Annotated in this window: 96 protein-coding genes and 1 tRNA gene (1 of these 97 running past the window's edge); 49 read left to right on the top strand and 48 right to left on the bottom strand. The window is 65.7% G+C overall.

Going from position 1 to position 114,014, the window contains the following annotated elements; genetic code table 11:
- The 6 genes from ACMZ6R_RS03200 to dsrO all read left to right on the top strand — a co-directional run.
- A protein-coding gene (locus tag ACMZ6R_RS03200) for an XRE family transcriptional regulator (protein ID WP_416109445.1) crosses the window boundary here: on the top strand, positions 1–756 show its 3' portion. The gene continues 42 nt to the left of window position 1, outside the view; only the last 756 of its 798 coding nucleotides appear in the window; its start codon lies beyond the left edge, outside the window; the stop codon is at positions 754–756.
- Positions 757–935: 179 nt separating this feature from the next.
- Positions 936–1,088, top strand: coding sequence for a hypothetical protein (locus tag ACMZ6R_RS03195; RefSeq protein WP_416109444.1), 153 nt, complete (start codon positions 936–938; stop codon positions 1,086–1,088).
- A 244-nt stretch (positions 1,089–1,332) separates the two neighbouring features.
- On the top strand, positions 1,333–1,677 hold the full coding sequence (locus ACMZ6R_RS03190) for a DsrE family protein (protein WP_416109443.1): 345 nt from the start codon (positions 1,333–1,335) through the stop codon (positions 1,675–1,677).
- 132 nt (positions 1,678–1,809) lie between these two features.
- Positions 1,810–3,630: an ATP-binding protein gene (locus ACMZ6R_RS03185; protein WP_416109442.1), complete on the top strand. Its 1,821-nt coding sequence runs from the start codon at positions 1,810–1,812 to the stop codon at positions 3,628–3,630.
- A gap of 19 nt (positions 3,631–3,649) precedes the next feature.
- The gene (locus tag ACMZ6R_RS03180; protein ID WP_416109441.1) at positions 3,650–4,300 is read left to right on the top strand and encodes a response regulator; all 651 of its coding nucleotides are present in this window, start codon (positions 3,650–3,652) and stop codon (positions 4,298–4,300) included.
- A 328-nt stretch (positions 4,301–4,628) separates the two neighbouring features.
- Positions 4,629–5,357, top strand: coding sequence for a sulfate reduction electron transfer complex DsrMKJOP subunit DsrO (gene dsrO, locus ACMZ6R_RS03175; protein ID WP_416109440.1), 729 nt, complete (start codon positions 4,629–4,631; stop codon positions 5,355–5,357).
- Between the two features lie 396 nt (positions 5,358–5,753).
- On the opposite strand, the gene ACMZ6R_RS03170 is transcribed toward dsrO, so the two are convergent.
- The gene (locus ACMZ6R_RS03170; protein ID WP_416109439.1) at positions 5,754–6,188 is read right to left on the bottom strand and encodes a hypothetical protein; all 435 of its coding nucleotides are present in this window, start codon (positions 6,186–6,188) and stop codon (positions 5,754–5,756) included.
- A 158-nt stretch (positions 6,189–6,346) separates the two neighbouring features.
- Between ACMZ6R_RS03170 and ACMZ6R_RS03165 the strand changes: the two genes are divergently transcribed.
- Positions 6,347–9,535 (top strand): molybdopterin dinucleotide binding domain-containing protein, encoded by a 3,189-nt coding sequence (locus tag ACMZ6R_RS03165; RefSeq protein WP_416109438.1) that lies wholly within the window; start codon positions 6,347–6,349, stop codon positions 9,533–9,535.
- A gap of 177 nt (positions 9,536–9,712) precedes the next feature.
- Here the strand turns inward: ACMZ6R_RS03165 and ACMZ6R_RS03160 are convergent, their stop codons facing one another.
- The 4 genes from ACMZ6R_RS03160 to ACMZ6R_RS03145 form a co-directional block, all read right to left on the bottom strand.
- Complete coding sequence (locus ACMZ6R_RS03160) at positions 9,713–10,273, bottom strand: transporter suffix domain-containing protein (RefSeq protein WP_416109437.1); 561 nt, start codon at positions 10,271–10,273, stop codon at positions 9,713–9,715.
- Positions 10,274–10,583: 310 nt separating this feature from the next.
- The gene (locus ACMZ6R_RS03155; RefSeq protein WP_416109436.1) at positions 10,584–12,092 is read right to left on the bottom strand and encodes a catalase; all 1,509 of its coding nucleotides are present in this window, start codon (positions 12,090–12,092) and stop codon (positions 10,584–10,586) included.
- A 169-nt stretch (positions 12,093–12,261) separates the two neighbouring features.
- Entirely contained in the window at positions 12,262–12,708 is a 447-nt protein-coding gene (locus tag ACMZ6R_RS03150) for a Fur family transcriptional regulator (RefSeq protein WP_416109435.1), read from the bottom strand.
- Positions 12,709–12,717: 9 nt separating this feature from the next.
- Positions 12,718–13,392: a DUF47 domain-containing protein gene (locus tag ACMZ6R_RS03145; RefSeq protein WP_416109434.1), complete on the bottom strand. Its 675-nt coding sequence runs from the start codon at positions 13,390–13,392 to the stop codon at positions 12,718–12,720.
- A 178-nt stretch (positions 13,393–13,570) separates the two neighbouring features.
- Here ACMZ6R_RS03145 and trmD point away from each other — a divergent pair, with 178 nt between their 5' ends.
- The 4 genes from trmD to ACMZ6R_RS03125 all read left to right on the top strand — a co-directional run bounded on the left by trmD (position 13,571) and on the right by ACMZ6R_RS03125 (position 16,687).
- Entirely contained in the window at positions 13,571–14,848 is a 1,278-nt protein-coding gene (trmD, locus tag ACMZ6R_RS03140; protein WP_416109433.1) for a tRNA (guanosine(37)-N1)-methyltransferase TrmD, read from the top strand.
- An 81-nt stretch (positions 14,849–14,929) separates the two neighbouring features.
- Positions 14,930–15,283 (top strand): 50S ribosomal protein L19, encoded by a 354-nt coding sequence (gene rplS / locus ACMZ6R_RS03135; protein WP_416109432.1) that lies wholly within the window; start codon positions 14,930–14,932, stop codon positions 15,281–15,283.
- A gap of 98 nt (positions 15,284–15,381) precedes the next feature.
- Entirely contained in the window at positions 15,382–16,002 is a 621-nt protein-coding gene (locus ACMZ6R_RS03130; RefSeq protein ID WP_416109431.1) for a ribonuclease HII, read from the top strand.
- Between the two features lie 265 nt (positions 16,003–16,267).
- The gene (locus tag ACMZ6R_RS03125; RefSeq protein WP_416109430.1) at positions 16,268–16,687 is read left to right on the top strand and encodes a YraN family protein; all 420 of its coding nucleotides are present in this window, start codon (positions 16,268–16,270) and stop codon (positions 16,685–16,687) included.
- A 70-nt stretch (positions 16,688–16,757) separates the two neighbouring features.
- Here the strand turns inward: ACMZ6R_RS03125 and ACMZ6R_RS03120 are convergent, their stop codons facing one another.
- Positions 16,758–17,192: a hypothetical protein gene (locus ACMZ6R_RS03120; RefSeq protein ID WP_416109429.1), complete on the bottom strand. Its 435-nt coding sequence runs from the start codon at positions 17,190–17,192 to the stop codon at positions 16,758–16,760.
- A 146-nt stretch (positions 17,193–17,338) separates the two neighbouring features.
- On the opposite strand from ACMZ6R_RS03120, the gene ACMZ6R_RS03115 reads away from it, so the two are divergent.
- Positions 17,339–17,414, top strand: a tRNA-Phe gene (locus ACMZ6R_RS03115).
- Between the two features lie 747 nt (positions 17,415–18,161).
- Here ACMZ6R_RS03115 and ACMZ6R_RS03110 read toward each other — a convergent pair.
- The 8 genes from ACMZ6R_RS03110 to ACMZ6R_RS03075 are packed head-to-tail and all read right to left on the bottom strand — an operon-like array spanning position 18,162 to position 25,944.
- Positions 18,162–18,890 (bottom strand): FeoA domain-containing protein, encoded by a 729-nt coding sequence (locus tag ACMZ6R_RS03110; protein ID WP_416109428.1) that lies wholly within the window; start codon positions 18,888–18,890, stop codon positions 18,162–18,164.
- Positions 18,884–21,040 carry a heavy metal translocating P-type ATPase gene (locus ACMZ6R_RS03105; protein ID WP_416109427.1) on the bottom strand — a complete coding sequence of 719 codons (2,157 nt, stop codon included), beginning with the start codon at positions 21,038–21,040 and terminating at the stop codon, positions 18,884–18,886. Before ACMZ6R_RS03105 ends, ACMZ6R_RS03110 begins: the two co-directional genes overlap by 7 nt.
- Positions 21,037–21,270, bottom strand: a complete 234-nt coding sequence (locus ACMZ6R_RS03100; protein ID WP_416109426.1) for a hypothetical protein — start codon at positions 21,268–21,270, stop codon at positions 21,037–21,039. Before ACMZ6R_RS03100 ends, ACMZ6R_RS03105 begins: the two co-directional genes overlap by 4 nt.
- Positions 21,254–21,598: a YtxH domain-containing protein gene (locus tag ACMZ6R_RS03095; protein ID WP_416109425.1), complete on the bottom strand. Its 345-nt coding sequence runs from the start codon at positions 21,596–21,598 to the stop codon at positions 21,254–21,256. Before ACMZ6R_RS03095 ends, ACMZ6R_RS03100 begins: the two co-directional genes overlap by 17 nt.
- A gap of 13 nt (positions 21,599–21,611) precedes the next feature.
- Positions 21,612–22,001, bottom strand: coding sequence for a hypothetical protein (locus ACMZ6R_RS03090; RefSeq protein WP_416109424.1), 390 nt, complete (start codon positions 21,999–22,001; stop codon positions 21,612–21,614).
- A 27-nt stretch (positions 22,002–22,028) separates the two neighbouring features.
- On the bottom strand, positions 22,029–23,366 hold the full coding sequence (locus ACMZ6R_RS03085; RefSeq protein WP_416109423.1) for a hypothetical protein: 1,338 nt from the start codon (positions 23,364–23,366) through the stop codon (positions 22,029–22,031).
- A 13-nt stretch (positions 23,367–23,379) separates the two neighbouring features.
- A complete protein-coding gene (locus tag ACMZ6R_RS03080) occupies positions 23,380–23,697 on the bottom strand; it encodes a hypothetical protein (RefSeq protein WP_416109422.1) in 318 nt (105 codons plus the stop codon).
- A 3-nt stretch (positions 23,698–23,700) separates the two neighbouring features.
- Positions 23,701–25,944 (bottom strand): heavy metal translocating P-type ATPase, encoded by a 2,244-nt coding sequence (locus tag ACMZ6R_RS03075; protein ID WP_416109421.1) that lies wholly within the window; start codon positions 25,942–25,944, stop codon positions 23,701–23,703.
- A 568-nt stretch (positions 25,945–26,512) separates the two neighbouring features.
- Between ACMZ6R_RS03075 and ACMZ6R_RS03070 the strand changes: the two genes are divergently transcribed.
- The 11 genes from ACMZ6R_RS03070 to ACMZ6R_RS03020 all read left to right on the top strand — a co-directional run bounded on the left by ACMZ6R_RS03070 (position 26,513) and on the right by ACMZ6R_RS03020 (position 39,155).
- Entirely contained in the window at positions 26,513–27,493 is a 981-nt protein-coding gene (locus ACMZ6R_RS03070) for a helix-turn-helix domain-containing protein (RefSeq protein ID WP_416109420.1), read from the top strand.
- Positions 27,494–27,737: 244 nt separating this feature from the next.
- Positions 27,738–29,459, top strand: a complete 1,722-nt coding sequence (locus ACMZ6R_RS03065; protein ID WP_416109419.1) for an ABC transporter ATP-binding protein — start codon at positions 27,738–27,740, stop codon at positions 29,457–29,459.
- Entirely contained in the window at positions 29,456–31,222 is a 1,767-nt protein-coding gene (locus ACMZ6R_RS03060) for an ABC transporter ATP-binding protein (RefSeq protein WP_416109418.1), read from the top strand. Before ACMZ6R_RS03065 ends, ACMZ6R_RS03060 begins: the two co-directional genes overlap by 4 nt.
- 442 nt (positions 31,223–31,664) lie before the next feature.
- Entirely contained in the window at positions 31,665–33,755 is a 2,091-nt protein-coding gene (locus ACMZ6R_RS03055) for a TonB-dependent receptor (RefSeq protein ID WP_416109417.1), read from the top strand.
- A 2-nt stretch (positions 33,756–33,757) separates the two neighbouring features.
- Complete coding sequence (locus ACMZ6R_RS03050) at positions 33,758–34,819, top strand: methyltransferase family protein (protein ID WP_416109416.1); 1,062 nt, start codon at positions 33,758–33,760, stop codon at positions 34,817–34,819.
- The gene (locus tag ACMZ6R_RS03045; protein ID WP_416109415.1) at positions 34,816–35,790 is read left to right on the top strand and encodes an ABC transporter substrate-binding protein; all 975 of its coding nucleotides are present in this window, start codon (positions 34,816–34,818) and stop codon (positions 35,788–35,790) included. Before ACMZ6R_RS03050 ends, ACMZ6R_RS03045 begins: the two co-directional genes overlap by 4 nt.
- Positions 35,787–36,536: an ABC transporter permease gene (locus tag ACMZ6R_RS03040; protein ID WP_416109414.1), complete on the top strand. Its 750-nt coding sequence runs from the start codon at positions 35,787–35,789 to the stop codon at positions 36,534–36,536. The genes ACMZ6R_RS03045 and ACMZ6R_RS03040 overlap by 4 nt, the downstream gene beginning before the upstream one ends.
- Positions 36,533–37,195 (top strand): ABC transporter ATP-binding protein, encoded by a 663-nt coding sequence (locus tag ACMZ6R_RS03035; RefSeq protein WP_416109413.1) that lies wholly within the window; start codon positions 36,533–36,535, stop codon positions 37,193–37,195. The genes ACMZ6R_RS03040 and ACMZ6R_RS03035 overlap by 4 nt, the downstream gene beginning before the upstream one ends.
- Positions 37,196–37,285: 90 nt before the next feature.
- A complete protein-coding gene (locus ACMZ6R_RS03030) occupies positions 37,286–37,993 on the top strand; it encodes a MotA/TolQ/ExbB proton channel family protein (RefSeq protein ID WP_416109412.1) in 708 nt (235 codons plus the stop codon).
- Entirely contained in the window at positions 37,990–38,406 is a 417-nt protein-coding gene (locus ACMZ6R_RS03025) for an ExbD/TolR family protein (protein WP_416109411.1), read from the top strand. Before ACMZ6R_RS03030 ends, ACMZ6R_RS03025 begins: the two co-directional genes overlap by 4 nt.
- Positions 38,407–38,816: 410 nt before the next feature.
- Positions 38,817–39,155 carry an energy transducer TonB gene (locus ACMZ6R_RS03020; protein WP_416109410.1) on the top strand — a complete coding sequence of 113 codons (339 nt, stop codon included), beginning with the start codon at positions 38,817–38,819 and terminating at the stop codon, positions 39,153–39,155.
- 378 nt (positions 39,156–39,533) lie between these two features.
- Here ACMZ6R_RS03020 and ACMZ6R_RS03015 read toward each other — a convergent pair whose 3' ends face one another.
- Positions 39,534–41,102, bottom strand: a complete 1,569-nt coding sequence (locus tag ACMZ6R_RS03015; protein WP_416109409.1) for a B12-binding domain-containing radical SAM protein — start codon at positions 41,100–41,102, stop codon at positions 39,534–39,536.
- A 37-nt stretch (positions 41,103–41,139) separates the two neighbouring features.
- Between ACMZ6R_RS03015 and ACMZ6R_RS03010 the strand changes: the two genes are divergently transcribed.
- Together ACMZ6R_RS03010 and ACMZ6R_RS03005 are read left to right on the top strand one after the other, a co-directional pair.
- Positions 41,140–41,391, top strand: a complete 252-nt coding sequence (locus tag ACMZ6R_RS03010; RefSeq protein WP_416109408.1) for a hypothetical protein — start codon at positions 41,140–41,142, stop codon at positions 41,389–41,391.
- Positions 41,384–41,665, top strand: a complete 282-nt coding sequence (locus tag ACMZ6R_RS03005; protein ID WP_416109407.1) for an RNA recognition motif domain-containing protein — start codon at positions 41,384–41,386, stop codon at positions 41,663–41,665. Before ACMZ6R_RS03010 ends, ACMZ6R_RS03005 begins: the two co-directional genes overlap by 8 nt.
- Before the next feature lie 275 nt (positions 41,666–41,940).
- On the opposite strand, the gene ACMZ6R_RS03000 is transcribed toward ACMZ6R_RS03005, so the two are convergent.
- The 4 genes from ACMZ6R_RS03000 to ACMZ6R_RS02985 all read right to left on the bottom strand — a co-directional run bounded on the left by ACMZ6R_RS03000 (position 41,941) and on the right by ACMZ6R_RS02985 (position 46,109).
- Entirely contained in the window at positions 41,941–44,160 is a 2,220-nt protein-coding gene (locus ACMZ6R_RS03000) for a methyl-accepting chemotaxis protein (protein WP_416109406.1), read from the bottom strand.
- A 341-nt stretch (positions 44,161–44,501) separates the two neighbouring features.
- Complete coding sequence (locus tag ACMZ6R_RS02995) at positions 44,502–45,134, bottom strand: class I SAM-dependent methyltransferase (RefSeq protein WP_416109405.1); 633 nt, start codon at positions 45,132–45,134, stop codon at positions 44,502–44,504.
- 7 nt (positions 45,135–45,141) lie between these two features.
- Positions 45,142–45,633, bottom strand: a complete 492-nt coding sequence (locus tag ACMZ6R_RS02990) for a YchJ family protein (RefSeq protein WP_416109404.1) — start codon at positions 45,631–45,633, stop codon at positions 45,142–45,144.
- Positions 45,634–45,800: 167 nt separating this feature from the next.
- Complete coding sequence (locus ACMZ6R_RS02985) at positions 45,801–46,109, bottom strand: Dabb family protein (protein WP_416109403.1); 309 nt, start codon at positions 46,107–46,109, stop codon at positions 45,801–45,803.
- Between the two features lie 580 nt (positions 46,110–46,689).
- Between ACMZ6R_RS02985 and ACMZ6R_RS02980 the strand changes: the two genes are divergently transcribed.
- The 13 genes from ACMZ6R_RS02980 to ACMZ6R_RS02920 all read left to right on the top strand — a co-directional run bounded on the left by ACMZ6R_RS02980 (position 46,690) and on the right by ACMZ6R_RS02920 (position 63,637).
- Positions 46,690–47,196 carry an NAD(P)H-dependent oxidoreductase subunit E gene (locus tag ACMZ6R_RS02980; protein WP_416109402.1) on the top strand — a complete coding sequence of 169 codons (507 nt, stop codon included), beginning with the start codon at positions 46,690–46,692 and terminating at the stop codon, positions 47,194–47,196.
- Positions 47,196–49,094, top strand: a complete 1,899-nt coding sequence (locus ACMZ6R_RS02975; protein ID WP_416109401.1) for an NADH-ubiquinone oxidoreductase-F iron-sulfur binding region domain-containing protein — start codon at positions 47,196–47,198, stop codon at positions 49,092–49,094. Before ACMZ6R_RS02980 ends, ACMZ6R_RS02975 begins: the two co-directional genes overlap by 1 nt.
- A 2-nt stretch (positions 49,095–49,096) precedes the next feature.
- Positions 49,097–51,163: a [FeFe] hydrogenase, group A gene (locus ACMZ6R_RS02970; RefSeq protein WP_416109400.1), complete on the top strand. Its 2,067-nt coding sequence runs from the start codon at positions 49,097–49,099 to the stop codon at positions 51,161–51,163.
- Positions 51,164–51,526: 363 nt separating this feature from the next.
- Positions 51,527–51,988 carry a CreA family protein gene (locus ACMZ6R_RS02965; RefSeq protein ID WP_416109399.1) on the top strand — a complete coding sequence of 154 codons (462 nt, stop codon included), beginning with the start codon at positions 51,527–51,529 and terminating at the stop codon, positions 51,986–51,988.
- A gap of 12 nt (positions 51,989–52,000) precedes the next feature.
- Positions 52,001–54,787 (top strand): PAS domain S-box protein, encoded by a 2,787-nt coding sequence (locus tag ACMZ6R_RS02960; RefSeq protein ID WP_416109398.1) that lies wholly within the window; start codon positions 52,001–52,003, stop codon positions 54,785–54,787.
- Positions 54,788–55,208: 421 nt separating this feature from the next.
- Complete coding sequence (locus ACMZ6R_RS02955; protein ID WP_416109397.1) at positions 55,209–55,868, top strand: succinate dehydrogenase/fumarate reductase cytochrome b subunit; 660 nt, start codon at positions 55,209–55,211, stop codon at positions 55,866–55,868.
- A gap of 11 nt (positions 55,869–55,879) precedes the next feature.
- Positions 55,880–57,712: a fumarate reductase flavoprotein subunit gene (locus ACMZ6R_RS02950; RefSeq protein WP_416109396.1), complete on the top strand. Its 1,833-nt coding sequence runs from the start codon at positions 55,880–55,882 to the stop codon at positions 57,710–57,712.
- Positions 57,713–57,808: 96 nt separating this feature from the next.
- Positions 57,809–58,564 (top strand): fumarate reductase iron-sulfur subunit, encoded by a 756-nt coding sequence (locus ACMZ6R_RS02945; RefSeq protein ID WP_416109395.1) that lies wholly within the window; start codon positions 57,809–57,811, stop codon positions 58,562–58,564.
- A gap of 1 nt (position 58,565) precedes the next feature.
- Positions 58,566–59,405 (top strand): fumarate hydratase, encoded by an 840-nt coding sequence (locus tag ACMZ6R_RS02940; RefSeq protein WP_416109394.1) that lies wholly within the window; start codon positions 58,566–58,568, stop codon positions 59,403–59,405.
- Positions 59,405–59,947 carry a Fe-S-containing hydro-lyase gene (locus ACMZ6R_RS02935; RefSeq protein ID WP_416109392.1) on the top strand — a complete coding sequence of 181 codons (543 nt, stop codon included), beginning with the start codon at positions 59,405–59,407 and terminating at the stop codon, positions 59,945–59,947. Before ACMZ6R_RS02940 ends, ACMZ6R_RS02935 begins: the two co-directional genes overlap by 1 nt.
- A 31-nt stretch (positions 59,948–59,978) precedes the next feature.
- Entirely contained in the window at positions 59,979–60,833 is an 855-nt protein-coding gene (locus ACMZ6R_RS02930) for a sulfide/dihydroorotate dehydrogenase-like FAD/NAD-binding protein (protein WP_416109390.1), read from the top strand.
- Positions 60,811–62,289, top strand: a complete 1,479-nt coding sequence (gltA, locus tag ACMZ6R_RS02925; RefSeq protein ID WP_416109388.1) for an NADPH-dependent glutamate synthase — start codon at positions 60,811–60,813, stop codon at positions 62,287–62,289. Before ACMZ6R_RS02930 ends, gltA begins: the two co-directional genes overlap by 23 nt.
- Before the next feature lie 28 nt (positions 62,290–62,317).
- Positions 62,318–63,637: a malic enzyme-like NAD(P)-binding protein gene (locus ACMZ6R_RS02920; protein ID WP_416109386.1), complete on the top strand. Its 1,320-nt coding sequence runs from the start codon at positions 62,318–62,320 to the stop codon at positions 63,635–63,637.
- A gap of 195 nt (positions 63,638–63,832) precedes the next feature.
- On the opposite strand, the gene ACMZ6R_RS02915 is transcribed toward ACMZ6R_RS02920, so the two are convergent.
- From ACMZ6R_RS02915 to ACMZ6R_RS02895, 5 genes are all read right to left on the bottom strand, one after another.
- Positions 63,833–66,943, bottom strand: a complete 3,111-nt coding sequence (locus ACMZ6R_RS02915; RefSeq protein WP_416109384.1) for a glycosyltransferase family 39 protein — start codon at positions 66,941–66,943, stop codon at positions 63,833–63,835.
- A gap of 253 nt (positions 66,944–67,196) precedes the next feature.
- Entirely contained in the window at positions 67,197–67,481 is a 285-nt protein-coding gene (locus ACMZ6R_RS02910) for a hypothetical protein (RefSeq protein ID WP_416109382.1), read from the bottom strand.
- A gap of 23 nt (positions 67,482–67,504) precedes the next feature.
- Entirely contained in the window at positions 67,505–68,401 is an 897-nt protein-coding gene (locus ACMZ6R_RS02905; RefSeq protein WP_416109380.1) for a universal stress protein, read from the bottom strand.
- Positions 68,402–68,405: 4 nt separating this feature from the next.
- Positions 68,406–69,449, bottom strand: coding sequence for a sulfite exporter TauE/SafE family protein (locus tag ACMZ6R_RS02900; RefSeq protein ID WP_416109378.1), 1,044 nt, complete (start codon positions 69,447–69,449; stop codon positions 68,406–68,408).
- Between the two features lie 76 nt (positions 69,450–69,525).
- On the bottom strand, positions 69,526–70,332 hold the full coding sequence (locus tag ACMZ6R_RS02895; protein WP_416109376.1) for a universal stress protein: 807 nt from the start codon (positions 70,330–70,332) through the stop codon (positions 69,526–69,528).
- 351 nt (positions 70,333–70,683) lie between these two features.
- On the opposite strand from ACMZ6R_RS02895, the gene ACMZ6R_RS02890 reads away from it, so the two are divergent.
- Entirely contained in the window at positions 70,684–72,708 is a 2,025-nt protein-coding gene (locus tag ACMZ6R_RS02890; RefSeq protein WP_416109374.1) for a S16 family serine protease, read from the top strand.
- A gap of 195 nt (positions 72,709–72,903) precedes the next feature.
- Here the strand turns inward: ACMZ6R_RS02890 and ACMZ6R_RS02885 are convergent, their stop codons facing one another.
- From ACMZ6R_RS02885 to ACMZ6R_RS02870, 4 genes are all read right to left on the bottom strand, one after another.
- Complete coding sequence (locus ACMZ6R_RS02885; RefSeq protein ID WP_416109372.1) at positions 72,904–73,515, bottom strand: cytochrome b/b6 domain-containing protein; 612 nt, start codon at positions 73,513–73,515, stop codon at positions 72,904–72,906.
- Positions 73,515–75,176 carry a tetrathionate reductase family octaheme c-type cytochrome gene (locus ACMZ6R_RS02880; protein WP_416109370.1) on the bottom strand — a complete coding sequence of 554 codons (1,662 nt, stop codon included), beginning with the start codon at positions 75,174–75,176 and terminating at the stop codon, positions 73,515–73,517. Before ACMZ6R_RS02880 ends, ACMZ6R_RS02885 begins: the two co-directional genes overlap by 1 nt.
- Before the next feature lie 260 nt (positions 75,177–75,436).
- Complete coding sequence (locus tag ACMZ6R_RS02875) at positions 75,437–75,673, bottom strand: cell envelope biogenesis protein OmpA (RefSeq protein ID WP_416109368.1); 237 nt, start codon at positions 75,671–75,673, stop codon at positions 75,437–75,439.
- A 105-nt stretch (positions 75,674–75,778) separates the two neighbouring features.
- Positions 75,779–76,237: a hypothetical protein gene (locus ACMZ6R_RS02870; protein ID WP_416109366.1), complete on the bottom strand. Its 459-nt coding sequence runs from the start codon at positions 76,235–76,237 to the stop codon at positions 75,779–75,781.
- 191 nt (positions 76,238–76,428) lie between these two features.
- Here ACMZ6R_RS02870 and bioB point away from each other — a divergent pair, with 191 nt between their 5' ends.
- Complete coding sequence (gene bioB / locus ACMZ6R_RS02865) at positions 76,429–77,421, top strand: biotin synthase BioB (protein WP_416109364.1); 993 nt, start codon at positions 76,429–76,431, stop codon at positions 77,419–77,421.
- A gap of 821 nt (positions 77,422–78,242) precedes the next feature.
- Positions 78,243–79,931 carry an FAD-dependent oxidoreductase gene (locus ACMZ6R_RS02860; RefSeq protein ID WP_416109362.1) on the top strand — a complete coding sequence of 563 codons (1,689 nt, stop codon included), beginning with the start codon at positions 78,243–78,245 and terminating at the stop codon, positions 79,929–79,931.
- A 186-nt stretch (positions 79,932–80,117) separates the two neighbouring features.
- Here the strand turns inward: ACMZ6R_RS02860 and ACMZ6R_RS02855 are convergent, their stop codons facing one another.
- From ACMZ6R_RS02855 to ACMZ6R_RS02835, 5 genes are all read right to left on the bottom strand, one after another.
- Entirely contained in the window at positions 80,118–81,107 is a 990-nt protein-coding gene (locus ACMZ6R_RS02855; RefSeq protein WP_416109360.1) for a radical SAM protein, read from the bottom strand.
- 119 nt (positions 81,108–81,226) lie between these two features.
- On the bottom strand, positions 81,227–81,913 hold the full coding sequence (locus ACMZ6R_RS02850) for a lytic transglycosylase domain-containing protein (protein ID WP_416109358.1): 687 nt from the start codon (positions 81,911–81,913) through the stop codon (positions 81,227–81,229).
- A gap of 71 nt (positions 81,914–81,984) precedes the next feature.
- Positions 81,985–83,559 carry an ATP-binding protein gene (locus tag ACMZ6R_RS02845; RefSeq protein ID WP_416109357.1) on the bottom strand — a complete coding sequence of 525 codons (1,575 nt, stop codon included), beginning with the start codon at positions 83,557–83,559 and terminating at the stop codon, positions 81,985–81,987.
- Between the two features lie 310 nt (positions 83,560–83,869).
- Complete coding sequence (locus ACMZ6R_RS02840) at positions 83,870–86,044, bottom strand: hybrid sensor histidine kinase/response regulator (RefSeq protein ID WP_416109355.1); 2,175 nt, start codon at positions 86,042–86,044, stop codon at positions 83,870–83,872.
- A gap of 43 nt (positions 86,045–86,087) precedes the next feature.
- Positions 86,088–87,116 (bottom strand): tetratricopeptide repeat protein, encoded by a 1,029-nt coding sequence (locus ACMZ6R_RS02835; RefSeq protein ID WP_416109353.1) that lies wholly within the window; start codon positions 87,114–87,116, stop codon positions 86,088–86,090.
- A gap of 327 nt (positions 87,117–87,443) precedes the next feature.
- Here ACMZ6R_RS02835 and ACMZ6R_RS02830 point away from each other — a divergent pair, with 327 nt between their 5' ends.
- The 4 genes from ACMZ6R_RS02830 to ACMZ6R_RS02815 are packed head-to-tail and all read left to right on the top strand — an operon-like array spanning position 87,444 to position 90,154.
- On the top strand, positions 87,444–87,887 hold the full coding sequence (locus ACMZ6R_RS02830) for a TadE/TadG family type IV pilus assembly protein (RefSeq protein ID WP_416109351.1): 444 nt from the start codon (positions 87,444–87,446) through the stop codon (positions 87,885–87,887).
- 28 nt (positions 87,888–87,915) lie between these two features.
- On the top strand, positions 87,916–89,274 hold the full coding sequence (locus ACMZ6R_RS02825; RefSeq protein WP_416109350.1) for a VWA domain-containing protein: 1,359 nt from the start codon (positions 87,916–87,918) through the stop codon (positions 89,272–89,274).
- A 20-nt stretch (positions 89,275–89,294) separates the two neighbouring features.
- Positions 89,295–89,801, top strand: a complete 507-nt coding sequence (locus ACMZ6R_RS02820) for a TadE/TadG family type IV pilus assembly protein (RefSeq protein WP_416109348.1) — start codon at positions 89,295–89,297, stop codon at positions 89,799–89,801.
- A 26-nt stretch (positions 89,802–89,827) separates the two neighbouring features.
- Positions 89,828–90,154, top strand: coding sequence for a hypothetical protein (locus ACMZ6R_RS02815; protein WP_416109347.1), 327 nt, complete (start codon positions 89,828–89,830; stop codon positions 90,152–90,154).
- A 141-nt stretch (positions 90,155–90,295) separates the two neighbouring features.
- On the opposite strand, the gene ACMZ6R_RS02810 is transcribed toward ACMZ6R_RS02815, so the two are convergent.
- The 8 genes from ACMZ6R_RS02810 to cpaB all read right to left on the bottom strand — a co-directional run bounded on the left by ACMZ6R_RS02810 (position 90,296) and on the right by cpaB (position 98,308).
- On the bottom strand, positions 90,296–90,667 hold the full coding sequence (locus ACMZ6R_RS02810) for a hypothetical protein (protein WP_416109345.1): 372 nt from the start codon (positions 90,665–90,667) through the stop codon (positions 90,296–90,298).
- 12 nt (positions 90,668–90,679) lie between these two features.
- Positions 90,680–91,624 carry a type II secretion system F family protein gene (locus ACMZ6R_RS02805; RefSeq protein WP_416109343.1) on the bottom strand — a complete coding sequence of 315 codons (945 nt, stop codon included), beginning with the start codon at positions 91,622–91,624 and terminating at the stop codon, positions 90,680–90,682.
- 7 nt (positions 91,625–91,631) lie between these two features.
- Positions 91,632–92,615 carry a type II secretion system F family protein gene (locus ACMZ6R_RS02800; RefSeq protein WP_416109342.1) on the bottom strand — a complete coding sequence of 328 codons (984 nt, stop codon included), beginning with the start codon at positions 92,613–92,615 and terminating at the stop codon, positions 91,632–91,634.
- Between the two features lie 60 nt (positions 92,616–92,675).
- Positions 92,676–94,046, bottom strand: a complete 1,371-nt coding sequence (locus ACMZ6R_RS02795; RefSeq protein ID WP_416109340.1) for a CpaF family protein — start codon at positions 94,044–94,046, stop codon at positions 92,676–92,678.
- 253 nt (positions 94,047–94,299) lie between these two features.
- A complete protein-coding gene (locus tag ACMZ6R_RS02790; protein ID WP_416109339.1) occupies positions 94,300–95,469 on the bottom strand; it encodes an AAA family ATPase in 1,170 nt (389 codons plus the stop codon).
- A gap of 30 nt (positions 95,470–95,499) precedes the next feature.
- Complete coding sequence (locus ACMZ6R_RS02785) at positions 95,500–95,772, bottom strand: hypothetical protein (protein WP_416109338.1); 273 nt, start codon at positions 95,770–95,772, stop codon at positions 95,500–95,502.
- A gap of 48 nt (positions 95,773–95,820) precedes the next feature.
- Positions 95,821–97,407, bottom strand: coding sequence for a type II and III secretion system protein family protein (locus tag ACMZ6R_RS02780; RefSeq protein ID WP_416109337.1), 1,587 nt, complete (start codon positions 97,405–97,407; stop codon positions 95,821–95,823).
- On the bottom strand, positions 97,394–98,308 hold the full coding sequence (cpaB, locus tag ACMZ6R_RS02775) for a Flp pilus assembly protein CpaB (protein WP_416109336.1): 915 nt from the start codon (positions 98,306–98,308) through the stop codon (positions 97,394–97,396). Before cpaB ends, ACMZ6R_RS02780 begins: the two co-directional genes overlap by 14 nt.
- 349 nt (positions 98,309–98,657) lie before the next feature.
- Between cpaB and ACMZ6R_RS02770 the strand changes: the two genes are divergently transcribed.
- The gene (locus ACMZ6R_RS02770) at positions 98,658–101,894 is read left to right on the top strand and encodes a UvrD-helicase domain-containing protein (RefSeq protein WP_416109335.1); all 3,237 of its coding nucleotides are present in this window, start codon (positions 98,658–98,660) and stop codon (positions 101,892–101,894) included.
- Positions 101,891–104,899, top strand: a complete 3,009-nt coding sequence (locus tag ACMZ6R_RS02765) for a PD-(D/E)XK nuclease family protein (RefSeq protein ID WP_416109333.1) — start codon at positions 101,891–101,893, stop codon at positions 104,897–104,899. The genes ACMZ6R_RS02770 and ACMZ6R_RS02765 overlap by 4 nt, the downstream gene beginning before the upstream one ends.
- Positions 104,900–104,936: 37 nt before the next feature.
- Here ACMZ6R_RS02765 and ACMZ6R_RS02760 read toward each other — a convergent pair whose 3' ends face one another.
- The 7 genes from ACMZ6R_RS02760 to ybgF all read right to left on the bottom strand — a co-directional run bounded on the left by ACMZ6R_RS02760 (position 104,937) and on the right by ybgF (position 111,303).
- Positions 104,937–105,431 (bottom strand): hypothetical protein, encoded by a 495-nt coding sequence (locus ACMZ6R_RS02760; RefSeq protein ID WP_416109331.1) that lies wholly within the window; start codon positions 105,429–105,431, stop codon positions 104,937–104,939.
- Positions 105,432–105,515: 84 nt separating this feature from the next.
- Entirely contained in the window at positions 105,516–106,511 is a 996-nt protein-coding gene (locus ACMZ6R_RS02755; RefSeq protein WP_416109329.1) for a tyrosine recombinase, read from the bottom strand.
- Entirely contained in the window at positions 106,486–107,448 is a 963-nt protein-coding gene (locus ACMZ6R_RS02750; protein WP_416109328.1) for a diguanylate cyclase, read from the bottom strand. Before ACMZ6R_RS02750 ends, ACMZ6R_RS02755 begins: the two co-directional genes overlap by 26 nt.
- Before the next feature lie 6 nt (positions 107,449–107,454).
- Positions 107,455–108,294, bottom strand: a complete 840-nt coding sequence (locus ACMZ6R_RS02745; RefSeq protein ID WP_416109326.1) for an HDOD domain-containing protein — start codon at positions 108,292–108,294, stop codon at positions 107,455–107,457.
- A complete protein-coding gene (locus ACMZ6R_RS02740) occupies positions 108,291–108,737 on the bottom strand; it encodes a hypothetical protein (RefSeq protein ID WP_416109325.1) in 447 nt (148 codons plus the stop codon). Before ACMZ6R_RS02740 ends, ACMZ6R_RS02745 begins: the two co-directional genes overlap by 4 nt.
- A gap of 8 nt (positions 108,738–108,745) precedes the next feature.
- Positions 108,746–110,038: a DNA-processing protein DprA gene (gene dprA, locus ACMZ6R_RS02735; protein WP_416109323.1), complete on the bottom strand. Its 1,293-nt coding sequence runs from the start codon at positions 110,036–110,038 to the stop codon at positions 108,746–108,748.
- Positions 110,035–111,303 carry a tol-pal system protein YbgF gene (ybgF, locus tag ACMZ6R_RS02730; RefSeq protein ID WP_416109322.1) on the bottom strand — a complete coding sequence of 423 codons (1,269 nt, stop codon included), beginning with the start codon at positions 111,301–111,303 and terminating at the stop codon, positions 110,035–110,037. Before ybgF ends, dprA begins: the two co-directional genes overlap by 4 nt.
- Before the next feature lie 222 nt (positions 111,304–111,525).
- On the opposite strand from ybgF, the gene ACMZ6R_RS02725 reads away from it, so the two are divergent.
- The gene (locus ACMZ6R_RS02725) at positions 111,526–112,482 is read left to right on the top strand and encodes a hypothetical protein (protein ID WP_416109320.1); all 957 of its coding nucleotides are present in this window, start codon (positions 111,526–111,528) and stop codon (positions 112,480–112,482) included.
- A gap of 75 nt (positions 112,483–112,557) precedes the next feature.
- The gene (locus ACMZ6R_RS02720) at positions 112,558–113,943 is read left to right on the top strand and encodes an esterase-like activity of phytase family protein (protein WP_416109318.1); all 1,386 of its coding nucleotides are present in this window, start codon (positions 112,558–112,560) and stop codon (positions 113,941–113,943) included.
- The last annotated feature ends 71 nt before the right edge of the window (positions 113,944–114,014 follow it).

The following is a 114,014-nucleotide window of genomic DNA, read 5'->3' as shown; positions in this document are numbered from 1 at the left end:
GGCTTTGATTCGCGCTTAGGTAGTGAAAGCCCGAATCTTGGGGATAGGCTTAGGACGCTCTGGTCACATACGGGATTGCGGCAGGAAGATTTTGCCACGAGACTCGGAATAACAACCGTAACTCTTCAAAACTATTTTAAAAACATTCGTTTGCCAAACAGCGATTTCATTAAACAAACGTGTACTGAATTTTCAGTAACCCCGGAATGGCTTCTCTGGGGCAACGGACCCATGCTTCGCGGGAACGCCCAAGTTGCACCTGCGGATGCACAGGCAAAGTGTCCCATCCCACCTGGCGAGCCGCAGTGGATGGCCCCGGATGCTGCGCCGAGCATGGGGTATGCCCTTGTCCCCAAAGTGATGGCGCGATTGGCGGCCGGGACGGGAAGCCTAGAAACGGAAGGAAAAGTAATCGGGTACTACGCGTTCAAGTTGGATTTCTTGCAGCGGAAGGGGCATCCAAAGAATATGGTGCTCATGGATGTCGCCGGCGACAGCATGGAGCCGATGCTTTTGGACGGCGACACGGTTTTAATAGATGAAAGTCAACGAGAGATAATAGCCGGTGCGATATTTGCGGTAGGCATAGAGCAGGAAGTTTTTGTGAAATCCCTGCTTCGTGTGCCTGGGAAGCTTGTTTTGCAAAGCCGTAACGAGCGCTATGCGCCTATAGAAGTGGATATGAACGGCGACTTGGCCGGCACGGTGCGCATTATCGGGCGCGTTGTCTGGAGCTGCCGCGAGTACGTGCGCTAGCCCGTCAAAAGCCGTTCAATCCCGTGCCAAAAGGCGCGCATTTTTCCGTCATTTTCTGTCAATCAGTGCCAAAACTCCTTCGTGCTTGGCGTCGCCTTGAAACCTAGGCACGGCGGGCCTTTTCGGCCGTTCATCTCCCTTTCTTTCTAGTGCCAAACTGATCGCCTCCCCGGTGCGGCGTGCCAAACCGCGCGCAAATCAGTGCCAAATCGCGCGCCGCCTTACACATCGCCTCGGTGGTCACGGCCGAAACCCTGGGCGGCCGGCCGATCTACTCGCTGCTCCTGGACCGCACACTGCGCCGGGAACAGGACACGGCACCGCCCCGATAACGCCCACCTCCGGGGCATCGCCCGCCCGTCGCGCCTCCCGTCGGTTTCCTGGCGGGGAGGTGGGAAAATCGATTTTGCGTTGCCTTGTTCCCCGGGATGGGCATACACGAGCGCAGCGGCATAACGCAGGCGGCAGGGCAGGAAACGGTCGCGCGCGGGCCTATGCGCCGGGGGCCGCGCCGCGTCTCCCTAAACGCCCGCGCCCCGCTCCCCGGCGTTCACGCCCAACCAAGGATACGCGATCATGAAACGCCTTTTCGTGATGATTACCACCAACAACCCCGACAAGGCCACCCGGGCCGCCCAATTCGCCAAACTGGCCGGCGAGTCCCTGGCCGGCATGATGCTGGTGGACGACGGCGTGTACCTCGCCATTCCCGAAACCATGGACCGGACCAAGGCCGTCACCGGCGACGACTTCGTCGGGCACTTGACCGCCCTGCCCAAGGTCCCCCTGCTCGTGTGCAAACCCTGCTGCGCGGCCCGGGGCATTGCCGCCGAGGACCTGCATCCGTCCTTCAGGATCGGCACCGGCGTGGACGCCATGGCCATCATCCTCGAGGACGACGTTACCACGCTGACCTTCTAGGCGCGGGCCACGCCCGCCCATGCTCCGGGGCCACGCCCCGGGCGGACGGAACGGTGCGGCACGCCCTCCTTCCGGCAGGGCAAGCCGGGCCCGACGCCTTGCTTGCCCGCCGCAGTGCTGGTAGCTACCGGCATGCCCCTTCCTCCCTCCGATGCCGAAGTCCCCTGCGCCGCGGCGCTGCCGCCGGGACGCCTGGGCCGCCGGCTGTTCCTTTATTTCGCGGCAACACTCCTGGCCCTGGCCGTGGGAGTGGCCATGGCCACCATCGTTCCCCTGCTCGGCCGCCTCACCCGGTCCGAACAGGCCGGGCTGGCCCATGTGGCCGAAACCAAGGCCCTGGCCGTCGGCGAATGGTATCGCCGGGCCGAGGACCTGGCGAGGCAGATCACCAGCCGCACCCAGATCCGCGACGTCCTGGAGGACGTCTACGCCGGGCGTGTCTCCCGGGAACGTTTCGCGGCCTACGCCGGGCCGAGGCTCGCCGACGCCATGAAGCGCTCGGCCGACGTGGTCGGCATCACCCGCCTGTCCAGGGACGGCGAGCCTGTCGTCTCCTGCGGCGAGGCGATCCCGAAAAACGCCTGGCGCATTCCCCCGGCTGGTTCCGGCAAGGTGCTGGTCTCCGCGCCCGTCACGCTTTCGGGAAAGCGCTGCATCGTCGTCGGTGCGCCCGTCACCGGCCGCGACGGCAGCCGCCTGGCCACCGACCTTGTGGCCGTGGACACGGCCCAACTCGCCGAAAAAATCCTGCAGCCGCCGGGCGAGGACCCGGCCGCGCGCCTCGCCCTGGCCCTGCGGGACAAGGGCGCGGTCCGCACGTTTCTGGCCGAACCGAAGCCCATCCCCGAAGCCCTGGCCCCGGCCATGGACAAGGGGCTGGGGGAGGCGCTTTCCGGCCGTGTCGGCATCCTGGCCGCGACCGACACCGTCATCGCCTACACGCCTGTGGCCGACACCGACTGGGGACTGGCCCTTTCCGCCGACAGCCGCCTGCTCTATGCCCCGGTCCGGGCCGAACTGGCCGCCATGCTCGCCTCCACGGCCGGAGTCTACGCGCTGTGCCTGATCGGCTTCGGCATCCTGCTGCGGCCGCTGACCGGGCGCATCCTGCTCGAGGCCAGGGAGCTTTCCGCCATGGTCGCGGACCGGACCCGCCGGCTGACCGGGGAACTTTCGGCCCGCAAAGAGGCGGAAAAGGCCCTGCAGGAGGCCCGCGACGGCCTGGAGCGCCGCGTGGCCGAGCGCACCCGCCGGCTGGCCGAGGCCAATGCGGAACTGCTTGCCCTGCACGAACGCCTGGAAGGCGAGGTCGAGGAGCGAAAGGCCCTGTCCCGGGAACTTATCAATCTCCTCGAAGGGGTGCGCCTGGACATCTCGCGCGACCTGCACGACCACACCGGGCAGCTTTTAACCACCCTGCGCCTGACCCTCAACGCCGCCGCGCGCGACCTGCCCGGGGACGCCGAGGCCTGTCGCGACCAGCTTGTCGCGGCCGGGCAAAAGGTGGACCAGGTGCAGACCGAGATCAAAGCCCTGGCCCGGGGGCTGCGGCCCGATACCCTGGACTATTTCGGCCTTGTCCCCTCACTCGCCGCCCTCATCGACGAACAGCAGGCCGCCAGCACGCTGGCCTTTCATTTCTTCCACAACGAGATCCCGGCCGATTTCGACCGGGACAAGGCCCTGGCCCTCTACCGCATCGCCCAGGAAGCCCTGTCCAACACCATCCGCCACGCGAAAGCCGCCAACGTGCACCTAAGCCTCGTGCGGCGCGAGGACCGCATCACCCTGTCCGTGGAGGACGACGGCGCGGGCTTCGATACGGCAACGCGGCCGGCCACGAGCCTGGGGCTTACGCTCATGCGCGAGCGCATGGTCCAGCTCGGCGGCACGCTGCTGGTGGAATCGGCCCCGGGCGAGGGCACGCACATCGTCGCGGAAGTCGCACTCTGACCAACGCCGGGGACACGCCATGCACAGCCATCGACTTATGCTCGTGGATGACCACCAAGTGGTCATCGAAGGCATCAAGGGACTTTTCGCCGACCACGCCGACATCGTGATCGCCGGCGAGGCCACTTCCGGCGAACAGGCCGTGGAACTGGCAGGCAGTATCCACCCGGACGTGGTCATCATGGACATCTCCATGCCGGGCCTAAACGGCGTGGAAGCCACCATCGCCATCCGGCAGGCCGAGCCCACGGCGGACATCATCATCTATACCATGCACTCCGACCAGCGCTTCATCCTGGAGCTGTTCAAGGCCGGCATCTCCGGCCACGTGCTCAAGGCCGACGACCCGGCGCTGCTGGTGCGGGCCGTGGAAACGGTCTGCGCCGGAGGCACCTTCTTCACCACGGTCACGCCCCAGCAGCTCTCCCGCCAGTTCCAAGGCGAGACGGCCGGGGACGACGAGGCGCGCCTCGCCCTTTTGAGCCGCCGTGAAATGGAGGTCTTCCGCCTGCTCGCCGACGGCCTGGCGCTTAAGCGCATCGCCGCCACGCTGTGCATCAGCCCCAAGACCGTGGAGACCCACAAGTACAACATCATGGAAAAGCTTTCCGCCGAGACCCCGGCCGACCTGACCAAGATCGCCCTGCGCCATGGGCTGATAAAGCCATAAACGGGGGGAAACTTTTCTGAAGAAAAGTTTCCCCCCGAGCCCCCTTTCAAAGACTTTCAAAGGGAAAGAAACCTGAAGCCATTTGGGGCGGGGAAGACGAAGGAGCAAGAGGGAAGTGCATTGAGCGGCTCCCCTCTCGCGTGGATCGTGGCTTGCGCGACCGTCAGGATTTTCCCGAGCCGACCGCCGTGGTTGCGCGCGCGGTCCGCGTCTTATGGGCGTGATCCCCCACCATGAGGGACAATCACGGAAATAGGGAAATCAGGAACGTCCCGATGGACCCGACCGCGTCCGGGCGGCATCCTTTGGCCAGAGCAAGGGAGATGCCATGGACAGGAGATCGTTTCTCAAACTGCTGGGGCTTGGCGGCGCGAGCGTCGGGATCGTGGCCCCGGGCGAAGCCTTCGCCGCCGGGAGCGGCAAGGGACCACGCTACGCCATGGTCGTGGATCTGCGGCGCTGCGTGGGCTGCCAGTCGTGCACCGTGAGCTGCGGCCTGGAAAACCGCACCCCGGTCGGGGATTTCCGCACCACCGTGGGCGAGTACGTGTTGCACGACGCCGAGACGAAGCGATCGTTCGTCGCCTCGCTGCCGCGCCTGTGCAACCACTGCGAAAAGCCGGCCTGCATCCCGGTCTGCCCGGTGAAGGCCACCTACCAGCGTCCGGACGGCATCGTGGTCATCGACGGGACCAAGTGCCTGGGCTGCGGCTTTTGCGTCCAGGCCTGCCCCTACGGGGCGCGCTTTCTCAACCACGAGACCAAGACCGCCGACAAGTGCACCTTCTGCGCCCACCGCCTGGCCGCCGGACTGCTGCCGGCCTGCGTGGAAAACTGCGTGGGCGGGGCGCGCCATTTCGGCGACGTCAACGATCCCGAAAGCCTCGTCGGCCGCCTGCTGCGCGAACACGACGGCGCGCTGGCCGTGCTCTATCCCGAAAAAAAAACCGAGCCCTCCGTCTATTACCTCGGCCTCGATCCCTTTTTCGTCAGCGCCGCCGATGTGGCCGCGCCCATGCCCTACCGCGATCTGCGCCAGGGAGGAAACCATGCCTGATGTCATGGAACTTGTCGGCGTCGTGCCCGCGCCGGATTGGGGCGCGCTTGAACCGCTGGCTCTTGGCATGCTGACCGCCGGCGCGGCGGCCCTGATCCTGGCCGCGTTGACCCTGCTGTGGGGCCGGGGCGAACGGCTGGCCCGGCCGTTTTCCCTGGCGGCGCTCACCGCCGGCCTGTGCGGCCAGTCGGCCCTTTTCGTTTCGCTGGAACAGCCGCTTCGGGCCTACGAATTCTTCCTCCATCCGTCCACGACCTCCTGGACCGCCGCCGGGGCCTATATCGTCCCGGTATTCCTGCTCACCGCGTTGGGCCTCGTTTGGCGCACGCGCCGGCCGCGCCCGGCCAACCGGACCCTGGCCGCCCTGGCGCTTTTGCCCGGCATCGCGGTCTTTACCTACGCCACCAACGAAATCATGGCCTGCGTCGGCCGGGCCTTGTGGACAAGCCCGGTGCTGCCGCCGCTTTTCGTCATCGCCGGGCTGGCCGGCGGCCTCGGCCTGACCGCCTGTCTGGCCGGCGGCAGGGATGCCGATCCCGGGGTCACCCGTGCCCTGGCCGGCTCTGCCGCCCTGGGTGCGGGCGCTTGCGCGGCCTTGGCCATTTTCCTGCCCGCGCCCGCCGGATTCGCCGGGGCTGTGAGCCTCTGGTGGCACGCCCCGGACCTGCTCTGTCTGCTGGCACTGGTCGTGGCCGTCCTCGGCTGGAAAAGCGCGGGCCGCAGCCTGTACGTGGCCGGCATGGCCGGGCTGGCCGCCGACTTTCTCCTCTTCTGGAAGCTCATCCAGCTCGGCCAGGCCTTCCCCCGCGACGCCGCCACCGTGGCCGACAAGGCCGCCTTCCTCGACCTGCTGTCGGGGCCGTCGCTTCTGGCCCTGGCCGGAACCGCCGGACTGCTTGTGGCCCTGGGGCTGCTCGTGCCCGCGCTTTTGCCCGAAAAAATGCCGCCCGCCCCCAAGGCGTCCGCTCATAAGAAAAGGGACCGCTATGATGGACCAATCTTCCCTGCCGCAAAACGGCACGCCCCCGGATCAGGGCAAACGCGATCTGCTCAAAAAAGGCGCGGTGGTCGCGGGGCTCGGGCTTTTCGCCGCCGCCTCGGCCGGCGCGGCCGTCAAAGTCGTCAGCGGCCTTGTGACCGGCTCCGCCGGCGAGGCCCTGGCCGACCCCGTCAACAAGAACTCCCTGCCCCCGGAATATCGTGTCGACGCCGCCGGAGCGGTACACGAAACCAAGGGCCAGCGCGTGGCCTTCAACCAGTGCTGGGGCTGCACCACCTTTTGCGGCGTGCGGCTGCATATCGACGAGGCGACGAACGCCGTGACCCGGGTGGCCGGCAATCCCTACAACCCGCTGGCCCACGAGCGCCACTTCGCCATGGACACCCCGGTGGAAGAAACCCTGCGCCGGCTCTCGGCCGACAAGGACCAGGGCCACGACAAGCGCTCCACCACCTGCGGCCGGGGCGCGGCCATGCTCGACGCCTCGAAAAACCCCTTCCGCATCACCCGCTGCCTCAAGCGCGCGGGCAAACGCGGCGAAGGCAAATGGAAAACCATTCCCTTCGAGCAGCTCGTAGCCGAGGTGGTGGACGGCGGCGACCTCTTCGGCGAGGGGCACGTGGACGGCCTGCGGGCCATCCGCGAGGCCAAGGGCCCGGCCAACCCGGCCATGCCGGAATTCGGCCCCCAGTCCAACCGCCTGCTTTTGACCTATGCCGTGGACGACGGCCGGGAGACGTTTTTCTACAAGCGCTTCGGCATGCAGGCCTTCGGCACGAAAAACTTCGGCAAGCACGGGGCCTACTGCGGCCTGTCCTTTCGCATCGGCTCCGGGCTTTTCATGGACGACCTCAAAAAAAATACCCACATCAAGCCGGATTTCGAAAACTGCGAATTCGCCATCTTCTGGGGCACGGCCCCGTCCCAGGCCGGCAACCCGTTCAACCGCTCGGGCCGGATGCTGGCCGCCGGGCGCAGCGACGGCAAGCTGCACTACGCCGTGGTGGACCCGGTGCTGCGCCTGCCCATGGCCAGCGCCTCCCGGGACCGGTGCCAGTGGGTGCCCATCCTGCCGGGCATGGACTCGGCCCTGGCCATGGGCATGATGCGCTGGATTTTCGACAACGAGCGCTTCGACAAGGGCTTTTTGTCCCGCCCCACCTTGCAGGCGGCCAAGGCCGCCGGCGAAGCCGGCTTTTGCAACGCCACGCACCTGGTCCGGCTTTCCGGCCCGGGCGCGGGCCATATCCTCATGGCCTCGGACATGGGCCTGGCCGCCCCGACCGTAGCTGCCAAGAAACCCGGCAAGGACGCCGGCAAGCCCGCCGCCGAAGCCGCCAAACCAGGGGACGCGCCCATGGTTATGGGCCTGGGCGGCCAGCTGGTCCCGGCCGGCGGCTGCCCGGAAGCGGCGCTTTTCTACCGGGGCGAGGTCACGCTGCCGGACGGCTCGGCCGCCACCGTGGCCACGGCGCTGACGCTCCTTCGCGAGGAAGCGGCCGGGCGCAGCCTGGAGGAGTATGCCGCATACTGCGGCGTACCGGTGGAGACCATGACGGAGCTGGCCCGGGAACTGACCGCCCACGGCAAACGGGCCGCCGTGGACGTGCACGGCGGCATGATGAGCACCTCCGGCGGCAACGCCACGTTTACCGTGCTCACCCTCAATACGCTGATCGGCAACATCAACGCCAAGGGCGGCATCGCCACCACGGCCGGGTCGTTTCACGCCGGCCCGGCCCTCAAGGGCCCGCGCTACGACCTGGAAAACTTCCCCGGCGAAATCCAGGCCAAGGGCTTCCCGGCCATCCGCTGCCGGGCTCCGTACCAGAAGTCGACGGAATTCAAGCAGAAATCCGCCGCCGGCAAGAATCCCTATCCGTCGGAACAGCCCTGGTATCCGCTGACCCCGCCCAACATGCCGGGTGAACATCTGCTCTCCCACGCCAACGGCTCGCCCTTTACCTACAAATGCTGGATCAACTGGACCGGCAACGTCATCTACGGCCACAGCGGGCTCAAACACGCCGTGGACAAGCATCTGCGCGATCCGGCCGACCTGCCGCTTATCATCGGCATCGACACCTTCCACAACGAGACCAACGCCTACGCCGATTATCTCGTGCCCGACCCCTGCATGTACGAGGTCTGGGGCGGCTTTTCCGGGGCCTGGGCCGGGGTGTTGACCAAGATGTCAACGGCCCGCTGGCCGGCCATTGAACCGCGCCAGGGAAAAAGCGCCGCCGGCGAACCGGTGTGCATGGAGCTTTTTCTCATCGAAGTCGCCAAGCGCCTGGGCCTGCCGGGTTTCGGCGACAAGGCAATCCCCGGCCAGGGCGGCACCCTCCATCCCCTCAACACGCCCCAGGACTACTATCTGCGGCTGGCGGCCAATGTGGCATGGTTTAGGGGGGACGTACTGCCGAGCCCCAGCGATCGGGACCTGGCGCTTTCGGGTATCGGCCGCATCCTGCCGGATATCGCCAGGGTGCTGCCGCCCGAGGAGCGCGGCCCGGTGGCCTACGTCTACAGCCGGGGCGGCCGGTTCGCCCCCTACGGCGCGAGCTACGTCGGGGACGCGGTCAAGGCGAAATGGGAAAAAGCGCTCCAGGTCTATAACGAGGAGGCGGCCCTGGCGATCAACTCACAGACCGGCAGGCACTACAGCGGCACGCCCCGCTTCCTGCCGCCGCGTCTCACCGACGGCCGGGAACTGCGCGAAGTCTGGACCGAGAAGGACTACCCGCTGCTCATGACCTCGTTCAAATCGAGCCTCATCAATTCCTACGCCGTCATCTCCGACCGGCTGTTGGCCGTCAAACCCATCAACATGGTCATGGTCCACACCGACGACGCCAAGCGCCTGGGCGTTTCCCGAGGCGATCTGGTGCGCGTGGTGAGCCCGGCCGGCAGCGCCGCAGCCCGGGTGGTGGTCGGCGACGTGGTCATGCCGGGCGTCGTCGCCGTGGAACACGGCTTCGGCCACACGGCGCTTGGGGCCGCCGACGTGGAGGTGGACGGCAAGCTGATCCGGGCCGACCGCCGCGCCGCCGCCGGCTTCTCCCTCAACGACCTGACGCCGTCGGACCCCACCCGCAAGGGCGCGTCCACCCTGCTCGAGCATGAATACGGCTGTTCCGCCCGGCAGGGCATCCCGGTACGGTTGGAAAAGGTCTGAGGCGTCGTCCCGTAAAAAACACTCCGGTACTTTTTACGGGAAAAGCCGGCTGGCTGGCCGCGCGCGACGTCTAGTGTGGCGTTCTCTAAAAAATATGACAATATTTTTTAGAGAAAAGATAATTATTTAAATATATTACTCTCAAAATTCGTATACACGAATTTCGAGAACGCAACACTAGGGATTCGGGCCGGGGCGGGCGACATCGGCGAGGTCCCCGACGCCATCCCGGCCCGGCCACTCGAAGAGCTTTTTGAGCCGCGCCCAAAATTCTCCGCCGAGCAGGAGCAGTCCCGCCCAGAAAAGCCCCTCCCCGGCGAGCAGCAAAAAGAGCAGCCCCCGCAGGCCGGACGGTTTCGGCGGGCTGAAGATGAAGAGCCCGAGCACGATGTAATAGGGCACGAAGCTGGCCATAAGCATGGCGATGCCGGTGTAGTGGCGGGCCTTGCCGATGTGGCGCGGCGGGGCGGTCTCGCGGCCGCAAAGGAAAAAGCCCTTGATGCGCCGCTTGACGCCTTCGATGAACGGCTTGCCCAAAAGCGCCACCGCCGCCAGACAGGCAAGCTCGCCGGAGCCGATGTACACGGCCCCGAAGGTTACGGCCTGCCCGGCGCTTAATGGCAAAAAAGCCACGAACTGGACAGTGCAGAGCGGAACGAAGCTGTAGACGAGCAGCCCCAGGCCCAGTCGCCGCTTCCAGCCGTTCGTCTCCTGGCCGTTTTTCCCCTTTTCGTCCATGCCCCCTCCCGGAGTATCGCCCGCAGCATCCGGCGCGCTTCTTCCCGGCGGCCTTACCGGATATCCTCCCCGATAGCCGCCGCGCCCGGCGATGGCAACGCCCCCCCGCCCTCTCCCCAAAAACGAAAAAGCGGCCCGGGAAAAAACCGCCCGGACCGCCGTCATCTTCTCAAGCCCGCCTCTCTTTCCGCCTCCGTCCTCTCCTCATCGTTGCGGGCCCCTCCCCTTCGCCAAAAGTCTTGGGAAAGGGGGTCTGGGGGGAAACCTTTCTTCAGAAAGGTTTCCCCCCAGCTCTTCCTCCCCTCCCCTCTTACACCGCCGTGGCGGCGGCGCGTTCTTCCCTGGTCATGTCCGCGAGCTTTTGCACTTCGGCCAGATCGAGGCCGAGTCCTTTGGCCACGCCCTCGCCCCACGCGGCATCGGCCTTGTAGAACAGCGCGCACTGACGCTTCTGGATGCGCGGGACGGCGTTTTTGAGGTGGTCCACGATATTGCCGACGAGGTGCTCCCGGTCCATGTCGTTCATGGCCTTGCGGTAGAGTTCCCCGGGCTGGCTGTGATCGTCGTTGGGATGGGTGTAGGCGTGCCGGCCGGCCTCGCCGTGCACGGGAAAGTGCGGTTCCAGGGCGGCCTCATCCGGGGCCGGGCCGCCGAAGCTGTTGGGCCAGTAGTTGGGGCCGGAGCCGCCGCCGTCGTCGACGCGCATGAAGCCGTCGCGCTGGTAGTTTTGCGCCTTGGCGGCCTTGGGCGCGTTGACCGGAATGAGCTGGTAATTGGGGCCGAGCCGGTGCAGGTGGGTGTCGTGGTAGGAGAAAAGCCGGCCTTGGAGCATCTTGTCCGGCGAGGCCGCGATGCCGGGTACCAGGTTGCTCGGATTAAACGCCGCCTGCTCCACCTCGGCGAAGTAGTTGACCGGATTTCTGTCCAGCACGAGCTTGCCGATCTTGATCGGCGGCACGTCGGCATGGGGCCAGACCTTGGTCACGTCGAAGATGTCGAAGCGGTAGTCCTCGGCCTGCTCCGGGGTCATGATCTGCATCTCCAGGGTCCAGGAGGGCGGATTGCCCGAGGCGATGGCGTTGTAGAGGTCCTCGGTGGCGTGGTCGGGGTTTGCGCCGGCGAAGTGTTCGGACTCCTGGCGGGTCAGGTTCTTGATGCCCTGGTCGGTTTTGAAGTGGTACTTGACCCAGAAGTGGTCCCCGGCCGCGTTGTACCATTTATAGGTATGGCTGCTGTAGCCGTTCATGTTGCGGTAGGTGGCCGGGGTGCCCCGATCGGAGAAAAGAACCGTCACCTGGTGCAGGGATTCCGGGGTGAGCGACAGAAAGTCCCAGAACATGTCGGCGTCTTTCAGGTTGGTCTGGGGATTGCGCTTCTGGGTGTGGATGAAATCCGGAAATTTGAGCGGATCGCGGATGAAAAAGACCGGCGTGTTGTTGCCGACCATGTCGTAGTTGCCGTCCTCGGTGTAGAACTTGAGCGCGAATCCCCGGGGATCGCGGGCCGAATCGGCCGAGCCGCGCTCGCCGCCCACGGTGGAGAACCGGGCGAGGACCTCGGTGCGCTTGCCAATCTGGGACAGGAAGGCCGCCTTGGTGTAGCGGGTCACGTCGGCCGTGACCTCGAAATAGCCGTAGGCCCCGGCCCCCTTGGCGTGGACCACCCGCTCGGGAATGCGCTCCCGGTCGAAATGGGCCATTTTTTCCAACAGATGCACGTCCTGCATGAGCGCCGGACCGCGTGAACCGGCGGTGACGGTATTCTGGTCGTCGCCAATGGGGACTCCAAATCCGGTGGTCATGGTCTTTTTGTCGGGCATGCCGCGCCTCCTGGCCAAGGGCCTGTTTTCCCGCCTGGGCGGGATCGGTTTTTATGGATAGTCATTCTCTACAAGAGACGGGAAGGCGTGGCAACGGAAAACGGGAAAAAAGCGAGACCCCGACCAGAATTTCCGGCCAGGCGCGGCAAAATGGCAGGGGGAACGGGGACTAGACGCCGTGTTTTTTACGGCAGCGCGGACACAGGCCGAAAAAATCCAGGCGGTGGGAGCTTATGGCGTAGCCGCTGGCTTCGACCAGGGAGGCGACGAAGCGCTCCGTGTCCGGGGCGGGCGGATCGGCCACGGCCCCGCATTCCACACAGATGCAGTGCGGATGGGGCGTTGGGTGGATGGCGTCGTAGCGGTTTTCCCGGTCGCTGAATTGCAGCTCCAGGATCTCGCCGCACTGCTTGAGCGCGGTAATGGTCTTGTAGACCGTGGCCAGGCTCATGGCCGGGAAACGCGGCAGCAGCCGGCGGTGGAGCGCCTCGGCCGTGGGATGGTCGGGGCTGCCGGCCAGTTCGCGCAGGATTTCCAGACGTTGGGGAGAAATGCGGTGCCCCTGACGGCGCAGATGCGCCACCATGGCGTCGAGGCGGGTATTGCCGACGGTCATGGGAAAACCTCAGCGGGCGAGCATGGCGCGCAGGATGTCGGCGCAGTTGCCCGCCTTGCGGCTGGCCCGGTAGACGTATTCCACAAAGCGCACCACCTGATAGACGCGGCCGAATTCCATGTCCGTGCCGTAGGCCGCGGCGATAAGCGACCGCTTGGCCCGGGACACGCGCTTGTGCTGGTCGCGCACGGCCTGCATGGCCCCTTTGACCGCGTCGCGCTCCCCCTTGCCGTACAGGATATAGTCCACCGCGTCGGCAAGGGCCGGCTCCAGCAGTTCCACGCTGCGGGCCGCCTCGGCCACGCAGTCCCCCATGGCCGCGCGAAGGGGCGGGGGCACCACGAAGTCGTCGAGGTCGAGCCAGACGGCGGCTTCCAGGATGGCGTCGAGGATATCGTCCTGTCGCTGTGTATAATCGAGAAAAAGGGTCTTATCGACCACCATGAGCCCGGCCGCCGGCAGGTGGTTGCGGATGCGCCGCTTGATCTTGTCGGCGGCGCCCTCCAGGATGTCGATCTCCCCGACCAGGGCGGCGAAGGCATCACCCGGGCAGGCATCGAGGCAATGCCGCAGGGCCTCGGCCAAAAGCGCCATGCCCCTGCCCACGGGCCGGTAATGGTCGCACAGCCCCGGCAGGTAATCCTTGCGGCGCGGACCGAGAAAGCGCAGGGCGCGGGGCAGCATGGCGGGCTCCTTGGCGTCGGGGATGAGGGCGTGGACCTGCCTCAGCCATGCGGCAAAGCGCCCGGGCCTGTCAACCGCCGCCCGCGCGACGCGCCCTTGTCAGGCCCGGCCCGGCCGGCGTAGTGTATTTTTTTCCCTAAAGACCGGCCCTGGGCCGACAACGCACGGGCGGGACTCCTTGCGCTTCACCATCCTCAGTATCTTCCCGGAATTTTTCGATTCCTTCCTGTCCTGCGGGCTTATGGCCAAGGCGCTGGAAGCCGGCGTGGTGGCCGTTGACCGGGTCAATCCCCGGGATTTCGCTACGGACAAACACCATACGGTGGACGACAGACCCTACGGCGGCGGGCCGGGCATGGTCATGGGCCTGCCGACCCTGGTTACGGCCCTGCGCTCCCTGCCGCACCCCGGCCGCCTGCTCATGCTGTCCCCGGCCGGACGGCCGCTCACCCAAAAATTCGCCGAAGAGTTGGCCGGGGAGGAGGATCTTACCCTTGTCTGCGGCCGCTACGAAGGCATCGACGCCAGGATTTTCGACCTGTTCGACATCACCCCGGTATCGGTGGGCGATTTCGTGCTGTCCGGGGGCGAATCCGCCGCAGCCTGCCTGATGGAATCCGTTTCCCGGCTGGTGCCGGGATTCATGGGCAAGGAGGCCTCGGCCGACGAAGAGAGCTTCGCCTCCGGGCTTCTGGAATACCCCCACTACACCCGGCCGGAGGAGTTCGAGGGGCTGGCCGTGCCGCCGGACCTTTTGACCGGCCACCACGCGGCCATTGCCGCCTGGCGGCGCAGGCGCTCCCTGGAAACGACCCTTTACCGGCGACCGGACCTGTTCGACGCCACGATCCTCTCGGACGGGGACATGGATTTTTTACGCGGCCTCCCCCGCGCGCGGCCCGGACGCAACATGCACATCGCGCTGGTGCACGGTCCGGTGCTGCTCAAGGACGGAAAAGTCGGCACGGTGTCTTTGACAAACCTTGACGTCCACGATATAGCGCGCGTTTCCCGCACCTACGGTCTGGGCGGCTTCGAGGTGGTGTCCCCGCTTCGGGACCAGCTTACCCTGGCCGGCCGTATCGTCGGCCATTGGCGGGAAGGTCCGGGGCTGGCCGCCAATCCGGACCGCAGCGAGGCGCTGTCGCTGGTGCGGCTGCACGAGGATCTGGACGCGGCGCTTGACGCCGTGGGCAAGGATCACGGACAGCCGCCGGCCCTGATCGCCACCAGCGCCCGGGGGCCGGCCACAATGTCCTTCGCCGCCGCCAGGGAGCTTATCGGCAAACGCCCGGTCCTGGTCGTACTCGGCACGGGGCACGGGCTGGCGGACGCGGTGCTGGATCGGGCCGACGGCATATTGCCGCCGCTTCGACCCTTTTCGGACTACAATCATTTATCGGTGCGGGCCGCGGCCGGCATCCTCACCGACAGGCTGCTTGGCGACGTCCTGTGAGGCGTGCGGCAGCGGCAAACAAGACATTCCAAGGCCGAATGCGGCGCGCGCGCCGGACGGCCTTACCGAGGAGAAAGCGTCATGAACGTGATCAAGCAGATTGAGCGGGAGCAGATGCGCCTGGACATGCCGGCGTTTCGTCCCGGCGACACCGTCAAGGTGCACCTGCGCATCATCGAGGGCGAGAAAGAGCGCATCCAGGTGTTCCAGGGCGCTGTGCTGCGCCTGCGCAAGGGTGGCGTCAACTCCACCTTCACCGTGCGCAAGGTGTCCGACGGCGTGGGCGTGGAGCGCGTGTTCCCCATGCACTCCCCGTTTATCGAGCGCGTGGAAGTGGTGACCCAGGGCAAGGTGCGCCGCAGCCGGCTGTACTACCTGCGCGCCCTTCGCGGCAAAGCCGCCCGCATCAAGATCCGGACCACCTGGGATTCCTAGTCCCGGCAAAACGCCGTGGACCAGACCCGGACCCTTTCCGCGGCCGTCGCCTGTCTGGCGGGAATATTTCCGCCCGGCGGGCGCGGCCGTCTTTTGTCATGGCCGTAAACCTCCTTATGGCCGGCGTGGACGAGGCCGGCCGGGGCTGTCTGGCCGGACCGGTCGTGGCCGGGGCGGTGATCCTGCCCGAGGCCTACGATTTACCCTACCTGACCGACTCCAAGAAACTTTCCGCCGCCCGACGCGAACGGCTCGCCCCGGCCATCAAGGCGCAAGCCATCGCCTGGGCCGTGGGCATGGCCTGGCCGGTCGAGATCGACCGCATCAACATCCTGCAGGCCACCTTCGCGGCCATGTCCCGGGCCGTGCGGGCGCTTGGCGTCAGGCCGGATATGCTTCGCATCGACGGCAACAAGTGCATCCCCGCCGCCCACCTGGCCATCATCGACGCGCCCCCGCCCCAGGAGGCCATTATCGGCGGCGACCTGAGCGTGCCGGCCATCTCGGCCGCCTCGATTCTGGCCAAGACCTGCCGCGACAAGCTCATGACGATTTTCGCCCGGCAATTTCCCGGCTACGGCTTCGCCGCGCACAAGGGCTACGGGGCCAAGGCCCATCTGGCCGCCCTGCGGGAGCTTGGCCCCTGCCGCCTGCACCGCCTGACCTTCCGGGGCGTCCTGCCCGAAACGGCCCGCCAGATGCCCCTGCCGGGCTGTTAACCGTCCTCCCCCTGCCCCCACGCCGGCCCTGGACACGCGTCCCATCCCCGGAAGCGCTTCCAACTCCCGCGTATGCCCCTTTTCCGAAGCCCATTCCCGCCCCTGGCACGCGCAACCAGTTCTTGCCCTTATGAAAAGAAAAGCGTTTTCTCCTTCCGAAAAATGGAAAACACTTTCTCCATCGCCCCCCTTTGAAAGTTTTTGAAAGGGGTCCAGGGGGAAACTTTTTTCAAAAAGTTTCCCCCTGGCCGCCGGAGGCATCCTTATGACCCCACCACCACCATCGCCATCACCGCCGCACTTGCGGCTGGGCCGGGCTGGCGAGGACGCGGCGGAGGCGCTTCTTGGCGGCAAGGGCTATGCCGTGCTGGAGCGCAATTACCGCACGAAGGGCGGCGAGGTGGACCTTATCTGCCGGGACGGGGACACGCTCGTCTTCGTGGAGGTCAAGACGCGCGGCCCGGGGAGCCTGGCCCGGCCGGATCAGGCGATCACGCCGGCCAAGCGGCGGCGGATCGCGTTGGCCGCGGCCGTCTACCTGTCCGAGCGGGATTTGTGGGAAATGCCCTGCCGTTTCGACGTGGTGGCCATCGTCGTGCGCGATGGCAGCCATACGGCCACCCATCTGCCGGATGCCTTTGGCGTGGAGGATGCCCTGGATACGGGGCGCTTCTATCAGCCGTGAGGGGGAGAGCGCGAGAGGGGCTGCGGCCCTTTCGAACGGGTTTCCCCTCTCGCACATTCCAAGCGGAATGTCAGTCGTTGGCGTCGACTTCGCCGCAGGTGTCGTCTTCGGACAGGGAAAACGCGGCGGCGGCCTCGAAGATACGGGCCTCCACGTAGCTGACGGCATTGTCCTCGTCGGAATCCACATCGAAGCAGTAGCCGTCCTTGGAGAGCAGGCCGCCGGGAATGAGGTCGCCGCGCTCCTCGGGGTCGGTGATGGTGTCGGCGTAAAAGCACACCGAAAGAAATTTTTCACCGTCGAGGGAGGCCACGTCGACCATGGTGATCACGGGCCGTCCGTGCGGGGGCTCGGCGCGCAGGCTATAGGTCATGGGCGGCCGGGGCACGAAGGAAACGGTGACTTCGTTTAAGCCGTCGAGCACGGATTTAAGGCGCAGGAAGGCTTTTTTGACGCCGCTCGGATCGTCGGTCCAGTCGTTGATGAAGGCTTCAAGTTCAGTCATGGCGGGCCTCCTAGAGGTAGAGCAGGATGAACAGGTAGGTGGATAACCCGATTACGGAAAAAATGAAATCGCTTCGCAACATGGGATTTCCTCAAAAAAAGGGTTGCCAAGCCCAAGGGCGTGGGATAAATACCGTCTCTCGCCGCGCCGAGGTAGCTCAGTCGGTAGAGCAGGGGACTGAAAATCCCCGTGTCGGCAGTTCAATTCTGTCCCTCGGCACCATGGAAATCAAAGGGCCCGCTGCAAAGCTGGCCCTTTTTTCTTTTGTCTGAGCCATAGTTTTCTCCCCGAACTCCCCTCTTTGAAAATAAGGGGAATGCATTGCAGTCAAAATAGCCCAGGCCCGCAGGGATGGGAAGCGGCCCGGGGGACTGCCCCCCCTGCCCTCCCCTGCCTAACGCCATCGCCTTGCCCTCTCCCTTCCCCAAAGAGGAACCGCTCACGAGGTCAGGTTCTGACCTCGTGAATCCAGGCGATTTCGGGACTGGTCTCAGCGAAGAAGGCGGTCATGACGTCGGCGAGAACAGGGAAGATTCTTTTGCCGCGCAAGCGGCATGTCTGGCGCAAGGACAGGATTCGTTCAGCCCAACCGCTCCTTTCTCGCTGACGGTGCCAAAGCTGGCTTTTCGCCACGACACGGCAAAGCGCAGGAGGCGTTCGGCAGGGTCATGCGTCGGAACAAAGGCGGCTTCCGTGAGAAACAGCCACAGAGGATCCCTTTCGTCGATGAGACGGCGGCTTCGTCTGGCCGGTCGCTGTACTTGGACAGCAGGCGAATGAAACGCGCATGGAGCATGTTCCATTCGCCGGCTGTGGGCGGCGGCCAGAGCCCCTCTCCTCCCTCTTCTCCGCCTAGTGTCACGTTCCGTAAATAGCTATGCATTATCTTACAGTCGGAACTCCTGAAAATTGGCTTGAATACTCATATCTTAGCCAAAATAAACGCATGCTTATTTGTGGAACATCACACTAGGAAGCCTCGGCATCTGCCTTCACGAAAATTCTCGTGGCGTCCTTATCCTGGAAATAGAGGCGCAACCCATCCTGCGTCGTGCAGACGATGGGCGTTTTTTGCGAGAACGTCACCACCTGTCCTGCCGCCACCTGCGTCAGTTCAAGCCGGACGCCCGGCCGTATGCCCAAGGATTCAAGGCTTTCGCTGGCATGCGCGCCGGCAAGGATCTGTCGAACCGTAAAGCCCTCGCCGACGCCGACCGAGCAGAACTGGGCGGTCCCGCTTGGGGTGTCGCCCAAAATCTTCGTGGCCAGGCCTTCGTTGATCTGAATGCGCTCCTTCCCGTTGACCACGGCCTTGTAGAGCATCGGCGGCAGGCGGCGCAAAAACGTGATGCGGTCGTTTTCCCGCACACCAAGCGTAGCCAGGGTTTCTTCGATATTCTGGTGCCCGGTGAGGCCTTCCACATGGCCGCTGTCGCCTGGGACGCACTCCAGAAGGGGCAGCCGACTGTTATCGTCAAGATGCACGACGACCTTGGCAGCCAGCCAACCGCTCAACGTGATTTCGCCAGCCGGACCGATGATTTTGGCCGGTCCGATGGCAACGCTATCATCCAGGCGCGTCAGGGACACCCCTTCGTTCAGTCCCAGCCGGGACATGTGCGCCGCGAATTCATAGCCTGCGATCCTGTCAATGATCAGGGGCACTCCGACGGGAGCTGCGGCAAGCGTCGTCAACATACTTCCTCCCTGCGTGGCGCTTGGGGTGCGGCAAGCGCGGTTGGCGCCAATGGCCGTGAGGCCGCCATGGCGGCGTAACCAAGAATCCCGACCGTCGTCGCATTGTGCAGCAACGCCGCGAGCACCGGGGACATCCCGGCGGTGGCCAGCAGCATGATCAGGGAATTGCAGCCGATGGTGGCCCCGAACGTTTGGCGGATGATGGCATTGGTCCGGATGGCGGCCTGCCTGGCCACGACGAGGGTGTGCAAATCCTCGTGCAACAGGAGAACCTGCGCCGCTTCCCGGGCCAGATCGGCTCCCCTGGGCATGCAGATGCCCACATGGGCGGTCACCAGGGCAGGCGCGTCGTTGACGCCGTCGCCGACGAAGGCCGGCGTGTGTCCTTCCCGCTTGAGGCGTTTGATGATGGCGGCCTTGTCCTCGGGTTTGAGTTCGTAATGCAGGTCATCAATCTGGGGGAGCTGGCGCACCAAAGCCTGGGCCGTGTCCTTATGGTCGCCGGTCAGCACCACGATCTTCCTGATGCCGGAAGCCTTGAGTGCTTCCAATACGGCCGAGGCCTCCGGCCTGGCATCGTCCCGAAGGGCGATGAGTCCGGCCAGCTTCCCCTGCCTGGCGACATAGAGGAGCGATTTGCCCTGGCGACGGAGCTTGCTGGCTGTATCCTCCATATGGGTACACGCGACACCCTCGTCCTCGGCGATAAAATGATGGCTGCCCACCAGGATGTGCTTGCCATCTATGGAAGCGGCCACGCCATGGGCCACGATAAAATCGACACGGCTGATCGGCGGCAGCGGGATATCGCGTCGTTTGGCCTCGCGCACCACCGCCCGAGCCACGGGATGGTCGTAATGCTCCTCCGCGCCGGCGGCCAGGGCAAGCACTTCGGTCTCGGAAAATCCCTCGCCGGGAATGATCTCGGTGACGGTAATCTGGCCTGTGGTCAGGGTCCCGGTCTTGTCGAAAACGATGGTGTCCACATCCTGCAAGGCGTCCAGGGCGCAGGCGCCCTTGAGCAGCACACCGGCCTGCCCGGCGGCGTACATGCCTGAACGCACGGCCACGGGGCTGGCCAATTTCACGGCGCACGAGAAATCGACGGTCAGGACCGAGGCCGCCCGATTCACGTCACGGGTGGCCAAAAGCATAAGACCGCCAAGCCCCAGGGTGACGGGGACGAGCTTGTCGGCCAGGGCGGCGCTTTTGGTCTGGGTCTTGGACTTCCCGCGCAGGGACTGATCGATGAAGCGGCCGATGCGGGCCATGGAGGTTTCCGAACCGACGCGCTCCACGGTGATGGTCAGCCGGCCTTCCTCGACCACGGAACCGGAGATGACCGCGTCACCGGGCCGGATATGGACCGGCACGGATTCACCGGAAATGGAGCTTTGGTTGACGGAGGCTTCTCCCTCGGCCACGACGCCGTCGATGGGGATGAGTTCACCGGCACCGCACACGACGAGGTCGCCGGCAGCGACCTGGGCGACAGGCACCTGCACTTCCACACCGTCGCGGACGACCCAGACGGTTTCCACCGGGGGGCGCATCAGGCCCTTGAGCAAGGCCGTGGACCGTTGCTCGCTTTGCCCTTCCAGGTACTGGCCCAGGGCAAGCAGGGTCGTGATGGAGCCGGCGGTGAAATATTTGCCCCGGGCCAGGGCCAGGGTAATGGCCGTGGCGTCGAGGGTCTCCACCTTGATGCCGCGCGTGACGAATGTTTCGACACCCTTTATGATGACGCCCATGGCCAGGCTCCAACCGAGCAACGCCTTGGCCGGCCAAGGAAACGCCTGGGAAACAATGGTGACCAAGGCCTTGACGGCCACGTCCGAGCCGGTGACCGCAGCCTCGGCATCCCCTGTTAACACGAAGGCCTCGCCCGGCACCTCGGCGAGACTTTGGACGATTTTTTCCCACGTTTCGCGCCGGCCGTCATAGCCCAGGATGAGACAAGCCCCCCGGACATTGATCCGGACTCCGAAAACACCAGGCAGGGCTTCCAGGAGGGCTTGGAAATACACGATATCGAATGCGGGATCGCCAATCAGGGCGGATTTCAATCGCACGCGTCGGGAAAGGGCGTGGGCCACCCGGAAGTGGCCCACGCGCGTCCCGGGCGTCGGAAACGCCTGGGGTGAGATCATGCAAAGCGTCCTTTGGCAATTGCGTTTTGCGGATACAGCGTCCAATGCCAATACGAGAAACCCACCAGCGCCACGCCCGCGCACAAATGCAGATTGCGCGTGCCCTGGGTCCGGGATCCAGCCAGGCGGGAAAGCAACCCGGTGGCCACCAGCGTCCCGAGGGAGACGCTCATCCCGATTTTGGCCAGTTCGCGCTGCCGGGCAATGTCGCTGTTATTTCTTGTCCGCATCGGTCTTCATGCTCATTTCGGCCTTGATGTCCTGGATCTGCTCCTTGACCTCCTCCACGCTGCCCTGGACCGAGCTCCAAAGCGTCACCACGCCCTTGACCATGGCGCGCTGCACCTTGGGATTGGTCAGCAGATACGTGGCGGCCGCGCCGAGCAGCAGCCCCTTGATGTAGCCGGAATCGGTCACGGCGAACCAGCCCTGGGTCCACGAGGTCGGCGCCGGAGCATAGGACCCGGACGGGGCGGCATATCCCGAGGGATCGGCCTGGGCGTACTGCCCGGCTCCCGTGGCATACGGATACTGTGGGTATTGCGGATATTGGGACATGGTGGTTTCCTGGCTAAGCCTTCTTGTTGGTGGCCTTGACCGGCGCTTCGGCATTTTTTTTCGCTTCGCGGGCGGCACTCACTACACCGTCGTACAGGTACTTGGTGCCGATGCCGACAACGGCCATGGTGGCCAGGGCCAGGGCGCCGTTGCGGAAGACCAGGCCGCCGGCGGCCGTGCCCACGGCCGTGGCCAGGCCCGTGCCCAGGGACTCCTTGACCACGTCGCCGAGCATCTCGCCGCGCTCCATGGTCCCGGCTTTCACATCCCGCATGTCGCGGGCGGCGGTGACGATGCCGCCGAGCAGCCCGCCGACGAGGCCCATGGTGGCCACGGCGCCGACGGGAAGGTTGGTCAGCCTTTGCTGGGTGGGATAGGCCTGATTGAACTGGGTAGGATACATGGCAATTCCTTCTGGTATGGTTGGCGGTTACGCGTTCGGTTCTGTTGCCTTGCCCCCGCCGAAGATGGCGGAAAAGCTGTCGCCCATGGCGGATTTGACGGAGCTGTTGGTCAGGACGAAGGTGGCAAGCGCGCCAACAATGGCCCCTTTCCAGAAGTGCGTGCCATTAGCTGTCAAAAACGAGGCGATTTTGACCGGGTCGGCCTTGCCCTGCATGATTTCGTTGCACATGGTCAGCATCTGGCCGTAGCGGTTTTGCAGGTGCTGCGGGTCCTCGGCCCCGAAACCGGGCATGCCGGCCATGGCCGCGAAAGCCGGAGCGCCGAACCCGGCCTGCCCGGCGAAACCAGGGAACCCGCCGAAGCCGGGGTTGCCTTTTTTCCCGTCGCATCCGCCATGTTCGGCCTCCGGCCCCGGACCGGCGGCCATCCCCGGCTGGGGACCGTAGACCGGCTGCGGGCCCTGGGGGCCGTACGTCATGCCGGGCTGCGGGCCGTATGCGGGCTGAAAACCGTACGGCATACCGGGCTGCGGACCGGGAACCATGCCCGGCTGGGGAGGAAATCCCGGCTGCGGACCAGGCATCGCGCCGGGATGGGGGCCAGGGGACATGCCGGGCTGGGGGCCGTAGGCCGGCTGCGGGCCCTGGGGACCGAACATCATACCAGGTTGCGGTCCATATCCGGGCTGGAAGCCGTACGGCATGCCGGGCTGGGGACCAAAGGGCATCCCCGCCTGGGGACCGTAAGGGCTTTCAGGGGCGGCTTCGTGTTTGCCGCACGTGCAAACATGCCCAGGCTGGTCATGGCCGGACGGACCGGACGGCTTGTCCTGGGGACCGCCCTTGGGGCCTCCATTGTCTTGCGGGGCAGCGTACCCCTGCGGCCCGGCGTACCCTTGCGGGGCGGCGTAGCCCTGCGGTCCGGCGTAACCTTGTGGGGCGGCGTACCCTTGCGGGGCGGCGTAGCCCTGAGGTCCGGCGTAACCTTGTGGGGCGGCGTACCCTTGCGGGGCGGCGTAGCCCTGAGGTCCGGCGTAACCTTGTGGGGCGGCGTAGCCCTGTGGAGCGCTTTCGTGCGGGGCTGTCTGCGGGGCGGCGTACGCTTGCGGTCCGGCCGGTGCAGCAGCCAGTTGCGAACCGGTATAACCCTCCTGGGGGGTGTTCACGGCGGCTTCGGCACAACCTGCCGCGTTCCCTCCGGCCTGGACTTGGGCCTTTTGCTGCTGTTCGCCCTGCTGCGAAGCAGCGGCCTGCCCGGGCGCGTAACCGGACGGTCCGGCCTCGGACGACCCGGCGAAGGCCGCTTGCGGGCCTGTCGCGGGCGAGCCCATGGCGCATCCTTCCTGATACGTCGCGTTTTCCATTCCGTGTTCTCCTCTAGGCTTGGGGTGTCACGCCAAAAAAATTGGCGAGCGTTTCGGCCAGCGCCTTGGCGCGTTCGTCATCGGCACCGACCAAAAATTCTTCCAACACAGCGGGATCGATCCTTTTCGGGTCATAGGAGACGACGAGGGACCGGGCCACGGGATTGAGTCGCGTGGCAAGGACAGCGGAACCATTGGAACTCCAGTTCCCGAGTTCCCGGGCCGCCGGATGCTGGCGCAGGCGCGGATCCAGCCGCAGCCGCAGCCGGCCAGGCACGTGATGCACGACGTCGACCAAGGTGCGCATTTCCAACAGTTCCTGCATGTTCATGGACTATGCTTTCTCCGGTTCGGGTTTGCGTGGCTGCCTCGTCGGTATCACGCGGGTTTCCGGCACAGCCGCCTCCGGCAGGGACAAAAGCAGCCGCGAGGAATTGGCCAGCACGCCAAGCGTGTGCACGATGTGCAACAGCCCGGCGGCCATGGGCGAGAGAAGGCCAAGCGCTCCGGCAAAGGCCCCGCCGATGTTGGTGGACGTGGCGATCCAGAAGTTCTGCCGCGCCACCAGCAACGTGCGGCGGCTCAAGTCGCGGACGTACAGAATGTCGGCAAGATCGTCCCGGACAAGCGCGATGTCCGCCGCCTCGATGGCCACGTCCGCCCCGCCGGCGCTCATGGCGATGCCGATATCCGCCTCGGCCAGGGCCAGGGCGTCGTTGATGCCGTCGCCGACCATGATCACCGAGTGCCCTCCCTGCTGAAGCTGGTTGACGATAGCACCTTTTTGCTCGGGTAATATCGAATGGTGGCACAAATCAATATCTAATTGACGGCACAGATCAAGAGCTGTTTTTTCCGTATCACCTGTCACCATGGCTACCGTGGACACCCCTGTGCGCGTCAGGGCGGAGACCGTGGACTTGGCGTCAGGCCGCAACTCGTTGGCAAAGGCCAATGCAGCGAGGATATCCTTGTTTTTTGCCAGAAAAATGACCGTCAACCCACGATCCATAAGTGGGGTGACGTCCTGGATCCGTGCGCTTGTTTCTATACCGATTTCATCAAGATATCCACGGTTACCCAGGCGGATGACATCCTCGCCGACCACGGCGCGCACGCCCTTGCCCAGGGTGAAATCGCACACCACATGGGAGATGGGGTCGATCTCCCTGGCCACGGCCTCGTTGCGGATGGCCAGGGCCAGTGGATGATGGTTGTGCATCTCGGCCGAATAGGCGAAGCGGAGCAGCGCGTCCTCGTCGAGTTCGGAAAAATTGAGGATGCACTCGATGCGCGGCTGGTTGCTGGTGAGCGTGCCGGTCTTGTCGAAGCAGACCGTATCCGCCTTGCCCACCTCTTCCAGATACCGCCCCCCCTTGATGAGAATGCCGCGTTTGGCGGCGGCGGCGATGGCGGCGGAAACGGCGGTCTGGGCGGAGAGGACGGTGGCGCAGGGGCAGGCCATGACCATCATGACCGTAAACGCCCGCCACAGGCTGGCCGTGGTCAGCAGCGTGAGTCCCGTGGCCGCGATCCCCAGCCGCACCATGGACCGGGCCAGATTGTCGGCCACGGACTCGATGGGGGCCTTGTTTTCCAGCGAATCCTCGACCTGGCGCATGATGCGGGCCAGGTAGGTCCGGTCGCCAACGCATTCGGCCCGGACCTGGATGAGCCCCTGGCGCACGTAGGCTCCGGCGAAGACATTGTCGCCCGGGCCGACATGGGCCGGCTCGGCCCGTCCGGTGATGGGCGAATCGTCCACCAGGGCCTCGCCCGCGATAATGCGGCCGTCGACAGAAATCTTCTCTCCCGTGTGCAGCACCACGATGTCGCGCGGTTTGACGGCGGAAACCGGCACCTCCACCTCGACGTCCCCGGCCAGGATGAAGGTGTTTTTGGCCGTGAGGTCCAAAATGGCCGAAATGGATTTGCGGGACCGCTCCGACACCCAGGCCTTGAGGGTTTCCGCGCCGCTTTGGATCCAGAGAATTTCCAGGGCGGTAAGGGCCTGCCCGGAAAAGGTGGCGGCCGCGCAGCCGGCGGCCAGGAAGCCCTCCAGGGTGAAGCGTTTCTCCCGGGCGTGGCGCAACGACTCCCGGGCCACGGGCACGGCGGCGGCCAGGGCGATCAGCCCCAGCGGCGACAGGGCCGCCTCGGAGAGCACCGCCCCGAAAGCGACCTTGCGCACGAAGACGTAGACCATGACGCCGGAGAGCGAGAGGAAACGAACAAGTTGCCGGCCGACGTTCGACCGTGACGGGGCGGACCCACCGCAGGCACAGGCGACGCGGGCGCCCGACCGCGGCAATGCGGCCGCGGCAGTACCTCCCGAGGCTTCCCGGATGGCCCGCACAAGGCATTCCGCCCCGGTCTGGCAGGCATCGTAGGCAAGGACAATGGCGGCGCAGGCCGGGTTCACGCGCACGGACCGCACGCCGGGCAGGGACTGGCAGATCGCGGCCAGGCCGGGCGCGGAGCTTCCCGGACGGACCCGCACCCGGAGACGGCCGGGGATGCTGTGCCGGATCGAAACCGAGGGGGGGGTGGGCCGCAAGGTATGTTGGGACTGTGCCAAGGAGCAGTTCCTTTCTGCCGACGCCGCCGTACAGCCACACCCGTCTGAAAAAACGAGAGACCTCTCGTTTCGGAGACGGTGACGGCGGCGTCGGTGTGTTTGGTTGCGAATACGATCCTCAATCAGGGGCGAGCCGATTCGGCATACGCACGCCGCCGCGAGGGAGGCGAAGCACGGTCCGTCGACCACCGAAAAGGCCGCCCATTTCCAGTTCGACTCCCGGACGAGGGCCAGCACAGCGGCCATGCAGAGCGTGTCGACGTGGCCACAACTTCCTTCCTTTCACTCTGCCGTCTTTCCATGACGGCGTCAGGCGCGGGCATGTTTTGACGCTGGGTATTCCGGCTTGTTTTCTCGAGCGGGTTTGGATATAAATGAAAATCATTTTCATTGTCAATACACCCCGCTTCTCCAATCCTTGGTTGCCAGTGCGATCCCAGGTTGCAGCCAAAAGCGGGCCTGGCAGGATCGAACGCGCGCTACGAACGACACCAATAGGCTTGATTTTGTCGGTATTGGCGATCAAAATCCGCGACGGCATACGTGGATAAAATTTTTAAGGATCCTTATGAAATACCAGTTTAACGTCACAAGCAAGCCGGAAGGATGCGCGCATCACGTCGAATATCGGGTCAAAGCCAAGCAGGGGGTGATGTCCGCCGCAAGCCGGGTCATTGCCCTGCGACCGGAACTTCTCCTCAATATATCGGCCGTGCGACCCGGCATCGAGGCCAAATTCAAATTTGAAATCGGCAATGCACCGGTGCAATTCGGATTCATCGTGTCGGGCGCCAATCGCTGCACGTATTACGATGGCGCTTTAAAAAACCAGACACATCTCCTTAATAAAGGGTGCAACGGTATTTATTATTTCCCTGAAACATCGGGCACCCTTGAAAGTGATCATGACGCCGGGGTATTCGTTGTAAGCATCCTGACAACACCATTATTCCTGGATAGTTATTTTAAAGATGACAAAAGGAGAATTTCTTGCGCATTCAAAAAAGTCATCGCTGAACAAAAGGAACAGTTTTATTGGCGAGGAACGGAAAGTTCCGCCAAAATGTCGCTTCTTATGCAAATAATACATAATGAATATACTGACGGCGTTCAAAAAATGTTTTTGGAAAGTCGGGTGCTGGAACTCTTGGCGTGGCAGCTCAATGAATGTCTTGGTGCTGATCCCGATGAAAATCGAAACAAACAATCCTTGCGAACAAAGGATGTGGAACGCATTCAGGCCGCCAAGGAACTGCTTGTCAAAGATTTCGAAAATCCGCCGAACGTGGCCATGCTGGCCAAGCTGGTCGGCATCAATGAAAAAAAACTGAAAATCGGATTCAAACAAGTCTTCGGGCGGCCTGTTTTTGAATACTTCCGCGAATATCGCTTGGAGCGCGCCCGGGAACTGCTTGTTTCCGGCGATGTGACCGTAAGCGAAGCCGCGTATCAAATCGGGTATCAGAGCCTGAGCCATTTCAGCCGGGCCTTTCGGGAGCGCTACGGCCTTAACCCCAAGGATTATGGGCGCGTCCGGGGGGGATTCTAAAAAAATCGCGGCTGCGGGCGGTGCTGGCGGCCGTGCCGCCGGGCATGGGAAGGCCCGTGCCGCCCCCCTCCTCCGTTTTCGAACGCGCCGCCGAGGCTCAGGCGTCGGCCGGTCGCAATTCCCTTCGCGGATCAAGAATCGTCCCCCCGCGGGTTAGCGCGGGTCGACGCCCCCCTGTATGGATGGTGTGACTGACTGCCAGTCATGTTGCTGCGGTCAAAAGATCCAACAGGGAGCCGCGTTGATGTACGGATCTATCGTAAAGCTTGTTGGCCCCATTGCCGACAAATTCGCCCTGAGCGTCCTGCTCGGTTTGCTGATCACGGCCTGCTATGCGGCACAGGGTATTTTTCTGGCCTTGGCCCTGGTGCGCCTCATCCTGGGGGCGGGGGGCGGTGAGGCGACGCCATGGATTGCCGCCTTTGCCGTTGCCGCCTTGCTGCGGGCCGGTTTGATCTGGGCTTCGGAAATCGCCTCCACCGCCACGGCCCAGGCCGTCAAAACCCAGTTACGCGGAAAATTGTTGTCGCATCTGCTCACCCTTGGGCCGGGCATCACCCTCAAGCAGCAGACCGGCGATCTGCAAACCACCCTCGTCGCCGGGGTCGAGGCGCTGGAAACCTATTTCAGCCGCTACCTGCCGGCGATCGTCATTGCCCTTTTCGGCTGCGGCGGCGTGTTGGCCGCGCTTTTTTATGTGGATTGGCGCTCGGCCCTGCTGCTTGGCCTTTTCGTCATCGCCTATCCCGCCGCCGACTGGTTCTGGTTGCGCTGGCGGATGCCCAAACACGCCGGCATGTTCGAAGCCATGGGCGCCTTTGGCGCGTATCTGCTCGACAGCATCCAGGGCATCGTCACCTTGAAGGCCTTTGCCGCCACGCGGGCGCGTCGCCAGGCGCTGGCGATCCGGGCGCAGGCGCTTCGACGCCAATCCATGGAGACACTGCGCCTCACACTCGTGCGCCACGGCCTCACCGGTCTTTTCACCCTTTCCGGCATTGCCGTGGTGCTTGCCTACGACAGTTGGCGCATCGCGGCCGGGGAGCTTGCGCCCTTGCCGCTTTTCATGACGCTCTTTCTCGCCCGGGAGGCCTTCCGCCCCCTCGAACGGCTGGAAAAGGAATTCCACACGGCCTGGTCCGCCGGGGGGGCCGTGGAGCCGATGCTGACGCTTCTGGCCGAGCGGCCGCCGGTCGGCGAACCGGACCATCCCGCGCCGGTGCCCCGGCGCCATGACCTCACGTTCGAGCAGGTCACCTTTGCCTATGAAACCGACACGACGGCGGCCCTTTCGCATCTGTCGTTCACCGTGGCCGAAAACGAATTCGTCGCCTTGGTCGGTCCTTCGGGAGCCGGGAAATCGACACTGGTCTCGCTGCTTCTGCGGTTTTTCGATCCCCAGGAGGGAACGATCCGGATCGGCGGCACGGACATCCGGCAATTGCCGCTTCACCGCCTGCGGGAACTCTTCGGCGTCGTCTCCCAGGACACGGTGCTCTTTCACGGTTCGATCGAGGACAATTTGCGGATCGCCAAGCCGGACGCCAGCTCCGACGAAATCCGCGCGGCGGCCAAGGCCGCCCACATCCATGGCTTCATTGCGAGCCTGCCCGACGGCTATGCGAGTCAAATCGGCGAGCGCGGCGCGAAACTCTCCGGCGGCCAGCGCCAGCGGCTTTCCATTGCCCGGGCGCTGCTCAAAAATGCGCCCATCCTCATTCTCGACGAAGCCACCTCCAGCGTCGACAGCCTCACCGAACGGGCCATCCGCGAAGCCATCGAAGCGCCGGCCGCGCGCCGCACGACGCTTGTCATCGCCCATCGCCTGTCCACCGTGGCCAAGGCCGACCGCATTCTCGTCCTTGAGGCGGGAAATGTGGTCGAGGAAGGCGCGCACGAACAGCTTGCCCACGCCCACGGCGTCTACGCGAAACTCATGGCCGCCCAGGAAGGAGTCGCCGCATGACCACCATCGCATCCGCATTGTCCGCTGCCGACGGGGACGAAAGCCGGGGCGGACTGCTCGGCCTTATTCCCCTTGTGAAAAGCCGCTGGGGACTGCTCGCCTGGACCATTCTTTCCGGCATTCTCAACCAGGGAGGAGCGCTTGCCACCTTCGCCATCGGCGCCTGGTTGGTCGGCCGGGCGGCAACCGGAACGCCGCCGGCGGAGCTTGTGCCCGGATTTTGGATTCTCGGCATCGCCGTGGCCATTGCCGTCGGCGCGCGCCAGTGGCAGGCCTATGTGTCCCACGAACTGGCCTTTTCCCTCATCGAAATCCTGCAGGTCGGGATTTACGACGGCCTGGAACGCTCGGCCCCGCGCTATGTGCTGGGCCGACGCACCGGCGAGTTGGCTTCGGTGGCCACGGCGGACGCGGAGCTGATGGAGCATTTTTATGCCCATACGCTCGCCGATTACGTCGGCGCCATCATCGTCCCGCTGGGCGCGCTTGTCTTCCTCGCCTTTTTGCATCCCCTGGCCGCGCTGACGCTGCTGCCGTTCATGCTCCTCGTTGCCTCGGTGCCGTATTGGCTGGCCAGCCGGGCCGGAGCCCAGGGCCGCGTCGTCATGGAGCACCTGGGCCGGCTCAACGCCGATACCGTGGAAACCATCCAATCCCTGCGCGAACTGGCCATTTTCGGCCGGGAAAAGGACTTTCTCGACCGCCTTCGCGAACGGTCGCAAACGCTTGCCGCGGCGCAACGCCGCTACGGCATCCGCGCCGGGCTCGAACACGCGGCCATCGATCTGTCCGTGGCCGGCGCGACCCTGGCCGCGGCGATCGTCGGGCTTTGGCTGCTGCGCGCCGGAGACCTGCCGCTGGCCTCTTATCCGCTCATGCTGGTGCTGTCCGGAGCGGCGCTCATTCCCATCGTCGAGGTGACCCAAACCGCACGCAAGCTCGGCGAATTGCGGGCCGGCGCCCGGCGCATCCTGACCATCTTCACCCAGAAGAGCTGCGTCCGGGATGACGGCCAGGCCCCGATCCCAAACGACACGACCTTGTCCTTTGAAACCGTGGGGTTTCGATATGACGCCGCGGGCGGGAAGCCGGTTCTCGACGGGATCAGCCTGACGCTGCCTCCCGGGAAAATGGTGGCGCTGGTCGGCGCGTCGGGAGCGGGGAAAAGCACCTGCGCCGCGCTGGCCCTGCGCTTTTGGGACGTGACGGGCGGGGCCATCCGGCTTGGCGGGCGGGACATCCGCGAGCTTCCCCTGACGGCCTTGCACCGGGAAATCGCCTGGGTCCCCCAGGAGGTGCATCTTTTCAACGAGAGTGTTGCCGACAATATCCGACTCGGGAAGCCCGAGGCCTCGCTGGCGGATGTGGAACGCGCGGCGCGTCTGGCCCAGGCCCATACGTTCATCACGGCGCTTCCGGAAGGCTACGACACGCGCTGCGGCGAACAGGGGGCGCGGCTTTCCGGCGGGCAGCGGCAGCGCATCGCCATTGCCCGGGCACTGCTCGCAGAAGCGCCCATCCTCCTCCTTGACGAGGCCTCATCCAACCTCGACAGCGAAAACGAAGCCGCGTTTCAGGCCGCCCTGGCCTCCATTCGCGGCAAGCGGGCCATGTTGGTGATCGCCCATCGGCTTTCCACCATCAAACACGCCGATCGGATTCTGGTTATGGAGCGCGGACGCATCGTCGAACAGGGAACCCATGCCGAGCTCCTCGCCAAAGGCGGCGCCTACGCCGCCCTGGCCGAAGCATCGGAAGACTGAGCCGGGAACCTGCTCCGGCTTGCGCGTGGGCCCCGCCCAGGGAGCTCACGCGCAAGTCCGTCCCCCCTTCCCCAGGCCTGCCCCTCCTCGCGCCAAGCCGGCAGCTGGCGGACGGAAGATGCCCGTCTGACAGCGGTCATGCTCTTTCGCGCGCTTCATGGCGCCGCGCATGCCGCCATTGCGGGATTGACGCCGCTTGCTCGTTCCGTCTGCCTTGCCGCGGTGCTCCGCTTTTGCCGCCGCGTGCCTGGCCTTGCCTGAAAAAATTCCCCGCTCGGATCAAAAATTGACCCGTCTCGGGTTAGCGCGAACGCATGTCCCGATATATTGATCCTGAAAATCAATTTCGTCTCAATTCCGTGCCACACTTCCAAGGACGTTCGATCCCGGTCGCTGGCACAGGTTTTCGGGCGAAGCCTAAGCACAGGGGGGGTCTTCGTTCATGCTGGTGTTGCGACTTCTCATCGTCTTCATATTGCTGCTGTTGCCTGCCGCCGCCTTCGCCGAAGACAACGCGGATAAGGAGAAAGGCGCGTCCGAAAAACGCAAAACCCTCGTCCTCGAGCCGGTGACCGTCACCGCCACCAAGCGCGAGGAAAGCCTGGGAAAAGTGCCTGCCAGCATTTCCACGGTGCCCGATACGCAGATCGAGGAAATGGGCGCCTGGAAACTTGGCGAGGTGCTGGACACGCTGCCGAACGTCTGGATGAAAAACGCGACGTCCGGGGATGGCATCGTGATTCGCGGCCTGTCGTCTTTCGACACCTCCATCTATTCGCCGGTGGGGCTCTATGTGGACGACGTGCCCTATCCGGTGACCTACATGCAAAACCTGCTTTTTCTCGACGTGGAGCGCATCGAGGTGCTGCGCGGCCCCCAGGGGACGCTGTACGGCCGCAACAGCGAGGCCGGCGTGGTCAATGTGGTGCTCAAAAAACCGGACAACCAGGTGCGGGCCAGCGTGTTTTCGGATTACGGCAGCTACAACACCCTGCGCGCCGGCGCCAATGTCAGTACACCCCTGGTCAAGGACAAGCTCTTTCTGGCCGGCAATTTCGTGCGCTACCAGACAGACGGCTACATGCACAACGAGTACAAGGATGACGACAAGGCCGCCAAGGACGAATCCATGCGGGGCCGGGGCGTGTTGCGCTGGACGCCGACCGATGTCTTCGATCTGCGTCTGGCCATGGACGCCAGCCACACTGACAAGGGGATCGGCAGGCTGCGCTACGAAACGGGCTCCAACGCGACAAAACGCTTCAACGTCATGTCGGACGCCTCGGATGACGCCGAGGAAAATGTCATCACCCCATCCGTCACCGCCAAGTATTCCGGCCCGGTGATGGAGGTGACCTCCATCACCAGCTACATGGATTACCGCTACCAGTTTCAGTCCGATCTCGACCGGACGTCCACGTTCAAGAGCTATTCCGATCAGGATCTCAAGCAGCACGGCATCACGCAGGAGTTGCGGTTCGCCTCGCCGGGCAAGCAGCGACTCAACTGGCTTTTCGGCCTGTTCGGCAGCTCCACGCAATCCGACATCCAGATGAACCGCATCCGCTCCGTCTCCAAGGCTTCCACGTATGCCGACACGGACGCCACGGAGTCGAGCTGGGCCGCCTTCGGCCAGGCGACCTATTCCATTTTCGACAACCTGCGCCTCACGGCCGGACTGCGCGGGGAATACGCCCTGGCCCACGGCGGACAGACCTACCGCACCGGCTCGACGAGACTGGTCGGCTACAGCAAGGAGCTCGATTCCTTCGAGGTCCTGCCCATGGCTTCTCTGGCCTACGACGTGACGCCCAATGTCACGGCCTATGCCACCTGGTCCAACGGCTTCCTGGCCGGCGGGTTCAATTATTACACGGCCGACAGCCTTTCGACCTTTTATTATCAGCCCGAACACACCACGAACTACGAAGTGGGGCTCAAGACCAACTGGTTTGACCAGAAGCTTACGGCCAATGTTTCCGTTTTTTATACCGACATCCGCGACAAGCAGGTCCGCGAGGATGATCCCGACGGCGGCGTGGGTGTGTGGAAGTTCACCAACGCCGGCCGGGCCCATTCCCAAGGCGTGGAAGTCGAGTTGACGGGAAAGCCGCTTGCCGGCCTCGAACTCCAGGGGGGGCTCGGCTACACCTACTCGGTTGTCGACGACTGGAGCGTCAACCAGGACGGCGTGCCCTACAGCTACAAGGGCAAGCGCCTGCCTTGGGCCCCGGATCTCACCTACCACCTCGGCGCGGGATATGCCCATCCCTGCGGCCTCTTCGCCCGGGCCGACCTCTACGGCGCGGGCACCCAGTATTTCGATGCCGAAAACAGCCTCAGCCAGGACGGCTTCGCCCTGGTCAACGCCCGTGTCGGCTATGCCTTCAAGCAGTGGGAACTCGCCCTGTGGGGCAAGAACATTTTTGATGTCGACCATGCCACCAAAAAGGTTCGCGACAGTTCGGGCGACATGCTGGTCGAGGACGGCGAACCGCAAACATTCGGCGCTTCACTCACCTGGAGGTTTTAGACATGTGTGGGAAAACGGTTTTGGACTTGGGCCAGGAAGGTCACCCGTCTATTGCGCCATTCTTCGATTGGCTGCTCGGACCGGTGCGCATGGCCCTGCTCGATGCGGCGATCAGCCTCGGCATCGCCGACATCCTGGCCGAGGCGGATGATCCCGACGAAATCGCCGCGCGCCTGAAGACGCATCCCGGCAACACGCGCACGTTTCTCGACGCCCTGGTCGCTTTGGGACTGGCCGAGAAAAGGCGGGGCCGCTACGCCAACACGCCGCTCGCCAGCCGGTATCTGCGTCGGGAGAGCCCGACGTACATGGGTGGTCTCGTCGAAAATCTCAAAAGAATACAGCACCGCAATCTGCCGCACCTGACGGAACTGCTCGAATCCGGGCCGCCGCCCGTGGCCCGGGAAGACCGCCTGGACGGCGATGTGCAATGGAAACGTTCCGCCAGGGACCTCGCCTGCTACCAAAGGGCCGGCATGGCCGAGTTGGCCGCCGACATCGTCGCTTCCCTGCCGGAAAGCCCCAAGCTGCGCCGCATGCTCGATTTCGGAGGAGGACCGGGCATCATCGGGCTGGGCATTTTGACGCGGTTTCCGGTCATGCGGGGGGCGCTCACCGATTTGCCGGCGGTCATCGAAGTGGCGCGGGAGGAAATCGAGGCGGCCGGCATGGCCGGGCGGGTGGAGCTTTATCCCGGCGACTACAACACCGCGTCCTTCGGTTCGGGCTACGACCTCGTCTGGGCCAGCCACAATCTGTACTACGCCAAGGATCTTGAGGGGCTTTTGGCCCGCGTTCTGGATGCCCTGCACCCTGGCGGCGTCTTTATCAGTTTCCATGAGGGACTGACCGGGGAACGCACCAAGCCCCCCTTCTATATTCTTTCCCGGGTATCGCTGGCCCTTGAGGGGCAGGATGTGTCTTTCGAGGCGGGAGAGATCGCCAGGGCCGCCTTGGATGCCGGGTTCCTCTCCCTTGAAACGAGAACCTGCGACACCCCCATGGGCGAGGTCCGCGTCGACATTTTGCGCAAGGCCGGCTGCCTCGGGGAGGCTGCGGCATGACGCGCCGCCAATTCCTGCAGACACTGGCGGCCTTGTCCCTGGCGGCGCCGGCTTTTGCCGCGAAGTCCTCCTCGGTCCGGGTGTCCGGTCCGGCCGTGGCCGAAACCTTGCCCTTGCTGGCGATGGGGCGGGCGGGCCCGTTGCCGGGGAGTGCCCGTACCGTGATCTTTACTCCGTGGAATTCACCGGACCAGTTGCGCGCCATGATCGCCACGGACGACGTGGATGCGGCCCTCATGACCACGGCCTCGGCCTGCACCCTGGCCAACAAGGGCGTGCCCGCGACTGTCGTGGCCCTCACGTCGAGCCCGGTGTGGCTGGTGTCCCCGGATGCCGCGCTGTCACGCCTGTCCGGTCTCGACGGCCGGGAAGTCCTGCTGCCGTTCGGCCCGGGCGAAATGCCGGATTTGCTTTTGCGGGCCTTGGCCGGGCGGGCGGGCGTCTCGTTTGTCCCCCGGCATGCGGGCAACGCCCTGGAAGCCGTCAATCTCCTTTTGCTCGGACAGGGACATTGCGCGCTTTTAAGCGAGCCGGCGGCGAGCCTGGCCGTGTCGCGGGCGAACGACCGGCCCCGGCCCGGCGCTCCGGTCCTGGCCAAGCGGTTGGACCTCCGGGATGCCTGGCGGGAAGTCTTCCCCGAACATCCGCAATTGGCCCAGAGCGCCTTGGCCGTGATCGGTTCCCTGGCCCGGGATGCGGCGGCCTGCAAGGCGCTGCAGACGGCGTATGTCCAGGCGGCAGGCTGGCTAGCCGCACATCCCCGGGAAACCACGGCCCTTGCCGGGAAGGATTTTCCCGCCCTTGCCTCCCAGGCCGTAAACGGCGTCTTGCCGGGCCAGGACATCCGGCTCGTCATGGGACGGCAGGGGGCGCAAGACGCCCGGTTTTTCCTGGGCCTGCTCCACGGGATGTCGCCGGCAAGTATTGGCGGCCGGTTCCCCGAAAACGCCTTTTTCGAGGTCGACGCATGAAATGGGACGGGCTTGTCGGACGGGTCTGCGGTCTGGCCGCGCTTATGGGCGCCTGGGAAGTGGCGTCCGGCCGGGGGCACGGCATAGCCGTGGCCTCGCCCGGGGAAACATTTGCGGCCTTGACCGGGCTTTTGGGGCAGTCGTCCTTCTGGCTGGGCGATCTGGCCGTGAGCGCGAGGCGTGTGGGATGCGGGTTTTCTCTCGGCTTTGCCGTCGGGGGCGCTCTGGGGCTGCTGGCCGGCCGCTTTCCGGCGGCACGGACCTTTCTGGCGCCGTCGCGCTGGATGCTGACCAGCGTTCCCGGGGTGGTGGCCGTCATGCTCGGCATGCTCTGGTTCGGCCTGGGCGCGGGCATGGTCGTGGCCATCGTGGCGCTTATGGTCGCGCCGGCCATCCATGTGGCCGTGATCGAGGGACTGTCCACCGTGGACGCGACGCTTGCGGAGATGGCCAGGGCCTACCGGTTCACGCCGGTCATGCGCTTTTGGCACATCTACGCGCCGGCCATGGCCGCGCCGCTTTTTTCCGGCGGCGTGGTGGCGCTCGGCGGGGCCATGCGGGTGGCGGTGTTGGCCGAGGCCCTGGGCGCCAATACGGGCCTCGGCCATGCCCTTTCCGTGGCCAGGACCAATCTGGACACACCCCAACTCTACGCCCTGGCCCTATGCAGCATGCTCCTCGTCGGCGTGGCCGAAATGGCGCTTTTGGGGCTGGCCCGACGCACCGTCGGCCGGAGACCGTCATGAATCCGGTGCTCGTTTTTTCGGGGGTCGGCAAGCACTACCGGGGACGGACAGTGCTCTCCGGCCTCGATCTGACCCTGGAAGTGGGGGAAATCCTGGCCATTGTGGGCCCAAGCGGCATCGGCAAGTCCACCCTGCTCCGGCTGGCGGCAGGGCTCGACCGCCCGAACCAGGGCACGGTGACCCTGGCCACGCGGCGCATCGGATTCGTATTCCAGGAACCGCGTCTTTTGCCCTGGCGCACGGCCCTGGAAAATGTGGCCTTGCCGCTTTTGGCCCAGGGCCTCCCGCCACAACCAGCCCGGGAGAGAGCCGCCGCCATGCTCGCCCGCCTGGAGCTGGCCGCTTTCGCGGGGGCCTATCCGGACATGCTCTCCGGCGGCATGCGCCAGCGCGTCTCCCTGGCCCGGGCCTTTGTGGTCGAGCCCGAACTCCTGCTGCTCGACGAACCTTTTACCGGACTCGATCCCGAACTGCGTCGTGCCATACGCCGCTATCTGGACGCCTTGCTGCATGAAGCCGGAGCGGCGGCCCTGCATGTCACCCACGACATCGAGGATATCCCGGCCGCGACCAGCCGCATTTTACGTCTGACGGCGGCAGGGCCGTGTTTCGAATTCCCGGGGATGGAGCCGGCTCCCGCCGGTGTGTCGCACGGCTGATGCACGGCAGGCCGACCGGAGCGCTCGGCCCTCGTCTGGCGGCATGGAACAGGAACGTTCCCCTCTCGCCCGGGGAAAAAGGAGGATGATATGGATAGTACCTTGTTGCAGGCCCTTTCCCAGGCCACAGGCGTGGCCAAGGCCGTGCTGGCCCTGCTGGTTGTGATGTCGGTCGTCAGTTGGACCGTCATCTACTGGAAGTGGCGAAGCCTCACCGTGGCCAAACGGGGCGTATCGCGTCTGACCGGACAGATCCTTGAGGCGGATTCCCTGGCCGAGGCGGCGGTGGCCATCGACGCTTTGGCCGGACCGTCGATCAGAAGCATGGCTTCGTTGGGGTTTAAGGAATTTACAAAACTATCCCTGTCCGGGGACGCCGAGAAGCTCGTCGCCGACAATGTACGTCGCATCCTGCACCACGGCATTGCCGAGGAGATACGCGGATTGTCCAGGGCCCTGCCTTTGTTGGCTATCTCAGCCAACGCGGCACCCTTCATCGGCCTGTTCGGTACGGTCTGGGGCATCATGCATTCCTTCCACGCCATCGGGCGGATGCAGTCCGCCTCTCTGGCCACGGTCGCGCCGGGAATCTCCGAGGCGCTTATCGCCACTGCCGTCGGCCTCGCCGTGGCCATCCCGGCCAGCGTCGCCTACAACATGTTTTTGGGCATGATCGAATCGCTGGAAAGCCAGTACATCAGTTTTGCCGGCCTGCTGCTCAACCGGTTGCGCCACGATGCCTGCACGTACCCGCAGGGCATGGAACTCGCCGCGCCTCGAACGCAGGTGTGTTCATGAGCGCCGGCGGCAGGGGGAGACGCTACTCTTCCGACATCAATGTCACGCCGTTTGTCGATGTCATGCTGGTCCTGCTCATCATCTTCATGGTCACCGCCCCCATGATGACCGAGGGTCTGGATGTCGATCTGCCTCGGACCAAGACCGTGGAGGCCTTGCCCGTCGACGATGATCACCTCGTTGTCGGGGTCGACCCGAAGGGTGCGATTTTTCTCGACGAGCAGAGCGTCTCCCTGGAGGATTTGGCGGACAGGCTGCGCAATTGGGCCGCCTTGGGGTCAAAGGCCGTTTTTTTGCGCGCCGACAGGGGGGTGTCCTATGGACGTATTGTCGACATCATGGGCCGCATCCGCGAAGCCGGCATCGACCATTTCGGCGTGGTGGCCGAACGGCCGGAACAAGGAGCACGGTAACCGTGCGAAGCGCCGACATCCTCATTTCCGTAAGTGCCCATGCACTGTGCCTTGCCCTTCTGTTCCTGTGGCCGGCGGCGCAACCGGCTCCCGTCTCGAAGACATTCACGGTGGGGATGGTGGAGCTTGTCAGGCCAAGGGCCATCGAGCCCCCCGCCAGCGCTCCGGCTGCGGCCGAACCGATCGCGGAAGCACCGGCTCCCGAAGTGCCCCCTCCTCCGGCGCCGGCGCCGCTCCCCAAACCGGTCGAGGCGGCCAGGCCCGCGCCTGTTGCGGTCAGGCAGATCAGCCCGAAAAAAAGGCCGGAGCCTTCCACGGCAAAACCATCTCCTTCTCCCGTGCGGCAACCGGCGGCTTCGCAGCCGCAGCAAACAGCAGCGCCCCAAGAGCCTTCCGGCACGGGAGGCGGCATGGGCAAGACCGCCGGGCCTTCCCATATGGTTGGAGGAATGGGTGTCTACGACGCCGCGGTCGTGGATATCCCGCCCAAAATCATCAATCGGGAATTGCCGCAATATCCTCCGAGCGCCAGGCGATTGCGCTTGGAAGGGACCGTCCTTGTGAGCATGATCATCGACAGCCAGGGGAAACCGACCCATTGCGCCATCCGGAAAGCGGAGCCGAAAGGTGTTTTCGAGGAGTCGGCCCTCGCCGCTGCGAACAGCTACCGGTTCGTTCCGGGCAAGGTCGGCGGTCAAAGCGTCGCCACTCTTGTTCTTGTGCCTTTTCATTTCAAGATGGCAAACTGAATTTTGTTGGAGTGGTCTTTTATTTATGCTCGACAGTAAACAAATTTCGAACAGCTATTGGGACAAAAGGAGCTCCCCCTCAGCCTGGATTGAACCAATTTTCATCCCCGTTCGTGTTTAGCTAATGGATGTGAAAAGACCCGGGCAGGTCAGCGGCCCGTGGGCAGTCGCCCGGCCCTACCCTGCCGTGCTCGCCTTGTCCCCGTTCCACCCACAATACTCCCCGGCAGAAAGGGGAAGAACTCGTGCGGCTCATCCCTGACGACGCCGTGGACGCGCGCAAGCTGGAGGCCGACACCGGCAAGCTGGCGGAAGCGATATTTGGGGAGATGGGAGGATAGGCGGCCCCGATCGCATCGAGGACCACCCCCGGCACAATCAGGATGAGGCGCATCGCCTCGTCTCGGCCTGCTCCCGGATACTGCGCACGAAGGAAAAAAGGTTTTCACCCATGCCGCAAAGGACGATATAGCGCCGCAAGCGGCTGGGATTGTGCCGGGCGACGATGGCCAGTTGCCGCCAAAACTGCCAGCACGCCTCCCCTGTCACCCCCTGCCTCCAGATCAGACGCAAAAGAGGCGTGAAGTCCGGGCTGCGGTTTTTTTGGGGTATGGCCAGAGCTGGGTCGGCTGTCGCTTTGGGTGCGGCCCCTGGCATGGAGGCCCGGGTCGGGCGCATGGCAAGCGTGGCCCGAAGCGCCCGCCCAAGGTAGGCCCCCGGAGCGTAAAGGGCGTTTAGGGCCGAGACCTGTTCGGCAAAAATCTCGTCGATGGGCCGCTGGGGGGTGAAATTGGTCAGGGAGTCCCAGCCGCTTTCCGCGATACCGTCCTGCAGCCGGCCTTCCGCCTTGAGTCTGTCCCACAGGGCGGTGTGGGGAAGGGCGCGCAGGACGTTGACCATGACCCAGGGCAAATCCGCCGCCTCGGCGAAGACCCGCATGCGCTCTCCGGCTCCGGCCTTCTCGCCGTCCATACCAAGGATGAAGCTGCCGATGACGCTGAGGCCGTTGGCGTTTATGGCGCGCAGGGAAGCGAGCAGCGGGTTGCGCACGTTCTGGTGCTTGTGCGCGGCGGTCAGAACGTCGTCGTCCGGGGATTCGATGCCGACGAAGACATAGGAGAAATTGGCGGCGGTAAGCAGGCCGATCAGCGGGATGTCCTGGCCCAGATTCACCGAGGCCTGGGTGATGAAATCAAACGGCTCGCCATGCTTGGTCTGCCATTCGATGATGCGCTCAAGGAGGGCCACGGTCCGGGAACGGTGGCCGATGAAGTTGTCGTCGGCCACGAACACCGTGCCCCGAAAGCCGAGCCGGCGAATGGCCTCCAGTTCGCCGATGACCTGATCCGGCGTCTTGTGGCGCTGGACCCGGCCGAACAAGCTCACGATGTCGCAGAATTCGCAGGCGAAAGGACACCCCCTGGAGGTCTGGACAGACATGGATTCATAATCGCCCGGGGCAATGAGGTCGTAGCGGGGCGGGGGCGATGTGGCCAGGGCGGGCTTGTCCACGCACACGAACGTGCCGCTGGTCCGGCCGGCCGCAATCGCGGCAACCATTTCCGGGATGGTGGTTTCCCCTTCACCCAGGATGAGAAAGTCGCAGCCCGCGTCCAGCACTTCCTTGGGCGAGGTGGTGGGGTAGGCACCGCCGGCCGCCGTGGCGACGCCTCGGGCCTTGGCCTCGGCGAGAAGAGCCAACAGGCTTTCGCGCTGCACCAGCATGCCTGTGACGAGCAACAGATCGATCCCGTCCCAGTCGGCCTCGATCAGCGGTCGAACGTTCAGATCAACCAGCCGGAGGTTCCAGTCCCTGGGCAACAGGGCGGCCACGGTCAACAGCCCCAAGGGCGGCAGGAGAGCCTTTTTTCCCGTCATGGCCAGAGTTTCGCGGAAGCTCCAAAACGACAGGGGCAATGGCGGGTTCAGCATGAGGACATTTTTCATCGTGTCTTCAGGCTAGCACACTCGGGACGCACCCACCATGATTCTTTCCGCCGGTCCGCCAGGAACCAAAACGCGCTTCCCCACAGCCCAAAAGACCAATGCAAAATACACCACGCTCATTTTGAAATTTTATGGTGGTTTGCCTTTACATTCTTCAGCCCATGCGTATATTCGAAAAATAGCCACTCAAACGTGCAAACTTTTTTTTGGATCTTGGGCGTCTCCCGGTGAACAGTTCCAAGCAATACGAAAAAAAATGCCAAAAACGGGAGCAAAAGCCCTTGTCTAAGAAACTTTATGTCGGAAACCTCTCCTTCAATTCCACCGAAGATGACATCCGTACCCAGTTCGCCACGTTCGGCGAAGTCATCAGCGTCAACCTCATCACCGACAGGGAAACCGGCCGTCTTCGCGGTTTCGGCTTTGTCGAGATGGACGAGGAAGGCGCCCGGGCTGCCATCCAGGGTATGGACGGCAAAGAGTTCGGCGGCCGCAATCTGAAGGTCAATGAAGCCGAGGACAAGCCCCGCTCCGGCGGCGGCGGTCGCGGCGGTCGCTGGTAGGCCAAAAGGCTTCCAGCGAACATCCCGCAAGCAAAGGGGCCAGGATATATTCCTGGCCCCTTTTTTATTGGCGCCCCAACGGGGAAATCGAAATGGCGACAAAGCCCTTGTCGTGATCTTCCCCAGGGCGCGGCAGGCGTTGCGGGGCTCGAGCCCGCACACGCCTTCGACCTGAAAAAAAACGGCCCGCCCCCGAATCGAGGACAGGCCGTTTTGTCTTGCCCGTCAATACGCCTTGGCCAAGAGGAGGGAGAAGGGTTCTTTCCCCAGGCCCCCTACTCTGCCTTGAGCGTCTCCACGAGGCGGGTCAGATTATCGGCCTGACTGGTGAGCTCTTCCACGAAGGCGGCCGCCTTGGCCATGGCGCCGGCCGTTTCCTCGGATATCTTGTTGATGTCGTCCACGGCCCGGTTGATCTGTTCGCTGGCCGCCGACTGCTGTTCGGAGGCCGTGGCGATGGAGCGCACCTGGTCGGCCGAGGCCTCGACGATGGACACGATCTCCTCGAGCATGCCGCCGGACCGGCCGGCCAGATCCGTGGCCTGATCCACGGCCCGGGCCGCGCCCTCCGCGCCCTCGACGCTGGAGCGCGCGCCGGTCTGGATGGCCCGGATGGCGTTGCCCACCTCGCTGGTCGCGGTCATGGTCTTTTCCGCCAGCTTGCGGACCTCGTCGGCCACCACGGCGAAACCGCGCCCGGCCTCGCCGGCCCGGGCAGCCTCGATGGCCGCGTTGAGGGCCAGCAGGTTGGTCTGGTCGGCGATATCGGAAATCACGCTGATGATGTTGCCGATGCCTTCGGCCTGTTTGCCGAGTTCGTCCATATTGGCGCGCAGGGACGAGGCCTGCGTCTGGACACCGTTTATGGCCGCGATCACCTGCTGCACCACATCGGCCCCGGCCTTGGCCTTGTCCCGGGCCTGTCCCGAGCCCTCGGCGGCCTCGGAGGCATTCCTGGCCACCTCGAGCACGGTGGCGTTCATCTCCTCCATGGCCGTGGCGGTCTCCCCGGTATGGCGGCGTTGCAGGTCCGCCCCTTCCTTGGACTGGTCGATTTGCGAGGAAAGGTCCATCGAGGCCCGGGCCACCGCCTTGGCCACGTCCTCGACGAGGGCCGCGGCATTGAGCTTGCCCTGGCGCTCGGCCATGGCGGCATGTTTTCGCGCCTCGTCGGCTTCGGCCACCGCCTGCCGGGCGCGTTCGGCCTCGGCCGCAGCCTCACGGCTCTTGTCCTCGGCCTGGGCGATCTTCTCTTTGAGGTTGTCGACCATGCGCGTCAGCGCCTTGGCCAAAACCCCCGTTTCGTCGACCTGATTGACGGCCAGGGACTGGGAGAAATCCCCCTCGGCCACCTTGCCGGCAAAGGCCGCCGCCAGCCGCAGGGGCCGGACAAGTCCGGCCGCAAACACCCACAATACGCCAAGGGCCAGCACCGTGACGCCGAGGGCCACGCCCACCTGCCACATGGCGCTGTCATGGTTCAACGAAGCCATGGTGGCGTCGAGTTCCCGGTTCTCGGCGAACACGATATCCGGATGGACGCGGATGAGCACGGCCCACGGCCGATCGGTGCGGCCCAGGCTGATGGGGGCCAGGGCCCGGTACATGCCCGAGGCCGGGCTCACGTCGATCATGGCCTTGCCGGCCTTGACATCCTCGACAATGCCTTTCCATTCCTTGAAAATGGTGTTGAGCGGCTTGCCGATGGCCTCGGGGTGATCACTGCTGGCGGCCACCAGCCCGGCGTAACTGACGATGGTCACGTCGCCCCGGCCCTCGTAGAGGCTGGCGTCGACCTTCTTGGCCAGGTCCTGCATGAAGTTGAGCCGCAGGTCCGTGCCGGCCAGGCCGAGATACTTGCCGTTTTCCAGGATGGGCGCATTGATCGTGGCCAGCCAGTCCTGCTTGCCCTGGATGATGTAGGGCAGCGGGTCGAGGACGATTTCCTTTTTCCTCTCGCGCGAGCCCTGGTACCAGGCGCCCTTGCCCACGCCATTGTCGTTGAGTTCACGGTTTTCATAATCGACCAGCGCCTGGCGGGCGATCTTCCCGTTGGAGTCACGATTCCAGTAGGGAATGAACCGGCCGGTCTCGTCGTAGCCTTCGTCGGTCTTGCCGGCGAATTCCTTGTCCCGGCCGTCCAGGGCGTTGGGCTCCCAGGCCGAATAGGCACCCAGAAAATTGGGATTATTCTCGAGAACCCGGTGCAAAATGTCGTTTAACATATTGCGCACCGGGTTTTGGGTGCCTTCCTTGGCCGCCATCTTGCCCACATCCTCCCGCACGACTTCGAACACCTTGGCCATGGTCCGGGCGGTAACGAGGTTGTTCTCCAGGGCGCTCTGGACGACGGAGGCCTGATTGGCGGCCAGCATGGACAGATTGCGTTTCGCCTCCGACTCGAGCAGATCCCCGACGCGTTTCGACACCAGCGCCTGCGTTTTTCCCGCGGAATACAGATTGTAGCCGACAAGCGCCGCGGCGGTCGCCAGCAAGCATCCCCCTGCCAGCAGCAAAATTTTTGCTTGAATCGACTTCAGTTGCATAGCATTCCTCTCTTGCCCGTAACCATCTCTGCAAATTTCAAAAGAAATACACCGCCAAGGCCGAGTACATCACGAATTGAGAATGGAAGGCTTTTCCAAAAAGATTCCCTGTTCCCCCTGTTCACGGCCCGGCAAGGAACAGCCGATGGGACTGGATATTAATACCATACCACGACACAACACAGTTCGCAATGCCGGGCACGCGGCAAGGCCGGCCTTGCGTCAAATCCGGCATAAAGGACGCGGCAGCCGGCGCGACATACCGCACCATGCCGTAATAAACCGCAATTCTATAATAAAAGCGAATGCACATCAATTCCCGACGAACGCATTGCGGTTTTGGAAGCCTCGGTACGACGTTCGACAAAAAAGGCGATGATGGGACTGCCCGGCTTGTTGACCAGCTCGTAGCGCGCGGCACGCCAGGCCTCGAAGGGAAGATTCGCGCACCAGGCGGCGACCGCCGCCGCCTCGGCCGCGCCGCCGGGATGTCCCGTGTAGCAGACCACGGCGATGCTGCCGTCCGGGGCCAGCACGGCGGTTGCGGCGTCAAGCGCGGCCAGGGTCGTTTCGGGGCGCGTGACCACGGTGTCGTCGCCGCCGGGCAAAAAACCGAGGTTGAAGACCAGCGCCGCCACCCGGCCGTGGTGCGCCGGGGGCAGGCACGAGAGCAGGTCCTCGTGGCCGGCGGCGTGATAGCGGACGAGGTGGCCGAGTCCGGCCGCTTCGAGACGCTTGCGGGTCTTTTCCAGGGCCTCGGCCTGGATGTCGAAGCAGTGCACCATCCCGTCCGGGGCGACCAGTCCGGCCAGGGCCAGGGCGTCATTGCCGTTGCCGGCCGTGGCGTCCACGGCCACGCGGCCCGGTCCGAGGGTCCGGGCCAAAAGCCTGTGGGCGAAGGTCAGGGCGGCGGTGGTGCGCACGATGGCGTCAGCGGCCGCAACAGCGCTTGTACTTTTTGCCGCTGCCGCAGGGACAGGAATCGTTGCGCCCGACCTTGGGCGCGGCCGGGGCGGGGGCCGGGTCCGTGCTTCCGGGACGGCTGTCCACGTAGAGCCAGCAGCCGTTTTTTTTCTTGAACCGGCTGCGTTCGTGCAGGGTCATGGGTTCGCCGGCCTTTTCGAAGGTGGCGGAAAATTCCACCACACCCGTGTCGTCGTCCGGGCCGCCGTCCAGGGTGGCAAGAACGGTCAGCCCGGTCCAGACCACGTCGGCGCTCCAGGCCAGGGTCTCGGCCGGGCGGAAGGCCGCCCGCTGGCGCGAGCCCAGGGTGCGCTCGAGGTGGGCCATGTCGTTTCGGGCGTAGGCGGTGTAGCGCGAGCGCATGAGCGCCTCGGCCGTGGGCGCGGGCTTGCCGTCGAGATAGGGGCCGCAACAGGTCTCGAAGGAGAGGCCGGACCCGCAGGGACAGGGATCGGTCATCGTTGTTTCCAGTGCGCTTGGGGGACCTGCCTTTCGCAGCCCCCCAACCATTTGTTATAAAAAAGAATATTCTCCACTAAAAAGTTTAGGAAAGGGAGAGCGCGAGAGGGGAGAACCCTTTGCAAAAGGGTTTCCCCTCTCGCACCCTCTTCTCCCCCTTCTCCTTCCTACACCTCAAAATCGACGACGCGGCGTTCGGATACGACCTTCTTGATGAACTCCACGACCTCGAGGTGCAGCGGGTGCACGGCGTAGGTTTGCAGATCCTCCTTGGTACGGAAGGAGGAAGAGAGCACCACGTCCGTTTCGGGCACGGCGGCGAAGATTTCCGCGCCGACGGCGACTTCCAGCTCCACGGCCTGGGGCAATTTGCCTTTGAGGGCGAGCAGGCGGGACTGCATTTCGGCGGCGTTGGCGGCCTTGTCGCGGCCTTCGGCCTGGTCCTTGAGGGTCCACATGACGATGTGCTTGATCATGGCGGGCTCCTGAGAATGGGGTTGCGGCCTTGTAGCGCAAACGGGGCCGGGGAGCCAGGGACGCGCGCGGCGGAGTCATGATGCAAAATCGCAACGTATGATGCAACAACGCAACATCCGTAGCAAAATCGCCTCACGCAGCTTTGCTCAAACCGTTTCATATTGCAACATATTAGTTGCAAATTTGCAACACAGTCACGCTTTCAACTCACCCCGTTTTCCTCCCCCTCCCCATCGTTTCCGTATTTAATCCAATATTACAAGCGAATTATAAAATTCATCTGATGCTTACGCCCCGCGTTGCATGCATCTTGCTGCACCCCCGCATTTGTCCGGCTTGAAGTGCCGAAAAGCGCTCCACGGGATCGCATATCTTTCTCACGACGCAACGCCGGCCACGGGCCACCGCGCCCCGGCCGGCATGGCGATACGGCAGGGGGCGGCACAGGTTCGGGGGTGCCGCCCCCTGCCCAACCGGCTCTTCCTCCCGGCCCGCGCGGTCGCCCGGACGCCGGCCGACGTGGCGAACCCCGGCACGAAACCTCCCATCCACGCTTGCAGTCGTAAAGGAGAGCATCAGATGGAGCCCAAGTTGGCCGCGTCGCTGGCGGAAACCGCCAAATTTCAGAAGCTGTGCGGCATCCTCGACCATTACGGACGCCACCCGGCCCGACTCGTTCCCATTTTGCAGGCGCTGCAGGAAGAGTACCGCTACCTCCCCGAGGAAGTGCTCTCCTACGTGGCGACCTCGCTGCGCATCCCCGAGGCCAACGTCTTTGGCGTGGCCACCTTTTACGCCCACTTCGCGCTCACGCCCAAGGGCAAATACATCGTGCGGCTGTGCGACGGCACCGCCTGCCACGTCAAGCATTCCATCCCCATCCTCGAGGCCCTGCGCGGGCACCTGTCCCTTTCCGAGGAAAAGACCACCACGCCGGACATGCTGTTCACCGTGGAGACCGTGGCCTGTCTCGGCGCCTGCGGCCTGGCCCCGGTCATGGTCATAAACGAGGACGTCTACGGCCAGATGACCCCGCAGCGGGCCGTTTCGCTTATTGATTCCATCCGCGCCAAGGAGTTGCAGTAATGGAAGGCCCGAACCAGGAATCCACCAGCGTCGCGCCGGCCGCCGTCTCCCAGGCCGTCGCCGGACAGCGCCGCGTCATCGTCTGCGCCGGCACAGGCTGCGTGGCCAACGGCTCCAAAAAGGTCCTCGCCGCCCTGGAAGCCCAAATGGCCGAGGCCGGCCTCGACGTGGTGCTGGAATTTAAGCCCGAAGGCCACGGCGACGGCGTGCGCCTGTCCCACAGCGGCTGCCAGGGCTTTTGCCAGATGGGACCGCTGGTCACCATCCTGCCCGAGAACATCCTCTACACCAAGGTCGCCGTGGAGGACGTGCCGGACATCGTGGGCCTGACGCTTCTAAAGGGCGAGCCCGTCGAGCGCCTGCTCTATGTCGAGCCCCGCACCAAGAAGCGTTGCCTCGGCCCGGAGCAGATTCCCTTCTACCAGCGCCAGTCCCGCTATGTGCTGAAGGAATGCGGCTTCATCGACCCCGACGAGATCCGCGAATACGTGGCCCACGGCGGCTACGGCGCGGCCCGCAAGGCCTTTACCGAGATGGACGGCAAGGCCGTGTGCGACGTCATAAGCGCCTCCGGCCTGCGCGGCCGTGGCGGCGGCGGTTTCCCCACCGGCCGCAAGTGGGAGGCCGCCCGCATCCAGGACAACCCGAAAAAATACGTCATCTGCAACGGCGACGAGGGCGACCCGGGCGCGTTCATGGACCGGTCCGTCATGGAGGGCAACCCCCACTGCGTCATTGAGGGCATGATGATCGCCGCCCGGGGCATCGGGGCCGACGAAGGCTACATCTACGTGCGCGCCGAATATCCGCTGGCCGTCAAGCGCATGCGCCACGCCGTGGCCGAGGCCGAGGCCGCCGGGTACCTCGGCGACGATGTCTTCGGCTCGGGCCAGTCCTTCCGCCTGGAAGTCATGGAAGGGGCCGGCGCGTTCGTGTGCGGCGAGGAAACCGCGCTTATGGCCTCCATCGAGGGCCGGCGCGGCATGCCCGCTCCAAAGCCCCCCTTCCCGGCCCAGAAGGGCCTGTGGCGCAAGCCCACCATCATCAACAACGTCGAAACCCTGGCCCAGGTGCCCCGCATCATCGGCCTTGGCGTCGAGGCCTACCGCGCCCTTGGCACCGAAACCTCCCCGGGCACCAAGACCTTCGCCCTGACCGGCCACGTCTGCAACACCGGGCTGATCGAGGTCCCCTTCGGCGCGACCCTGCGCGAGGTGGTGATAAACATCGGCGGCGGGGTCACCGACGACCGGGGCATGATCGACAAGGCCGGGTTCAAGGCCGTGCAGATCGGCGGCCCCTCGGGCGGCTGCCTGACCCCGGACCTGCTCGACCTGCCGCTTGATTTCGATTCCCTGCGCTCGGTCGGGGCCATGGTCGGCTCGGGTGGGCTGGTCGTCATGAACCAGAAGACCTGCATGGTCTCGGTCGCCCGCTTCTTCATGGAATTCACCCAGCGCGAGTCCTGCGGCAAGTGCGTGCTGTGCCGCGAGGGCACGAAGCAGCTGCTGGCCCTGCTCGACGACGTCATCGAGGGCCGGGGCACGGCCGAGACCCTGGAGCTTCTGGAGACCCTCGGCCACGCCGTGCAGATCGGCTCCCTTTGCGGCCTGGGCAAGACCGCGCCGAATCCGGTGCTCTCGACCCTCAAGCACTTCCGCAAGGAATACGAGGAGCACGTCTTCGAGAAGCGCTGCCGGGCCGGGCGCTGCAAGGCGCTAGCCCGTCCGACCATCAACCCGGCCCTGTGCAAGGGCTGCCGGTTATGCGTCAAGGCCTGTCCGGTCGGCGCCATCATGGGCGAGAAGAAACAGCCCCACCGCATCGACGAGGGGCTTTGCGTCAAGTGCGGCGCGTGCGCGGCGGCCTGCAAGTTCGGCGCGGTGGAGGGAATCTAGCCATGACCAAGTCTGTTGAACAAAGCGTTACCATTGACGGCAAGGTCGTCCCCATCGAAGGGGAACGCAACCTGCTCGAGCTGATCCGCAAGGTGGGGATCGACCTGCCGACCTTTTGCTACCACTCCGAGCTCTCGGTCTACGGCGCCTGCCGCCTGTGCCTGGTGGAGGTGAAAAACCGGGGCATCATGGGCGCCTGCTCCACCCCGCCGGAACCGGGCATGGAGATCCGCATCCACACCAAGGAGCTGCGCGAGATCCGCAAAATCGCCGTGGAGCTGCTGCTGGCCAACCACAACCAGAGCTGCCCCACCTGCTTTCGCAACGGGGCCTGCAAACTCCAGGAAATCGCCCGCAAGCTCGGCGTGTCCCAGGTCCGCTTCAAGCCCGTGCAGGAGCCCGTGCCCGTGGACGTCTCCTCGCCGTCGCTGGTGCGCGACCCCAACAAGTGCGTGCTGTGCGGCGACTGCGTGCGCATGTGCTCGGAGATCCAGGGCATCGGGGCCATCGGCTTCGCCTTCCGCGGCCACAAGACCGCCGTGCTGCCGGCCTTCGGCAAGGGGCTGGCCAATGTGGAGTGCGTCAACTGCGGCCAGTGTTCGAGCGTATGCCCGACCGGCGCGCTGACCCCCAAGTCCGAGATCGAGGACGTCTGGAACCTGCTGGCCGATCCCGACGTGACCGTGGTGGCCCAGATCGCCCCGGCCGTGCGCGTGGGCCTCGGCGAGTGCTTCGGCGCCGCCCCCGGCGACCCGATCATGGGCCGCATGGTCGCGGCCATGAAGACCATCGGCTTCGACCAGGTCTACGACACCACCTTCGCCGCCGACCTCACCGTCATCGAGGAGGCCGAGGAATTCCTGGCCCGCAAGGCCGCCGGCGAAAAGCTGCCCCAGTTCACCTCCTGCTGCCCCGGCTGGGTCCAGTTCGCCGAGCAGTACTATCCCGAACTGCTGCCGAACCTCTCCTCCTGCCGTTCGCCCCAGCAGATGTTCGGCTCCCTGGTCAAGGAAATGCTGCCCGAACAGCTCGGCATCCCGCGCAAGAAGCTGGCCATCGTCTCGGTCATGCCCTGCACGGCCAAGAAGTTCGAGGCGCGCCGGCCGGAATTCGCCAAGGACGGCTCCCCGGACGTGGACAATGTCCTGACCACCCAGGAGCTGGCCCGCATGATCGAGCAGGCCGGGCTGCGCTTCAACGACCTCGAGCCCCAGTCCCGCGACATGCCCTACGGCTTCGGCACGGGCGCGGGCGTGATCTTCGGCACCACCGGCGGCGTCACCGAGGCGGTGCTGCGCTATGCCGCCGAAAAGATCACCGGCCAGACCCTCTACGACACCGATTTCAACGACGTGCGCGGCGAATCGGGCCTGCGCGAGGTCAATGTGGAAGTCGGCGGCACCACCCTGCATCTGGCCGTGGTCTACGGCCTGGCCAACGCCCGGGTGGTCTGCGAGAGGATCAAGGCCGGGACCTGCGACTACGACCTCATCGAGGTCATGGCCTGCCCCGGCGGCTGCGTCGGCGGCGCGGGCCAGCCGGTCAACCTGGACCTGGCCGCCCGCAAGCGCCGAGCCCAGGGGCTCTACAGATCCGACAAGGGCCGCCAGCTCCACAAGGCCCAGGACAACATCTTCGTCAACCAGTGCTACGCCAAATTCCTCGGCGACGTGGGCGGGCACAAGGCCCACGAGCTGCTGCACACCGGCTACCAGAGTCGGCGGCGCATCACCGACGAGACCCTGGTGATCCTTGACGGCGGGGGCGAGCCGCGCCTGCGCGTCCAGGTGTGCCTCGGCACGAGCTGCCACCTGCGCGGGGCCCAGGACATCCTGACCGGCCTGCTCGGGCATATCGCCGAACAGGGCCTTAGCAACGCCGTGGACGTGCGGGCGTCGTTTTGCCACGAGAAGTGCGCCGACGGCCCCACCGTCCAGATCAACGGCGACGTCATGACCCACTGCACCCTGGAGTCGGTCATCGCCGCCCTGGACGCGCACCTGCAAAATCCCCTGCCGCCCACGGCCGGCGCGAGCGCCGGCACAGGCTGCGCCTGCGGCAAGGGATAGGGAAAAGATAGGGAAGAAAAAAGAAGAGAAGAGACGCGGGGGCGTTGCCCCCGCACCCCCACCGGGGGGTCTATACCCCCCGGTCCCCCCACAAGGGGTATGGATGGAAGCGGGTTTCGCGTGGCAGCGCGGGGCCCGTTTCTTCTATTACGATTATTGCAGCCAGCAAGCCCCCGATATAACGGGGAACAAGACCCTTATGAAAGGAAGCTTGGGGGGAATTATTCCCCCCAACGGGATGCAGGGGCAGCGCCCCTGCCGGAGGGGTCCCGGGGAGGCTCCGCCTCCCCCCTCCTGGCGCGCCGGGGAATTTTGGCTTATGACCGGCAAACGAATCCGTCTCACCGCAACAACGAGGATCGCATGCGCCGCACCTTTATTTTCGCCTGTTTCGCCGTTTTGGCCCTGGCCGCCGCGACCGTCCGGCCGGCCGTTGCCGAGGAAGTCGGCTGCGTCACCACCGAATGGAAGCTGCTCGGAGCCAACCATAAAGTCTGCGTCAACGCCTTCGACGACCCGGACCTGCCCTGCGTCACCTGCTACATGAGCCAGGCCCGCACCGGCGGCATCTCCGGGGCCGTGGGGCTGGCCGAGGACCCGTCCGAATTCTCGCTGGACTGCCGGCAGACCTGCGCCTTCGACCTGCCGCAAAAGTTCCCCAAGCAAAAGAAGGTGTTTTCCGAAGGCACCTCGGTCTTCTTCAAGGACACCCAGGTCACGCGCTTTTATGATGAAAAGCGCAAGGCGCTCATCTACCTGGCCGTCAGCCGCAAGATCGTCTCCGGCTCGCCCAAAAACTCCATCTCCACCGTCGTCATCCGCTAGGCCGCTCCGTCCATGCGTCCTTACGAATCCGTCGCCGTCGGCCTGCTCCTTGTCGCCGGCGACGGGACCGTGATCGAGGCCGACGCCACGGCCGAAAACCTGCTGGGCGCCGATCCCGCCGCCCCTTCGCCGTTGCGCACGGCCGACCTCGGTCTGCCGGACGCCCTTTTCAGCCGCCCCCCCGGCCGGGGCGTCCTGCTCCACCGCGACGGCGGCGACGGCGCGGCCCGCTGGCTGCTTGCGGCCGCGCGCCCCGTGCGCCTTGGCGGCGAGACGGCCCGCGCCCTGGTCCTGGCCGACGTCACGGACGTCATAAGCGACCTGAATAAGTACGAGGGGTTTTTCTCCAACGCCGTGGAGGGCATCTTTCAGTCGAGCCCGAGGGGACGTTTTCTCGACGTCAACCCGGCCCTGGCCCACATCCTCGGCTACGACGACCCCGAGGACATGATCGCGACCCTTACCGACCTGCGCTCGGAACTCTACGTCGACCCGGCCGACCGCGACGCCTTCCTGGCCCAGCTGGCGGAAAAGGACGTGGTCACAGGCCTCGAAACCCGCTTTTACCGCAAGGACCGCTCGGTCAAATGGATCTCGCAGGCCGCCCGGGTGGTGCGCGACGACCGGGGCGAGGTCCGCTACATCGAGGGCCTCAACATCGACATCACGGCCCGCAAAAAGGCCGAGGAAGCCTACAACGACATCCTGGAGCGCTACCGCACCATCGTCACCGGCAGCATCGACGGCGTGATCCTGTGCGGCCCGGCCGGCGAAATCCTGACCGCCAACCCGGAAACCGAACGCATCTTCGGACTCTCCGAGGCCGATCTGGCCCTGGTAGGGCTCTCCGGCGTCATCGACGACGCCGAGGGCGCGCGGGCCGAGGCGCTTGCCGCCCTCGGGCGCACCGGCAAATTTCGCGGCGAGCTGACCGGCATCCACAGCGCCGGGGCCGTGGTGCCGCTGGAGGTCTCGGCCAGCGGCTTTCCCCACAAGGACGGGGCAAGCCATGCCGTGTGGATCGTGCGCGACGTGACCGAGCGCAAGCAGGCCGAGTCCGTGCTGCGGGAAAACGAGGAGAAGTTTCGCCGCACCTTCGACCAGTCGCCCATCGGAGCGAGCATCCTGTCGCTGGACTACCGCTTTTTGCGCGTCAACGACGCGCTGTGCCGCATCACGGGCTACGCCGCCTCCGAACTTCTGGAACGCTCCATGCTCGAGGTCACCCATCCCGACGACGTGCCCGAGACCATCCGCTGGGCCGAGCGGCTTTTAGCCGGCGAGTTCGACCGCTACGAGATCGACAAGCGCTACGTGCGCCAGGACGGAGGCACGGTCTGGGTGCATCTGTCCGTGCGGCTGATCCGCGACGTGGCCGGCCGGCCGCTCTATTTCATGCCCATGGTCCAGGACGTGACCGAACGGATCAAGGCCGAGGCCGAGATGCGCGCGCTTCTGGGCGAGAAGGAATCCCTGCGCTTAAACCTCGAGGCCGTCTTTCGCGCCATCCCGGACGCCATCGTGGTGGTGGACACGGCCATGCGGGTGGTGCGCACCAACCGGGGCCTGACCGACGTCTGCTTTCTCACCGGCGGCAGCGGGACCGGCGAAATGGGCGCGACCGGGCAGCAGGTGGTGTCCGGGGCCTGCCGACGAGGCTGTTTCTCGGCCCTGCGCGAGACGCTGGCCACCCGGGAACCGCTCATCGAATACCGTGTGGAATGCCGGGGCCAAAGCCCCGGCCGGGTGGTGGTGGTCAACTCCATGCCGCTGACCGGCGAATCCGGCGAATTCGTCGGCGCGGTGCTCATCATCCGCGACATCACGCGCCTGGCCAACCTGGAAAAGCGCCTGACCGACCTGCACAGCCACCAGGGGATCATCGGCAAGTCCAAGGCCATGCGCGACATCTACCCCGTGCTCGACCAGCTGGCCGAGGTGGACACCACGGTGCTGATTACGGGCGAGTCCGGCACCGGCAAGGAGCTGGCCGCCGAGGCCATCCACTACGGCGGCCCCCGGGCCAAAAAGCCCCTGGTCAAGGTCAACTGCTCGGCCCTTTCCGACGAACTCCTCGGCAGCGAGCTGTTCGGCCACGTGCGCGGGGCGTTCACCGGGGCCATCCGGGACAAGGTGGGCCGGTTCGAGGCGGCCCAGGGCGGGGCCATCTTCCTCGACGAGATCGGCGACATGTCGGCGCGGCTGCAACTCGGGCTGTTGCGGGTGCTCGAAAGCAAGGAATTCGAGCGTGTGGGCGAGGCCAGGACCCGCAAGGCCGACGTCCGGGTCATCGCCGCCACCAACGTGGACCTGCCGTCGCGCATCAAGGCCGGGCTTTTCCGGGCCGACCTCTACTACCGGCTGCGGGTGGTGCAGGTGCGCCTGCCGCCGCTGCGCGACCGGGCCGAGGATATCCCGCTGCTCTCCGACCATTTCATGCGCCAGTTCGCGGCCAGCTTCGGCAAGGCCATCTCGCGCCTGTCCGCCGAGGCCATGGCCGTCATCATGGCCTACCCCTGGCCGGGCAACGTGCGCGAACTCAAGTACGCCATGGAGCATGCCTGCGTGCTGTGTCCCCAGGGCGAGATCACCCCGGCCCACCTGCCGCGCGAGCTGCTCGCCCCGCCGCTGTTGCCGGCCGGGGCGGAGCCGCCGCCGCCACGCCGGGGCGGACTCAGCCGGGAGATGGTGCTGGAGGCGCTTGCCGCCTGCGGCAACAACCGGTCCCGGGCGGCCCGGCGTCTGGGCGTGGACCGCCGCACGCTGTATCGCAACATGGCGCGGCTTGGCATCGACTGACTGAGCGCTCGCCGCAAAAGTGTGGCGAATGCCACACTTTTGCCACACGTGTGGCGCAACGCCACATAATCATGCCACACCGTTCCAGACGGCGGATTTTTGTCCGCCTCCCAACATTCTATAATAATTGTTTTTTACAGAGCGATCTCCACGATGTCGCTTTGGCATGAACCTTGCCGATAGTGGAACAATAGAGAAAATGCGCTTCCCGTAGGATCGGGGAGAACAGTGCGCCCGCCGGCCGCGCCGGATCGGGCCGCCGGGACGGCGAAGGAAGCAACCGGGAAACGGCCAGGCGAACCCGGAAATCCGCCGCCGCGCCACGCGCCGACGCGCAGGGGCAACCTCGCCTTGAAGACGCGGCCGAAACTGTTACTCTCGTTGCAACCACCAAATCCTTAACCTGGACGGAGGGGAAACGATGTCCGTACCCACTACGGCGACCCACGAGGGCCTGCCCGTCGGCAGGCTTTCGGCCTACCTCGACTGGCTGCAGATGCTCACGGGCGCGGCGCTCATCCTTTTCATGTGGGCGCACCTGATCCTCGTGGCAAGCATCCTGATCGGCCCCGGCACCATGAACGCCCTGGCCTGGTTCTTCGAGGCCACCTACATGGCCCAGGTCGGCGGTCCGCTGATCTTCCTGGCCTTCCTCCTGCATTTCGTCCTGGCCGCGCGCAAGATACCCTTTGCGACCAAACAGCAACGCATCATGCTGGCCAACGCCAAGCGCATGCGCCACACCGATACCTGGCTGTGGGTGGTCCAGGCCACGACCGCCATGGGCATCCTCATCATGGGCGGCATCCATATGTGGGTGGTCCTGACCAACCTGCCGATCACCGCCGCCAAGTCCGCCGCCCGCGTCCAGACCGGCTTCTGGTTCGTCTTCTATCTCTTCCTGCTCCCCATGGTGGAGCTGCACGTGGGCATCGGCTTCTACCGCATCCTGGTCAAATGGGGCTTCCTCGATCGTCAGGGACGCTGGTCGATCAAGAAGAAGGAGAACATGCTCACCGCCATCTTCATCGTTGTCGGCGTGCTCTCGCTTTTGCGCTACTACTTCCTGCCGCTCAAATAAGGACGCGACCCATGAATATCATACAAACCGATCTGCTGTGCATCGGCGCGGGGCTGGCCGGCGAACGCGTGGCCCTCGAGGCGGCCGACAATGGCTTCTCCGTCATCTGCCTGTCCATCGTCCCCGCCCGCCGCTCCCACTCCTCCGCCGCCCAGGGCGGCATGCAGGCGGCCCTGGGCAACTCGGCCATGGGCGAGGGCGATTCCCCGGACGTCCACTTTGCCGATACCGTCAAGGGCTCGGACTGGGGCTGCGACCAGGAAGTGGCCCGCCTTTTCGTCAACGCCGCGCCCATCGCCATGCGCCAGATGGCCTTCTGGGGCGTGCCCTGGAACCGCGTGGTGCCGGGCGAACAGACCTATTACAAGGGCGGCAAACCCTTTACCGCCTACGAAAAGCCGGAAAACGAGGGGCTCATCCACTCCCGCAGTTTCGGCGGCACGGCCAAGTGGCGCACCTGCTACACCTCCGACGGCACCGGCCACAGCGTGCTCTATACCCTGGACAACCGCGCCGCCCAGATGGGCGTCAACGTCAAGGACAAGGTCGAGGCCATCGCGCTGATCCACGACGGCGACACCTGCATGGGCGCCATCGCGAGATCGCTCAAGACCGGCGAGTTGACCGCCTACCTCGCCCGGGCGACGCTCATCGCCACCGGCGGGTTCGGCCGCATCTACCGCGAGTCCACCAACGCCGTGATCTGCGACGGCGGCGGGCTCATCACCGCCCTCGATACCGGCGTGGTGTCGCTTGGCAACATGGAGGCCGTGCAGTTCCACCCGACCGGCATCGTGCCGACGGACATCCTGGTCACCGAAGGCTGCCGCGGCGACGGCGGGACGCTCCTCGACAAGAACGAATACCGCTTCATGCCCGACTACGAGCCGGAAAAGGCCGAGCTGGCCTCCCGCGACGTGGTCTCGCGCCGCATGACCGAACACATGCGCAAGGGCCTTGGCGTCCCCTCCCCCTACGGCGACCACCTCTGGCTCGACATCCGGCACCTCGGCGAGCACCACATCCGCACCAAGCTGCGCGAGGTCGACGAGATCTGCCAATCCTTCCTCGGCATCGATCCGGTCCACCAGCTCATCCCGGTGCGCCCCACCCAGCACTATTCCATGGGCGGCGTGCGCACCAACAAGGACGGCGCGGCCTATGGCCTGAAAGGCCTGTTCGCCGCCGGCGAGGCCTGCTGCTGGGACATGCACGGGTTCAACCGCCTGGGCGGCAATTCCCTGGCCGAGACCGTGGTCTCCGGCATGATCATCGGCGGCAAGATCGTCGAATACCTGCAAGGCACGGAAACCACCTTCTCCACCGCCGCCGTGCGCGACGCCATGGCCCGGCAGGATGCCCGCATCGCGGACCTCGTCTCCTGCGCTAATGGGCACGAGAACCCCTACACCGTGCGCAACGCCATGTACGACTCCATCATGAAGGGAGCCGGCATCTTTCGAAACGGCAAGGACCTGCAAACCTGCGTCAACGAATTGCAGGAAGTCCTCGGCCGGGCCCGCCAGGTCGGGCTGCGCAGCAACGGCAAGGGGGCCAACCCCGAGCTGACCATGGCGCTCAAGATCGAAGGCATGGTCAAGCTCGCCCTGTGCGTGGCCTACGGGGCGCTGACACGCACCGAATCGCGCGGCGCCCATACCCGCGAGGACTACCCCGAACGCAACGACCGCGACTGGCTCAAGCGCACCCTGGCCACCTGGGCCCCCGGCGCGGACCTGCCCACCCTCAATTACGAACCGGCCACCCAGGTCTTCGAGATGCCCCCGGGCGACCGCGGCTACGGCGGCGGCAAGATCATCCCCATGGATGCGCCCAAAGAGTAAGAGGGAAGAAGGAGCCTCCGGCGGCCGGGGGGAAACTTTTTGAAAAAAATTTCCCCCCGGACCCCCCTTCAAAAACTTTCAAGGGAGAACCACGAAATGGGCAGAACGCTGACCTTCAATATATTCCGCTACAATCCCGCGGACGAGGCCTCCTCGCCCCACATGGACAAATTCCAGCTCGACGAAACCGAGCGCATGACCCTTTTCATCGCGCTCAATAGAATCCGCGAAGAGCTCGACCCGACGCTGATGTTCGACTTCTGCTGCCGGGCCGGCATCTGCGGGGCCTGCGCCATGGTCATAAACGGCCGGCCGGGCCTGGCCTGCCACACCAAGACCAAGGACCTGCCCGACGAAATCAACCTCATGCCGCTGCCGATCTTCAAGCTCGTGGGCGACCTCTCGGTCGATACCGGCACCTGGTTTCGCGGCATGTACCAGAAAGTCGAATCCTGGGTGCACACGGACAAGGTCTTCGAGCCCACCGCTCAGGAAGAGCGCATGGACAACGGGCTGGCCGAGCGGATCTACGAGCTCGACCGCTGCATCGAGTGCGGCTGTTGCGTGGCCGCCTGCGGCACGGCGCTCATGCGCGAGGACTTCCTCGGCGCGGTGGCCTTAAACCGCGTCGCCCGCTTCATCCTCGACCCCCGCGATAAGCGTACCGAGAAGCAGTACTTCGACATCGTCGGCACCGACGAAGGCATCTTCGGCTGCATGGGTCTTTTAGGCTGCGAGGACGTCTGCCCCAAGGAGATTCCGCTCCAGGAACAGCTTGGGCACCTGCGCCGCAAAATGGCCCTGGCCGCCGTGAAAAACCTCCTGCCCAAGTTCCTCAAAAAGGACTTTTAGCATGAAGACGATCAAGGCATCCGACATCACCCTCGCCGTGGCCAAGATGTGCGTCACGGCCAACCACGAGCTTCCCGCCGACGTCCAGGCCGCCTTCGAGACCGCGAGCGCCGCCGAGGAGGCCCCGGCGGCCAAGGAGATCTTCCGGCAACTGCTCGAAAATTCCGAGCTGTCCCGCACCACCAACCTGCCGCTTTGCCAGGACACCGGGCTCGGCGTCTTTTTCGTCGAGGTCGGCGAGGACGTCAAAATCGAGGGCGGCAGCCTGCGCGCGGCCATAAACGACGGCATGGTCAAGGGCTACAAGGACGGCTACCTGCGCAAGTCCTCCTGCGATCCCTTCAGCCGCAAAAATACCGGCGACAACGCCCCGGCCATCATCCACTTCGACATCGTGCCGGGCGATGCGCTCAAAATCTGCATGATGGCCAAGGGCGGCGGTTCGGAGAACATGTCGCGGGTCACCATGCTGGCCCCGGCCCAGGGCTGGAAGGGCATCAAGGAATTCGTGGTAAACCGCGTGGCCGAGGCCGGCCCCAACCCCTGCCCCCCGACCATCGTCGGCGTCGGCATCGGCGGCAACTTCGAACTGGCGGCCATCAACTCCAAAAAGGCGCTGATGCGCGCCCTGGACGACCGCCATCCCGATCCCGAGATCGCGGGGCTCGAGGACGAACTGCTCGAAGCGATAAACAACCTCGGCATCGGCCCCATGGGCCTTGGCGGCAAAACCACGAGCCTTGGCGTCAAGATCAAAGTCGCGCCGTGCCACCTGGCAAGCCTGCCCCTTGCCGTCAACATCCAGTGTCACAGCGCCCGCCACAAGGAGGTCGTTTTCTAATGGCCGAACACCATCTGACCACGCCGCTTTCCGACGCCGACGTGGAGAAGCTCCAAACAGGCGATGTGGTCTTTATAAGCGGCCACATCTACACCGCGCGCGACGCCGCCCACAAGCGCCTCGTCGAAACACTTGACGCCGGGGAGCCGCTCCCCTTTGACCTGAAAGGCGCGCTCATCTACTATGTCGGTCCCTCCCCCGCGCCTCCGGGACGACCCATCGGCGCGGCCGGACCCACCACCAGCTACCGCATGGATTCCTTTGCCCCCAGGCTTCATTCCCTGGGGCTCAAGGGCTCCATCGGCAAGGGCAAGCGCAACGACGCCGTCAAGGATGCGTTGCGCCAGTACAAGGCGGTGTATCTGGGAGCCACCGGCGGCGCCGGAGCGCTATTGTCGCAGCGCATTACCGACGCCAAGGTCATCGCCTACGAGGACCTCGGTCCGGAGGCCATACGGGAGTTGACGGTCAAGGACTTCCCGCTCCTGGTCATAAACGATTGCCACGGCGGGGAGCTGTACGTGAAGCCGAACCTCGGCTAAGCCGCGCCCATTGGCGCGTTGCGGAGCACCCATGCCAACCCGAATTCTGCGCAAACGCAAGCTGATCCCGGGGCAGACCAGCGAGCTGGTTCTCGAAGCCCCACATATCGCGGCCAAGGCCAGACCCGGGAACTTCGTGATCCTGCGGGTCTGGGAGGATGGCGAGCGTATTCCGCTCACCATCGCCGACGCCGATCCCGACGCCGGGACCATCACCCTGGTCTACCTCATCATGGGCAAGACCACGGCCCATCTCGACACCCTGGACGCCGGGGATTTCCTCCTCGATGTCTGTGGACCGCTCGGCAAGCCGACCGAGATCCACAAGCTCGACGGGCCGGTCATCTGCGTCGGCGGCGGCACCGGAATCGCCGCCATGCACCACATCGCCAAGGGCCATCACCTGGCCGGCAACCACGTGGTCACCATCATCGGCGCGCGTTGCGAAGACCTGCTGCTCTTTCGGGACGAGCTGTGCTCCTTTTGCCCCGAGGTCCTTATCAGCACCAACGACGGCAGCTGCGGCCGGCAGGGGTTCGTCACGGACCTGCTGGTCGAGCGCCTTACCGAAGACAAGACCGTGGCCGAAGTGGTGGCCATCGGCCCCGTGCCCATGATGCGGGCCGTGGCCGAGGCCACCCGGCCGTTCGGGGTCAAGACCACGGTCAGCCTCAACTCGATCATGGTCGACGGCATCGGCATGTGCGGCGCGTGCCGGGTCAGCGTCGGCGGCGAGACCAAGTTCGCCTGCGTCGACGGCCCGGAATTCGACGGCCACAAGGTGGATTTCGACGGGCTCGCCGCCCGTCTGACGTCCTTCAAGGAACAGGAACGCATTTCTTATGAGGAGTTCAGGAAAAGCCATGAATGCCACTGCTCCAAATAAGAAAGCCAAGGCCCCCCGCACCGCCATGCCCGAGCAGGCCCCCAGGGTCCGGGCCCGCAACTTCGAGGAAGTCGCCCTCGGCTACACGGCCGAGATGGCCGCCGCCGAGGCCGCGCGTTGCCTGCAGTGCAAAAAACCGGCCTGCCGCAAGGGCTGTCCGGTGGAAATCGACATCCCGGCATTCATCAAACAGGTCGTGGCCGGCGACCTCGACGCCGCTTACGGCGTCATCCGCGAAACCAACTCCCTGCCGGCCGTGTGCGGCCGTGTCTGTCCCCAGGAAACCCAGTGCGAAGGTTCGTGCATCCTGGGCAAAAAGGGCGAACCCGTAGCCATCGGCCGCCTTGAGCGGTTCGTGGCCGATTCGTTCCTGGCCAAGTCGGCCTGCGAAACGGTGACCGGCACCCCGGCCTGCTCCATGGCCCGCGACGATCTCAAGGTCGCCTGCATCGGGTCGGGGCCAAGTAGCCTCACCTGCGCCGGCTATCTGGCCGCCCGGGGCATCCCGGTCACGGTCTTCGAGGCCCTGCACGAGGTCGGCGGCGTGCTCGTCTACGGCATCCCGGAATTCCGGCTGCCGAAGGGCGTGGTGCGCCAGGAAGTCCAGGCCATGAAGGCGCTCGGGGTCGAGTTTCGCACCAACTGGGTCGGCGGCAAGACCATCACCGTGCCCGAGTTGCTCGAATCCGGCTACGATGCCGTCTTCATCGGCGTCGGGGCGGGACTGCCGCGCTTTCTCGGCATCCCGGGCGAAAACCTGATCGGCGTGTTCTCGGCCAACGAGTACCTGACCCGCGTCAACCTCGGCCGGGCCTACAAGTTCCCGGCCACGGACACCCCGACCTTCCCCGGCAAGCACGTGGTGGTCTTCGGCGGCGGCAACGTGGCCATGGACTCGGCCCGCACGGCCATGCGCCTCGGGGCCGAAAAGGTGTCGCTGGCCTACCGCCGCACCGAGCACGAAATGCCCTGCCGGCGCGAGGAACTCCACCACGCCAAGGAAGAGGGGCTGGAAATCCTGTGCCTCAATGCCCCGCTGGAATTCATCGGGAACGACAAGGGACGGCTGACGGCCATCGCCATGCAGAAGATGATGCTCGGCGAGCCCGACGATTCGGGCCGCTGCGCACCGGTCGCCTGCCAGGGCGACACCTGCACGCTGGCGGCCGACATGGCCATCGTGGCCGTCGGCACCGGGGCCAACCCGCTGATCAGTCAGACCACGCCGGGCCTTTCCACGTACCGCCGGGGCTACATCACGGCGGACCCGGAAACCGGCGAAACCTCCATACGCAACGTCTTCGCCGGCGGCGACATCGTCACCGGCGCGGCCACGGTCATTTCGGCCATGGGCACCGGCCGCCGGGCGGCCAAAGCCATTGCCGAACGCCTGCTCGGGGCGGCCGCGGCCGATCCGCCACAGGCCCGCGCGGCGGATGATTCCGCCGACGCTTAGAGCACCAAACCCTCCAAGGAGTCCACACATGGCCCTTTTCACCAAGGAAGAAGCGCTTCGTTACCATTCCGCTTGGCGTACCGGCAAACTCGAGTCCGTGCCGATCAAGCCCTTCCGCAACCAGAAGGACCTTTCGCTCGCCTATTCCCCGGGCGTCGCCCTGGCTTGCAAGGAAATCGAGGCCAATCCTGAAAACGTGTGGAAATACACCAACCGGGGCAACCTGGTGGCCGTGGTCTCCAACGGAACCGCCGTGCTGGGCCTTGGCAACATCGGCCCCATGGCCGGCAAGCCGGTCATGGAAGGCAAGGGCGTGCTGTTCAAGATCTTCGCCGACATCGACGTCTACGACATCAACCTGGACACCAAGGACCCGGAAAAGGTCATCGAGACGGTGAAACTGCTCGAACCCACCTTCGGGGCCATCAACCTGGAAGACATCAAGGCGCCGGAGTGCTTCGAAATCGAACAGCGCCTCATCGACATGATGGACATCCCGGTCTTCCACGACGACCAGCACGGCACGGCCATCATCTCCGGCGCGGGCATCCTGAACGCGGTGGAGATCACCGGCAAGAAGATCGAGGACCTCAAAATCGTGGTCTCGGGCGCGGGCGCGGCGGCCATCGCCTGCTCCAAGTTCTATGTGGCGCTCGGCGTCGACCCGGCCAACATCGCCATGTTCGACTCCAGGGGCCACATCAACACCTCCCGCACCGGCCTGCATCCGACCAAGGCCCAGTTCGCCCAGAAACACGCCTTCGCCAACCTGGGCGAAGCCTTCAAGGGCGCCGACATGTTCCTGGGCCTGTCCAAAAAGGGCCTGGTGTCCCAGGACATGGTCAAGAGCATGGCCAAGCACCCGATCATCTTCGCCATGGCCAACCCCGATCCGGAGATCGGCTACTACGAGGCCAAGGAAGCCCGTCCCGACGCCATCATGGGCACGGGCCGCTCGGACTTCCCCAACCAGATCAACAACGTCTCCGGCTTCCCGTTCATCTTCCGCGGCGCCCTGGACGTGGGCTCCAAAAAGATCAACGAGGCCATGAAGATGGCCGCGGCCAAATCGCTCGCCGCCCTGGCCAAGGAGCCGGTGCCGACCGAAGTCATGGACATGTACGGCGAAAAGGACGTGAAGTTCGGTATCGACTACATCATCCCCAAGGCCCTGGACTTCCGCATGCTGGAATGGGAAGCCCCGGCCGTGGCCAAGGCCGCCATGGACACCGGCGTGGCCAAGCACTCCATCGACCTCGATCAGTACAAGAAAGACCTGCGCGCCCGCATCGACGCGTCCCACAAACGCATCGACGCCTACGTCGCCACGTACCATTACGACTTCTAGAAAAGATAAAAGGAACTGGGGGGAAACTTTTCTGAAGAAAAGTTTCCCCCCAGGCCCCCTTTCCAAAGACTTCTAACGGTTAAAAAGTGTTAGCATTATCACACCTGTAACCGTTAAAAATTTTGGGGAGGGGAGAGCGCGAGAGGGGAACCCTTTTTGAAAAAAGGGTTCCCCTCTCGCATTCTCTTCCCCCTCCTAAAACTCCGGCTGCGCCGTACGCGACGAGAGCGGCCAGGGGCCGGGTCGCAGGAAGAGCGCGAAGTCGTTTTTTTCGGGATTGGTCAGCGACACGTGGAGGTCCGGACCGGAGAGGCGCAGCGGCGGCAGCGCCCGGGCGTCGAGATCGGCCTCGATATACATGTCGTCCACGTTCCATGACGGGGAGAGAAACCCGGCCTGTTCCCCCTGCTGCAACTGGAAGGCGACGATCACCGTTTTGGCCGGCGGATCGAGGCGCAGCCGCCGGTAGGCGGAAACGCCGGCCGGCGTCCAGGTGCATTCCTCGCCTCCTTTCTCGTCGACCAGGGTATGGTAGGTCTCATTGTCCGTGGACACGGATACCCGGGCTTGGTTGGGTTCGCATTTGCGACAGGGATTGGCGTAGACCAGGGGAAAGGCGCGCAGGCGCAGCTCGGTCATGGGCAAGGCGGAAACGAAGGTATAGCTCAAGGCGCAGTTGCCGTCGATGCCGCAGGTCAACACCCCACGCGTCCGTTTCGAGGCCGTCACGTCGCGCGCGTAGCTCATGGCGGCGGTATAGCGCGACGGCGTGGTCGTCCAGTCCGGAACGAAGGTGATGCGTCCCTTGCCGCCCGGCGTCAGGGTCAGGGTGCTTCCGGCCGGGGCCAGGACCGGAATGGTCAGGCTGGTTGCGCCAAGACGCAGGGTCGGGATGGAGATCGTCCCGGTCAGGCGCAAGGAAACCGGGGCCTGGCCGAAATCCGGCAGACTGGCGACATGGCGTCCGGGAGTGGCGGCGTCAAGCCGTATCCCAGGGCTGGCCATGGCGGTATCGTAGACGAGAAGCGCCGGATGGCCGTCTTTGTCCGGCAACGTGGCCACGGGAGCAAGCGCCGGATGGCGGACACGAAAGTCCTCGGCCTCGGCCGGCGTGCCCACGGGCAGGCCGACATCGGCCAGCCAGGGCGTTCCCGGCGCGGCAAAGGCGAAAAGGCCCGTCTCCGTCCCACCGTCCGCCTCGTGCCACCGCGCGGCCCGGATGTTGGCCAGCAGGTGTCCGGCCTGGAGCGCCAGGGGGCTGTCCTTGCCCTGCCCGGCCGGCGTGCCCGACAGGTCGGCGACCACGGCCAAACCGGCCAGGTTGAAAAAGCCCTCCTTGAGCCCGGGCCGGTAGGACACCCGCACGAAAATACGGCCCGGGGCGGCAAGTCCCGCCGGCACGGCATAGTCCACCGCCACTTTCCGGCAGCGATCATGGTAAAAACCCATCTCGTCGAAAAAGGCGCTGGGTACCGTGACCGGGCGGCCATCCTTCACGGGGAAGGCGTCCTGACCGATCACGCCGAGGTCGGTCAGATGGGCGGGGTCGGGCCCGGCAGCGACGACCAGATCGGAATCGGACGCCACGGTCGGATGGCGCTTGAAAAGCGCGGCCGTGACGGTCAGGCGCAGTTTGGAAAGCGTCGCGCCGGGGGGGACCTCGAAGGCCCAGGTGGCGGATGCGGGCCGGGAATACCGGGCCGGGCGCAACATGCCGAGTTCGGTGTCGAGGGTGGTGTTGGCGGCGCGTAACGCGTCGGCATAAAACCGCCGATCCCGGAAATCGTCCTTGTAACGCCAGGTCCCGTCCGGCCCCGGGTCCATGACCAGTGGCGCGCGTCCGGCCGCCGGGGCAAGGCTTATGCGGGTGGTGGTGAAAAGCCATTTGAAAGTCTTGAGCGGCAGACCGGGCAGTCGCGGCCTTTTGGCGGCTTCGTCGGCGTAAAAGGTGTCGATGTCGGCAATGCGACGGTAACCCGGCGCAGCAAAGGTCCCGGCTTCGTTGAACCGGCCGGGGAGATACCAGCCGAGGGCAAAGCGGCGGGTGTTGCGCTTGTAGCCGTGGAAATTCAAAGCGTCCACATCGCCACGCACGCCGTCTAGCCAGTGGAAAAAGTCCCGGTCGAGACTCAGGGAACGCCCGAAAAAGTCCGGATAGGCGGAAACGCTCGGCCACAGCAGGAAAAGGCAGGCTGCCAGGGCGAAACCCGTCGCCGCCTGGGGACCGAACCGAAACCGGGACAGGGCCCGGGCGGTCACGTCGCGCAGCCCGACCACGCCGCAGGCAGCGAAAAGGGCCATGGCCGGAAAGGCCATAACGAAATGCCTGCCCTCGAGAATCGGCCGCAGCAGACTGCGCGAACTGATCAGGGCCAGGCTGGTGATCCCCGCCGTGAAAAAAAGCAGCCCCAGGCCCCGCCATTGGCGGTGAGACACGCAACGCCAAAGCCCCAGGGCGAGCACGGCGCTCCAGCCGATGACGTAGCCCAGGGGCAGATGCGGATCGAACGCGATCAGGCCGCGCAGGATCTTGCCCGCAAAGACGGCATTCACGCCGGCCCAGGGATGGACGGACGGATCGAGCAGAAACGTCCGGACGAAAAAGACCGCCGGCAGCCACGGAAGATACGCCAGCCCCACTGCCGCGCAGGTGACCAGCAATGGCGCCAGCCGGCGGCCACGCCCGGCCGTCCCGGCGGGAGCGCGCCACAGGACGAGGCCCGCCCACAGGCACTGGGCCGCGAAGGCGGGCAAAGCCTGGTAGCCGGCATAGAGCATGGCCAGGGCGCAGGCCCCGTAGGCAATCCAGGCCCACGAGGTTCGCTTTTCCACGGCCCGGACCACGAGCCACAGCGCATAGACGGCCAGACATAAAAGCAGCGCATAGGCTTTGATGGCCTGGGCATAGTTGAGGGGATAGAGCAGGAAAATGGAGAGGACGGCGGTGACGAGCCCGACCGCGGGTCCGAAGAGCCGCCGGCCGAGCAGCCACAGCCCAAGGGGCGTCAGCAGCGCGGCCAAGAGACTCGGAATGCGCGCGGCCAGCGAACTTTGGTGGATGGCCAGGGCCAGATGCTGCACGCCGTAGACAAGCGGCGGCTGAAAATCGAAGATGGTGTCGGCCGGGCCCTGCCATTTCTGGACAGCGACCATGTCGTCCAGGGGCATGAGCGCCCGGTCCAAATTGAGGTAGTCGTCCTCCCATAGGGAGGCCGCGTCGATTCGCCATAGCCGGGTGGCGAAAAGCCCGGCCAGCAAGGCCAGAACAACCAGGGCCGTGATAAGCCGACGCCGGTCAACCCGCATGACCGCAACCGTCCCCTGCCGCGACGTCAAGGCCCGGCTTCGGTCCGCGTCGACGGGACGCGTCCTGACACCGGGTATTCATGGCGTACGTCACCCATGCCCCCCCGTTCCCGCCCGGTCCACCGGGCGCGCATGTAATGCGCGTTCTTACCGTTTGGACGCCCGCCGCGCAACGCCTGCGGTGGGGAGGGAGGAAGGGAGGGGAGAACCTTCCTTCAGAAAGTCCCCCCCGGATAACGCGAGAGCCTCCGCCTCAGACGCGGAGCCTGGGGCGGGAGTCGCAACGGGGCTGACGGGCGACGGCCGGAGTCACGCGCGCGGCCGGGGCGGCGGGCTGGGACGGCTCTTCCTCGCCGGTCAGGTCGCTGCGGTGGAAATGGACGTACCAGTCGTTGGCGCTTGTGGCCTGCAACTGGGGTTTGTCGGATTTGCGGGCGAAACGCCCGAGGAGACGGTCGGAGAACCCATAGATGCGATCGGCCAGCACCACGGCGCAAAAAGCAAACAGGAATTCGGTAAACGCCAGTCGCAATTCCATTGGGTCCTCCTTGGGAGAAAAGGTTAGGTTTCCTCGTCCAGAGGCACGGCGTCCGCATCCCCTGGAGCGGCCTTGACCACCAGGACCGGGCAGGAGGAAAGGGCCAGCACCCGCTCGGCCACGCTGCCGAGCAACAGCCGCCGCAATCCGCTCCTGCCGTACGACCCGAGCACCAGGCAACCGGCCCCGACCGAGGCGGCGTGGGCCGCGATGGCGCGGTAGGGCGAGCCTTCCAGAATCGTCACCGCGCAGGCCACGTCCCGCTCCTTGGCCGCCTTGGCCACCGCCCCCGTGGCGACAAGCGCCCGGCGCTTGATGTCCTCGAAGATGCCGTAGATCAGATGCCTGTCCACCGGTACGTCGAGGACCGCCACCACATCCAGGGAGCCGGCGTAGGCGGCGCAAAGCCCGATGGCCCGCCCGGCGGCGGCCATGCTCTGCTTGGAGCCGTCGACCGCCGTGACCACCCTGGTGAAGTCCAGCCTGGTTCGTTCTGGAACAACCAGCACGTCGCACGGGCTGTAGCCGATGATCTTGGCCACGTTTCTCCCAAGCAATATCCGTTCCATATAGGCGCGCCGCGCGTCGCCCACCACGACCAGACTGGCCTCCTCGCCCTCGGCCGCATCCACCAGCCGCTCGAAGACCTCGCCGGCCTCGAGCACCTTTTTAAGCGGCAGCCCGGCCTTGGCCGCGGCCTCCCCCGCCGCCTCGAGGGCCTCCTCAAAGGGCCGTAACAGTTCGCGGCGCTCCCGCTCCCGGCCGATGCGCTCAAGTCCCCCAAGCGCCGGAGCCACCGCAACGGCAACAAGCCGCCCCCGCATGGAGGCGGCCAGAATCATGGCCTGCTCGAAAGCTCCCCGGGAGGCCGGGGAGCCGTCGAGCCCGACGACAATGGTCTTGGGTCGGTGCTGGTACATCGGGCTAGGCCCCGTTTTCCAGCCTTCTGGCCTTGAACATGGAGGCCAGGATGATGCCCGCGCCGATCAGCAGGGCCACCACCATGATGCCGAAGCTCGTCTGGGCGAGCAGGGACACGGTGGAATCGGCGAAATTGGTCAGGGAAAGCTTGTTGAGGTACTTGGGCATGGCCAAAAAACGGCTTACGGCCACGATGAGCATGATGATGGCCATGACCATTTTGATCATGTATTCCTTGACGTAGGTGGTGCCGATGGCGCCGAGCTGCACGCCGAAGAGCGAGCCGCCGAGGATGATGAGCGTGAGCCTGATGTCGACCATGCCGTAATAGGCCCAGATCAGCGTGCCGCCAAGGCCCATGACAAAGGCGATGACCAGCTCGGAGGCCGAGGCCACGAGGCTGGTGACGCCGATGACGTACATGAGGCCCGGGACGCCGATGAACCCGCCCACGGCGATGGTGGCGGCCAGCATGCCGGTGGCCAGGGAGACCGGGATCAGAAACCACATGGAGATGCGCACGCCGGCCCGCTTGAAGGTGAGCATGGGCCACAGCTCGATGGCCTGGAGACGCTGGGCCAGACGGTTGGGCGAGCCCGCCGCGCCGCCGGAACGGGCCAGGCGCATGGCGTCGCGCATGACGAAGCTGCCGACGGTCAACAGCACCACGACGAAGGCCAGGCTGACGTAGAGGTTGGAGCCGGCCTGGCCCCAGCGCTCCAGAATGGAGGTCTGGACCATGATGCCGAGCTGGACGCCGATTTCGGCGAAAAGGCCCATGATGACGCCCAGTTTGATGTCCACCTGCCCGTAGCGGTAGCGCTTGATGGAGCCGACCAGGGCCTTGGGGAACTTGTGGCACATGTTGCTGGCCACGGCCACGGGGCCGGGAACGCCAAGGCTCATCATGCCCGGGGTGAGCACGAAGGCCCCGCCGGAGCCGATAAAGCCGCTGACCAGCCCGCCGATGAAGCCGACCAGAAAAAGAAAAACCACGGAATACATATTGAGGTCGATGAAGGTGATCATTTCGCCAGCGCCGTGCATGTCCTCTCCTCCCGTACCCTTGCGGTTCTCGTAATCCTTGATGCGGCCACGACTGTCCCGGGCCGCCGCAAAATGCCTACGCGTTGATCCGGGCGGCAGCGCGGCCGTCCTTGCGCTTCTCGGTCGAAACGGTTGCCGGCTTCTTGGCCGCCGCGCCCTTGGAGGCCTCGATGCCGAGCGCCGACCAGAAGGCGCCGGTGAAGCTGCCGTGCACGTAGGAGAACAAGAACACGGTGATGACCGGCACAATGGCGTACAGGCCGCCCTTGGCCGACAGGTTGGCGACCCAGTCGGTATGGGTGAAAACCGCCGCGTACAAGGCCACCGAACCGATGCCGAAGATGATGGAACGAACCCCGTTGCGTTTGCGCGTTCTCTCGGACATGGACAACCTCCCAGGATTTCGGTGTTGCAGCATCTTGCGGCCGCGACCGCGCCCCTTGCCATCCGCTTCGGCCACATCCAGGCCGAAGACCGGCACGGGCGAACGCCGGGCCACATCCTCAAGTCGAATCGCCGGATCGAGCACCACGAAATCGATGCGCCGGCCGCCGTGCACCAGGGCCAGCACCGCCTCGGACGCCTTGCCCGAAGCCGTGACATGCTCGAAGCCAATGTTTGATTGTTGCGCCTTTTCCGCGAACGCGGCCGCGTCGTGGGCGGTGCCGGCGGCGAAGCGTTCCCGCCGTGAAAGCCTGTCGCCAAACCGGGGTAGGGTGTCGACGTAGGCCGCCAGGATCCCAAGCCCCAGCCGCTCGGCCACGCCCAGGGCGTATTCGATCAAGGCGGCGGCCGCCTGGCCGCCCCGAACCACCACCAGCACCTGGTGGGGCCGTTCGGCCGGCATCTGGGTTTCCTGCGTCATGGTCGCGGCGTCGTGCATCCTGTCCCCTCGTGGTGGGCTTCGCGCCCGGATTGCGCTTTTAAGAACAAGATGCGTGCCATTTTGAAACATTCTTCTAATTGTATGTTTTCATTTAATAATCTTTGGTTTCTCAAAAACTGACTGACCGCTCAGTCAGTGTTGCCATCTGCAACGCAACCCCGGCCCGTCCTCCCGCAACCGCCTAACCGCGCCATGTACCGCCTCCACAGCCTCTCCGTTGCAATCTGCAACATACCATCCGGGGCGTAACAATGCGCAACAGGCCCTCCGCTCGCGCCAGGAGCGGGACATTTGCCCGTCCGCCCGGTTTGACGCTAGATTGCCCCATCCGGTCCCCAGGAGAACGCCATGTTTTTCCGCAACAACCCCCGCCCGGCCGAGCCCGCCGCCCCAAGCACCGCAGAAGCCGAAACCGGTGTGCTCGAAACTCTGCGCCGCTCCGTGGAAGACGCCCGGCTGCCGGCCCAGGCCGCCGATGCCGCCGGTCGCGAACTGGAACGCCTGGAAAAAACCGATCCGTCCGTGGCCGAATACGCCGTTGGCATCAACTATCTGGAATTTCTCCTCAAACTCCCCTGGAACAACTGCACCCGCGACACCCTCGACCTCTCCCGGGCCAGGGAGGTTCTGGACGCGCGGCACCACGGGCTCACGGCGGTCAAGGAGCGCATCCTGGAATTTCTGGCCGCCCGGGCGCTTCGCAGCGCGGCCAAGCCCAAGCTCCTCGTGGTGGACGACGAGGAGATCGCGCGCATGAACATGGCCCACGTCCTTGGCAAGGAGGGCTATGACGTGCGCACGGCCGGCGACGGCCTGGAGGCGCTCGACATCCTGACCGGGGGATTCGCGGCCGATGTGGTGGTGACGGATCTCAAAATGGAACGCCTGGACGGCATGGAGCTTTTGCGACGATTGCGGCGCACCGCTCCGGACGCCGCGGTCGTCATGGTCACGGGCTTCGCCACCGTGGGCACGGCGGTGGAGGCGCTCCGGGCCGGGGCCGCCCACTACCTCGGCAAGCCGGTCAATCTCGACGAGCTCAAAAAGACCGTGCGCGAGGTCCTCGACGCCAAACTGGCCGCCTCGCCGGGACGTGGGCCGGTACTGTGCTTTTCCGGCCCTCCCGGGGTCGGCAAGACCTCCGTGGGCCAGGCCGTGGCCGAGGCCCTGGGCCGCGAATTCGTGCGCCTGTCCCTGGCCGGGCTTCGTGACGAGGCCGAGCTGCGCGGCCACCGGCGCACCTACGTCGGGGCCATGCCCGGCCGCATCCTCAAGGAACTGGCCCGGATCGGCGTGTCCAACCCGGTCTTCATGCTCGACGAGATCGACAAGATCGGCGCGGATTTTCGCGGCGACGCCGCCTCGGCCCTGCTCGAAATCCTCGACCCCGAACAAAACGCCCGCTTTTCCGACAACTACCTGGAAATCCCCTTCGACCTCTCGCGCATCATGTTCATCGCCACGGCCAACGACGTCTCGCGCCTGCCCGGCCCGCTGCTCGACCGCCTGGAAAACCTGGCCTTCCCCGGCTACACCGACCGGGAAAAGCTCGGCATCGCCAAGGATTTCCTCCTGCCCCGGCACCTGCGCGAAAACGGCCTGTCCCCGGATTCCATCACCTTCACCGATCAGGCCCTTGGCCGCATCGTCGACGACTACACCCGCGAATCCGGCCTGCGCGGACTCTCCCGCGAAGTCGGCGCGGCCTGCCGCCGTCTGGCCCGGCTCACCTTCGAGGACAAGGGCACGGCCCCGACCGCCATCGACGCCCCGGACATCCCCAAGCTCCTGGGGCCGCGCCGCTTCACCCGCGAGGCGGCCGAGGCCGGCGACCGCGTGGGCGTGGTGACCGGGCTTGTCGTCGGCGAGCACGGCGGCGAAATCGTCTTCGTCGAAACCGCCCGCATGCCCGGCTCCGGGCAGCTGCTGCTCACCGGGTCCCTCGGCGACGTGCTGCGCGAATCGGCCCAGGCGGCGCTCAGCCATATCCGCAGCCACGCCGTCGCGCTTGGCGTCGCCCCGGACTTTTTCGAAAAGACCGACATCCACGTCCACTTCCCGGCCGGCGCCATCACCAAGGACGGCCCCTCGGCCGGGGTCACCATCTTCTGCGCCCTGCTCTCCCTTTTGACCGACCGCCCCGCCCGCTGCGACGTGGCCGCAACCGGCGAAATGACCCTGGCCGGACGCCTGCTCCCCGTGGCCGGCATCCGGGAAAAATGCCTGGCCGCCAAACGCGCCGGCATCACCACCGTCGTCCTGCCCCAGGCCAACGCCCCCATCGTCGAGACCCTGCCCGCCGACGTGCTCGAAGGGCTCGATATCGTCCTGGCCGCCGACGCCACCGCCGCCGCCAAGGCGTTGTTGCGGTGAAAAAAAGACTGGGGGAAACTTTTCTGTAGAAAAGTTTCCCCCAGGCCCCCTTCCAAAGACTTCCAACGGTTACAAAGTATTATCGATACTAACCTGTAATTATTAAAAGTTTTTGGGAGGGGAGAGCGCGAGAGGGGAAACCCTTTTTCCAAAAAGGGTTCCCCTCTCGCATTCTCTTCATTGCCCTTACCTCTACTATCTTTCCCAGCCGGTGATCATGGCCTGCACGTGGGCCAGGGGCGTATGGCCGGTGGTGGTCATGTAGACGTGGACGACCAGGAAGACGAGGATAGCGAAAGCGCCGATGAGGTGGGCCAGGGCCACGGCGGCCAGGCTCAGGCCGCCGAGCCCCAGGGAGGCCCAGTCGTTGTAGCTGTAGTAGAGGAGCCCGGTGACCATCATGAACGGCAGCAGGATGGTGGCCAGGACCAGGTAGGTCAGGCGTTGCAGCGGGTTGTGCTTGGCTTCGGCCGTTTTGGGGCAGGGATGGGGCGCGCCGAGGAAGATGCCGTAGGCGTAGAAGCGCATGACCTCGAACATCTTCTTCGTGGTCGGCAGGTACTGCTTCCATTCGCCGGTGGTGGCGATCCAGAAGATGAAGAAGGCGAAGGCGATAAGCCAGGTCACGCCGAGCCAGGCGTGGACGGACACGGCCCGTTTGTAGCCGAGCAGGGTGAAGGTGCCGTGGACCTCGAAGCCGGTGGCCAGCAGGCACAGGATCAGGGCGGCCTGCAACCAGTGCCAGAAGCGTTCGTAGCGGGTGTAGATATAGAGCATGCCCTTGGCGGCGTTGGCGTCGTTTTGCATTATCCCTTTCTCCTCTTGCGGGAAACGAGGCGCACGGCCCCATGGCCGCACACGGCCAGGATCGCGGCCACGACGGCCGCCCAGCCCACGGTGGTCACGGCGGCGTGGATGTCGCGCCCCGGAACGTAGACGCCGGGCAGGCCTTCCAGCCGGCCGCCGACGGAATGGCATTCCCCGCAGGCCACCACCTGCTCCTTGGGGGCCACCATGTGGGTGGTGGGGAAGAAGTATTCCGTTTCCACGAATCCGACCTCGCCGGAAAACGGCTGTTCCACGTAGGCCATGCCGGAGCTGATGGAGGTTTTCCAGTCATAGCCGGTCCAGAAGGCGGTGGGGTCCTTGGGCCCGAACAGGTGCGGCACGACCATGGTGGCGTTCTTCGGGTCGAAGGGCTGCTTCCCGATATGGCGCTTGAAGGGCATGATGCGCGATTTCGGGTCGTCCGGCGAACCGGCCGGGTAGTTGACGGAAACGCGCCGGGTCGGATCGACGGTGTCGGTGATGAGCAGGTTGCTCATGGCCCCGTTGAACCAGCGGTAGGTGGGGACGACGTTTTTCTCCCAGACGAAATCGCCCTTCTTGGTGTCGTAGACGGGCTTGCCGTAAGGCCCCTTCTTCTGGAAGGGCTTGCCCTCGGCGTTCATGCGTCCCGCCGTGGACCAGTCCCAGGACATCTTGGTCGGCAGCACCCGGGCGAAACGGGGAATGTGGCAGGCCTGGCAGGCCGCCTTGTCGGTGTGGTCGTTGGCCTTGGCGTCCTTTTTGTGGGGCTTTTGGCCGTGGCAGGATTCGCAGGCGATCTTGGAGGCCAGGTCGGCCTCGGTGAGGCTGATGCGCTCGGGCGCGGCCGGCGAGGTGTAGAGCCGCCCGGCGATCTGGTGCTCCTTGGTGGTGTGGCAGCGCTGGCAAGTAAAATTGAGCCCGTCGACGTCCATATGCACGTCCAGAGACTTTTTCGGCGCGCCCATGGAGCTGTCCAGGTCGCCGTGCTTCACGCCGTCGCCGCCGCCGCCGTAGAAATGGCACACGCCGCAGTTGAGGCGGTCCGGCCGGCCCACCTTGCCCACGATCAGCTTGTAGTCCGGCGGCAGGTAGGTCACGCCGTTTTCGGGGAAAAGCGTGGGCTCGGTGGCCGGATAGCCGGCCTTGGTGGGAAATTTCTTATAGGTGTGGGTGGTGTCGTGGCACACCAGGCAATCGATGCGGTCGTTGGAGGCGAAATCGAAGTCCTTGTTCTTCCAGCCGTAGCCGATGTGGCAGGAGGTGCAGCGCGGCTCGTTGGACGGCACGGCGATACAGAAGTTGTTGAGGGTCTTGCCGTACTTGCCCATGGATTTGCCGTCGCCGCAATCCGGGCAGATCCAGGTCCAGTGAATGGTGTGGTGGATCTGGCCGGCGGCCAGGTCGTGGCAGGACAGGCAGGCCGCCGTGACCTCCTCCGGCTTGGTGAAATCCTTTTTGAGCGCCTCGAATTTCGAGTGGTCGGCCGTGGTCCAGCGGGCCCCCGGCGCCTTGACCGCGCTGCGGGCGAGCTGCCTGCCCGGGGCCTTGTCCTCTTCCTCTCCATTGGCGGCGAGCGGGTCCGGGCCGCTCCAGGCGGCGGCCAGAACCAGCACGGCCGCGACGGCGATCCATGTCCATGGCTGCTTGGGAAATCGCATGCGCCCTCCTTGATTGCCGTCCGGCGGGACGGTAGCGGCGCTTCCCCGGCACGGAAAACGCCCTGGTTCCATGACGAGTCGCAGGGTTCCGGGAGGCTATGGATTTGGTTGCAACCATACCATGACGGGAAAGAACTTGAAAAGAAGTATTGCGCCGCAGAGGCAAAACATACCCTTGAGAAGCAGGTCGGCGCGCAACGCAAAAAGGCCGGCAACGTCTCCGTCGCCGGCCCTGTTGTGTCGTCATCGCAAACGCGCCGCTAGTAGCCGCGCGTTTCCTGGCTGTGGCCGATAAGCCCGCCGGCAATGCCGCCGAGCGCGCCGCCAAGGCCCGCGCCGATGCCGGCATTACCGCCGGCAATGGCGCTGATGGCCGCGCCCGCGCCCGCGCCAATGGCCGCTCCGGAAAGCGCTCCCTGCTGGGTTTTGGTCATATTGGTGCAGCCCAGACCGCCGACAAGCAACAATGCGGCGATCACCGCGCTCAAACGCTTCATGGCGTCCTCCTTTATGCAACCATGGGCCACGGCCGCAGCCGGCCCCAATTTTCTGTCATGCGCACGGATGGTGCGAGTATCCTTAAACAAAGCGGGCCTCGACGGCTATTTGCCAGCCTTGGCCTTGGGATGCGCCGCTTTGGCCTGCGCCGCCTTGGCCTTGACGTCCTCTGAGACTCCCGTGGGCAGGCTGGAGGCCGGACAATTGGGCTTGGCCATCTCGTACCACATCACTTCCACCACCGGCCGCTTGAGCTTGTCCGGATGCGCGGCGTACCACTTGTCGATGGTGGCGACCATCTGGTCGAACGTATAGGGGCTCAGGCCCTCGGACCAAGCCTCGATGGTGCTGTTTTTCGCCGGATGCTTGCCCTGCACTTCCTGGTCCAGTTCGATGATCGTCGCCGCGCCGACCAGAAACGCCTTGCGTTCCTGGGGCGTGGATTTCATCCAATGATCGCCGGTCACCACCGGCATCGGACGATCCTCGGCCAACGCGGGCACGGCCATGGCCGCGGCCAGAAGCAGCCCGCAAACCAGCAGTCCCAAAATTTTCGACTTCACGTCTCACTCCTTTGCGAAGGGTCTTCCCACCGACAAATCAAGAATCCGCGACAGCGTCGCGACCGCCTCCCCCAATGGCAGGCAGCGCGGCACTCTTACCCAAACTATGCAGAAGGGCCACGCAAATTGCAAGAAGCGCACGGCTTGCCAAGCCCGTCGACGCGCCTTAACCATTCCCCCGGGAAACAACCATGACGCACCAAACCACCCTCCCCCAGGAACTGTCCCGTCCGCTTTTGGCCGGCGCATTTCTCTCCGACACCGACCGCGACCGGCTGCTGGCCGCCCTGCCCCGGGCCGAAGATCCCGAACTCGCCGCCCTGGCCCGGGCCGCCGACGCCATCCGACGCGCCCGACTCGGCAACGCCGCCTCGCTTTGCGCCATCATCAGCGCCAAATCCGGCCGTTGCGGCGAGAACTGCGCCTTCTGCGCCCAGTCCGGACACCACCACACCAGCGCGCCCCAATACCCTTTTCTCGCGCCGGAGCGCATCGTCGCCGCCGCCAAGGCCATGCACGACGCCGGCGTGGCCCGCTTCGGCATCGTCGCCTCGGGCAAGGCCCTGCCCCGGGCCGAACTGGAACACGCCGCCACCGCCATCGCCGGCCTCAAAGCTTTCGGCATGGCCGCCGACGCCTCCTTCGGCGTGCTGCCGGACGATGCCCTGGCCCGGCTCAAGAGCGCCGGGCTCGCCGCCTACCACCACAACCTCGAAACCTCGCGCGCCTTCTACCCCCGCATCTGCACCACCCGCAGCTTCGAGGACAACCTGGCCGTGCTGCGCACCTGCAAACGCCTCGGCATCCCCGTCTGCTCCGGCGGCCTGTTCGGCATGGGCGAATCCTGGGCCGACCGCGCCGACCTGGCCCAGACCCTTCTCGAAGCCGGCGTCATGTCCGTCCCCATCAATTTCTTAAGCCCCATCCCCGGCACGCCCCTGGAAAGCCGGCCGCCTCTGGCTCCCGGCGAAGCCACCCGCATCGTCATCCTGCTGCGCTTCCTGCTGCCCGACCGCCATCTGCGCATCTGCGGCGGCCGGCCCACCGTCTACGGCGCGACCGCCCCCCTCGCCCCCATGACCGCCGGAGCCGACGGCCTCATGGTCGGCGACTACCTGACCACCAGCGGCGGCACCCTGGAGGCCGACAAGGCCGGATTGGCGAAGCTCGGGTTCAGCCTGTAGGGAGGAGGTGGAGGAACGGAAGCGGGGCTCTGCCCCGGACCCCGCCGGAGGGCTTATGCCCTCCGGACCTCCCTTTACCGGCTTGGGATGACGGGTGGAGGTGTCGGGGCTGATGGCGGGGACGGGTTGCTTGTTGCCGCAATCGGCCCGGCGACACGAGGCGCTTCGCGCCTCGACGCCGGACACGATTGCGGCAACAACCGCGCCAGCGGCGAAGCGCCACATTTCAAGAACAAGCAAGTTTTTCAGAAATGTCGCCCCGCAGGGGCGACTGGCGTGGTGGAGACGGAATTTGCCAGGGACGAGCTTGTCGCGAAGCGACATGCACCGTCCCGACAAATTCCGCCTCCATCTTCTCCACTCTCCGCCTGACCGCGCGCAACCAAAGTCCCCACCCGACCAAAGCACACCGGACGGGGGGGCCGGGGGGCCCGTGGCCTCCCGGCGGGGCGCGGGGCAGAGCCCCGCTCTTTCCTCCCTCCCCTGCCTGCCGCTTCCGCCTTGCCCGCCGACGGCTACGCGTCGTCGATCAGGCGACGGGCCTCGGCATCGGGGATGGTCTCCCAGGCGGATGGAAACAGCAGCATGATGACCGTATAAAGGACCAGCGCCAACGACACGAGAGCGTTTCTCATGTCTTTTTCCCCCTGTTTGCGTAACACCCGGGACCACAAGGTCCTGGCACCCTATTCCCTTTGTATGCCTTTTCATTCCAGCGGCAAGAAAAAAAGCGGAAAAACCTCCGATTGTTTGCGCACGGTGTCCGCTTGCGCTACATAATGGCCGAACCTTTTCGTATTTCGACTTCAAGGAGCGGCACCATGGCCCTTTTCGGCAGTGATAAAGACAAGAAAGCCAAGGATGCAAAAAAAGCGGCGAAGGACGAGCCCAAGCGACTCATTCCGGAAGACAACATCCCGGAACTCAAAAAGTTTTTCAAACCGATGCAGGAAACGGTGGAACTGCTTGTTTTCACCGATCCCAAGCAGAGCGCCCCGTACAACGGATTTATGGAATCCTTGTGCCGGGAGCTTCCCGAGATCACTGACAAAATCACGGCCAGATTCGAGACGTTGGAAAGCGACGCGGCCAGACAGCACGGCGTGGATTTTTCCCCGACGCTGCTTTTGGCCCCGGACCGATACAAGATCCGCTACCTGGGCGCGCCGCTCGGCGAGGAAGCGCGCACGCTGATCGAGACCATCCTGCGGCTTTCGGTCGGCAAGAGCGGCCTGGACCAGACGTCCCGGGAGCTACTCAAGGAACTGACCGAGGAGCGCCATATCCAGGTGTTCGTCAACCCGTCCTGCCCGTATTGCCCGGGGCAGGTGGCCAATGCCTTCCACTGCGCCATCGAGCGGCCGGACCTCGTGTCCGCCGACTGCGTGGACGCCTCCCAGCATGTCGCGCTGGCCCAGCAGCATCAGATCGGCTCGGTGCCGCACACCATCATCAACGACGAGTTTTCGACCCTGGGGCTGTTGCCCGAGGAGCGTTTCGTGGCGGAGTTGGTGACGCTCAAGACCGCCGAGGAGTTCCTTGGCGGACACCACGGGCTGGAGGATGGCGGGCTGGATGTCGTCGAGGTGGACGTGGTGGTGGCCGGGGCCGGGCCGGCCGGTCTGACGGCCGCCATGTACGCCGCGCGAAGCGGCCTTTCGGCCGTGGTGCTGGAGAAAAACGTCATCGGCGGCCAGGTGGCGCTCACCCCCGTGGTCGAGAACTACCCCGGATTCGCCAACGTGCCGGGCAAGCGGCTAATGGAGATGATCGCCGACCAGGCGCGCGGCTACGCCCAGGTGCACGAGGGCGAGGGCATCGACGAAGTCAAGGTCGGCAAGAATATCGAGGTCTACACCGACAAGGCGGTGTACGTGGCCAAGGCGCTCATTCTGGCCACCGGCGCGACCTGGAAGAAGCTCGGCGTGCCCGGTGAGGACCGCTACTTCGGCTTCGGCGTCAGCTACTGCTCGACCTGCGACGGCTATCTGTACAAGGAAAAGAAGGCGGTCATCGTCGGCGGCGGGGACACGGCGCTCACCGATGCGCTGCACCTCAAAAACCTGGGTGTGGACGTGACCGTCATCCACCGCCGCAAGGAACTGCGGGCCGAAAAATACCTCCAGGACGCGGTGGCCAAGGCGGGCGTGGCCCTGCTGCTCGGTTCCGTGGTCACGGAGATTCTAGGCGACGACAAGAAGGTGACGGCGGTGAAGGTGAAAAACCTGGCCGACGACGCCGAACAGGAAATCACCACCGATGCCGTGTTCGTGGCCATCGGGCTCGACCCCAATATCGCCATCGCCGAGGAGCTGGGACTGAAACTGGACAAGGACGGATTTATCCGCACCGACTGGGGCAAACGGACCTCCATCCCCCGCATCTACGCCGCCGGCGACGTGACGGCCGGCGCGCGCCAGATCGTCACCGCCGTGGGCGACGGTTCCACCGCCGCCCTCTCCGCCTTCGAAAACCTGTCCCATCCATACTGGAAGAAGGAAAAAGCTTAAGAAGGGGAAAAAGAATGCGAGAGGGGGACCCTTTTTGGAAAAAGGGTCCCCCTCTCGCGCTCTCCCCTCCTAAAAACTTTCAAAAGTTAAGGGTGAGGCAACGATAACACTCTGTAACCGTTAAAAGTCTTTAGGAAGGGGGTCCGGGGGGAACCCTTTCTACAGAAAGGGTTCCCCCCGGTTCCTCTACAACATCGCGTAGAATTCGGCTGGGGAGAGTTCCGTGGATTCGAACCAGCCCCGTTCGGACAGGTGTCGGCGGATATCCTGGCACAGCTCGCACTTGTTGACGTAGCCGCCCGGCCGGGGCGTGTAGTCCTCGAGGGCCGTGGCGTAGTCGTAGAAGCCCCGGATGCCGGTTTCGGCCAGGGTGGTGAGGATCGGGTAGCGTTCCGGGTCCAGCGGCGCGCCGAGGTCGTCGGCCCGAAAGGCCAGTCCCGCGCACAGTCCCGGGATATAATCGCCGTAAAGGTCCATGTGGAAATGGCTGACGTCGGTGAGCTCCGCCCGGCAGTCGGCCGAGGCCTCGGCCAGGATGGCCGCGACCGGACGCCGGCCCAGGGCCGGGGCGAAGAGATCGAAGGCCCGGCCGCCCAGATGGATCCATATCCGGCGCAGAATCTGGGCCGGGTAATCCTGGCCGAAGCGCTCCTGGTATTCCCGCAGCGGGTGCGTCGTCTCGGGATCGAAGGCGCGCAGGTCCTCCAGAAAATGTTCATGCCAGGGAAAGACGACGATGCCGGCCGCCTGGGCCGCCTCGATGGTCCCGAGGGTCTTGCGCAGGGGGATGAACCCGTTGTGCATGGGCGTTATGGACACCAGCAGCCGGGCCAGCCCCATGGCGCGCAGCTCGGTTAAAAGCTCCACGGCCTCGTCGGCGTCCGTGAACCAGGCCCCGCTCGTCTCAACGTATTCGATGGGCATGCCCGCCTCGTCGGCGGCCGCCAGCAAGCCGGCCAGGGACAGGGGATCGGAGAGGGGCTCGCCGCCGCCGATATGCATGGCCGCCGCGCCAAGGTCACGCGCCTTGGTGAAAAGGGTCGTGGCCCCCCCCTGGTCCATGTAGATGGGTTCCCGGCCCGGGCTGCCCCGATATAGGCAATGGGGGCAGGCGCTTTGGCACTGGTAGGTGGCGATAAGCCCGCCCGACTGGAGCCGCGAGACGCACAGGGACATGGGGCGTTACCCTTGCGCCAGCCCGGTCAGGGCGTCGAGGACCGCTTCGGCGCGCCCGGCGGCCTTGGCCACCTTGGGCCAGGCCCGGCGCACCATGCCCGCGGGCCAGAGGACTTCGCTCATGGTTTCTCCCGTCCGCCGGCCAGGGGCGCGGCATCGCTCAGAGTCAGCTTCTTGTGCATGGAATCCAGGTCTTCCACCGGATAGCGCTGGCGCAGGTAGAAATAGCGGTCCACCACCTTCAGCACGTAATCCTTGGTTTCCTCGTAGGGCGGCACGCCGCCGTGCTTGGCCACGGCCCCCGGGCCGGCGTTGTAGGCGGCCAGGGCCATGACCTCGGTCTGGAACCGGTCCAGCATAGACCGCAAATATTTCGTTCCCGCGGCGATATTGCGCTCCGGGTCGAACGGTTCGCTGAGCCCCAGCACTTTCTGGGTGTCGGGCATGATCTGCATGATGCCCTGGGCCCCCTTGGGCGAGACCGCGCAGGGGTTGAACCGCGATTCCTGCTCGATCAACGCATAGACGAGCCGTGGGTCGAGACCGTTTTTTCTGCTGTAAATATTGACCAGGCGCAAGAGCTTCTTGTCTTCGATAAGCGCCGGGTAGCGACAGGCCACGGACCGTTGCCTGGCCTGCCGCAGCATCACGTCATGCTTGGCGGCGGCCACGGGATCGGGCAGGGCGATGCCGTGGATTTCGGTCGCCGTGGTCGGCACGGTGGCCATTTTCGGCCCGGCGGCCCGTGTGGGAAGCGCCGCCGCGACGACCAGAAACGCCGCCACGGCCGACAAGACGACTCGCATGGACACGACTCCTTGGTACTCTCTTTTCTGCCCCTACCTTCTTCCCCGGGGATTGACAAGAAACGGGGGCATCAACGCACCTGCTTTCGCCAGCGGCCAATCGTGTCGTCGATAAAGCCCGGCTCGTTACGCGGCGCGGACCAGACCTCGGAAAAACGCGCCGTGTCGCTGCGCGGCCGCTCGCCGTCGGCCAGATCGCGCAGGCGGATGCGCATGGGCACGGGCACGCCCTCGCCCACCACAACCGCCTCCTGGGTGCGCAGCGCCGGTAGGGCGGACAAAAGCCCGGCCGCGTTTTCCGGCATGGCCCGGCGCACGAAAAGCTGGTCCTGCTCGTTACTCATGCGCAGCGACACCAGGGTGTTGACCTGGGACAGCACGGTTTCGGAAATCTCCGACGGCCGCTGGGTAACCAGGCCAAGCGACACGCCGTACTTGCGGCCCTCCTTGGCGATGCGCGAAAGCGCCCGGCGGGTGGGGCCGAACGCGGCGGCCGTGTCGCGCGGCACGTAGCGATGGGCTTCCTCGCAAACCAGCAGCACCGGTACCCCGCGCCCGCGCTCGGTCCACAAGGCGAAGTCGAAAATCAGCCGGCACAGCACCGACACCACCACGTCCACGATCTCGGCCGGCACGCCGGCCAGATTGAAGATGGTCAGCGGCCGCCCGTCGGCCGGGAGCCGCAGATAACGCGCCAGGACATCGGCCATGCCGTCCTCGACCGTGAGCAGGCCGAACATGAAGGTGAAACGCCGGTCGCGGCGCAAGGCGTCGATGCGGGTCGTCAGGCGCAGGTAGGGGATGGAACTTTCGGGCTTGTCCAGTCGCCCCATGCCGGTTTTGAGCAGCTCCGTCACCCGGGCCAGCCGGTACGGCACCGGCGTGTCGATGGTCAGGGCCGCGTCGTCCTGCCCGGCCCCGCGCATGAACTCCGCCTTGGCCGTCAGCACGCAGTCCTTGAGAATATTGGCCTCGATCTCGCGGTAGGGCTGCTCGCCGCTGCAAAAGACCTGGGTCATCTCCTCGAAATCGAGCAGCCAGTATGGCAGGGCCAGATTGTCCGTGGTGACCGATTCGGCCATGTCGCCAAAGGCGGCGGCATATTCGTCGTGGGGATCGAGCAGCACGATATGGCCGTGGGCATGGGCGGTCAGGACCGAACGCAACAGCACCGCCACCGTGCAGGACTTGCCCGAGCCGGTGGTGCCAAGCACCGCGAAATGCTTGCCCAGAAAATCGTCCACCACCATGAAGGCCGGCACCTCCGCGTCCTGGTGCAGCGTGCCGATCAAGACGCTCGACTTGGCCGGCCGGGCATAAATGCGGGCCAAATCCCCGGTGACCGCGCGCCGGACGACAGCCCCCAATTTCGGACTGATGGACACACCGCGCTGAAAGACGAACGCTTCCGTCTCCGGCCCGAGACTCTCGCCCAGAAGCGCCAGACGGGCCATGCGCATGCCGCCGGCTTCCGGACTTGGCGACGGCGTGAAAAGCGCCTGCACCAGCCCGAACACCATGGACCGCTCGGAGACAATGACCGCCATGTCGCCCACGCCGACATCGGCCGCCGCTGCCGCGTCCAAGACCACCACAACCTCCGCGCCCTCAACAGACGCCACATAGCCGATCGGCGCTCGCTCCATCGCTGTGTGCCTCCGGCGGCCAGGGGGAAACTTTTTGAAAAAAGTTTCCCCCTCGACCCCCTTCAAAAACTTTCAACGGGCTCTCTGCCCGATGTGTCAACGCTTCAGTTTCCCAAACGTCTCTTCCATGCGGCGCTTCGCCGCTGGCGCGGTTGTTGCCGCAATCGCGTCCGGCGTCGAGGCGCAACGCGCCTCGTGCCGCCGGGCCGATTGCGGCAACACACATCCGGGGCTCCGCCGCCCAAAGTCACCATCCCCCGCCGCTCCCCCGCAAACCATCCCAACCCGGTAAAGGGGGGTCCGGGGGGCATCAAGCCCCCCGGTCGGGAGGGTCCGGGAGGGGCGACGCCCCTCCCGGCGCTTCCCCGCCCTCCGCCGCCGCCTCCGCCAGGGCCGCCTCGATGGCGACGGCCAGATCGCGGCGCAGGATGGGTTTGAGGAGCAGGTCGCGGATGCCGATGGCCCGGGCCGCATCCTTGCTCATGGTCTCGCTGAATCCGGTGAGCATGAGCACCGGCAGATCGGGGCGAATGGCCAGGACCTCGCGGGCGAGGTCGGCGCCGGTCAGGCCCGGCATGTTCTGGTCGGTGACCATGAGGTCGCAGGCGATGGGATCTTTTTGGATGCGGGCCAGGGCCTGCCGGGGATCGGTTTCGGCCTGGACGGCGTAGCCCAGGGATTCGAGGAGTTCCCGGCCGATTTCGGCCAGGGCCGGCTCGTCGTCGACGAAGAGCACGCGTCCCCGGCCCATGCGGGGCTGGGGTCCGGCGTCCTGGTCCGCCTCACCGGCATGATCGGCCAAGGGCAGGTAGACGCTGAAGGTCGCGCCCAGCCCGGGGGTGCTTTCGACCTTGATGTCGCCGTTATACTTGCGCACCACGCCGTGGGCCACGGCCAGGCCCATGCCCGTGCCCTCGCCGGGTTTCTTCGTGGTGAAAAAGGGGTCGAAAATCCGCTCCTGGATATCGACGGGAATGCCGGGGCCGGTGTCGCGCACCCATAGGCGCAGGCCATCGGCGGCCGGCGCGTCGCCGCCGATGGGGCAAAGCCCGCCCTGGCACTCCTCCAGCCCCACTTCGAGCACGCCGCCTGTTTCGCGCATGGCCTGGGCCGCGTTGCCGCACAGGTTCATGATGATCTGCTGGATCTGGGTGGGCTCGGCCAGGATGGTGTCGCGGCCGGGACGCACGGCGTCCACAAGTTCGATGGAGTTGGGCACGGTGGCCCGGATGAGTTTGAGGGTCTCCTTGACCAGGGGGGCCATGTGCAGGGGCTTGGCCCCTTGTTCGTTCTGGCGGCTGAAGGAGAGGATCTGGAGCACCAGGTCCCTGGCCCGGCGGCAGGCGGACAGGATATGGCCGATGCGCCGGGCCAGCGGGCTGTCCGGCGGGGCGTCGCCTTCGATCATCTCGGTAAAGCCCATGATGATGCCGAGGATGTTGTTGAAATCGTGGGCGATGCCGCCGGCCAGGGTGCCGATGGCCTCCATCTTCTGGCTCTGGCGCAGGCGCTGTTCGAGATTTTTGCGTTCGGTGATGTCGTGGGCCACGAACACGGTGCCTATGGGGACGTCATCGGCATGGGACAGCGGCGAGGCGGTGACGAGAAATTCCCCGTGCAGCCTGGCGATGGCGATCTCCCGGGAATGGTGGCGGCCGTCGGTCATGGCCAGGATTTCCCCGGAGCGTTCACCGGGCCGGTCGGGCAGGTCGAAGACGAAGGCGGCCTCGCGGCCGACGACTTCCCGGGGCGACAGGCCCAGGCGGTGGGCCATGGCCAGGTTGAGGCGGCGCACCCGCCGCTCGCGGTCGATGACCACGACCATGTCCTGGACGGAGTCGAAGATGCCCTCCCACTCCCGCTTGGCCGTGACGATGAGCTTGGTGACGCGCTCGCGCTCGTCGATCTCCCGGGTGAGCTTGCGGTTGGCGCTGGCCAGGGCGGCGGTGCGCTCGGAAACGAGGGTTTCCAGGTGGCTTTTGAGCGCCGTGAAATCGCGTTCGGCCCGCCATTTGGCGCACAGGGAGGTGGCGAACTGGCGGATCTCCTGGGAATGGAAGGGCTTTTGGATGTAGAGCAGCTTGTCGGCCGGCGGCACCCGGGCGGCGATGCTGGCCGGATCGACGTCGGTGAAGGTGGTGACCACCACGATCTGCACCCAGGGATCGAGGGCCCGTATCTCCTCGGCCGCGAAAAGACCGCCGCGCCCGGGCGGCATGTGCACGTCCAGGAAGGTGGCGGCATAGGGCCGGCGTTCGCGTTTGGCCGCGACCACGGCCGCCACAGCCTCCTCGCCCTGGCGGCACAGCGTCAGTTCGAACCGGGGTTCGTCGGGTACGGGAGGCGCGCCGCCGAGCCCGTCGAGGCCGCCGAGGATATCGTCCCGGGGCGCCAGGATTTCGGTGAAAAGAGCGAGGATGCGCGGCTCGTCGTCGGCCACCAGCAGGCGCAGGGGCGCGGGTGTCGGTTGGGTGGATGCGGCCATTTCGCGTTTCGCCTTTCCGGGGGCATCGACAGTCGCCCCCGGCTTAGGGCATCTCCAGCCTGTCCAGGCGTTCGGCCGACGCGGCCCGGCCCGGCGCGGACTGCGCGGCGGGGGAAGAGGAAAGGGGCCTGGCCGGGGCCGGCACGGCCGCAGGCTGCCCGGCGACCGGCTGGGCAGGGGCGGAGGATGGCAGGGCCAACTCCTCGGCCGTGGACAGGCGGCTCAGGTTGTCGTGGGCCACGGGATAGAATTTCGGATTGGCGGCAATGGCCCGCTCGAAATATTCCTGGGCCTTGGCCTTGTTGCCGGCTTCCATGTAGCACACGCCGACGTTGTTGAGCGCCGTGGCCTCGCCGGCGACGCTGGCAAACGCCGCGTAGGCGTCGTCGTAGCGGCCGAGCTTGCACAGGGCCAGCCCCAGGTTGTTGGCGATCTTGGGGGATTTTTTCGCGGCCCCGGCCTTGGCGAAGGCGGCCACGGCATCTTCGTTGCGGCCCAGGCGCATGAGCGCGATGCCGCGGTTGTTCTCCACATCCGGGTCAAAGGCGATGGCCAGGGATTTGTCGTACACGGCCAGCGCCGCCTCGGGCCGGCCTTCCCGGGCTTCGATGGCCCCGAGCAGGGCCGCCGCCCGGGAGAGGGACGGCGAAAGCTCCAAGGCCTGGGCCAGGGTCTTGGCCGCCTCGTCCCCGGCTCCGCCGAAGTAGAGCGCGAAGCCAAGTCCCTGCAGGGCCGGGGCGTATTTCGGGTCGGCCGCAAGCGCCGCTCGGTAGGCCATGACGGCCTTGGGGTAATCGCCCACGCGCAGGTACAGGTCGCCCATGCGGGTGTGGACCACGACCGGCGCGGCCCCGGCCTTAAGCGCCGCCAGATAGAGCTTGCCGGCGTCCCTGGGGTCGCCATGGGCAAGCGCGGCGTCGCCGGCGGCCAGGGTCTCGCCCCCGGGCTTGCCGGCCAGCGCGGCCGCCCCGGATTTGCCCTTGGAACCGGCACAACCGACGAGTCCGGCCAGCCCGGCCAGACACAGAGCCACAAGCGCGGCCGCAAGCACCGCCCGTACCTTTTCCTTCACCACGAGCCCTCCCCATGTCCTTTGCCCAGCATAGCAAAGGCCGCCGGGTGGGTAAACACGGGCCGCCAACACCCTTGTCCACATTCCGTGGTGCCCGGCCGGGACACGTCACGAAAAATGGTTTTCGGCCGGCCGTCTTTCCACGATTCATGGACCTGGCCGGGTCGTCCTTCTCCCCCTTTTGGCTCGTCCTCAAAATCGGCAATGACGGCGGGCCGTTGTCCGATCGGCTTTCCCGCACTCCCGGGCATGAGTCCTGGCACGTTTTTTTCAAGCCCGTGGGGAAAGCCTCCACAACCACCACGGCATTATAGCGAGATACGTGCCATGATACGCATACTACATAATCAAAAAGGGATCGCGGCCGTGGAAATGGCCATCGGGATGCTGCTGCTCGTCCCCCTGCTCCTCATCCTCGTGGAGGCGAGCCGGGCCCTGACCGAATATTCCCAGCTGCAAAACGCGGCCATGGAAGGGGCGCGCATGCTGGCGCGGCAAAACGGCGATACGGACGGAGTCGAGAATTACATCAAGAATACGGTGCTCACGGATGCATCCGGGAAGTCCCTTTTCGACGGCGCCGAGCCGACCGTGACCATCTCCCCCCGGGACGCCGACAACAACGTAACCGTGCAGGTGGACCATGACTACAACCCCTCATTCATGCCGCAATACGACGAATCGGGGAATCCCACTCCTTTCAACATTTTGGGATCGGATGCGCTCACGATTTCGGCCAAGACGACCATGGCCCTGCCGGCCGAGAACTAGCCGGGGCGACGCCCGTGGGGCGTCGAGCGTGGTCATGGCGGCGGCCCTGGTCGGGCTCATGGCCGCCGCGGGCGTGGCCGTGGACCTCGGCCGCGTCTATGTGGCCCACAACAAGCTGCAAAACGCCGTGGACGCGGCCGCCCTGGCCGGCAGCCTCCAGCTTCCCGACGATCCGGACGTGGACAACGGCAAGGTCGCGGACGCGGTCACGATCAACCTGGCCGCCAACGACCCCGAGGCCACGGCCACCGACATCGCCTCGGGCGGGGCCACCCGCAGCGTGTGCGTCACGGCCACGGCCGACGTGGACATGACGCTGTCCAAGGTGGTGGGCCTCGAGGCCACCACGGTCACGGCCGATGCCTGCGCCGGTTACAACGACATCGAGCTGGTCATGGTGCTCGACGCCACGGGCAGCATGAAGGGCACGCCGATCACCAACGTCAAGGAAGCGGCGGCGAGCCTGGTCGACCTCATCATGCCCGATTCCGGGGCCAATACCCGCTCCAAGATCGGGCTGGTCCCCTTCCAGGGCAAGGTGCGCATCGACGGCAACGACCCGGTCACGGCCGAACGGGACCCCGACGGCGTGGGGGTCGGCTGCCGCAACGCCGACGACACCTTAAACGACGGCAAGCTCAAGACCGAATACAGCGACACCAGGAGCCGCAGTTCCATCTTCTACGGCTACACCATAAGCGGCGTGAGCACCTATTACGACAAGACCTGCTCCGGCATGTCGCCCATCCGGGCCCTGTCTTCGGACAAGGACGCCATCATCGAGGGCATCGACGCCATCAACGCCGGGGCCGTGACCTCGGGCACGCTCATCTCCGAAGGCATCAAGTGGGGCCATCGCGTGCTCTCGCCCGAGGCTCCCTACACCGAAGGCAACACGGACAAGAAGGTGCGCAAGATCATGATCGTGCTCACCGACGGCGACACCGAGGACGGACGTTGCGGCGGCCGGTACGCCTCGGCTTCCCGGACCATCAACTCCTACTGGACCAACGCCTACTTCGGCCAGGGACTCAAGCCCAACACCTCGAGCTCGCCCTATTCCACCCTGTCCACGGCCTCGGCGACCCTGGCCCAGATTCCCGACTGCATCGACGGCGGAAAACTCAACCAGTTCGTCATCGACGAAGCCGACGACGCCAAAAACGACGCCGATTACCCGGTGGAAATCTTCGCCATCCGCTTCGGCGATTCCGACGCCACGGACATAAGCCTCATGAAGCAGATCGCCTCGTCCAAGTCCGGCACCGACGACCATTATTACGACGCGCCGGACAGCACCGACATCAAGGACATGTTCAAAAAGATCGGCCAGCAGCTCGGCCAGCGCCTCATGAGCAAGAAGGAAGCCACCACCGGCACGCCATAGCATAACGCAGGAACACGACCATGTTCACGCAGCCTCCCCGCAACCAGTCCCCCTCCCGCCGCCTGACGCGGCGGGAATCGGGCGCAACCGCCGTGGAATTCGCCATGGTGCTGCCCGTGCTGGTCCTCATGCTCCTTGGCATCATCGAAATCGCCAACATCCTGCGCATCCAGTTCACCCTGGAAAGCGCGGTCACCACCGTGGCCCACGACATCTCCCAAAACCCCAACATCACCAACCAGTCCGAGGCCCAGAGCCTTTTCACCAGCAATCTGGCCGACTATGCCCCCCTGGTGCAGCAAAATACCGAAACCTCCGATCCGTCGGACCCGCCGGCGCTGGCCATGAGCCCGACCACCAGGCCGACGTGCAACTCGAGCGCCTGCACGCCGTTTCTCATTACGATCACCTACACCTACAGCGCGCTCTCCGCGCCCATGCAGCCCTTTTTCGACGGGCTGACCCTTTCGGCCTCGGCCCGCAAAAGCCCCGAGCCCAACACGAGCAGCACGCTGGTTGCCAAGTAAAAGCCCCGCACCGGAGGAAACGCCCCATGAAAAAGATCTCCATCGCCCTGGCGGCGGCCATCGTCCTGACCCTGGCCGGGCTCGCCCCGGCCGCCACGACCAAGGCCAGCGTGGTCGACTTCTACAATGCCTACCTCGCCCTGGTCAGTTCCAGCGACTACGTGTCCCTGTCGCGGGATACGCCCGAGGCTTTCGACGCCAAGTTCGACTCCCTCGCCAGGGACGCCGGCTTCGAGGATGCCGCCGCCGCCCTGGCCGCCGGCGAGGACTATGCCGCCGACGCCGAGGTGGCCGCCCTGCGCAAGGCCGTGGCCGACAAGATTCTCGAGCAGTATGCGCCGTACAAGGAATGACGCCGGGGGCGCACTAAACGGGCGGTTTCAGGCAGCACCGGGTGAAACGCCCCTGCCCCTTCGAAAATTTTTGAAAGGGGGTCCAGGGGGGAAACTTTTTTTAAAAAGTTTCCCCCCTGGCGGCCGCTTACACTCGGAGCATCAGAACAAGCGTGAAATCGCCTGGACAAGGGCCGCGAGGCGTCCCGAAGCCAACGCCAGCCCGACGAGGGCCACCACCGCGATCAGCATGATCCGCAGGGCCAGGCGGCGGGCCAGGAAGCTGCCGGCGAACCCGGCGCCCTGGCGCGGGGCGGGGATGATGTTTTCCGCGCGCAGCAGCCGGTAGAGGCCGACAACGGCCGCCAGGCACACGAGCAGGGCCAGCAGGTTGTCGGGTTTGTGGAAGAAATCCGAAAGTCCCCGCGCCGCGTCCACAGCCTGATGCGCGTTGCCGGGCAGGGCGTCGGCAAGGCCCTGCCCTTTTTCCTGCAACTCCCCGACGGAGCGCATGACGTCGTCCGCGCCGGCCATGTCCATCTCCTTCTAATGATTGATGTTGCCGAACATCCGCATGAGGCTGATGGCCGCCGGCCCCAGGATCACGATCAAAAGCGTGGGGAAGATGAAAAGGATGAGGGGGAAAAGCAGCTTGACCGGCAGCTTGGCGGCCATTTCCTCGGCCAGCTGGAACCGCTTGGTGCGCATGGCATCGGCGTAGACCCGCAGGGTCTGGGCAATGGAGGTGCCAAACATGTCGGTCTGGATGAGCATGGCCACAAGGCTGCCCATGTCCTCGAGCCCCACCCGGGACGACAGGTTCCGCAACGCCTCCCGCCGCGACTTGCCGGCCCGCAGTTCCAGGGTCAAAAGCCGCAACTCGGAACTCAAAATCGGTTCCTTGTGGGCCAGCTCCAGACATACCCGGTACATGGCGGCGTCAAGGCCCATGCCCGCCTCGACGCAGACCACGAGCAGGTCCAGGGCGTCGGGCAGGCCGTGCAGGATGGCCTTCTGGCGCTTTTTCACCCGCGAATCGAGCACGATCCCCGGCAGGTAGAATCCCCCGGCCACGCAGGCCAGGGCCGCGAACATCTTGTACTGGGCCGGGACCCGGCCCGACATGGCCAGAAGCACACCCACGAGAAGCCCCACCATGGCCGCGCCGACCTTGAGGCCCCAGTAGATTTCCACGGCCCCGGGCTGGCGGAACCCGGCGTGGATCAGGGTCGTGCGCGTCTTGGAAAGTTCCTTGGCCTCCTTGGGCTTGACCGCCTCGCCAAAGCGGGAGGCCATGCCCCGGGCCAGCCCGGCCAGCCAGCCGAACACCCCGAGCCTGCGACCGTCTCCCGGCTCGGCCGGACGCAGCATGGCCATGGCCCGCTCGGCGATCTCCCGGCGCTGCTCGCGCTCGTCGCGCAGGACCATGACGGCGTAGACGAAAAAGCCGACGCTGGCGGAAACGAGCAGGGAGATAAGCACAAGTTGCATAACGGCCTCAGACCTCGATGCGGACCATCTTGCGGATGACCAGGATGCCCATGGTCATAAGCCCCATGACGAGATAGATCAGGATGTGCCCCAAAGGCGCGGTGAAAAGCAGGTTCAGGTAGCCGGGATTGAGCACCTGCACCGCGCCGCACACGAAAAACGGCAGCAGGCACAGGACCCAGGCCGCCATGCGCCCCTCGGCCGAGAGCACCCTGATGCGCCCCTTGAGCTTGAGCCGCTCGCGGATGAGCCAGGCGATGTTGCCGACGATCTCGGCCAGGTTGCCGCCGGTTTCGTTCTGGATCTTGACCGAGACCACGAAAAAGTTGAGGTCCGGGCAGTCCACCCGGTCCATAAGGTTGTCCAGGGCCACGGCCACGCCCATGCCGAAGTTGATCTCCTCCATGGTCGTCTGGAACTCGCCCCGGATGGGCTCGGCGAATTCGCTGACCACCATGCCCATGCCGCTGGTAAACGTGTGCCCGGCCCGAAGCGCCCGGCCCACGAGCTCCAGGGCCTCGGGCAACTGGCGCTCGAATTCCTGCATGCGCCGGGCCTTGCGCATGGCGATCCACTTGAAGGGCAAAAGCCCCAGCCCGATGCCGACGGCCAGGCGCACGAACGGGTTTTGCGCGTAGAGCGACGCCGCCACATAGCCCGTCGTCGCAAGGACCAGCGACAGCAGGACGAAGATGCCAAGCGGCGCCTCGATGTCCGCCTGGGCAAGCATCTTGTCCATGCGCCGGCTCCAGGCCTGGCGCGACAAAAAGACGTCCAGCCAGCGCAGCCCGCTCATCTCGTGGCGCTTGACCAGATCGCCGGCCGCATCCGTTGCCGCGTCCCGGCCGCGCGTCGCCGCCTTGATGCGCCGGGCCAGCTCCTTGCCGCTTTTGTCCGTCAGCCGGCGCACCACGAAGACCGCGGCCACGAACACGTAGACCAGCGACAGCAGCCAGGCCAGCGACAAGATACTCGGCGGTCCCTCGGTCATAAGCGGCCTCCCCTTCCGGCGCGCGGGGCGCGTTGCGGCGGCATACGCCCTCCTGGCGGATCAGCTCTCGACAATGTTTCGCGGGTCGAACACGCCGTTTGCCATCCGGATGCCCTTGGACTCGAACTTGGCCGCGAACTTCGGCCGGATGCCCCGGGCCAGAAAAGCGCCCTTGACCTTGCCGTCAGCCGACATCCCGCGCTGCTCGAAGGCGAAAATCTCCTGCATGGTGATGACCTCGCCTTCCATGCCGGTCAGCTCCTGAAAGCTGACAAGCTTTCTGCTGCCGTCGGAAAAGCGCGAGATCTGGATAATCACGTCCACGGCCGAGGCGATGTAGCGCTTGAGCGAGAGCGCCGAAATGGTCAGCCCGGCCATGGCCACCAGCGTCTCCAGACGCATGAGGGCGTCGCGCGGGGTGTTGGCGTGCAGCGTGGCCAGCGACCCGTCGTGGCCGGTATTCATGGCCTGCAGCATGTCGAGGGCCTCGGCCCCGCGCACCTCGCCGACGATGATGCGGTCCGGGCGCATGCGCAGACAGTTGCGCACCAGATCGCGCTGGGTGACCTCGCCGCGCCCCTCGATATTGGGCGGACGCGATTCCAGACGCACCACATGGTCCTGCTTGAGCTGCAACTCGGCCGCGTCCTCCACGGTCACGATGCGCTCGTCATGGGGAATGAACCCGGACAGGCAGTTGAGCATGGTCGTCTTGCCCGTGCCCGTGCCGCCGGAAATGAGGATGTTGAGCCGGGCCAGGACAATGCCCTGCAACACCTCGGCGATGTCGCGGGTCATGGCCCGAAATTGTATCAGGTCCTCGATGGTCAGCTTTTCCTTGGCGAATTTGCGGATGGAAAGCGCCGGACCGTCGATGGCCAGCGGCGGAATGATGGCGTTGACGCGCGAGCCGTCGGGAAGGCGCGCGTCCACCATGGGCGAGGATTCGTCCACGCGCCGGCCCACCCGGGACACGATGCGGTCGATGATCTTCTTTAAGTGGTCGTTGTCCTTGAAGCGCGATTCGGTGAGCACCAGCTTGCCGGAGCGCTCCACATAAATCTGGCGGTAGGAGTTGACCAGGATGTCGTTGACACTCGGGTCCTTGAGAAACGGCTCCAAGGGGCCAAGGCCGAGCATCTCGTCCTTGACCTCGTTTATCATCCGCTCACGCTCGACCTGATTGAGCGGCGTCTGGGAGAATTCGTCGCGCAACAGCCGCTCGACCAGCTTGCTGATCTCCGCGCCGATGGCCCCGGCGTCCAGCGTGTCGAGCAGCGACAAATCGATCAGATCGATCAGCCGGCCATGGATGCGGGTCTTGATCTCATAATACTCGTCAACGGCAACGCCGGGCTCCTTGCGCTCCGTCGCGGCGGACATCCCGGGCCGCTGCCCCTGCCGCATAAGCGGCGTTCTTCCGCGTTCCATACTCACTGTGGCGTGCCTGCCTCCGGCGGCCAGGGGAGGCTCCGCCTCCCCTGGACCCCACCGCCGGGGGGCCGAGGGCCCCCCGGTCCCCCCATATGGGAATGATAAAATTGCCGCTATCGCAGCCGATACAACATCTCCTACCGTATCCGCGACATCCCAACAACAACCCCGTCAAAGGGGGCCGGGGGGGATTATCCCCCCCCGGTAGGGAGGGTCAGGGAGGGGCGACGCCCCTCCCTGATCTTACTTGCTACTTGCGGCCGGTGAGGCGTTTGAGGCCAAAGAGGCCCTTTTTGCGTTCCGGTTCCGGGGCCGGGGGGGCCAGGGCCCGGGCCAGTTCGGCCAGGGAACGGGTGACCGGGGCCTTGGGCGCGGTTTCGAGCAGCGTCTTGCCCTGGTTTATGGCCGAAAGCGTGGTCGGGTAATCGTTTGGCACCTGCCAGAAAACCGGCAGGGAGAGCGCCTTCTCCATGTCCTCCACCACCAGGTCGCTGTCGCGGAGATGGCGGTTGACCACGATCTTGAGTTTGTCCTCGAGCCCGGCCTCGGCCTGCCGGATATTGTCCAGAAAGCGGCGCACGTTGGCCAGACAGGGCAGGTTCTGGACGCACACGAGCACGATGGCGTCGGAAATGTCCATGACCTTGAGGGTGATTTCGTCGAGGTACATGCCGAGGTCGATGACCACGGTATCGAAAATCTGGCGCATGAGTTCCAGGAGCTTGGAGATGTTTTCGGGCGTGGCCATCTGGAGGTCGTCGAGCCGGCTTGGCGGGGCCAGGAGGTAGAGCCCCGAGGGATGGCGCGACATGACGCTCATGAGGTAGGTGGCGTCGAGCCGGCTGATGTTGCCGAGCACTTCGCCCCAATGGTATTTGGGGATGATGTCCAGAAAAAGCTGGGCCTCGCCGAAGGGCAGGTTCATGTCCACGAGGGCCACCGAGGCCCCGGGCCTAAGCGTCAGGCAGGCGGCGGCGATATTGACCGCGGCGGTGGTGGTGCCCACGCCCCCCTTGGCCCCGAAGACGTCGATGATGCTGCCGTGCTTGCCGCTCATGGGGCCAAGCCGGCTTTCCAGGCGGGTTTTGAGCCGCCACAGCGCCATGCGCACTTCCTCGTGGCTGACGGGCTGGGGGAAAAATTCGCGCACGCCCTGGCGCATGAGCCGCATGAGGATTTCGGCGTCGTAGGCTTGCGCCGTCAGAAACACCTCGCGTTCGCCCCGCCGGGCCACAGTCTCGGCCAGGACCTCCAGCGCCGCCTCGCCGCCGTCCGGGGCGAGCTCGCACACGAGCAGTTCGGCGAACTCCTCGCCGTCGCCGATCACCTCGAAATCGCCGTCCTCGGACAGGCACTCCTCGAAAGCCCGCCGCGCGGGCGAGGCGGCCATGTCCAGGAACACCGTGAGTTTGTCGCGCATGCTCGTGTCCTCGCAGGACTTGGTACAGCCCTATTGCCCCTTGGTGATGTTGAGGATCGAATTGGGGGCGGTCTCTTTTTCCGACGGCTTGGCCTTCTGGTAGCGGTCGTAGGCCATGGCCGCCTTTTCCCCGTCCATGCCGACAACGGGCGTATCGTCGCCGGGCGCGGGGGGTATCTTCTGGTTGTCGAACACGGCATGGAACGACTTGCCGTAGTCCCAGTTCTGGGCTTTGTCCGCCTGGCAGCCGGTCAGGAGGCCGAAAAGGGCGAGAAACGCCAGCATTGCCGTCATGCGGTGCATGGAAGCCTCCTGCCGGATGGATCCGGATGCGGCGGGGGACCGCCGCTGTTACTGTATGTCCCTGGGCCGGGCCACGGCGGCCACGGGCACGGCGTGCCCGAAATCGCCGTCCAGGGTGCCCGGCGTGGCCAGCGGCCGGGCTTGCGCCGCGCCGGCGTCGGATTTGGCCTCCCGGCTGATGCCCAGAAAAAATTCCAGGTCGTCGGGCTCGTGGGCCGAATCCGTGGGCAGGGAAATAGCCTTTTTATCCAGCGGCTTGACCAGGTGGGCGGTGATGAGGATCACGAGCTCGCTCTGGTCCTTCTGGTACTGGGAGCTTTTGAAAAGCGCGCCGAGCACCGGAATGTCGCCGAGCACGGGATACTTGTCCATGGAATTGCGGGACTGTTCGTTGAGCATGCCGGCGATGGCGAAGGTCTGGCCGTTTTTAAGCTCGATGGTGGTCGAGGTCTGCCGGGTGCTGATGGCCGGGATGGTGGACCCGAGCAGGGTGATGGCGCGGGTGTAGTCGAGATTGGAGACCTCGGGGTTGACCTTGAGGTTGATGCGGTCGCCGGCCACGATGGTCGGCGTGAAATTGAGCTGCACGCCAAACTTTTTCCATTCGATGGTGGTGGTGCCGAGCCCCGAGGACACGGGCACGGGAATCTGGCCGCCGGCCAGGAAATCGGCGGTCTGGCCGTTCAGGCAGACCAGGTTCGGCTCGGCCAGGATCTTGACCAGCCCATTTTCCTTGAGCATGTCGACGACGGCGGTCATGGCCGTGTTGCCGGCGCCGCCCCAGTTGGTGTTCCAGCGGGCCACGGCCGTGCCCTGGTTCATGGTCATGGTGGCCTTGCTGGCAGCCTGGTTGAACTCCCGGTAGGCCAGTTGGATGGGGGACGAGTCGTAGCTTGTCGAGCCGTCCGCGCCTTTGGCCGTCATGGTGACGTACTGGTAGGCGTTTTGCGTGTTGTCCACGTTGAACATGCCCGAGGCCACGGACGTGAGGCTGCCGACGAGGGTATAGGCGAAGTTGCCGTCGCCGACGGCGCTCAGGTTGATGCCCATGCGGTTGACCAGGGACTTGGACATCTCGGCCACGCGCACCTCGAGCATGACCTGCTGCACGCCGCCGACGGAAAGCAGGTTGAGGACTTTTTTGGGCGCGTAGACCTCGGCCAGGGTCAGGGCCTTTTTCATGTTGCCGCTGTCGCGCACGGTGCCGGAAAGGGCGATGGAATCCTGGCTGGCCATGACCTCGATGCCGGTTTCCCCGGGCATCACGTCGTGAAGCATCTTTTTGAGCCGGGAGATGTCCGGGGCGACGTCCAGGTCGTAGACGGCGCGGACCTTGTCGCCCTTGTCCCAAAGGGTCAGGTTGGTGATCCCCGGAGCCCGGCCGGTAACGTAAATCTGCCGTGGGGAAAGCAGCACGAAATCGGCGATCTCGGGCTGGGCCACGGACACCCGCGACACGTCCGCGTCGCTTTGCAGGATGACGGACTTGCCGATGGTCAGCGACAGCTTGGGCGCGGTGCGCACGGCCACGGCCCCGATCCGGCCCGGTGCGGCGTAGGACAGCGTGGCCATGCCGCAAACAAGCAGCCAGATGAGCAACCGGGCGCCCGGTTTCGTGAACTTACGGCCGCGCATGGCTTTTCTCCTCAGGCTTCGCCTGGTTCATGCCGTCGAGGGTGATGCGCTCGCGCTCGGTGCCCCGGATGATTTCCACGCTGTAGCCGCCCTCCTCGGGCTCGCCTTCCGCGGGAGCGCCCTCCAGGGGCGAGGTCGGGGGGCCGGCCGGCGCGGCGGCAAAGGCTTCCAGGCTTCCGGCCACGTCCGCGCCCGGGGTCGTGACCACGTCGTTGTCGCCGGGCTTGCGCAGCGCCATGTGCATGCTGCCGAGATCGGCCGCCAGGGCCAGTCGTTCGGCCTCCTCGGGCGTGACCATGAGCGTGAAGGAATCCGTGTTGGCCAGCTCTTCCCGGCCGTCCTTGCCGATGCGGGGCTCGAGCTCGGTGCCGGTGGCCAGGACCGGGATATTTTCCAGGATGACCTTGGAAACCTTTTCCTCGTGCTTGCCCGGCCGGGTGTAGGTGACCACGACGTCCACCCGGCTGCCCGGGGTGATAAGCCCGCCCGAGCCCATGACCTTGGTGCCCTTGACGGTGAGCGCCCGCTTACCGGGCGAGACCGCCGCGTCCAGGCCGCCGCTTGTGGCGCCCTTGGCCAGCAGTTTGTCCGGGGTGATGGGGTCGTCCTTGGAGATATCCCGGGCCGCGGCCCGGCCCACGGCCTCGGCGACGCCGCGCAGCGCCCCGCCCGGGGCGGCTTCGGCCTCGTAGGGTTTGAGCCGCAGCATGGCCGCGTCCAGGCGCGCCCCCTTGGGGATGGCCACGGCCGCCACCAGCACGTCGACCTTTTTCGCCTCGACCCTGGTCCGCTGGACCTGCCCCGGGCCGCGCACCGACCCCAGCCAACGGATGGTCAGCACGCCGGCCACCAGGGCCAAAATCACGGCCAGGATCATGTGGGGGATCGCCTTGGACTTCATCCGTTCCTCCGTCCCGGGCCGCGCCTTGCCCCGCGCGTCGCCCGGCACCTGGAACACAGCGTTGTTTTACTTTGTTAAACGGTGGCACAGGCCACCCGCGCTTGTTTCTTCCGAAGCGCGCCGGGGCCCGGCCCGCTCCCGGCCTTTGCCCACAACGCCTTGCGCCGGATTTCCGGCGGGGCAACCCGGTTAAAAGCGGGCGGACCGGCCGGGCCGAGAGCCCTCGGCAATGCCGGTGCAGCAAGAAGCCTGCCATCCGCCCCCTGTTTCGCGGCGGGCCGAAACGATTGCCCCGAAGCGGCCATGAGGATAGCCTGCCAGCCATGCCTCGCGCCAAGGAGCCTCGCCCATGCTGATCCAGGTCAAGGCCTCAGCCGGTTCCGGCAAGACCCACGCCTTAACCGAGCGCTTCATCTCCCTTGCCCTGCGCACGGCCCGAAACCTGCCCCGCAGCTGCGCCGGCAGCCTCGAGGCCGGCTACGCCCTGCCCGAGATCCTGGCCGTGACCTTCACCAACAAGGCCGCGGCCGAGATGCGCGAGCGGGTCTTCACGCGCTTAAAAAAGATCGCTCTCGGCCTCGGCGGCGCGGACGCCGACTCCCGGGGCAAGGCCCGCGACGAACTGGAAGAGCTGCTCGTCCACGCCGAGCGCCTCAACATCCGCACCATCGACAGCCTGCTGTTCCTTCTGGCCCGCATCTTCGCCCTGGACCTCGGGTTGCGCCCGGATTTCGAGCCGGCCTTCAACGACGCGGAACTGCTGTCCGACGTCTACGACCGGCTGGCCGCCCGGTTGCCCGAGGACCCGGGACTGGGCCGGCTTTTCGGCGACGCGGCGGCGGCCCTGCTCCAGGGGACGTCCGGCTTTTTGCCCATGGCCCCCTTTCGGGAGCGGATCCTGGCCGTCACCCAGAAGCTTTTGACCGAGCCGCTGGCCCAGCCGGCCGAACCCGAGGCTCTGCGCCTGGGCCTCGAGCGGCGCATCGGCCGGCTGGCCAACGCGGCCGGCGCCATTTTCGCCGCCCTGGACGCGGCGGCGCTCAAGGCCAATTCCAATTTCCTGGCCTTTCTGCGCAAATGCCGCGAGGCCGCCCAGGCCGACGCCCCGCCCCAGTCCGCCTACGCCGGCAAGGCGACGCTTACCGACTGCATGCTCAAGGCCAGCCGCGACGCGGTCACGCCCGAGCTCGAACGCCTCTACGCCGAGCTGAGAGAGGCCCATGCCGCCTGCGATCGTGAGCTGCCGGCCCTGCGCGCGGCCATGGGCCTGGCGCCCTTCGTCGCCCTGGCCGGGGCCCTGGCCGAAGACTACCCCACCTACCTGACCCAGATGCGCAAGCTCCCCCACTCCCAGTGGTCGCGCCTGGTGGCCGGCCGGCTCGGCGGCGACATGGGCGTGCCCGATGCCTGGTGCCGGCTGGGGGCGGGGCTGGCCCACATCCTCATCGACGAATTCCAGGACACGGCCCGCGACCAGTGGGAGGTGCTGCGGCTTTTGGCCCTGGAATGCCTGGCGCGCGGCGGCAGCCTGTATCTCGTCGGCGACGTCAAGCAGGCCATCTACGGCTGGCGCGGCGGCGAGGCGGCCCTTTTCGACGAGGCCCCGGCCGATCCCGAGCTTTCCGGGGTGGTCGACGGCGTCACGCGACAGACGCTGCCCGTCAACTGGCGCAGCGCCCCGGTGGTGGTCGACGCCAACAACCGCTTTTTCGCCCCCCTGGCCGATCCGGATACGGCGGACCGCGTGGCCGCCGCCCTGCTCGGCCCAAGCCTCGCCTCCGCCGCGCCAAAGCTTGCGGCCGCGCTTGGCCGGGCCTTCACCGACGCCCGCCAGAGCCTGCCCGACGACTACCATGGCCCGGACGGACACGTGCGCATAACGGCCCTGCCCGGCGCCTCGGCCGGCGAATACGAGGACGAGGCCCGCAAGGCCCTCGTCCGACTGCTGACGGACGAGCTCATCCCCCGCCACGGCCCGGGCGGCGTGGCCGTGCTGACGCGGTCCAATCCCCAGGCCGGACGGGTGGCGGACTGGCTGATCCGGGCCGGCATCCCGGTGGTGACCGAAAACAGCCTGCTTCTGGCCGAGCATCCGCTCATCCGCCAGCTGGCCGCCATGCTGGCCTTTCTGGACTTTCCGCCGGACAGCCTGTCCTTTTTCGCCTTCGTTTCCGGACGCGAGCTTTTCGGCGACATCGCCGGCATCGGCCGCGACGAGCTGGCCGACTGGGTCACGGGCCTGCCCCACCGAGGCTCGCTGTCCCTGGCCTTTCGCGCCCGCTGGCCCGACGTCTGGGACCGGCTTATCCGGCCCTACCAGCGCCAGACCGGGCTGGCCGCGCCCTACGACCTGTTGCGCGAAATCGTGGCCGGCTACCGGCTGCTAAAGCGCCGCCCCGGCGACGAGGCCTTCATCCGCCGTTTCCTGGAAATCGCCCATCTGGCCGAGAGCAAGGGTTACGGCTCCATCGCCGCCTTTCTCGACTTCTGGCGCGAACTGGGATCGGATGAAAAGGTACCCCAGCCGGAAAATATCGACGCCGTGCGGGTCATGACCATCCACAAGGCCAAGGGCCTCCAGTTTCCGGCCGTGGTCGTGCCCTTTCACCATTTCACGGGCAAGGCCGGACAGGCGGATCTGGTGGTCGGCCACGTGGAGGAAGGCGAGGTGCTGGCCCCGGACATGCCCGGCCTCGGCCCGGACCATGCCCTGCGCCGGGCCCGCGAGCTGGCCGAACAGCTCCATCTTCTCTACGTGGCCTGGACCCGGCCCCAGGTGGAGCTGCACGCCTTCGTGCCCGGCTTCGGCAAGCTGCGCGACGAGGCGCGCTATCCCCTGCCCAAGGCGCTGACCATCCTTTTCGCCGCCTTCGGCCACGATCCGGCCGCCGGCGAGCCCATCCGCCTGGGGAGCCTGCCCGACACGCCGCCGGCCGCTTCCCGCGCCTGCCCGGCCCCCCGCCCCGGGACCCCGGCCGGCAGGGAAACAACCGAGGACGGACAAGCCGTCGCGGCCGCCCCGGAGGCCATCGCCGTGGACGCGCCCATGGCCTGGCTGCCGCGTCTCAAGGTCTACCGCAACGTGGCCCGCGACATCCGCGACAGCCTGCGCTTTTCCGAAAAACGGCGCGGCGAGCTGGCCCACCTGGCCGCCGAAACCTTCGCCCGCCTGGGCCATGACCCGGCCGATCCGCAGCCCGCCGCCAAGCGCGCCGCCGCCATGGCCCTCGGCGGGCAGCGCCTGGACGCGGGCCTTCGCGCCCGGCTGACCGGGGAATTCACGGACATGCTGGTATGGCTGGCCGGCGTGCCCGACTGCCGGGACGCCCTGGCCGAAGGCCTCCTGGAGCGCGAACTCCTGGACGATTCCGGTGCCCGCCATCGGCCGGATCTGCTCTTCGCCGGACCGGAGCACACCCTGGTGCTGGACTTCAAGACCGGCCATGAAGACCCCGAACACGCGACCCAGGTCTCCCGCTACCTGCGTTTGGCCCGCGCCCTGCCCGGCCGGGCGGGACTGCCGGCCCGGGGGCTGCTCGTCTATCTCGACAAGCGGGTCTGCCGGCCCGTGGAGGCCGCTTCGTGAAACCCGTCGGCGTCATTCCCTGGACCGAGGAATTCTTCGGGGCCGTGGCCGAGCGGCTCGTGGCCGCAACCGGCGGCGATTTCCGCGACACGCTGGTCATCTTCCCCCTGCGCCGGGCGACCAGGCACCTGTGCGACCGGCTGGCCGCCATGGCCGGGCTGCCAAAGCCACTGCTTTTGCCGGAAATCGTGGCCGTCGGCGACTGGGCGGCCGACGTCGGCGCGTCGTTTATGCCCGAGCCGCCGGTGACCCTCGACACCCTCGACCGGGTGGCGCTCCTCTACGACATCGTGCGCGAAATCGCCGCGGCAAACGCGAACGGGCCCCAACCCGGGGCGTTTCCCACGGACATGGCCCGCTTTTTTCCCTGGGGCCTGGAGCTGGCCGAACTGATGGAGGAGCTTTTCCGCCACAACGTGCCCGGCCGGGACCTGGAATACCTGGAGGGGCAGGTGGTGCCGCCCGCCGCCGCGCTGCTCGCCCGCCTCGGCACCATCTACGCCCGGTACAGGGAAAAGATGCTCGAGGCGGGCCTGGCCACGCCGGGGCTCCTTTTGGCCCTGGCCGGGGAAAACGCCAAGGAGGCGGCGACGCGCCTTGCCGGCAAGCGGATTTTCGCCTGCGGCTTCGCCGTGGCTTCCGGGGCGGAAAAAGCGCTTTTCACGGCGCTTTGGCGGCAGGGAAACCTGGAGATGCTCTGGCACGGCGACCCGGCCCTGGCCAATCCCGGCGGGCGCGTGCATTTCGCCTGCCTGGAGCAGAAGCGCTGGCTCGGGACCCTTAACGCCCGGGCCGGCTGCATCACCGGCGGCAAGGCCCGCCGCGCGCGTCGCAAGGACGATCCCGACCGCCCCACCCTGGTGCTCGGCGCGGGAACGGCCAACCTGTCCTCCAAGAAGCTGCGCTTTTTCGAGGGCCACGACCTCCATGCCCAGCTCAAGGCCCTGGAAGGCTGTCTGGCCGAGGGACAGGCGGCCGACGCCCTGGACAGCACGGCCATCGTGCTGCCGGACACCGGCCTGCTCTCCCCGGTGCTCCACATCCTGCCGCGAAAAGACGTCAATATTTCCATGGGCTATCCCCTGGCCCGCTCGTCACTGGCCAGGCTCCTGGAGACCATCCTCACCCTGCAGGAGACGCGGCTGGATACCGGGCGCTACCACTGGCGGGAGCTGGTGGCGCTGATCCGCCATCCCTACCTCAAGATGCTGCACGCGGGCGACGACGAGCCGCTTCGGGCCGTGTTCCACGCCCTGGAAGCGGCCTTGCGCCAGGGCGGCGCCTTCGTCGATCCGCTGGCCCTGGAATTCGGCGACGAGGAGGCCCCGCCGCCCAAGGGAGCCCTGGACCTGTGCCGGGAGGTTCTGGAGACGTGCCTGACCGCCTTCGAGGAGGTGGACACGCCCCGGACGCTCGGCAACGCCGTGGGCGGGCTGTGCGAACTGCTGCTCGACCCCGCGCGCAGCGGCGACGCCTGGGAACGGTTTCTCATCGACGCCGAGTGCCTTTTTCGCCTGGCCACGAACGTGGTCCCGGCCCTGACCGGCGGCCGGCTGGCCGACGCGGTCCTGCCCCGCGAAACACTTTTCGCCCTGCTGCGACGGCTCCTGGCCGACGAGCGGGCCCCGTTCGAGGCCGAACCGTTGACCGGCTTGCAGGTGCTCGGCGTGCTGGAAACCCGGCTCCTCTCCTTTCGCCGGGTGTTCGTCCTCGACGCGGTGGAGGACAAGCTGCCTGGGGCCGCGCCCTACGAGCCCCTGCTTCCCGATCCCCTGCGACGGCTTTTAAAACTCCCGGACAGCCGCGAGCGCGACCTTGTCGCCGCCTACAACATCTACCGGCTTTTTTTCGGGGCCGAGGAGATCACGGTCTTTTACCGCACCGGGTCCTCCGGGGCGGGACTTTTCGAGGACAAACCCGTGCGCAGCCGGTTCGTGGAGCAGCTTTTGTGGGAGGAGGAAAAGCGGCTCGGCCGGGTGCTTTTACCCGGTGAAGCGCCGGTGTCCCTGGTTTCGATCCCCCTGTGCCCCATCCCGGAAGGCGATGCGGCCATGCCCAAATCCCCGGCCGTGGCCGAACGCCTGCGCGCCTACCTGGCCGAAAAACGCCTGTCCGCCACCTTTCTGGACACGTACCTCACCTGCCCCTTGCGCTTTTTCTACCGCTACCTGACGCCGCTTGCCCCCTTGGCCGAGGTGGCCGAGGAAGGCGACCGGGCGGCCGTCGGGCAGGTGGTCCACGACACACTGAAGGAATTTTTCACACCCTATCTCGGCCGCGACATCGACGCGGCGGATATCGACGCCGCCGCGTTGGCCGATCTTTTCGAAACGCGTCTGCGCGCCCATGCCGCCTACGAGGCCCTGCCGCCGGACGGCCGGCTGCTTCTGCTGCGGGCCGGGCGCACGCGCCTTGCCGCCATGGCCGCCGGCCTGCCGCGCACCATGCCCGTGGCCCTCGAAACCGAACTGGCCGCCAGCATCGAGACGGCCGGGCGCAGCTTTCTGCTCGGCGGCCGGCTCGACCGGGTGGACCGCCGCGAGGACGGCATCGTGATTTTGGATTACAAAACCGGCGGCCTGCCGGGACTCGGGCAGTCCCTGTGGGACGACGAGGCGCTGTGGGGCCGGTTGTCCCGGTTCACCACCCCGGACGACGACCCGGAACTGCTCGAGACCGTGGCCAGACGCGTGGGCAGCCTGCAACTGCCGCTCTACTGCTGGCTGTACGCGGCAAGCCAGGGCGAGACCCCGGCCGACGCCGCCTTTGTGGAGCTCAAGGAAACGGGCCGGGAAAAGCCCCTTTTCGGCCCGCGCCGCGACCAGCCCGGCCGCGAGGAAGCCATCACCGGCCAGACGCCGGCGCTTTTGGCCTTCGTGCTGCGCCACCTGTCCATGGCCACGCGCTTTCCCCCGCGCCCGGACGCCCGGCGTTGCGCCTACTGCGACTTTCGCCCGGCCTGCGGGGCGCGCCCGGGCGGCGTCGCCGCCGCCTCGGACACGTAGGACGAGAAACGACCGCGCCCCTTCCCCCGACGATCGCCTACCGGCCCAGGGAGTCCTCGGGCTCGGTATTTTTCGGGCGCAGGGGCTCGTAATAGACGGCCGATTTGGTGGCCTTGGTCGCATTGTTGTACTTGAGCTTCATCTTCATCTTCTTTTCCGGAAAATCCCAGGACATCACCAGCCAATCGCCGTCGGTCTCCGTTTCGGGCGTGCCGGCCAGCTTTGTCGTCACCTGTCTGATGATGTCGATGTTGTCATGCTCGGTGCGCATGATGCGGTCGTACAGCCTGCCGTCGACCACGCCGTAGACGATCACCGGGGCCAGCCGCTCATGCACGCCCAGCCGGCAGGGACCGGTAAAATTGTAGTACGAGACGCCGTCTTTCTCCAAAAACTTCACGAAGTAGTCGTGGTCGTTCACCTCCGCCAGCGGCGTGCCGTAGGGCGGCTTGGCGCAGTCGAATTCCCCGGCCCAGGCGGTAGCGGCGAGCAGGCACGACAGACAGCACAAGAGCAACAGGCGACGCGGCATGAGGTGTCCTCCCAAGGGATTGTAAAGTGCCCGACCATAGAGAAACATCCGCCCCGCGGCAATATCCCGGTTAAAGACGGCGCTTCAGCTTTTTTTCGGGGCGGTATGCGTCGAGGACGCTTCGTCCGAGCGCGGGTGGGCCTTGTCGTAGACCTGCATGATGCGGGCAAGCTCGAGATGGGTGTAACGCTGGGTGGTGGAGAGGCGCGCGTGGCCGAGCAGTTCCTGGACGCTGCGCATGTCGGCCCCGGATTCGAGCAGATGGGTGGCGAAACTGTGGCGCAGCATGTGCGGGTGGGTGTGTTTGGCGATGCCGGCCTCCCTGGCCAGGGCGTCGACGATGCGCGCCGCCTGCCGACGGTTCAGCCGGCCGCCGCGCGAGCCCAGAAAAAATGCCTGCTCGCGCGGATCGGGCGCGAATTCCGCCCGGCGCAGGGAATATTCCCGCAGCCGCTCCCGGGACGCGTCGCTTAAGGGGGCCAGCCGTTCCTTGCCGCCCTTGCCGTAGACCCGGGCCACGCCCTGGGCGATACTCACGTCGTCGAGGTCGAGCCCCACGGCCTCGGCCACGCGAAGCCCGGAGCCGTAAAGGAGCTCGGCCAGGGCCAGATCGCGGCAGGCCTCGCGCGAGCCGTCGGCGGCCGGCGTGCCGGGGCTCGGCGTGACCAGGGCCACGGCCTCGTCCACATTGAGCGCCTTGGGCTGGCGCTTTTCCGTCTTGGGATTCTTGAGCCCGGCCAGGGGATCGATCGCCACCAGCTTCCTGCGCAGCATGTAGCGGAAAAAGCCGCGCAAGGCCGAGAGCTTGCGCCCCATGGACGTCTTGGCCTCGCGGCGGCGATGCAGCTCGGCCAGAAAACCCCGGCCATGCTCCCGGGTCACCTGCCGGGGCTGGCCCAGACTGAGGCCCCGGCCATGCAAAAAAATCTCGAACTGGTCCAGATCCACGCCGTAGGCGGCCAGCGTGGCCGGGGAATAGCCTTTCTCGGCCGCGAGGTAGTCGAGAAAACCGACCACGGTCTCCGGCCGGGCCATTGCGCCGGGCGCGCCCGGTTCAGCTTTGCCGCTTATCGAGGACATAGCAGCTCCGGGGATTTTCCTTGGCCTTTTTCTTGAGCGTCATGGCCATCTGCGAGGCTTCGCCATAGTGGGTGAGCCGACCGTCGCGGTTGAACACCACGGCGATGGAGATGGCCATGAGCGGAAAGGAACGGCGGTTGCCCTCGCGGTCCGTGGACAGGATGAAACCGCGCTCGCGGTCCTCGGCGTCGTAGAAATGGGGCACAATGTCGTCGAAGCTGACCACCACGGCCTTGCAGGCCTCCTCCACCCGGTCCGGCGGCAGGATGAAGACGAAGTCGTCGCCGCCGACATGGCCCACAAAGGCCTTCTGCCCGCCCACGGTCCGCACGGTGTTGACGATGATGCGCGCCGTCATCATGAGGATCTCGTCGCCCCGGGAAAAGCCGTACTTGTCGTTAAACGACTTGAAGTAGTCGAGATCGGCGTAGGCCAGGGCGAAATCCTCCTTGCGCTCGATAAGTTCCTGGATGCGGCCGATGATCGAGGTGTTGCCGGGCAGCTTGGTCAGGGGATTGGCGTCCAGGGAGCGCGAGGCCCGGGCCAGGGTCAACGACACCCGGGCCCGCAGCATGACCGCGTCAAGCGGCCGGGTGAGCAGCTCGTCGACCTCCGTGGCGCACCAGTCGATGTCCCGGACGGCCAGGGCCGCCTCGTCCATGACCAGGGCCACCGGCATTTGCCGGTAGACGTTCTCGCTTTTGACCATGGCCACGAGATCGAGCCCCGGGATGTCGGCGAGCTTCTGGTCCACCACGAGCAGGTCCGGTGGATCGTTGAACAGGTGCTCGATGGCCCCCCGGCCGCACGGCCGGTCGAGCAGTTCGACCTCGGCCGGGGTAAACGCCTGGCCGAAAAGGGCCATCAAATCCTGATCGGGGCTTAAGACCATGATCTTCTGGGGCCTTGGGAAAAGGCAAAGAGGGGTGTCTGGCATGGCGGATCAGGTGAACGACAGGTCGGCGATCTCCACGAACTGCTCGCACAGATGATCCAGGAGCTTCTCGACGTGGGCGGGTTTGAGCTTCAAAATCTTGAGCGCCTCGGGTTGCAGGTAGGTGGCTCCCACATCGCCGGAAAATCCGTATTCGAAAACCCGGACCATGAAATCGCCCAGATGCACGACGCTGGCCATTTCGGGGTACAGGCTCGCCAGATGGGGCTTGTGGTGGTAGGTAAGCCCTTCCTTGATGTTGGCCGGCAGCTTCCAATGGCCAGCCAGCCAGGCGTTGATGCGGTCATGGCCGAAGCCCATCACCTCGCGCTCGGCCTCGAGGTAGTAGCAGTCGCGCTCGGTCACCACCCGCTCGATCTCGGGCTTGAGGTCCGGCAGCTGGACCGTGGCCACCACCTTGCCGAGGTCGTGCAGCAGCCCGGCCACGGAATACTCCTCCGCATCCTTGAAGCCGAGCATCCGCGCCGTGGTCCCGCAGGCCATGGCGCACCCCAGGCTGTGCTCCCAGAGCCCGACCATGTTTTCGGTCATGACCTCGAAGACCGAGGTGGACACGATGATCGAACGCAGGACGTTGAAGCCCAAAAGCACCAGGGCGTGGCCGATGGAGCTGATGCGGCCGGGAAAACCGTAGACCGGCGAATTGACCATCTTGAGGACCTTGGCCGAAAGCACCTGGTCCATGCTGATGAGCTTGGCCACCTGTTCGGTGGTGGAGTCCGGACGCTCGACGAGTTTGCTCACCTCTTCGAGCACCTTGGGCAGGGTGGGCAGGTCGCGCACGGCCAGGATGCGGTCCTTGCGCTCGGTGCGCAGGTCCTCGCTCATTTCGCGGCCCCCTTGCCCTTGGCGGCCGGGGCGGACGCCTCAGCCGGCGACCGGCCGGATGCGGGCGCTGCCGTAGCGGTTTCCTTGGCCGCCTTGGCCGCCGCGGCCGCCGCAACCAGGGCCGCGCTGGAGGCCGCCTTCATGTGGAAATAGTTGTCCAGAAGCCGCCGGATCTGCCCCATCCACTTGTCGTCGGGATATTTGCGGAACAAAAAGGGGATGCGCTCGATACGCTTGTCGAACGACGACGCGCCGCCCGGTCCGTCGAGGCTGATGGGTTCGCCCTCGACCACCAGCTGCTCCACGCCCATGGAGTCGAAACGGGAAAGCAGGCTTTCGGAAATTTCGGAGCCGGCGGCAGCCACGGCGATGCCGTCGGCCCTGGCCACGGGCTTGGCCAGAATCATACCCGGCCGCGCCAGGTTGAGCGGGATTTTCTGCATGGATCGCGTTACCCTTCCACTTCCCGTGTGTAGTACATGCCCGGCCATTTCCGCACAAGGCCCTTCATCTCGAGCAGCACCAGGGCCTGGCTCAGCGGGCCGGAAGCGGTCTCGAGGGTCCGGGCCAGGGCGTCGATGTGGCGCTTACTGCCGTCGGCCAAAAGCTTCACGATCCCGGCCTCGAGCGGCGGAAGGTCCGGCGGCGCAGCGGCGGGGGCAACGAGAGGTTCGGGCGGCGTGGGCGGAGCGGGCTTGGATTTCGGGGCGGCGGGAGGCGCTACCGGCGGCGCGGACGGGCGTTTCGAAGCGGCGGGCGGCGCGGGACGCGGCGGCGCTGGGCGCGGCGGCGCTGGGCGCGGCATGTCCACGAAGGCGGCCAGTTCCCGGGCCAGGGCGGTCACGATGTCCTCGGCCGTCTGCACGAGTCTGGCTCCCTGGCCGATCAGCGCGTGGCAGCCGGCATAGGTGGGCAGGTTGACCGGCCCAGGCAGGGCGAACACCTCGCGTCCCTGGTCCAGGGCCAGCCGGGCGGTGATGAGGCTGCCCGAGCGCGCCGCCGCCTCCACCACCATGACCCCGAGGGACAGCCCGGCGATGATGCGGTTGCGGATGGGAAAATTCTGGGCCTGGGGCGGCGTGCCCGGGGGAAATTCGCTGATGATGGCGCCATCGGCCGCAAGCGCGCGCCAGACGTCGAGATTGGCGTCGGGATAGACCAGGTCGAGCCCGGTGCCGCACACGGCAATGGAGCGTCCGGGACCCGTCAGCCCGCCGAGGTGGGCCTGCCGGTCGATGCCGTAGGCCAGCCCGGACACCACGGTGATGCCGCTGGCGGCAAGCCCGGCGGCGATTTCATGGGCGGCGGCGAAGCCGTAGCGCGAACACTGCCTGGCCCCGACCATGGCCACGCAGGGGCCGGAGAGAAGCCGCGCCTCGCCGACGACGTAGAGGACCACGGGCGGATCGGGCAAATCGCGCAGCCGGGCCGGGTAGGCCGGATGGAAATAAGGCAGGGGCAAAAGGCCCTTGGCGGCGGCGGCCTCGATCTCCCGCTCGGCGGCGGCGGCGGAGACGCCCCGGGCGAGCCCGGCCGCGACCGCGTCGTCGCAAAGCCCCTGGGGGCCGAAGCTGCGCACGTCGACCAGTGCGGCGGCGGCGGAATCGTAGCGGTCGAAAATGCGTTTCCAGGTCCGGGGGCCGATGCCGGGGGCATGGCGCAGGCGCAGGCAGGCCCCGAGTTCGGTCAAAAACGCGTCATCGCCCGTCCAGGCGGTATCGGGCGCGACCGGCTCGTTGGTCATTTGGGCAGGGATTGGAGTTTCTGGCGAACAAGACCGGCCAGTTCCGCTTTGGGGTAATCCTTGAGATACCGCTCGTAGGAAGCCCTGGCGGCGGCCGTATCCCCCGCCTTCTCCTGGGCCATGGCCATCTTGTACAAGGCATCGGCGGCCTTGCCGTGCCCGGGCCAGCCCTTGGCCACTTTCTCGAAGTCGCCGATGGCGGTCTTGTAGTCCCCGGCGGCGAAAGCCCCCTCCCCCACCCAGTAGAGGGCATTGGGGGCCAGCGGGCTGTTGGGATTGGCGTCCAGAAATTGTTCGAAGGCGGTCTTGGCCGCCTTGGCGTTGCCGTTTATGGCCAGTTGCAAGGCCCTGTTGTAGGCCTCCTTTTCGGCCGGGGAAGCGGTTTCGGCATACCCGCCCGGGCCTGACCCGCCGCCGGTCGGTGCCGGCTTGGGAGACGGCTCGGGGGGAGTCGCGGCAGGTGTGGCCGCAGGCGCGGGCGCGGGCGAAGCCGGCGGCGCGGCAGGCTCCGTGGGAGCGGGCGCTGCCGTGGCGGTGGCCGGCGGAGCGGCAGGCGCGGCGGCCGATCCGGCGACAGGCGGCGTCTGGGGCGGTCGCGCGGTCGTCGCGGCCGGCTTTTTCTCCGCTGCCGTTACTGGCAACGGCGGGGTGGCGGGAGGCGTGGCCGCCGTGGCAACCTTATCGGCGGCAATGGCGGCTTCGGGCGTGGTCGGCGCTTCGGCCGGTCCCACCCGGCCATAGCCGTGACGCCCCTTGGGCGTGTTCACACGGGACGAAGGCTGGGACCTGGCCGGCGGCACACTGCCGAGAGGCGGCATGGGGATGCCCTCCCCGGCCAGGGGCTGGGCATGCTCCGGCTTCGCCGGCTGTCCCGGGGACGGCGGCGCGGAAACTTCCGGCGTCTGCCCGGGCTGGGGAGAGGCGGGCGCGGCGCCGGGCGCAGCCCCGGGATTGACGAACCCGATGCCCAGGGCGCTGCCCTGGGGCACGGCCACCTCCGGGGTCTTCACGCCCTTAGCGTGGAGCGCGGCCTGGATTTCGCCGACCCGCTTGGCCAGGAGGGCCAATTGGCCGTCGCTGTGGGTCTGGCGCTTTTCCAAATCCTTGAGCGTCGCCTCGGCTTTCTCCAGGGACGACTCCACCGCCTTGAGACGGAAATCATCGCTCCCCTTGCCCACGCGCAACGTATTGCCCGGCCCGCATGCAGCAAGCAGGCAGGAGAAACAGATGGCCGTGGCCGCCGTAACAAGACGTTTTCCGCTCATGTCGCAATGCAGGGATAAAGAGTTGGCAACCCATTCAAGTTCCGCCAGAAACTACGTCAGGGGAGCGCGTTGCGCAAGCCGATTTTGCGACGCGGTCTTCACTGTGCGGCTGTTTGTTGCATCCGACAGGAATTTAGGGCAAAAGCCGTCGGCAAGGCGTGGCGCTTCACGCCGTCATGCCTGATCCGCGCCAACCCCGACTTGCAAAGGAGAACACTCCTCATGACCGAGGCCATCCCCATCGCAATCTTCTGGGCGGTCATGTTCCTTTTGGCCTTGCATCTGGGACTGGCCCTGGCCGCCGCCTCGGTGCCGGCCATCACCTCCCTGACGGGCCTGCACAAAACCAAGCGGCTGAAAATATTCATCGATAAATTCGGCCAACAGGCTTCCACCTTTGCCCTGCTCGGCGGATTGTGGGTCTTCGTGATCGTTTGCGCGGCCCTGGCGGCGCTGTGGTTCCTCTTGCCCGAAAAGGCCCCCTACGTCTGCGGCATCCCCCTGCCCCTGGCCGCCGTGGCCGGCCCCATCCTCCTCGGCGCGGCCGTCTTTCTCGCCTACCGGGGCCTTTGGCAGCGCCTCAAAACAAATAAATCCCTGCACGCGGTCATCGGGCTCTCGGCCACGGTGCTGCTCTGGGTCGCCTTTTACACCGGCCTGGCCAGCCTGCGCCCCTTAAGCCTCGCCCTTCCCGCCCCGACCGGCCCCGAATTCCTGCTGCCGCCGGCCGGTTCCCTGTTCTGGCGGCTGCTCGTGCTCGGCATCGCCCAGTCCGTGGCCCTGGCCGGCATCTTCACCGGAGCCTGGCTGGTCTGGCGGCGCGACAAGGACGATTTCGGCCGCGACTACTACAACTTCACCCTGCGCCTGACGGCCCGGATCGGCTTTTTGGGCCAGATCGCCACCTTGGCCGCCATGGCCTGGCTGGTGCTCGGCTTCCTGCCCCTGGTCGGCGAGATTTCCAACCGCCTGAGCATCGCCGTGGCCCTCTACGGCACCGGCACGCTGCTCACGCTCCTGTGCCTCGGCGTGGTCATGCCCCAGGAAAACGCCCTGCGCCACAAACTCATGCTGGCCGTGGCCTTCCTGACCACACTGGCGGCCCTCACCGGCCTTTTCGCCGGGCTGACGAGCATCTTTTTCCCGGCCGTTTTCCCGACCACGGTGCCGCTTCCGTGAACTTCGTGTGACGCCTCCGTTCGCCCAAGCGTCACATTTTTTGGCTACTCCTTGCAAAAAAGTAAGGAGTTTCCCATGCCCGCACGTCCCCTCGCCATCGCCCTGGCCGCGATCCTGACCGCCACCAGCGCCCTGGCCGCCCAGGCCCCGACCGTGCAGAAATACACGGTCGAGGCTCCCAAATCGACCAACATCCCGGCCCCCGCCACCCTGGCCAAGGCCTTCCCGGACGGATTTCCCCTGGGGCTTGGCTCCGGCGTGGTCTTCGCCGGCAAGGACGCCGACGGCTCCATCGTGCTCTACGCCGTGGGCGATCGCGGCCCCAACGCCGACGCGCCCGACTACGTTCCCGCCCCCGGGGCCAAGCCCGAACCGGCAAAAATTTTCCCCGCCCCCGACTACACCCCGTCCCTGGCCAAACTGCGCGTCAAGGACGGCAAGGTGGAAGTCCTCGCCATCAAGCCGCTTTTAACCGCCGCCGGCAAGCCCATCTCCGGCCGGCCCCTGCCCAAGGGCAGCGTGGGCAGCACCGGCGAAACGCCCCTGGCCGCCGACCTGTCCGTGCCGCCCACGGACGGCAACGGCCTGGATACCGAAGGTATCGCCGTGGCCCCGGGCGGCAGCCTGTGGCTGTGCGACGAATACGGCCCGTTTCTGGTCAACGTCGACGCCGCCACCGGGAAAATCCTCAAGAAATACGGCCCGGGCCAGGGACTGCCCGAAATCGTGGCCAAGCGGCAGCCCAACCGGGGCTTCGAAGGCGTGGCCGTGACCTCGGATGGCAAGGTCTTCGCCGCCGTGCAGTCGATCCTCGACGTCGACGGCAAGGTCAAAGCCTCCAAAGCCCCCTTCATCCGCATCGTGGAACTCGACCCGGCAAGCGGCAAGACCCGTATGTTCGGCTATCCCCTGGACACCGAAGCCTACAAAAAAAACGCCGACGCCAAACTCGGCGACCTGACCGCCATCTCGCCGACCAAACTCCTCACCGTGGAACAAGGCAAAGGCGCGGATAAAAAGATGCGCAACATCGTCTACGCCATCGACCTGTCCCAGGCCACGGACCTGACCGGCAAAACCGCCCCCGACGGCAAGCCCCTCGAAACCGTCTCCGACCCGGCCGCGCTGGAAAAACTCGGCGTCAAACTGGCCAAAAAAACCAAGGTGGCCGACCTGCGCGCCCTGGGCTGGACCGCCGAAAAAGCCGAAGGCCTCTCCATCGCCCCGGACCACAAGACCCTTATTCTTACCTCCGACAACGACTTCGGCATGACCATCAAGCCGAATAACCCCGTCGCCGACAAGGACGGCAAGCCCGTTACCAAGCCCGGCGACTACCAGCTCGCCCCCGGCGGCCAGCTGTCCCGCGACGGCAAACCCGTCCCCACCACCTTCACCATCACCCCCACCACCGACAAGACCGAACTCTGGGTCCTCACCCTGCCCGAAGCCGTGCGGTAGGCAGGCGGCACGCGAGCAAGCAAGCGGGGGCTCCGCCCCCGCGCCCCCGCCGGGAGGCCACGGGCCCCCCG

The sequence above is a fragment of the Solidesulfovibrio sp. C21 genome, from assembly GCF_047785625.1.
GTDB lineage: Bacteria > Desulfobacterota > Desulfovibrionia > Desulfovibrionales > Desulfovibrionaceae > Solidesulfovibrio.
Note: the sequence above shows the minus strand (reverse complement) of the source record. Positions and strands in the feature narration are given on the sequence as shown.

Coding starts and splice junctions, on each gene's coding strand:
- ACMZ6R_RS02960 (WP_416109398.1), top strand. CDS start 52,001: ATGCGTCCTTACGAATCCGTCGCCGTCGGCCTGCTCCTTGTCGCCGGC.
- ACMZ6R_RS02920 (WP_416109386.1), top strand. CDS start 62,318: ATGGCCCTTTTCACCAAGGAAGAAGCGCTTCGTTACCATTCCGCTTGG.
- ACMZ6R_RS03070 (WP_416109420.1), top strand. CDS start 26,513: ATGAAATACCAGTTTAACGTCACAAGCAAGCCGGAAGGATGCGCGCAT.
- ACMZ6R_RS03065 (WP_416109419.1), top strand. CDS start 27,738: ATGTACGGATCTATCGTAAAGCTTGTTGGCCCCATTGCCGACAAATTC.
- ACMZ6R_RS03150 (WP_416109435.1), bottom strand. CDS start 12,708: ATGACCGTCGGCAATACCCGCCTCGACGCCATGGTGGCGCATCTGCGC.
- ACMZ6R_RS02760 (WP_416109331.1), bottom strand. CDS start 105,431: ATGCCGCGTCGCCTGTTGCTCTTGTGCTGTCTGTCGTGCCTGCTCGCC.
- ACMZ6R_RS02885 (WP_416109372.1), bottom strand. CDS start 73,515: ATGCAAAACGACGCCAACGCCGCCAAGGGCATGCTCTATATCTACACC.
- ACMZ6R_RS03110 (WP_416109428.1), bottom strand. CDS start 18,890: ATGTTGACGACGCTTGCCGCAGCTCCCGTCGGAGTGCCCCTGATCATT.
- ACMZ6R_RS02750 (WP_416109328.1), bottom strand. CDS start 107,448: ATGCCAGACACCCCTCTTTGCCTTTTCCCAAGGCCCCAGAAGATCATG.
- ACMZ6R_RS03085 (WP_416109423.1), bottom strand. CDS start 23,366: ATGGAAAACGCGACGTATCAGGAAGGATGCGCCATGGGCTCGCCCGCG.
- ACMZ6R_RS02785 (WP_416109338.1), bottom strand. CDS start 95,772: ATGCACCGCATGACGGCAATGCTGGCGTTTCTCGCCCTTTTCGGCCTC.
- ACMZ6R_RS03160 (WP_416109437.1), bottom strand. CDS start 10,273: ATGGACGAAAAGGGGAAAAACGGCCAGGAGACGAACGGCTGGAAGCGG.
- ACMZ6R_RS03040 (WP_416109414.1), top strand. CDS start 35,787: ATGAAATGGGACGGGCTTGTCGGACGGGTCTGCGGTCTGGCCGCGCTT.
- ACMZ6R_RS02940 (WP_416109394.1), top strand. CDS start 58,566: ATGAAGACGATCAAGGCATCCGACATCACCCTCGCCGTGGCCAAGATG.
- ACMZ6R_RS03120 (WP_416109429.1), bottom strand. CDS start 17,192: ATGACTGAACTTGAAGCCTTCATCAACGACTGGACCGACGATCCGAGC.
- ACMZ6R_RS02720 (WP_416109318.1), top strand. CDS start 112,558: ATGCCCGCACGTCCCCTCGCCATCGCCCTGGCCGCGATCCTGACCGCC.
- ACMZ6R_RS02810 (WP_416109345.1), bottom strand. CDS start 90,667: ATGGCCGGCGCGGACGACGTCATGCGCTCCGTCGGGGAGTTGCAGGAA.
- ACMZ6R_RS03165 (WP_416109438.1), top strand. CDS start 6,347: ATGGACCAATCTTCCCTGCCGCAAAACGGCACGCCCCCGGATCAGGGC.
- ACMZ6R_RS02970 (WP_416109400.1), top strand. CDS start 49,097: ATGACCAAGTCTGTTGAACAAAGCGTTACCATTGACGGCAAGGTCGTC.
- ACMZ6R_RS02880 (WP_416109370.1), bottom strand. CDS start 75,176: ATGCGATTTCCCAAGCAGCCATGGACATGGATCGCCGTCGCGGCCGTG.
- ACMZ6R_RS02725 (WP_416109320.1), top strand. CDS start 111,526: ATGACCGAGGCCATCCCCATCGCAATCTTCTGGGCGGTCATGTTCCTT.
- ACMZ6R_RS03015 (WP_416109409.1), bottom strand. CDS start 41,102: ATGAAAAATGTCCTCATGCTGAACCCGCCATTGCCCCTGTCGTTTTGG.
- dsrO (WP_416109440.1), top strand. CDS start 4,629: ATGGACAGGAGATCGTTTCTCAAACTGCTGGGGCTTGGCGGCGCGAGC.
- ACMZ6R_RS02910 (WP_416109382.1), bottom strand. CDS start 67,481: ATGGAATTGCGACTGGCGTTTACCGAATTCCTGTTTGCTTTTTGCGCC.
- ACMZ6R_RS03105 (WP_416109427.1), bottom strand. CDS start 21,040: ATGATCTCACCCCAGGCGTTTCCGACGCCCGGGACGCGCGTGGGCCAC.
- ACMZ6R_RS03125 (WP_416109430.1), top strand. CDS start 16,268: ATGACCCCACCACCACCATCGCCATCACCGCCGCACTTGCGGCTGGGC.
- ACMZ6R_RS02950 (WP_416109396.1), top strand. CDS start 55,880: ATGAATATCATACAAACCGATCTGCTGTGCATCGGCGCGGGGCTGGCC.
- ACMZ6R_RS03050 (WP_416109416.1), top strand. CDS start 33,758: ATGTGTGGGAAAACGGTTTTGGACTTGGGCCAGGAAGGTCACCCGTCT.
- ACMZ6R_RS02980 (WP_416109402.1), top strand. CDS start 46,690: ATGGAGCCCAAGTTGGCCGCGTCGCTGGCGGAAACCGCCAAATTTCAG.
- ACMZ6R_RS03180 (WP_416109441.1), top strand. CDS start 3,650: ATGCACAGCCATCGACTTATGCTCGTGGATGACCACCAAGTGGTCATC.
- ACMZ6R_RS02805 (WP_416109343.1), bottom strand. CDS start 91,624: ATGCAACTTGTGCTTATCTCCCTGCTCGTTTCCGCCAGCGTCGGCTTT.
- ACMZ6R_RS02855 (WP_416109360.1), bottom strand. CDS start 81,107: ATGTCCCTGTGCGTCTCGCGGCTCCAGTCGGGCGGGCTTATCGCCACC.
- ACMZ6R_RS02815 (WP_416109347.1), top strand. CDS start 89,828: ATGAAAAAGATCTCCATCGCCCTGGCGGCGGCCATCGTCCTGACCCTG.
- ACMZ6R_RS03020 (WP_416109410.1), top strand. CDS start 38,817: ATGGGCAAGACCGCCGGGCCTTCCCATATGGTTGGAGGAATGGGTGTC.
- ACMZ6R_RS03145 (WP_416109434.1), bottom strand. CDS start 13,392: ATGCTGCCCCGCGCCCTGCGCTTTCTCGGTCCGCGCCGCAAGGATTAC.
- ACMZ6R_RS03130 (WP_416109431.1), top strand. CDS start 15,382: ATGGCCGTAAACCTCCTTATGGCCGGCGTGGACGAGGCCGGCCGGGGC.
- ACMZ6R_RS03185 (WP_416109442.1), top strand. CDS start 1,810: ATGCCCCTTCCTCCCTCCGATGCCGAAGTCCCCTGCGCCGCGGCGCTG.
- ACMZ6R_RS02820 (WP_416109348.1), top strand. CDS start 89,295: ATGTTCACGCAGCCTCCCCGCAACCAGTCCCCCTCCCGCCGCCTGACG.
- ACMZ6R_RS02845 (WP_416109357.1), bottom strand. CDS start 83,559: ATGGAGCGAGCGCCGATCGGCTATGTGGCGTCTGTTGAGGGCGCGGAG.
- ACMZ6R_RS02900 (WP_416109378.1), bottom strand. CDS start 69,449: ATGCACGGCGCTGGCGAAATGATCACCTTCATCGACCTCAATATGTAT.
- ACMZ6R_RS02830 (WP_416109351.1), top strand. CDS start 87,444: ATGATACGCATACTACATAATCAAAAAGGGATCGCGGCCGTGGAAATG.
- ACMZ6R_RS02755 (WP_416109329.1), bottom strand. CDS start 106,511: ATGTCCTCGATAAGCGGCAAAGCTGAACCGGGCGCGCCCGGCGCAATG.
- ACMZ6R_RS03010 (WP_416109408.1), top strand. CDS start 41,140: ATGATTCTTTCCGCCGGTCCGCCAGGAACCAAAACGCGCTTCCCCACA.
- ACMZ6R_RS03080 (WP_416109422.1), bottom strand. CDS start 23,697: ATGAACATGCAGGAACTGTTGGAAATGCGCACCTTGGTCGACGTCGTG.
- ACMZ6R_RS03045 (WP_416109415.1), top strand. CDS start 34,816: ATGACGCGCCGCCAATTCCTGCAGACACTGGCGGCCTTGTCCCTGGCG.
- gltA (WP_416109388.1), top strand. CDS start 60,811: ATGAATGCCACTGCTCCAAATAAGAAAGCCAAGGCCCCCCGCACCGCC.
- ACMZ6R_RS03025 (WP_416109411.1), top strand. CDS start 37,990: ATGAGCGCCGGCGGCAGGGGGAGACGCTACTCTTCCGACATCAATGTC.
- ACMZ6R_RS02860 (WP_416109362.1), top strand. CDS start 78,243: ATGGCCCTTTTCGGCAGTGATAAAGACAAGAAAGCCAAGGATGCAAAA.
- ACMZ6R_RS02890 (WP_416109374.1), top strand. CDS start 70,684: ATGTTTTTCCGCAACAACCCCCGCCCGGCCGAGCCCGCCGCCCCAAGC.
- cpaB (WP_416109336.1), bottom strand. CDS start 98,308: ATGAAGTCCAAGGCGATCCCCCACATGATCCTGGCCGTGATTTTGGCC.
- ACMZ6R_RS03055 (WP_416109417.1), top strand. CDS start 31,665: ATGCTGGTGTTGCGACTTCTCATCGTCTTCATATTGCTGCTGTTGCCT.
- ACMZ6R_RS02895 (WP_416109376.1), bottom strand. CDS start 70,332: ATGCACGACGCCGCGACCATGACGCAGGAAACCCAGATGCCGGCCGAA.
- ACMZ6R_RS03030 (WP_416109412.1), top strand. CDS start 37,286: ATGGATAGTACCTTGTTGCAGGCCCTTTCCCAGGCCACAGGCGTGGCC.
- ACMZ6R_RS02745 (WP_416109326.1), bottom strand. CDS start 108,294: ATGAGCGAGGACCTGCGCACCGAGCGCAAGGACCGCATCCTGGCCGTG.
- ACMZ6R_RS02990 (WP_416109404.1), bottom strand. CDS start 45,633: ATGACCGATCCCTGTCCCTGCGGGTCCGGCCTCTCCTTCGAGACCTGT.
- ACMZ6R_RS02905 (WP_416109380.1), bottom strand. CDS start 68,401: ATGTACCAGCACCGACCCAAGACCATTGTCGTCGGGCTCGACGGCTCC.
- ACMZ6R_RS03100 (WP_416109426.1), bottom strand. CDS start 21,270: ATGCGGACAAGAAATAACAGCGACATTGCCCGGCAGCGCGAACTGGCC.
- bioB (WP_416109364.1), top strand. CDS start 76,429: ATGACGCACCAAACCACCCTCCCCCAGGAACTGTCCCGTCCGCTTTTG.
- ACMZ6R_RS02770 (WP_416109335.1), top strand. CDS start 98,658: ATGCTGATCCAGGTCAAGGCCTCAGCCGGTTCCGGCAAGACCCACGCC.
- dprA (WP_416109323.1), bottom strand. CDS start 110,038: ATGACCAACGAGCCGGTCGCGCCCGATACCGCCTGGACGGGCGATGAC.
- ACMZ6R_RS02840 (WP_416109355.1), bottom strand. CDS start 86,044: ATGGCCGCATCCACCCAACCGACACCCGCGCCCCTGCGCCTGCTGGTG.
- ACMZ6R_RS03155 (WP_416109436.1), bottom strand. CDS start 12,092: ATGCCCGACAAAAAGACCATGACCACCGGATTTGGAGTCCCCATTGGC.
- ACMZ6R_RS02800 (WP_416109342.1), bottom strand. CDS start 92,615: ATGACCGAGGGACCGCCGAGTATCTTGTCGCTGGCCTGGCTGCTGTCG.
- ACMZ6R_RS03090 (WP_416109424.1), bottom strand. CDS start 22,001: ATGTATCCTACCCAGTTCAATCAGGCCTATCCCACCCAGCAAAGGCTG.
- ACMZ6R_RS02935 (WP_416109392.1), top strand. CDS start 59,405: ATGGCCGAACACCATCTGACCACGCCGCTTTCCGACGCCGACGTGGAG.
- ACMZ6R_RS02955 (WP_416109397.1), top strand. CDS start 55,209: ATGTCCGTACCCACTACGGCGACCCACGAGGGCCTGCCCGTCGGCAGG.
- ACMZ6R_RS02945 (WP_416109395.1), top strand. CDS start 57,809: ATGGGCAGAACGCTGACCTTCAATATATTCCGCTACAATCCCGCGGAC.
- ACMZ6R_RS02965 (WP_416109399.1), top strand. CDS start 51,527: ATGCGCCGCACCTTTATTTTCGCCTGTTTCGCCGTTTTGGCCCTGGCC.
- ybgF (WP_416109322.1), bottom strand. CDS start 111,303: ATGAGCGGAAAACGTCTTGTTACGGCGGCCACGGCCATCTGTTTCTCC.
- ACMZ6R_RS02930 (WP_416109390.1), top strand. CDS start 59,979: ATGCCAACCCGAATTCTGCGCAAACGCAAGCTGATCCCGGGGCAGACC.
- ACMZ6R_RS03095 (WP_416109425.1), bottom strand. CDS start 21,598: ATGTCCCAATATCCGCAATACCCACAGTATCCGTATGCCACGGGAGCC.
- ACMZ6R_RS02740 (WP_416109325.1), bottom strand. CDS start 108,737: ATGCAGAAAATCCCGCTCAACCTGGCGCGGCCGGGTATGATTCTGGCC.
- rplS (WP_416109432.1), top strand. CDS start 14,930: ATGAACGTGATCAAGCAGATTGAGCGGGAGCAGATGCGCCTGGACATG.
- ACMZ6R_RS02985 (WP_416109403.1), bottom strand. CDS start 46,109: ATGATCAAGCACATCGTCATGTGGACCCTCAAGGACCAGGCCGAAGGC.
- ACMZ6R_RS03060 (WP_416109418.1), top strand. CDS start 29,456: ATGACCACCATCGCATCCGCATTGTCCGCTGCCGACGGGGACGAAAGC.
- ACMZ6R_RS02875 (WP_416109368.1), bottom strand. CDS start 75,673: ATGAAGCGTTTGAGCGCGGTGATCGCCGCATTGTTGCTTGTCGGCGGT.
- ACMZ6R_RS02975 (WP_416109401.1), top strand. CDS start 47,196: ATGGAAGGCCCGAACCAGGAATCCACCAGCGTCGCGCCGGCCGCCGTC.
- ACMZ6R_RS02915 (WP_416109384.1), bottom strand. CDS start 66,943: ATGCGGGTTGACCGGCGTCGGCTTATCACGGCCCTGGTTGTTCTGGCC.
- ACMZ6R_RS02850 (WP_416109358.1), bottom strand. CDS start 81,913: ATGCGAGTCGTCTTGTCGGCCGTGGCGGCGTTTCTGGTCGTCGCGGCG.
- ACMZ6R_RS03035 (WP_416109413.1), top strand. CDS start 36,533: ATGAATCCGGTGCTCGTTTTTTCGGGGGTCGGCAAGCACTACCGGGGA.
- ACMZ6R_RS02790 (WP_416109339.1), bottom strand. CDS start 95,469: ATGCGCGACAAACTCACGGTGTTCCTGGACATGGCCGCCTCGCCCGCG.
- ACMZ6R_RS02795 (WP_416109340.1), bottom strand. CDS start 94,046: ATGGAACGCGGAAGAACGCCGCTTATGCGGCAGGGGCAGCGGCCCGGG.
- ACMZ6R_RS02780 (WP_416109337.1), bottom strand. CDS start 97,407: ATGCGCGGCCGTAAGTTCACGAAACCGGGCGCCCGGTTGCTCATCTGG.
- ACMZ6R_RS03190 (WP_416109443.1), top strand. CDS start 1,333: ATGAAACGCCTTTTCGTGATGATTACCACCAACAACCCCGACAAGGCC.